Origin of the sequence: Paenibacillus sp. JJ-100 (assembly GCF_948329825.1) — a bacterium.
Lineage (GTDB): Bacteria > Bacillota > Bacilli > Paenibacillales > Paenibacillaceae > Paenibacillus.
The window spans coordinates 1-115,343 of record NZ_CAOJCM010000003.1; the positions used below are offsets into that span (position 1 = coordinate 1).

Below are 115,343 nucleotides of genomic sequence, written 5' to 3' on the forward strand. Positions count from 1 at the left end.
AAAAGAGCGATTAGCTCATTTTGAATCTGACGAGATTAAAAATCTCATTGTTGATCTTGCAAGCAAGATCAGTACTCACTCGTTGTTCAGTTTTCAAAGATCAAACTTTTCGGTCACTGATAATCATTCATTCAGTAACTCTTATATCATATCACTTCCGAACCAACTTTGCAAGCTTTTTTTTCTAAGCTTCTTTCGAAGCCTTTACTCCTTTGCTTGCTAGCCACACGATGTAACTGTGTTTTCTTGTCCGGAATTAGAATATACCATGTATAAATTATAAATGCAAGCTTTTTGTTGAAATAGCAAATAATTTATTCTAAATCATTAAAACAATGATCCTATGCCCACACATCGATTCAATTTTGTTATATTTCCAACGAGTAAAGACCTCCTCTTTTATGAGAAGGTCCACACTAAAGTGTTACAGATTCTACTCTTAATATTAAGATAATATATCCTGAATGTATAACTGTGTTTGCTGCATCAAGTTGATAATAGATCCCTCTACGGACACCATTGGTCGTGTTGGATGGTCACGGTCAGAGAAAATGATTTCTCCTATCTGGTTATTACTCAGTCTTACTCGAAGCCCATTATGAATTCTAGTGGAACGCTGTATGAATACATTTACAATGGACGGGTCCAATTTACCAAAAGCCTCGCTTTGGATCTGCTCCAAAACCAGATATGGGGATTGGGCTTTTCGATATATCTTCTCCAGTGTCATTGCATGGAAAATATCAGCAATTGCTACGATCTTGGCATAGATATGAATCTGTGTGCCATTAAGTTGTAACGGGTAACCCGATCCATCCACCTTTTCGTGATGCTGTAATGCTGCAAGTCTAACTCCTTCATTGATGGCTTTAGCCTGTTTGAGGATCTGATATCCATACTTTGTATGTTGTCTGATCTCTTCTTGTTCATCCTTTGTTAGAGAAGAAGGTTTTTGTAGTATCTGTGGGTCAACTTTGTTATTACCGATATCATGAAACAATCCTGCAAAAGCCACTTGCATCCAGTCCTTCGCAGGAAGGTCAATCCACTGAGCTAATTGATATGAGGTAACAGCGCACAATACAGCATGATGATAAACATAATCATGTTCTTTCATATTACGTGGACTGAAGGTAAGAACATTATATTGATTGAGATGAACAAACAGTGCTTCCAGCTGAGTCCGCAGCTCATATACAGGCAATTCGGCAGCCAAGGAAGAGAGGAACGCATTTTTAGTTAATGTAACCATCTTCTCGTAATCTTCCATAAAAGCAGTAAAGGATGCCGAGGCAATCGTACTTGTATGATCCCCATTTTTGTCTATAACAGGTACCGATCCTGCTTCAGTCCCTCCAGATGCCCCTTTGGTATTCGTACTGCCTGTAGCAGTTCTCTCCTGTTCGACATCTATATGCCCAATCATAAATGCTTTGAGCACTTCTATATCTTTGGGTAGAATAATTTTTCCCTTTTGAAGCAGCACATTACCGCGCAAAGTCTCCACATTACTTCCCAATTTCAGTCCAGGTTTAACTTCTGAAAGGGTGACTAATGCCATTCTGATTCCCCTCGCTCATAAAATAATGACTATACATGACCTAATTCCTGATTTTCAACGTTATTCCCATTATATTACTCAGAATACAGGCTGTACATCCTAGATTTTAAAGCTTTCCATCCTAATCTTGTGTATATATCAAAAAGGCTCCCATAAGGGAGCCCTTTTATATCTGAATTTAAGTTATTCTTCTGAACTTGAATCCTCATCCTGAACAGTATCTTCAGTTCCAGAATTCATGCCTTCTTCCAGATCTGAATCTGATTGAAGAGAAGTTCCATCTTCTGTCTCTTCCATGTTCTCATCTGGTTCTTCTTCATTTTTATCAATTCGGCTAACCGTAGCTACAGCATCTTCGTCTCGAATATGAATCAGCTTCACACCTTGTGTGTAGCGACCCATGGTCGAGATCCCATCCATGCTCATTCGAATCAATGTACCGCTAGACGTGATAATCATGAGATCTTCTTCGTTTTTAACCATTTTGAGACTAACGACAGCACCGTTCTTCTCAGTAACGTTAATGGTCTTAATCCCTTTACCACCACGAGTCTGCATCCGGTAATCACTAACTGGTGTACGTTTACCGTAACCTTTGGCTGTAACAATCAGAACATCGAGATCAGTATCCACAACATCCATACTGATTACTTCATCCTGATCATCAAGTGTGATTCCTTTCACGCCGGTAGCACTACGTCCCATAGAACGCACGTTTTCTTCCGAGAAACGAATGGACATTCCATGAGCTGTACCCATGATAATCTCTTGCTCGCCATCCGTCAGCTTAACATCAATCAAGCTGTCATCTTCACGTAAAGAAATTCCGATGAGACCACCTTTGCGGATGTTCGTGTAATCTTCAAGCGGTGTCTTCTTCACTACACCCTGACGTGTCGCAAAGAACAGATACTTATCGCTCTCGAATTCCTGTACCGGAATCACCGCGTTAACGGACTCACCCTGCTCAATCTGAATCAGATTGATAATTGGTGTTCCGCGTGCTGTACGTCCGAGCTCCGGAATCTCGTAAGCTTTCAACCGATATACCTTACCTTTATCGGTGAAGAACATCAGGTAATTGTGAGAGTTCGTTACGAAAAGATGCTCAACAAAGTCGGTATCTTTCGTATCCATCCCTACAACACCACGTCCTCCACGCTTCTGGCTGCGATATGTCGATGCAGGCAGACGTTTCACATAGCCGGAGTGAGTAATCGTAATGATGACCTCTTCACGTGGAATTAGATCCTCATCTAGAATGCTCTCCTCTCCAACGGTGATCTCGGTACGACGATCGTCCCCAAAGCGCTCACGAATTTCTTGCAGCTCTGTACTGATAATTTCAAGCACAAGATGCTCGTTAGCCAAAATAGCACGATATTCGCCAATTTTGACCATTAATTCGTTGTATTCATTCTCGATTCGCTCGCGTTCCAAGCCGGTAAGACGCTGCAAACGCATATCCAGAATCGCCTGAGCTTGATCATGGCTGAGTTCGAAGCGCTCAATCAAACCTTCTCTAGCGGCATCTGTATTGCTGGATGAACGGATCAATGTGATGATCTCATCAATGTGATCCAGGGCAATACGCAAACCCTCCAGGATGTGCGCGCGTGCTTCTGCTTTCTTCAGCTCAAACTCTGTACGTCTGCGAATAACCTCGATCTGATGCTGCAAATAGTGATACAACACTTCACGCAGATTCAAAATTTTCGGTTCTTTATTCACAATCGCCAGCATGTTGATGCCGAATGTAGACTGCATCGATGTATGCTTGTACAAGTTATTCAGAACAACACCAGGATTTACATCACGTCGAAGTTCAATAACAATACGCATACCATTACGGTCAGATTCGTCACGTAGATCCGTGATACCATCAATCTTTTTGTCACGTACGAGTTCAGCAATTTTCTCAACAAGTCTTGCCTTGTTCACCTGATATGGAAGTTCTGTAACAACGATACGAGCTTTGTTGTTGTTCTCTTCGATATTGGTTTTGGCACGCATCGTTACCGATCCACGTCCAGTTTGATAAGCTTGGCGAATGCCTGAACGACCTAAAATGTAACCGGCTGTAGGGAAGTCTGGTCCCTGGATATAATCCATCAGTTCCATCGATGTGATATCCGGATTCTTGATCATTGCTTGTACACCATCAATAACTTCTCTCAGATTGTGAGGAGGTATATTGGTAGCCATACCTACGGCAATCCCGCCGACACCATTAACAAGCAAGTTAGGAAAACGAGCAGGAAGAACAACAGGCTCACTTTCTTCACCGTCATAGTTTGGCTGGAAATCAATCGTATCCTTGTTGATATCTCTGAGCATTTCCATCGCAATTTTGGATAAACGTGCCTCGGTGTAACGCATTGCTGCCGCCATGTCGCCATCGACTGAACCAAAGTTACCGTGTCCATCCACATGCATATAACGCAGGGAGAAGTCCTGTGCCATCCGTACCATCGTCTCGTATACGGCAGAGTCACCGTGAGGGTGATACTTACCAATAACTTCGCCGACGATTCTGGCTGATTTTTTATGTGGTTTATCTGGTGTCATACCAAGTTCCGACATTGCATATAGAATACGCCGGTGAACCGGCTTCAATCCGTCACGCACATCAGGCAAGGCACGACTCACAATGATGCTCATCGCGTAATCCATAAACGATTCACGCATCTCGACGCCAATATCCCGATCTTTAATCTGCGAGTTCATTTCTTCCGCCATGCTGGACCTCCTTCTTGTCCTTCAACAAACGTTACAAATCAATCATTACAAAAAAGATAATATATGTGAAAAGCCTAACAAGGCTAGGACCGCGCAAGAACGCTACTTTTTATTATATTACTTTCACAAAAGTTACACAATTAAACGTCCGCTAGGCAATAGCCTTTCTTCCGGGAACTTGAGGTTGTCTGGGGATTCGCCCTGCCTTCCTCTCCAGTACCACATACAATGCTAGAAAAGCGGCATATGTACTGTCCAATTAAGGCTGGAGCCGTTCCCAACTGGCAATCAAACCACAATTTTATAGCTGACAGCACAAATCGCCATATTCCTCTATTATACCACTGAAATCGTCTCTTGTCCTTTGATTTTCTGTGTGCAGCCCCTTAGACCAACCGATCAAAACAAGAAAGGACTGATGCATATTGAGTATCCAGCGCGTCTCCAGTAAATGGGCTAAAACAACCGTTTTGCAACACAGTCTCCAAGTCAGTGAATATATACCAGTAACTCGAAAATATAGCCGGCAAACGCTGGAACGAATGATCGAGTTATTTCCAGCGAATTATATCAAACCGGACCGGGGAACTTATGGCAACGGGGTGATGCGAGTGAAGACCACTCGTACCAAGCTCAGCATCCCTTCCTCTGAGAAGAGTTCATCTGGTGATGAAAATTCATCCGAGTCCAACGAATCAGAATCAACTCATCCAGCTCCAGTTGAAATTACGACCTATCATCTCCAACATGGGACAGAGGAACAGGTTTTCCATTCCCTTGATGAACTTGAACATGCACTAGACCAACGTATTCAGAAGCGCAGCTACATCATCCAACAAGGAATTCCACTCATGAGACATAAAGGATTACCTTTTGACTTGCGTGTGTTAACCCAAAAAAATCTACAGCACAAATGGGAAACCACGGGAATCCTTGGACGGGTTGCTGCACCTGGGAAAATCATCACTAACATCCACGGTGGCGGCCGATTGGCTACGTTCGAAGAGTTGGTGCTTCCTCATCTCAAGAAGGAAAGGTACAAAAAGCTCGAACAGGAATTGTACAGTCTTGGTATTCATACCGCAGTTCAATTGCAACGTACATTTCCACGACTCAAGGAGATCGGCCTTGATATCGCGCTCGATGAAGATGGACGTCCTTGGATATTGGAAGTGAATACCTTGCCAGGCATCTATGCCTTTGGCCACTTGGATAAAAAGGGGTATCGAAAGATCAAACGTTATGCTATTGCCTACGGACGTTTACCTTCCCCGAAAACTCAAAAAAGTAAAATAAAAAAGACAGCTTCCAAAGTGCAAGCTACTGCAACTAAACGTCGGACTGCCAAACCAATAAACAAATAAATAAGTAATCAGAATAATACACACCTGTCTCCAGCATTTCTGATTCTCTTCATAGACCGGTGGTCTTGATTCAAGCTCTTAATGCACCTATTCAAGTTACAATGCCTGTAATATAAAAAGGCGCCCTCACAGGCGCCTCTTCGCAACTCAATTAAATATCGAGGTTTTTCACATATTTTGCATTTTCCTGGATGAAATCACGACGAGGTTCGACGTTATCTCCCATAAGCGTGTCAAACATGGCATCAGCAAGCATCGCATCGCTGATAGATACTTGCAGCATGGTACGGCTCTCCGGATCCATCGTCGTTTCCCAAAGCTGTCCAGCATTCATCTCGCCAAGACCTTTATAACGCTGGATATTGAATTTAGCATTCTCACCCAGAGATGCAATAATCTCATCACGCTCTTTCTCAGAGCCTGCATAACGAATCACTTTGTTGCGCTCAATTTTGAAGAGTGGTGGCTGTGCAATATATACATAACCAGCTTCAATGATTTTGCGCATGTAACGATATAGGAATGTCAGCAACAGTGTCCGGATGTGAGCTCCATCGACATCGGCATCCGTCATCAGAATAATTTTGTGATAACGTGCTTTAGTAATATCGAAATCATCACCGATCCCTGTTCCCATCGCTGTAATAATTGCACGAATCTCGGCATTACCGAGAATGCGATCCAGACGTGCCTTTTCCACGTTCAGAATCTTACCGCGCAGCGGCAAAATAGCTTGGAAGTGACGGTCGCGGCCTTGTTTGGCCGAACCACCGGCAGAGTCCCCTTCGACGATGTACAATTCACTGATGGATGCATCCTTGGAAGAACAGTCCGCCAGTTTACCTGGCAGAGAGCTGACTTCAAGCGCGCCTTTACGGCGTGTCAATTCACGAGCTTTACGCGCCGCTTCACGGGCACGTGCTGCCTGCAAACCTTTTTCCAAAATGCGACGGGATACGGAAGGATTCTCTTCAAGAAACTCCTGCAGCTTCTCCGCAAATAAAGATTCAACAATACCACGCACTTCACTGTTTCCGAGCTTTGTTTTGGTCTGTCCTTCGAATTGTGGTTCAGGAATTTTGACCGAAATAATGGCCGTCAATCCTTCACGCACATCGTCACCAGACAGATTGCCGGTACTATCCTTGATTACACCTGCTTTACGAGCATAATCATTAATAATCCGAGTGAGTGCACTCTTGAAGCCGGACTCGTGTGTTCCACCTTCGTGGGTATTGATATTGTTAGCAAAAGAATAGATATTCTCGGTATAGTTGTCATTGTATTGCAGCGCAACCTCTACCTGAATGTTATCCCGTGAACCTTCAACGTAGATTGGAGTCTCATGCAATACTTCTCGCTTCTGATTCAGGTAAGATACATACTCAATGATCCCACCTTCGTACATGAAGGAATTGGTTGCACCTGTACGTTCATCCGTCAAAGTCAGTCCAATGCCTTTGTTCAGGAAGGCCAGCTCACGGACACGTGTCAGCAGTGTCTCATAATCAAACTCGGTTGTTTCTGTGAAGATTTCCCGATCGGGATGGAACCTAACCGTAGTTCCCGTTTCTTCTGTTGTACCGATTATTTTGAGGTCATATTGCGGAACGCCACGACGGTATTCCTGCTGATGAATATGACCATCCCGTTTAACCGTGACAACTACCATCTCGGATAGGGCGTTAACAACAGATACACCTACACCGTGCAAACCACCGGATACCTTGTACCCACCACCGCCAAATTTACCCCCTGCATGGAGAACAGTCATAACGACTTCCAGAGCTGGACGTTTCATTTTGGCATGTTCGCCAACCGGGATACCCCGTCCATTATCGACAACAGTTACACTATTATCTTCATGGATGGTGATCTCGATATGATCACAGTAACCCGCCAGCGCTTCGTCAATACTGTTGTCCACTACTTCCCAGACGAGATGATGCAGACCTCTGGCACTGGTGGAACCGATGTACATTCCCGGACGTTTACGTACGGCTTCCAGTCCTTCAAGGACTTGAATTTCATTCGCATCATATGACGGTTGATTCATAGACATGCCTTTCACCTACTTCTATAGATTCAATATCTTGAATATGCGTTAACTTATAAATAATAGCAAACACACACGTTCTCTCTTCCATATCCGCTAGAGATCAGGAAAGTGATGAGCACGTTTTTTGAGCGTAGCGGATGAAATCGGTGAGTAGTACACAATGTTTTTTGTCACTACGATGGACTTTGCTTCCTCTTCGCCAATATGCTCAACCGCCTTCTCCTGTTCTGCATGTGAAACGTACTGTTTGGATATCTTGGAAGATTTTTCAATCGATATATCAAAAATAGCTACCAACTCGGAAGAACGGATGATTTTTTCACCGCCCAGATGAATGTACATAGGCCCTCACTCCTTAGCGTTCCACCTGTCCGGCATGAACGTGATAGATACTGGCGTCTTTGAGCTTGTCAACGTTCAGGCTCTCAATTCCCGTAGCGGTAATAAAGGTTTGCACCTTGCTTTGGAATGTTTCGATCAGTTGGGTCTGACGAAAAGGGTCAAGTTCGGATAATACGTCATCCAGCAAAAGCACTGGATATTCTCCGATCTCTTCATGAATCAGTTCGATCTCCGCAAGCTTAAGAGACAACGCCGTTGTGCGTTGCTGCCCCTGAGAGCCATACGTCTGTACTTCCCGTTCGTTAATGAAAAAGGACAGGTCATCCCGATGCGGCCCACTAAGAGTTGTGCCTCGGCGAATCTCCTGCTCTTTCATTTGTGATAATTTTATCATAAATTGCTCCATTAAGACAGCTTCATCTTCCTCAGCGGCTTCGCTGAAGGAGGGAAGGTAGGCCAGGCGCAGGACTTCTCCCCCTCCAGTGATACCTTGATGAATCGTTTCTGCCCACTTTTGCAGTTTCTTTATGAATTGTTTCCTTTTTTTGACGATTTTAACACCATGCTCTGCCAGCTGCTCATTCCAGATCTCCAACATCGTCTGAGCCGATGCTCCTTGTCCCCACAACTGTTTAAGCAGGTTGTTCCGCTGTACCAGAACCTTTTGATACTGCTGCAGATGATAAAGATAGCCTGGGGCCACCTGTCCGATTTCCATGTCAAGGAACCGGCGGCGTACCCCCGGTGTACCTTTGACAATTTCCAGATCTTCCGGGGCAAACATCACTACATTGAGCGATCCGACAAAATCACTTAATTTACGCTGCTCCAGACCGTTAATTTTTGCCTTTTTTCCTTGCTGAGATAATGACAGCTCCAGCTTGACTGCTCCGTATTTTTTATCAACTTCAGCTGTAAGACGTGACCGATCCTCACCAAATCGAATTAATTCCTTATCCCGGGAGGTGCGGTGGCTCTTGGTGAGTGCAAGCACAAAAATAGCCTCCGCCAGATTCGTCTTGCCTTGGGCATTTTGTCCAATCAAAAGATTGACGGGACCAAATGAATCCAGCTTCAGTTGTTCATAATTGCGGAATTGCTGCAACTCTATGCTGTTTACAAACACGCGGTAACCTCCCTTTTATCCCGTCCGTCAGGAGGCAGCAGGAATGCACCTTGGTCTCCTACTCTGCAACCACTTCAAACGTGCCTTCTCCGTCCACCTCAACAATATCCCCAGGGTATAACTTCCGTCCACGGCGTTCCTCAGACTCTTTATTCACACGTACAAGTCCCTCTTGAAGGATCGCCTTGGCCATACCTCCAGTAGGGATGCAATCTGCTAGTTTCAAAAATTGGTCAAGCTTAATATATTCCGTACGAATCGATACTTGCTTCATCGTGATCTTCCTTTCGTTAGTTGGTCGTCCGGTAAGGCAGGATGACATATAGGCTGTGACTATCGTCCAGCGGTTTAAGGATGATCGGACTCATGACGCCAGTAAAGGCAATCATTAGCTGTTCACTTTCCACAACTTTCAGAACGTCCAGCATGTATTTGGAGTTAAACGAGATTTTGAGCGGTTCACCCGTGAATTCAGCGGGTTCAATCTCTTCCCGTACTTTACCTAGCTCAGAGGAGCTGGAGGATATTTCAATCGTGCCAGAGTCCATCGTTTGCATGCGCACAATATTTGTTTTTTCCTCACGCGACAGCAAATACGCCCGGTCAATGGATTCACTTAATTTTTTTGTATCCAAAACAAGTTCTGTTTTGTATGACGTTGGAATAATTCTAGAAGTATCCGGATAAGTTCCATCCAAAATACGAGAGTAGAACAATACACGGTCAATTTTGAACAAAACCTGATTATCAGCAACGACGATATCCACAAGCGTGTTCTGATCTGGGACAATTTTGCTCAGTTCGTTCAGCGTTTTACCAGAAATAACGACGTTGTTGAAACGGATACCCTCTGCATTATCCAGCATTGCCGAGCGTGTAGCAAGACGATGACGGTCCGTTGCCACAAATTTCAACTCGTTATCAGCCAAACTCCACAATACACCTGTTAGGATCGGTGTCGTTTCATGTGTGGAAATGGAAAATACAGTCTGTTTGATCATATTTTTCAGCAAATCTCCTGGAATGGAGACGGTTTGATTCTCTTCAATGTTTGGAAGAACCGGGAACTCTTCCGGGTCAAGACCAACAAGTTGGATCTCAGTAGCACCTGCGGAGATAAAGGTATTGAAGTTATCTTTAACCTCCATGTGTACTTCTTGCGAAGGCAACTTCTTGATGATCTCTACGAAAAATTTGGCTGGGAGAACAACGCTACCTGGCTGCTCTACTTGCACAACACTTTTGTCTCCCTCCTCAAGCGGGATAAAGGATTGGATGGAGATATCCGTGTCGCTTGCTGTCAATGTCACACCTTGGTGATTCACGTCGAATTTAATACCGCTCAAAATAGGAATCGTCGTACGACTGGAGATCGCTTTAGATACTTGTTGAATGGATTCGTTTAGATAACTTTTCATTATGCTGATTTTCATAATTTCACTCCTAGTAGAATTTTTGTTCAAGGGCTGAGATTTTGGCTTTGAAAAAGGTGTTTATTGAAAGGCCGAAGGCCGAGCTTTGCAACGGCTTTTTGGAGAAGATATCTTTAGATCTTTATAGTAATAATAGTAATAGGGGCACTGAATATGTGGATAAGTAGGGTTAAACCCATAAAATTAAGCCTATCCACATGTGTACACGTTGTGCATAGGCTTGGGACTTGTTCAGGTTGGATTCTTAATTTTTTCGGTTAAGTTGTTGATAACTTTATAGAGATCCTGATCGTTTTTGATCGCTTGAGAGATTTTTTCATGGGCATGAATGACGGTGGTGTGATCTCGTCCTCCAAAAGCCTCTCCAATTTTGGGTAGAGAAAAATCGGTCAGCTCACGAGAGAGATACATCGCAATTTGTCTGGGAAAAGCAACAGCTTTTGTCCGTTTCCGTGCTTTGAAGTCTTCAAGCTTAAGGCTGTAGTACTCGCCGACCTTTTGTTGGATATCTTGAATCGTGATCATTTTTGGACGGCTAGAAGGAATGATGTCCTTCAGCGCTTCAGCGGCCAGATGAGAACTTACGTCTTGATTGGTCAAAGAAGAATAAGCAACGACACGAATCAGAGCACCTTCAAGCTCACGAATGTTCGTATCGATCTGGTTCGCAATATACATCATCGCTTCGTTTGGAATATCCAAGTTCTCCGCACGCGCCTTCTTACGCAAGATAGCAATCCGCGTCTCCAGATCAGGAGGCTGAATGTCCGTAATTAATCCCCATTCAAACCGGGAGCGAAGTCGTTCCTCCAGAGTTGGAATTTCCTTCGGTGGTCTATCGCTGGAGATAATGATCTGCTTCCGTTCTTCATGCAGCGCATTAAACGTATGGAAAAATTCCTCTTGTGTTGATTCTTTTCCGGCCAGGAACTGAATATCATCTATAAGCAAAATGTCTACACTACGGTACTTGTTGCGAAAGCTTTCTCCGCGGTTATCACGAATCGAGTTAATGAATTCGTTCGTGAATTTTTCAGATGACAAATAAACAACCTTGCTGCTCGGGTCGTGCTCCAAAATGTAATGTCCGATGGCATGCATCAAGTGGGTTTTGCCTAGTCCTACGCCTCCATATAGAAAGAGAGGATTGTAGGCTTTGGCGGGCGCTTCAGCGACTGCCAGGGATGCAGCATGGGCAAAACGATTGCCGGGTCCAATGACAAAAGTATCGAACGTATATTTGGGATTCAGCATGCTTAATACTGCTTCCTCTTGAACGACCGTTGGTGTCGGTGCAGGCAACTGCGGGTCCGGCTCAACAGGCTTGTTATCCTCAATGACAAATTTCACATCGACCTGCTTGCCGAGAAGCTCATAGACTGTCGAACCAACCAGTTTGGTGTAACGGCTCTCCAGCCATTCAACAGCAAACGTCGTTGGGGCAGAGATCACGATCGTTTGATCGTTAAGCTTGGTTGCTTTCGTTGCTTTGAACCAGGTGTCGAAGCTGGGTTTGCTGAGTTTGTTTTGTATAATTGATAAAATTTGCTGCCATAAATCAGAAGTATGGCTGTCCACAGACTGTCACTCCTTTTACATGTTCCAAGTGTGGCTTAAGCCATGATGCAGTGTCGAAATACGAGATATATTGCATTAATTTATCCCCAAACCCCCGCAGGTCAAAAACAAAAAAAGAATGAACAACGGAAAATTGTTCACAACTTTATCCACAGGCTGTTGATAATATTATGAGTCAGATCACATATTCACATCCAAAAGTAATACAATCATAGCAAAAGAAGCCCTGCATTTCAACGTATCGCGAGATTTTATCCACAAATTCAATAACTTGTGTATAATTTTTAACCACAACACAATATATTGTTTATAAATTGTTTAATTTTCGACAGTGCGACCGAAATGGACAAAATAATTTATACACAGGATATCCGTCAAAAGATGCTATATTGTGTGCAAAAATGATTTTAAAATGTGAATAACTTTGTTGTGGATAATGTATAAGTGAATTGAAGGAAAAGGTGTAGGAAAGAGGAGATAAGTAGGACTAGCTCTTCATCTCCATGGAGTAGGATCGAGTGCAAGTGGGCATTGTATTGTTGAGTGGAGAATGAAGTGACGTTGGTCTAATTAAAGAGGAATGCCCCGCAGCCGATCTTTGGCTGCGGGGCATTCCTCTACTTATATATGAAGCATAGACATTTTGCGCTGGAATTCCGCAATGTCTGCATATTCTTCTTCCAGCTTGCGCGAAATACGAATGTAGATCGGTAACAGCTCCTGATAGATGGAGGCATGTTGTTTGGCAGGCGTATGCCGATGAGTTGTACCCACCATGGAGGACACAGCATGAAGTGACTTAATTCTTCCTGTCGCGTATAGGCCAAGAACAACGGCGCCGAGACATGAGCTTTCAAAGCTCTCAGGTACAACGACTTCCTGATTAAAAATATCGGACATCATCTGCCTCCATAGTGGGGAGCGTGCAAACCCACCCGTAGCCTGAATGGAGGTGGGGTGTCCAATCTGTTCTTCCATTGCGAGAAGGACGGTGTACAGATTGAAAATAACCCCTTCAAGTACTGCTCTAATCATATGCTCTTTCTTATGGTGAAGAGTCAGGCCAAAAAAGGAGCCCCGAGCGTCCGGATTCCAGAGTGGAGCACGTTCGCCTGAAAGATACGGATGAAATAGAAGCCCTTCAGAACCAGCAGGGACACGCTCGGCAATTTTGGTCAATACATCATAGGAATTGATGCCAAGACGTTTGGCAGTTTCCACTTCAGATGCAGCAAACTCATCCCGTACCCAGCGGAACAACATCCCCCCATTATTGACTGGCCCGCCAATAACCCACAAATTTTCGGTTAAGGCATAACAGAAAGTACGGCCTTTCGGGTCTGTCATCGGACGATCCACAACGGTACGTATGGCTCCGCTTGTGCCGATAGTTGCAGCAACAACACCTGGCTTAATAGCATTAACACCAAGGTTAGATAATACCCCGTCACTTGCGCCGATTACAAAAGGCGTAGAGGGGGAGAGAGCCATTTTTTCAGCCCAATCCGGATGCATTCCCTCTATTGTATATGTGGTAGGTACAAGCCTCGACAGATGTCTGGGGGTAATGCCAGCGATGTCTAGTGCTTCTTGGTCCCAGTCCAGCTGTTCGAGATTGAAGAGACCCGTGCAGGAGGCGATGGAATAATCAATGATATATTGTCCAAATAGACGGAAGAACAAATATTCTTTAATGGAAATAAACTTTGCCGTACGTTGAAACAGTTCTGGCTCATCATGGCGCAGCCACATCAGTTTAGTCAGGGGAGACATGGGATGAATGGGGGTTCCTGTGCGCCGATATATTTGATGCCCCACTCCGTTCTCCTCTAGCTGGGCAGACCAAGCAGCGCTTCGATTATCTGCCCAAGTGATACAACGTGTTAGTGGATGATTATGTTGATCCATGGCAATGACGCTGTGCATAGCCGAGCTGCAAGATACGAAAAGGATCTGATTAGGTAAAACCCCGCTCTGATTCATTACATTGCGTATGGAGAAAACAGCGGCTTGTACAATCTCCTCCGGGTCTTGCTCTGCAACATTTGGCGCAGGTGTGTAGAGCAGATATTCCTGAGTAGAGGTCGTAACCACCTCACCTTGTTCTGTGAATAGAACCGATTTTGTACTGGTTGTGCCGATATCAATTCCAATCATATAGTTGGTCATTTCGCGCACCTTCTTTCTTCAATGAGCTGTGTAAGTAGAAATAATGGTTTAAGTAGTTTTTTTATGATGAAAAAAAATAGGTCAGCTTGCACTCACATCACGGTACTTAGCAGCAAAATGAAGATCAAACCGACCACAGACAGTAGTGTTTCCATAACGGTCCACGTTTTGAGTGTCTGCGCTACACTCATGTTAAAAAACTCTTTGATCATCCAGAAGCCTGCGTCATTGACATGGGATAGGATCAGAGAACCTGCACCGGTGGCAAGGACAACCAGCTCAATGTTCACTCCAGGCGTTAGGGCGAGAACTGGGGATACAATTCCAGCGGCTGTGGTCATGGCAACGGTAGCTGAACCGGTAGCGATACGTATTAAGGCAGCGACAAGCCAGGCAAATAGAATGACATTGATGTTCGCGTGGGTAGCAAACTCTGCGATAGCATCCCCAACACCACTGTTAATCAGTACTTGTTTGAATGCACCCCCACCACCGATGATGAGAATAATAGATGCCGTAGGCGCAAGACATTCATTGGTGAAGCGGGAGATATCATGTTTGCTGAATCCACGCGTAAAACCGAGTGAAAAGAGGGCAAAGACGACAGAAATCAATAGAGCAACAATCTCATTTCCAATAAACTCACTAAAGACGGTAAACCCACTCGTTGCAGCCGGATCCACAATATTCGCGATCGAGCCGATCAGCATTAGAAAGACAGGCAATAAAATGGTAAACAGTGTAATGCCGAATCCAGGCAAAGTACGGTTTTCCTTGGCCGAGAACTGTTCCTCAAGTTCAGCTGGTGGTTCAGGTTGAATTCTTTTGCCAATAAACTGACCAAATATAGGTCCGGCAATGATGGCAGTCGGGATGCCGACAAGCAAAGAGTAAAGGATGGTTTTCCCTAGATCTGCATTGAAGGCTTCAATGGCTATCATAGGTGCCGGATGTGGCGGGACAAATCCATGGACAGTCGATAGACCTGCTAAAATTGGTATTCCGATCTGAAGAAGGGACATCTTGGTTTTGCGGGCCACAGTAAAGATGATTGGGATCATGAGAATGACGCCTACTTCAAAGAAAACAGGAATACCTACAATGAAGCCGACAATCATCATGGCCCAGTGCACACGTTTTACACCGAAACGATGAATGAGGGTGTTTGCAATCTGCTCGGCTCCACCTGATTCAGCCATCATTTTACCGAGCATCGTGCCAAGTCCGATAACGATGGCAATTGTGCCTAATGTGCTACCAAGACCGCTGGTAATGGATGAAATAACGTCAGCTGGTTCCATACCTGCAAGCAACCCAAGCATTAATGCAGATAATAAAAGGGTGATGAATGGGTTCCATTTATACTTAGAGATGAGCAGAATCAGGAAGATGATAGCGATCAATGTCCAGATCAGTAATGTAGCATGATGAGAAAATCCGAAAATAGTACTCATGATGTTATTACTCCTTAAGTTTAGTTATAAATGCTTACAGAAGTCTGAAGGTAAGAACCAATAAATTTGGTGATAATTTTGTTATGAGTTTGTATGAGAATAATAAAGAAACCAGTGTTTGGTTGCCCAAAAAACTAACATAATCGCATTTTGTATACTTGTCGACAAGTTAACCTGCAATTCATTCAATTTGACTGAATTGCGACCTTCTCGTCAGGAAAGCATACTGGGCAGAAACTCTACTTTTACTTATAAAAAGCCAGTCCTGCCTTAGTATTTTGCCAAAGTTCAGAACTCAAAGCTTTCATGTAACGTCCGATCCGAGTCCTTGAAATAGGTGCGAACCCCGCTTAGGATTAAAGCCTTGTCGCCTGATTCCAGAGCTTTTGCCAGTGACTGATGTTTTTCAATTACAGCGCTTACTTTGGATTCGCCTTGAGCAAACACGTTGCGTGTGGTAAGCAGCATAACTGTCATCACAACGTACCGAATACTTTTCCATAAATGTGAGATGCGGGAATGTCCAGCTGCCTCAATAATGGTCTCATGGAATGTCAGATCCTGATAGGCGAACTCAATGGCATCCTGATGTTTCCCTGCAAGCTGCATTTTATCGATGATATGGCGTAGCTGTTGGATCAGTACTGGAGGTACATCAGCAGCCAGCCTTTGCTGCACAAAACTTTCAATGAGAAAACGAACATCGTACAGCTCTTCAACATCCTTTATATTCAGGCCCAGAATGACAACGCCCATCCGTTCAAGCCGAATTAAGCCTTCATTTGATAACGTTCTCAATGCTTCGCGAACAGGCGAGCGGCTGCTGTCAAAATCAGCAGCAATGCGATTTTCCGATAAGATTTCACCAGGCCTGAGGGTTCCATTAATGATTCTCAGCCTTAATTCGCAAGCGATGGCTTCACCGCGGGATGCACCTTGAAGCCAGGAAGATGGAAACTGCATATGGCTAACGCTCCTAAGTAAAATAATCGTTACAGTACTGATCATAGCACAACGTTTTAGAGTTTAGCAGTATTCAGCCGGATGGTTATACGTCGTCAGGATCCGCACTAACACGACAAAGTGATGGGTAATGCAAGCTATAATTCTTCCCTAGTTCTTCCGTAGTTCAATAATTGCTAGCAAGAAAAGGCCATAATCAATCAATAAGTATACTTGTATACAAGTTGTGTTTTATCCTACACCTTTCTCAAAAACTTGTAAACCTTCACATTAAAGCGGATACAATTAGATTAAAATTCACCATTCTACCTCTCCATAATGTTTATCCACATGTGAATAACTTTAAACAAAAGTATGGATGCTTTCACGAGACGAAAATGGATGTGGATAACTAAAAATAAAGGGAGAGTAGGCATTTCCTTAGATTTGGGGATAACTTATTTGACAGATTGGGAGATCATCTGATGAAAGAAAAGACTAGACTGGGAGTGGCATGATTTCCAGAACACTGAAAAAGTGTATGAAAAAGAGGGAGGTTATCGATGTTTTCAGTTGACTTTTCCAATTGAACATGATTAAATGTATAAAGGTGTTTTTTGTTCAAGATGAAAATGATTCATCACATAAGTATTCCCTTGTAAGGAGGTGCAGTACATTGAGACCTACATTTAAACCGAACGTTAGCAAACGTAAAAAAGTTCATGGTTTCCGGAAAAGAATGAGCACAAGCAACGGACGTAAAATTTTGGCAGGACGTCGCCTGAAAGGCCGTAAGAAGCTGAGTGCTTAATGCATGTCAAGACCACTGAGGTGGTCTTTTTTTTCTTAAAAAATGGGATTATTCGGCAGCAAAGTCCATTTATCGCATGTCGAAATTGATATAGCTGACTGCCGTTCTTGCCGATCAATATGGTTGATTATGTTTTCTCGAATCGAAAACTTACCTTATATATCTTTGTCAACGGGCGGTTTATCGTCAATGAAGAAAGTCTATACTAAATCAGTAATGAGGCCTCCGTCAATAAATATGGCTGGGGGACAGCAAGGAGAAGCGCCGTGTATAAAAGATTACGTCTGCGCAACCGGGCGGATTTTAGCCGCGTATATCGGTATGGAAAATCGTTTGCCAATCATCAATTTGTAGTTTATGGCTGTCGCCGTAAAGACACCGAGCAGTTCCGAGTAGGTGTATCATGCAGCAAAAAAATTGGAAATGCTGTTGTGCGTAACCGTATGCGGCGCATGATTAAGGAAATTGTACGGCATCATGAGCAAGAGATTGTCACGCAGATGGACTTGATATTCATTGTCCGCAAAGGGGCATTGGACATGTCTTATAAAGAGATGGAGAAAAGTCTTCTGCATGTCATGCGTAAGGCCTCTCTCCTCAAGTCGTGCAAGCGGTAAGCTTCGGTTTATTTGTCCTCCTAATTATGGTATGATTTACGGTGGAATGGAATGGTTAAGAGAGGGGTTATGAAGTGTCGCGATTGAAGACATCTAAGGGGAAGTGGATTCTCCTCATTGCAGTCATTGCAATGGTCACTGTACTCGCCGGTTGTACTCCGCAGGGTGCAGGGGTTACAACAGAAGATTTGAAGAATAGTGATTCATTCTGGCAAGCCAATGTTGTGTACTGGTTCTCACTGGCGCTCGATACATTCGCCAACTGGTTTAATGGTGAATACGGACTGGCCGTCCTTGTGATGGTGTTAATTGTACGGACATTGATTTTACCATTAACGATGAAGCAAGTCCGTAGCTCCAAAGCGATGCAGGCTATTCAGCCGCAGCTGAAGGAGATTCAAGCGAAGTATAAAGATACACCTGAGAAAGTTCAGCAAGAAACGATGAAGTTGTTTCAGGAGAATAAAGTTAATCCGATGGCAGGTTGTTTGCCACTTCTGATTCAGATGCCAATTTACATCGCACTTTATAACTCCATCTACGGAAACTCCAGTCTGAGAACCCATGATTTCTTGTGGCTACAGCTTGGAGCGCCGGATCACCTGTTTATTTTGCCAGTGCTGGCTGCGATCACAACATTCATCCAAACATGGATGATGATGCGGATGAATCCTACACAACAGATCGGTCCAATGCAGTTCATGTTGTGGGTGTATCCGATTTTGATCTTTGTTATGTCTTATCAGTTCCCATCAGCGTTGCCGCTTTACTGGTTCTACAGTAATATCTACACGATCGTGCAAAACTATTTCCTTTACCGGAATAATGATAAAGTTGTGGCCGAGGTCAACGTGAAGCAGAGCAGCTCTTCCAAAAATGGGGCTAAGCGCAAAAACGGTGGCAAGGCTACTGTCTCTGGGAAAGGTTCGAAAGGGGCCAAAAAATCGAAATGACCAAAGTCATTACGTCAGGAAAAACCGTTGAAGATGCTGTAAACCAAGGATTGGCTGATCTTGGCGTGAGCCGGGACAAGGTCGAGATACAAGTTTTAGAGCAGCCCTCAAAAGGATTCCTGGGTTTGTTCGGGGTGAAGGCTGCCAAAGTGGAAGTGAAACTGCTGCCAGAACCTGAGGTTGAAATTCAGCCGATCAAATCAGCCACACCTGAACCTGAGAGTAATGGATTACTTGAGGGTGCAGCAGTCCAAAATCCCTATGAAGAAGCGGCTGCGTTCTTGAAAGAAGTTGCGGCAGGTATGGGTCTGGATGTACAAGTGGACATCAAAAAGCAGCGGGATGGTCATATCTTCAATATCTCCGGAGAAGACCTTGGGATGATTATTGGCAGACGTGGACAAACGCTGGATGCTCTCCAGTATCTGACGAATATTGTAGCCAACCGTTACTCGGAAAACTTCGTGCGAATCGTGCTCGATGCGGAAAACTTCCGGCAGCGCCGGCGGAAAACGCTTGAGGACCTGGCTGAGCGATTAGCTGGACAAGCCATCCGTACGGGTAAGGAAGTTGTACTTGAGCCGATGCCTCCGCTTGAACGTAAAGTGATTCATGCCAAACTGCAAAATCACTCGCAGGTTAAGACCTTAAGTAAGGGCGAGGAGCCCAATCGGCGTGTGGTTATTACGTTGAAATAACAAGCAATTAAAGACGCAATGGCTTCCTGCAGGGTGCAGAAGCCATTGCTTTTTTCGTACTAAAGCATGTATCTGATGGATATGTGTGTTGCATACTCACAGGAAATATATCGTAGACAAGTTCAGCTTGCTGCATTCAATAGAAGTTACAACAGGGATGAATAGAGTTGAATATGTGTTGGCATTCTTCTGGTTAAGCTGAATGGCAACTTTATTATAGAGAAGTAGGGAGAGATAAAGATGATTAGTGATACGATTACAGCCATATCTACAGCGGTCGGAGAAGCCGGGATTGCCGTTATTCGCGTCAGTGGCCCGGATGCCGTGACGGAGACGGAGAAGATTTTTCGGAGTAAAACACCTTTGACTCAGGCAGCATCTCATACAGTTCATTATGGCCATATTATAGATCCCACGACTGGGGATAATGTAGAAGAGGTACTGGTAACGGTAATGCGTGCACCTCGTTCATTCACCACAGAGGATGTAGTAGAAATTAGTGCACATGGTGGTGTGGTATCCGTTAAACGGGTGATGGACCTGTTGCTTCAGCTTAACATCCGTCTTGCAGAACCGGGTGAATTCACGAAACGAGCGTTTCTCAATGGGCGAATCGATCTGTCTCAGGCAGAAGGGGTGATGGATCTCATTCGTTCAAAATCCGATCGTGCCTTCTCCGTAGCCTTGAAACAAGTAGAAGGTAAATTATCTTCCAAGCTGCGTGATCTGAGACATACGCTAGTAGAAACTTTGGCTCATATTGAAGTAAACATTGATTATCCTGAACATGATGTGGAATCCTTAACATCTGAATTCATTAAAGAAAAGTCAATGCAAGTCATGACTGAAATCGATAAATTACTTGTCACAGCGGAGCAAGGTAAAATACTGCGCGAAGGGATTACAACGGCTATCGTTGGAAGGCCCAACGTTGGTAAATCCTCATTAATGAACACACTCACACAAGATAATCGGGCAATAGTTACCGACATTCCAGGAACGACCCGAGACGTCATTGAAGAGTTTATTACGATAAATAATATCCCTTTGAAGCTGCTTGATACAGCAGGGATTCGGGAAACGATGGACGTTGTCGAGAAAATCGGGGTAGAGCGTTCCCGCTCGGCTGTTAAAGACGCTGATTTAATTCTGATGGTTGTGAATGCAGCTGAACCACTTCATCAGGACGAGATTGAATTGTTGGAACAAATCCGCGGTAGACAATCAATTATCATTATGAATAAAATGGACTTAACCCCACAAATTGATCGCGATGTTCTGCTTCGTTATATTTCAGAAGAGCAACTTGTTCCGATGTCGGTGAAGGATGATCTAGGTGTTGATCGTTTGGAGGAAGCAATCTCCACACTGTTTTTCAGCGGAAAACTTGAATCTGCTGATCTGACCTATGTAAGCAATGTTCGACATATTGCTCTGTTGAAAAAAGCGAAGCAATCGCTGGTGGATGCTTATGAAGCTGCCGATCAATTTGTTCCAATTGACATGATTCAGATTGATGTTCGTTTGGCGTGGGAACAGCTTGGAGAGATCGTGGGCGATACGGCACATGATGCTTTAATTGATCAGATTTTCTCCCAGTTCTGTCTAGGAAAGTAAATCATTATACTGTACATTCTATAGGAATCATCGTGTATGATGGTAAGGTACAATTTCTGCCCGTTGTCAAAGGATGGAATGATGTTGTTGCCAGGAAGTATTGGTTTGATTATAGATATTAAAACGGAACAAGGAGGTAATTATACATGGCTTTTGATGGCGGCAGTTATGATATCATCGTCGTTGGAGCAGGACATGCCGGGGTAGAGTCGGCACTTGCAGCAGCCCGGATGGGCTCTAAAACGTTGATGATTACAATTAACCTTGATATGGTAGCTTTCATGCCCTGTAACCCATCCATTGGGGGACCAGCAAAAGGACACGTTGTACGGGAGATTGATGCACTAGGCGGAGAAATGGGACGGAATATTGATAAAACCTTTATTCAGATGCGGATGCTCAATACAGGTAAAGGGCCTGCGGTTCATGCCCTTCGTGCACAGGCTGATAAATTCTCTTACCAACATACGATGAAAGAAACGTTGGAGAAAGAACCTAATGTGACGATGCGTCAGGGTATGGTGGATCGTCTGCTTGTTGAAGATGGCCAGTGTGTTGGAGTCGTTACTCAAACAGGCGCAGAGTATCGCGCCAAAGCTGTGGTTCTGACTACAGGCACTTATCTTCGTGGTAAAGTAATTATGGGTGAGTTGATGTATGAGAGTGGACCAAACAATCAGCAACCGTCGGTAAAGTTATCTGAGCATTTGCGTGAGTTGGGATTCGAACTGGTACGTTTCAAAACAGGGACACCCCCGCGTGTGCATAAGGACACGATTGATTTTAGCAAAACAGAAATTCAGCCCGGAGATGATGACCCGAAGTTCTTCTCCTATGAAACAGCGTCTTCCACTAACGAGCAGCTGCCTTGCTGGCTGACATATACGTCTGTGGAAACACATCAAATTATTAACGATAATCTGCATCGTGCTCCGATGTTCTCTGGAGTGATCGAAGGAACAGGACCGCGTTACTGTCCATCCATTGAGGACAAAATTGTTCGTTTCAGTGATAAGCCGAAGCATCAGGTTTTCCTTGAACCGGAAGGTAAAAATACATCCGAGTATTATGTACAAGGATTGTCTACTAGTATGCCAGAAGAAGTACAACTTGCTATTGTACGTTCTGTCCCAGGTTTGGAAAAGGCCGAAATAATGCGTAATGGTTACGCAATTGAATATGATGCCATGGTTCCAACTCAATTGTGGCCATCTCTCGAAACAAAACGTCTGCCAGGACTATTCACGGCTGGTCAGATCAATGGCACATCCGGCTACGAAGAAGCAGCAGCGCAAGGGATCATGGCTGGCATCAACGCAGTACGTAAAGTTCAAGGCAAAGAGGCTATCGTACTTGATCGTTCCCAAGGTTATATTGGTGTATTGATTGACGATCTGGTTACGAAAGGTACGAGCGAGCCTTATCGATTGCTGACATCTCGTGCTGAATATCGTTTGTTGCTCCGTCATGACAATGCGGATATGCGTCTCACAGAGATTGGTCATGAAATCGGATTAATCAAAGAGGAACGTTATGCGGCTTTTCTCGATAAAAAAGCAAAAGTTGAGCAGGAGATCACACGTCTGAAAGAAGCAAAAGTACGCCCGGTTGAGGTCAATGCCAAACTTGAAGAAATTGGTTCAACACCGATCCAGGATGGCAGCACGTTACTCAATCTGATGCGTCGTCCAGAGATCGGCTATGACTGGATTGAACAAGTTTCTCCTTCCGAGGTAGAGTTGACCGCTGATATGAAGGAACAAGTTGAGATTCAGATCAAATACGCGGGTTATATTGAGAAACAGTTGGTTCACGTGGAACGTTTGCTGAAAATGGAGAAAAAGAAAATTCCAGATACAATTGTATATGATGAGATTCACGGTCTGGCTATGGAAGCTAAGCAGAAGCTCGCTAAAATCCGGCCGATATCGATTGGTCAAGCATCTCGTATCGCCGGAGTCACTCCCGCAGATATCTCCATCTTGCTTGTCTATCTGGAGCATTATAATCGCGTTACCGCAGCAAGGGGACAATAATGGACGATATTCAACAACAGCTGCAAAGGCGATTGAAAAAACACGGTATAGAGCTAGAAGAACGGCAACTGGAACAGTTCGAATTGTATTATAAAGAATTGGTATCCTGGAACGAAAAAATGAACCTGACTGGCATTACAGATCGTGAGCAGGTATATACGAAACATTTCTATGATTCAGTATCGCTGGCATTCTATACTGATATGTCTAAAGTCAATAAACTTGCGGATATTGGTTCAGGAGCAGGATTCCCGGGATTGCCTTTGAAAATCTGTTTTCCACATATCCAGCTTACAATTATTGATTCATTAAATAAAAGGATCGGCTTTTTGCAACATGTGGTTGATACCCTTGGTCTTGAACAGGTGGAATTAATCCATGGCCGTGCGGAAGAGTTGGGACGCAAAGAAGGATATCGGGATAGCTATGATCTCGTTACTGCACGTGCGGTAGCTAAACTAGCTGTGCTGAATGAGTTCTGTCTTCCTTTTGTACGTAAAAGTGGTATGTTCGCTGCCATGAAAGGTAGCGATCCAAGGGATGAAATGAAAGAAGCAGAGTTTAGTTTCAATCAGCTCAAAGGACGAGTAAAAGCCGTTCACCCATTCCAGCTACCGGTGGAAGAGTCGGAGCGTCATATCATACTCATTCAGAAGTTTGATAAGACGCCACATAAGTACCCTCGTAAACCGGGAACACCTCTTAAAACTCCACTTGTTTAGACTAGAGTAGCGAGTTGCTAGGGTAGATAAGAAAAGTATTAAAGTAATGTCTCAAATTAGTGTCTCAACATTAGAGGCGAGGAAGAGAGGATGTTTCACGTGAAACATCCTCTTTTTTGTGTCTATATGTTCTCTTCTTGTTCTCTTTATGTTCTTATGTTTATGTGGATCGCTTTAGGTATCGATTATTTGATTAATTTACATTAGATGATCGTTAAACATGGTAGATGCATAGTCAATTGACCCGATCTAGCACATATAACCTAATTACAGGACATAATTGAATTGGTATCTTGTAGAAATTAGAGAGAGATAGAGACTAGGAGAATGTCATATGTGATATATTTTTTCATTTTCTATGACAAACGCTAAAGAAAAGCAGGAAAATTTGCTCGATTTAAAGAATAGGTAAACATAGGATTATGGAGAAAAAGATGATAGAATAGAAGTATCAGACCTTGCGTAAACAGTGGTCAAGATTTACTGATATAAATAGATGGTCAAGCATTTGATGCTGCTTGGAGCAAGTCGTGCTACCAGCATAACTTAATTCAAGAACGATGAAGTATGGAGTCTCGCTTACGGAATAAGAAGCACCTGCTGATTACGCGGGAGCTATTACGAAATTAGGTGGTAATCTACGGAATGAAAGAACAATTTTCGAAGTTGTTTGGTTTGGCGGATCGCAATAACGGAGATGAGATCAAACAAGTCCCGGTTAATGAAATTGTGAGTAGTCCATATCAACCCCGTACTATTTTTGATGATGATAAGATTGATGAGTTACTGCAAACGATTAAAACACATGGCGTCATTCAACCGATTGTTGTTCGGGTTCGGAATGGATCATATGAGATTATTGCTGGGGAACGACGCTGGCGTGCAGTTCGCAAACTGGGCCTTGATCATATCCCGGCCATTGTGCGTGAATTCAATGATTCTCAAGCAGCATCCATTGCATTGATTGAGAACTTGCAACGTGAAGGATTAACTTCGATTGAGGAAGCGGTTGCTTACCAGAAGTTGATTGATCTGCATCAATTGACACAGGAAAGTCTTGCTCAGAGACTAGGCAAAAGCCAGTCCACCATTGCTAATAAAATTCGTTTGTTACAGCTTCCTGAAGGTGTAAAAACAGCCTTGATGGAACGGAAGATATCTGAACGCCATGCCAGAGCATTGTTATCCCTCGATACGGAAGAGTTGCAATTAAAATTGCTCGGCGAGATTATCGACAAAGAATTGAACGTGAAACAGACGGAGGCACGGGTTGCCTTTTATAAGGAAGCTTCCAAGATCAAAAAATCCAAACGTATATCCTTTACCAAAGATGTGAGGCTGGCGCTTAATACTATTCGTCAATCCATTGATATGGTAACAGGCTCAGGTATGGAAATTAAAACAAAAGAAGCTGATCATGAAGATCACTACGAGATCGTTATTCATATTCCAAAACGCAAATAGTTGAAGCTTAAGGCGGCAATGGGCCGCTTTTTCTATCTATACAGTCCGTTAGTTATAGAACGTGATGGGAACGAAACGTTTATTGCTAAGGAAACGGTAGTTGTTGTTCTTGTGGACGGTGGCCGCCTGCTTTTTAACTGTAAATCACAACCTACAAGAAAAGACTCCTATTTATTTGAGGTGAAGGTATTGTCTAAGATTATGGCCGTGGCAAATCAAAAGGGCGGTGTGGGGAAAACAACAACATCGGTTAATTTGGGTGCAGGACTTGCTTCACTCGGAAAGAGAGTACTGCTTGTCGATATTGACCCCCAGGGGAATACAACGAGTGGCGTCGGAATTAATAAAGCAGACGTGGCAAACTGTATATATGATGTCATTATTAATGATGTGCCTCCCCAGGAAGCGATCGTAGAGACTCAAATCGAGGGCCTTCATATCATACCTGCGACGATTCAACTTGCTGGAGCCGAGATTGAATTGGTATCCACCATATCGCGAGAAGTTCGTCTGAAAAAATCACTTGCCCTAGTTAAGAGCAATTATGATTATATTTTAATCGACTGCCCACCATCACTTGGTATGTTGACGATTAACTCGTTAACGGCATCGGATTCAGTGATCATTCCTATTCAGTGTGAATACTATGCCCTGGAAGGATTGAGTCAGCTTTTGAATACTGTTCGATTGGTTCAAAAACATCTGAATACTTCTCTTCAGATTGAAGGCGTATTACTTACAATGTTTGATGCTCGCACAAATCTCGGTATTCAGGTTATAGAAGAAGTGAAGAAGTATTTCCAGCAAAAAGTGTATCAAACGATTATTCCTCGTAATGTACGTCTTAGTGAAGCTCCTTCTCATGGACAATCTATTATTACGTATGATCCTCGTTCTAGAGGAGCGGAAGTGTATTTAGAGCTCGCAAAGGAAGTGATTTCTTATGAGTAAGCGGCTTGGAAAAGGACTGGATGCCCTCATTCCTTCGCTTTCAATTAATGACGACGATAAAGTCGTAGAAATCCCGATTAGCCAACTGCGGGCTAACCCTTATCAGCCGCGTAAAGCATTTGATGAGGAAGCCATACATGAACTGGCGGAGTCGATCCGACAACACGGTGTGATTCAACCGATTATCGTACGTCCTGTCCTGCGAGGATATGAGATTATTGCAGGCGAACGCAGATTCAGAGCATCACAATATTGTGGAAATGCTACCGTTCCAGCAGTCGTACGTCCATTCAACGATCAGCAAGTGATGGAAATTGCCCTGATTGAGAACCTGCAACGGGAAAATCTGAATGCTATGGAAGTGGCTGTAGCCTACCAAGGATTAATGGACCAGTTTTCTATGACTCAGGAAGAATTGTCGGTAAAGGTAGGTAAATCACGTTCACATATTGCTAACTTTCTACGTTTGCTTGCTTTGCCTGAAGAAGTGAAGGAACATGTTTCACGTGGAACATTATCCATGGGACATGCAAGAGCTATTGTAGGTGTGAAAGATGAGGAACTGGTGAAACAACTGGCTAAACAGTCAATTGATCAGCAATGGAGTGTGCGTGAGTTAGAAGAAGCAGTCCAACAACTGGATCGTTCCAAAACAGGTGAGACAAAAGCCAAAACCAAGCTGAAAAAGAAGGATCCATTTATTGATACTTTAGAAGAGTCACTTCGTGAACGGTTTAAAACGACAGTGAAAATTAAACATGGTCAAAAAGATAAAGGTAAGATAGAGCTCAACTACTACAGCAAGCAGGATCTCGAACGTTTATTGGAATTGTTGCAATAAGCACCCGTTCGATTACTAACAACATGCAGAGCCATTCATGTCATGACATATCGCCTCTGTGTTCCGGAGAATCGATATGTCCTTCTTTGTTTATGCATAATACTTAGGTGTTGAAAGCTTATGAGCAGAGGTGGTAGGAGGGTGGAGAAAATAATCTATCTTGATCATGCAGCTACATCTTGGCCCAAACCACCTTCTGTTGGTGAGGCGATGTTGAATGCACTCGAATTTGCTGGGGCTAACCCAGGTAGAGGAAGTCATCGTATGGCTGTGCAAGCTAGTAGGGTATTGTTTGAAACAAGAAAAGAACTCGCTACCTTGTTCGGTATTAAGAATCCTAACGATATAGTATTCGGATCGAATACAACAGAAGTTCTTAATCTTGCCATTCGAGGTACTCTTCAAGATGGTGATCATGTCATCGCTACGATGGCAGAGCATAATTCCGTTCGGCGGCCACTAGAGTTGCTTCGTAAACAAGGAATAATACAGGTTGATTACGTACCTGTAGATGGATCTGGTTCTATCGATTTGAAAAAGATGGAACATATGTTTCGAGAAAATACCCGTCTGGTTGTATGTACACATAGCTCAAACTTGCTAGGTAGCATCTTGCCCATTAGTGAAATCTCACAGCTATGCCGTAAACATCAGGCTCTGTTACTGGTAGATGCAGCTCAAAGTGCAGGGGTCATGCCCGTAGACGTGGGACAACTGGGCATTGATATGCTTGCTTTTCCTGGACATAAGGGTTTGCTCGGACCGCAAGGAACAGGTGGTTTATATATCGCGCCTGATATTGATGTACAACCTCTTATATATGGAGGAACTGGCAGTCAATCAGAAGCACTGGAACAACCTAAAGTACGTCCTGACCGATATGAGGCAGGCACACCTAATACGATAGGAATTGCAGGTTTAGGGGCCGGAGTGAAGCAGGTACTTACGATATCGCCCTCAGTAATTTACCAGCATGAATGGGAGCTGACACAGCATATAATGGAAGGTATCTCTTCTATTCAAGGTGTTCGTATATTGGGACCGGAAATGGGGCAACCGCGTACCGGTTTAGTATCCTTTATTGTTGAAGGATATGATGCTGCTCAATTGGCATTCCAATTGGATCGGAAATACAGTATTGCGGTGCGTTCGGGATTCCATTGTACGCCACTTGCACATGAGGCAGCTGGAACAACAGATACCGGAGCTGTTCGAGCAAGTGTAGGATATAGCACATCCAAAGATGAAGTGGATGAATTCATTCGGGCAGTAATAGAACTGACCTCTGATAAATAGTGAGATGCACTTTAATGTGCATTGAATTGGTAATATATGATTAATTTCTTGCTTAACAGGTTGATTTATAATAGATGATAAGAACTGCGGACAGACGTGAATCTGATCAATAATATAGAGGGGTAGTTGCACTTACATGACTGAATTAAATGAGCTGATTCTGGAACAGCTGTTGTGGATTATTGGCGGATTAACATTACTTACGGTGATTTTACTGATCGTAAGCATTGCTCAAGGGGCGAAGTTACGGAAATTTAAACGTAAATATGAAGCCATGATGGCTGGCAGTGGTGTGGAGGACCTGGAATCCTTGTTGGTTAATCTGAAAATTCAGATGGACAACATTGAGGATGAACACAAGTTGCAAACGAATCAGTTGCAAACAGCTCTACAGAAGCTGGCTCGGATTCAGGGCAAGGTTGGTGTGAAGAGGTACAATGCTTATGGGGAGCGCGGAACTGACCTAAGCTTCTCAATAGCCATGATTAATGAAAGTCAGGATGGCATGATTCTTACCGGATTATTCAATCGTGATGGATCATATGTATATGCGAAACCTCTAAAAGGGGGAGAGTCAACGTATACACTTTCCCCTGAGGAAAAGGAAGCTATTACTCTGGCACTGCAAGCAGAGTAGAACGGGTATGCCACTCTCGAATAGCCGAATATAGACTGCTTGCTATAATTTCAGACATACGCATTACAAGGCTGAGCCGTGTGTTCTGGAGCACAAAGTATTCCATAAAACCGCCGACGTTAACGATACCTGTCAGATGGATATCGCCGACCGGCGGTAATTCTTTATTCACCCCTGCACCAGGTTTGAGAGGACCGTTAACCACCTGAATGCTACCGACACTGGAGGATTGACCTAGACAGGCATCAATTCCAATCACGTATGGATTGTGATGAACACTGTAGATTTTGTTGAGAGTATCTTGGAGATTGACAGCATGAACAGGTTCATCCAGTGTACCGTATAGGTGAAATAAAGGGCTGTCCCATTTTGCAAGAGACGTACCTACAAGCGGACCGAGGCAGTCACCAGTAGATCGATCTGTACCGATGCAGACAATCACTACATTTTGTAACGAGTGGGCCTTGTAGAGATGGAACATTAAACGATGTACAATGGCCGAATGTACGCCTGGATCGGTATGAGCAACTTTCAAGCTGGTCATATCTTGTGACGAAAAGGAACGCGAAGTAGGATTCATAGGATCTATCCTTTCCCTTGGAATAGTAGTATCAGTATATGGAAAGATAGAGTGTTTTATACTTGACAAGTGTATGCTTTTTGGCTGACGTTCCATGAAGCGTGAAAGGAGCAGGAAATGGATGAATGGCTGGACAATTGGCTGTTGATTGCGTTTGACTCCACGCAGCAGGCACTGCGTGCAGAAATGTTGCTGGAATTTGCCGAGATTGAGATTGACCTGTTTCCGACACCTAAGGAGATTACGGCAGGTTGTGCTCTGTGTATTCAGTTTCCCAAAGAGGATCTGCTGCGAGTACAGAAAATCATTCGTGATGAATTTGTAGAGATTCGCGGCCTCTATTTTAAAACCGGAGACAGCTATGATAACATACCGATGTAGAGGAGGGATCGGGCATGACACGATTTGATTTTTTCACAAAGCTTAATGTAGATTCTGCTAATCAGGTCATGGACAATGCTCTTCACTGGAAAGACAAAGTATGGGCTAAAATTGCGGATACGGATATGTGGTTAAATATCATGTTCAGTTCGATTCGTATCCTCATTATTTTTATGATCACCCGAATTGTCATTAAAGTAGTGTCCCGCATTATTGATCGGTCGATGGCACGGAAGCAGGAAGGTAAAATTCGAGTTAATCCGCGGAGATTCGTAACCATTGGTGAGCTATTGAAAAATGCAACGTCGATAACATGTAATTTTATTATGATTTTGTTACTGTTATCCGAAATCAACGTTCAGGTCGGGCCGTTGCTTGCTAGTGCGGGGGTTCTTGGGCTTGCAATTGGTTTCGGCGCACAGGGGCTCGTCAAGGATGTCATTACTGGATTCTTTATTATTTTAGAGGATCAGTTCGCTGTTGGAGATGTAATTCAGACAGGTACGTATAAAGGAACGGTTGAGGTCATTGGCCTAAGGACGACGAAACTGGTAAGCTGGCAAGGGGAAGTACATATCATTCCCAACGGTACGATTGCGAGTGTGACCAACTATTCTATGTCTAATTCTTTGGCTGTAGTGGATATTCCGATGAAAGCTGATCTGACACTGGATGAGTCTGTACATTTGGTAAAACAATCGCTTGTTGGGATCGAGGAACGAGACCTGAATATCGTGAAGGTACCTGATGTGCTAGGTATACAGTCCATGTCGACTTCAGATTATGTTATACGTATTGTAGCTGAATGCATGCCGAACTCCAGAGCTTCGGTAGAACGTCAAATTCAGGGAGACGTAAAGAAAATTCTGGAGTATCATGAACGAAATCAGCAAGCTGCACTCGAACAGGCGGCTACACTGGATAATGATAAGGGAGATGGTGCGAGTGGAGCGTAAAATTTTTCAACTCGGGGATATTGTACAGATGAAAAAGCAACATCCCTGTGGCAGCAATGAGATGGAAATCATTCGCATGGGTATGGATATTCGGATCAAGTGTGTTGGTTGCAAACACAGTGTTTTGATCCCCAGAGCCAAGTTTGAAAAAAACTTGAAAAAAGTATTGCGTTCGGCTGAAGAGCCAGAATCGATCTAGAGCAAGAACTTAATGCGTCGTGGAATGTATCTGCTATGTTTCGAGGTTGAAGACGTCTGTCACACCACGAAAATAACGTTTACATACAGACGGCTACAGGTATTGCTTTCCTCATACAAGCATGCTATAATCAATTCTGCTGCGGAAAGGTACCCAAGAGGCCCAAGGGGGCTGACTCGAAATCAGCTAGGCGTGTCACAGCGTGCGTGGGTTCGAATCCCACCCTTTCCGCCACTTCAATCTTATGGTTGAGTGGTTAAAGTGTACGAGCGTATATGGATCCTTGTAACGGGATTATTCATAAATAATAAATGAAATGAAGGAGACTTTCCGTTGGAGAGTCTTTTTTTATATATTAAAATGTACATAAAAATAAAGAGCCCCGAAGGGCTCTCTATCCGGCAGCACATGTTTAGTTAGATCACAATCGGTCGTAACGACAGAAACGCTGGCTGTACTGCTTGCAGCAATACCTGTGTTTCAGACAATGGTCTTACACACCCACAAGCTTCTTATATTACGTGATGCATCTCCAACAGCGAAAAATCGGCTTCGTTGTCCAACGGAACCACACCTCTCTCGTGTACCGCCTGATTGTATTATGTGCAATCTGGGCCTTTATATACATGATGCTGAAAAAAATAAACTTAGTGGACGCGAGCTTTGGTTAGCTTTTTCCATTTCCGATTGTGATTACTCGTTTCGGGAAAGGCTTCACCTTTTTTCAAGGTTACTCGCTTCGGATCATTAATCTCCGTGTGAAAACTTCGCTCTCCAACTTCAGTATACTCTCCATCATTCGGAGCTTTGTCTCCTGGTTCGAACTCGGTTCTTTCACCCATAATCAGCAGCCTCCTCCACAGAATGAGATCATTGTTACTTCTATAGTGTGTTCCAGCAGAGGCAGGAACATGTCGGGGATTATGTACCAATATGTACAGGGAACGTTTGCTTGCATTTGGTCTGTGTATTTGTTATATTAATATAGTTCGAGTTTGTGCTCGTTCCTTGCTCTCAACCTGGATTGAGGGCCAGAGTCCATAAGGAGGTGAAAATTATGCGCAAATATGAATTGATGTACATTATTCGTCCAGACGTTGAGCAAGAAGTTGTTCAAGCTACAGTCGAAAAATTCCAAGGCATCATCTCCAACGGCGGTGGTGAGGTTACTGCTCACGACGTTATGGGTAAACGCCGTCTTGCGTATGAGATCGAAAAATTCCGTGATGGTGTTTATGTTCTGGTAAACTTCACTGCTGAACCAGCAGTAGTTACTGAGCTTGAGCGTCTCATGAAGATTTCTGACGAAGTAATTCGTTATCTCATTACCAACGACGTTAAGTCTGCCTAAGACGACAACTCGTGATTAACGCACCAATACGCTCAGAAGGAGGGGATTACATTGTTGAACCGTGTCATTCTGATCGGCCGGTTAACCCGGGATCCTGAATTGCGTTACACTCCAGCTGGAGTGGCCGTGACACAATTCACTTTGGCCGTAGACAGACCGTTTACAAGCCAAGGAGGAGAGCGGGAAGCAGATTTTATTCCGGTCGTAACCTGGAGACAGCTCGCTGAGACTTGTGCAAACTATTTGCGCAAAGGACGTCTCGCTGCAGTTGAAGGACGCATTCAAGTACGGAACTACGAGAATAACGAAGGAAAACGTGTATACGTGACCGAAGTCATTGCCGATAATGTCCGTTTCTTGGAGTCAGCTAACCGTGATGGCGGTGGCGGCGGGGGACAACCTATGCGTGAAGAGCCTTCGTATGGAGGCAGCGGACGTGCAAGCAATAACAATGCTTCGCGTAGCAACAATCAGGATCCTTTTTCCGATGACGGAAAACCGATTGATATTTCGGATGATGATTTGCCATTTTAACGTGAGCCGATACTCGCTACGAGATATGGGTTACATGATAGGAAAGGACTGAAAAGCATGGGCTTCAAGCAAAGAGAAGGCGGAGACGATAAAAGACCGGCACGTCGTGGTGGTCGTAACAAACGTCGTAAAGTGTGCTTCTTCACAGCGAACAAAATTACTCACATCGATTATAAAGATACGGACTTGCTTCGTAAATTTATCAGCGAACGTGGAAAAATTTTGCCACGCCGTGTAACAGGTACTAGCGCTAAATATCAACGCATGCTGACGATTGCAATCAAACGCTCCCGTCAAATCGCATTGCTGCCATACACAACTGAGTAGTATTACTCAGTTCTCATACAAAAGCAGTCGGCTTACAGCCGGCTGTTTTTTTGTGTTATCAGAGTTTATTCTGTTAGAGTAATTATGTTATGTGATTTTGAAAAGTGAGGAAAATGAAAACGTATAATCATGTAACTTTGCATTAAGAGCTTTTGGAGCTAAGATGAATTATAATAGAGTTTAGCTTATCGAATTGCATCAATTCATTTCATCAATTCAGTACCAATTCAGTACTAACCTATTAACAAGAATTTATCGATTAGATTTAAACTCGGGAGAATATATGAATTCATCACAACGTAAAGGAAAACAGCGAACAAAGAAAAGCTTAAGGAATTGGTTGCTCGCAACACTTATTTTGTCCATAGTGTACCTGTGGCTGCAACAGAAGGGAGATCTTGGGGAGAAATGGTTGGGTGAAACAATCCCAGATCCGTTGCCCATTACCGGATTACATCCAGTGGTTGCTGAAAATGAAGGAGTGCTCATCCGTATGGCTGCCAGACGTGGCATAGAAGTTGTGATTACACACGGATTCCGTAGTGTAGAAGAGCAAAATGCCCTTTTTGCTCAGGGACGATCTGCTTCAGGAAGTATTGTAACGAATGCAAGAGGAGGGGAATCCTATCATAACTATGGACTTGCCATTGATTTTGCCTTAAGAACCCCTGATGGAGATATTGTGTGGGATATGGAACGCGACGATAATGGTAACGGTAAAGCAGATTGGATGGAAGTTGTTGATTTGGCTAAAGAGATGGGGTTTACCTGGGGTGGAGACTGGACAGACTTTCCTGACTATCCTCACTTGCAGATGGATTTTGGTTTGAGTATTCGAGATTTAAAGGGTGGAAAGAGGCCCCCTTTAAGACCATAGATATAGTAATATATATTCATAAAACTGCATAATCACCAACAAAGTCCTGCAACAAGCAGGGCTTTTTTCTTTCTTTTGTAAAATAAATGTTCAAAATTGACAATTAACTCTTTACAGCATCAAATAAATAAAACTATACTAGAATAACTAGATTTTAACTCTGATCTTACAAAACTCGAATAAATGTATTCAAAAAACGATATACATCCATATATCAATAAATAGTGTTAAGCATAGGATTCTCTAAACATAACATGGAAATGATATATTACGGAACATTGAAGTGTTTTTAATTAGATTACACCACTTTTAATGTTACATACATGTCACGTATAGGCATTAAAAGGAAGATACTGCTGGTGTTCTTCTTACGTAAGTATGCGCTTTTAATTAAAGTGTTATAAAATAAACTACGCTTTAAATCCCTTTTTACTAAAACATTTACCCAAAAATGCCCCATAAGAAAACATTTATTCCAAAAAACCTCAAAAAATGATTGACGTCAACTAAAATTACACTTATGATTACAGTAATTATTTGTATAATAATTCCACTAGGAATTATCAACATTAATTGACCAATGGTCTAATTCGAAGTCTATAATCTGGTTCCTGTCAACGTTAAGGTATTTTGTATACACTTCTGTTCATTTTATGTAGAACATGGAAATATACAGTGGATGCATTCTTCTACTCACGAATACAGTCTGCGGAAATTACGGGGTTAGGGTGATTGATTTGAATAATGAGCTATTGGAAGTCAGAAATCTTACGACATCATTTAGAATTGAAGATGACTATTATGCAGCAGTTGATCACGTAAACCTTAAAGTCAAGAAAAATGAAGTGTTGGCAATTGTAGGTGAGTCAGGCTCGGGTAAAAGTGCGTTTGCATTTTCTCTTATGGGATTGCATAACAAAGCTAGAATCGAAGGCCAGATTCTGTACAAAGGAAAGGATATTGCCAACATTCCCCCAAATCAATTAAATAAACTTCGCGGTAAAGAAATGGCGATGATCTTTCAGGACCCTTTGTCCGCACTCAATCCCTTAATGATCATAGGTGAACAGATTGAAGAGATCCTTACGCTTCATCAACCCAAGCTGTCTTCCAAAGAGAAGCGGGAAAAGGTCATTCACTTATTGAATCAGGTGGGGATTCCACGTCCCGAACAAATATATAAGCAATATCCTCACGAACTATCTGGTGGCATGAGACAACGGATTGTTATAGCGATCGCAATTGCCAATAAACCAGAACTACTGATTGCCGACGAACCAACAACAGCACTTGACGTTACTATTCAGCTACAAATTCTCGAATTAATTCGAGAGTTAAAGAATGAGATTAATGCTGGGATTATTCTTATTACGCATGATCTTGGTGTAGTGGCTGAGATGGCCGATCGAGTAGCCGTCATGTATGCAGGCGAAATTGTTGAAATTGCGGATATCTTCACGTTAATGACCAATGCGAAACATCCGTATACTCGTTCGTTACTGAACTCTATTCCCACCATTACTGAAGAAAAATCAAAATTGCATGTCATACAAGGCATTGTGCCTTCTCTTAAAAATCTTCCAAGGCAGGGGTGCCGATTCAAGGCTCGTATTCCGTGGATCAGCGATTCAGCTCACGAAGAAAACCCGCAGATGCATGAAATTGCACCAGGACACTTTGTAAGGTGTACCTGTTATCAGCACTTTCATTTTCCTGATCAAGCGGAGGAGGAATAACCCAATGGCATTACTCGAAGTAGAAGGACTCAAAATACACTTCCCAATTCGCGGTGGATTGCTCAAACGGGAGATTGGTAATGTAAAAGCTGTTGATGATGTCAGTTTTTCTATTGAAGAAGGACAAACGTACGGTCTTGTAGGGGAGTCGGGTTCTGGGAAGACAACAACAGGTAGGGCAATCATTGGCCTGAATCATGTAACGGCTGGCAAAATTTTATTTAATGGCAAGGACTTGACGAAAGAACGACGCAAAGATCGTCAGCTCCAGCGAGATGTACAGATGATTTTCCAAGATCCGTACTCCTCTCTTAATCCTAAAAAGCGGGTTATGGATATTATTGCTGAACCACTTCGTAACTATGAGCGACTAACGGCAACAGAGGAAAAGAGGCAAGTCCGTAATTTGTTAGAGAAGGTAGGGCTTAGTCCTGAGTCTATCTATAAGTACCCTCACGAATTTTCAGGGGGACAGCGTCAACGGATCGGAATTGCGCGTGCGATTGCACTCAAGCCCAAGTTGATTATTGCTGATGAGCCTGTATCAGCGTTAGATGTATCCGTACAGGCCCAAGTGCTCAACTTCATGCAAGAGATTCAAAAGGAATTGAATCTGACGTATTTGTTTATTAGCCACGATCTGGGCATTATTCGCCATATGTGCGACCAGATTGGGATTATGTATAAAGGTCGATATGTAGAACAAGGGACGACGGATGATATTTTTGAGAATCCTCAGCATATATATACTAAACGTCTTATCGCTGCGATTCCGGATATGGACCCAACCAAACGTGAGGACATGATAGCTTTCCGACAGCAGATCAAATCCGAGTATGAGAACTCATACCGCAATTTCTTCGATGAGGAAGGGCTTGCTTATTCGCTCCAATCCATCTCCAATACTCACCGGGTAGCTTTACCTCAGAAAGGTTGAAGGCCATATGTGGAAAACTATTGTACGCCGAATATTCATCATGATACCTCAGATCATTTTGCTTAGCATACTGGTCTTTCTGATGGCTAAAGCCATGCCAGGAGACGCATTAACGGGACTGCTTGATCCGAGTGTCGACCCCAAGGCACTCGAGGAACAGCGTGAACGACTAGGGCTGAACAATCCATGGTATGTGCAGTATTGGGACTGGATCAGCCATGCTGCAGTAGGTGACTTTGGACAATCTTTCCGTTTCAAAATGCCTGTAACCGACCTCATTGGTCAGCGAATTGCGAATACGTTCTGGCTTGCACTTGCCACACTTGTTTTTACGTATCTCATTGCGATCCCTCTCGGCATTATCAGTGGTCGTTACAATGACACTTGGTCTGACCGTTTGATTACAGGATATACGTATCTAGGTTTTGCAGCACCACTGTTTATCTTTGCTCTAGTCATGGTCTGGATTTTCGGTTTCCATTTTGGCTGGTTCCCGACCGGAGGGAGTGTGGCACCGGGGCTTACCCCAGGGACATTTGAATATGTCATAAGTAAAATTCACCACTTGCTGCTGCCGGCACTATCGATGGCATTAATCTCTACCGTATCAACGGTTCAATATTTACGTAGTGAGATCATTGATATCAAGCATAAAGAATTTGTGCTTACAGCGAGAGCCAAGGGTGCTTCGGAATCCCGGATCTACAATAGACATATCTTGCGAAACTCTCTGTTGCCAATTGCTGCCTTTTTCGGTTATGAGATTACGGGGTTGATTGGCGGAACCATCTTTATTGAAAGTATATTCAGCTATCCAGGTATGGGACAGTTGTTCCTAAATTCCATCTCATTACGGGATTTCAGCGTAGTGACTGCATTGGTTTTACTATACGGCATTGCAACAATTGTGGGATCGTTGCTGTCTGATATTATTCTGGGATTGGTTGACCCACGCATTCGCATTAAGTAAGAACTTGAAGATTTCGGGGTGAAAACAGATGAGCAGTGCCAATGATGTTGTTGTGTCTTCACAAAAGATGGATAAGAGCCCCTCTAGCTTGAGAATATTGTGGCGTGAGCTTGTCAGGGATAAAGTAGCCCTCATCTCACTTATATTTTTGGGTCTAATTATTGTTCTTGTATACGGGGCTTCCATGATCATGGATCAGGACGAGATTGTTAAAGTGGATTTGTTTGCACTGTATGAGCCGCCCTCGGCACAATATTGGCTGGGAACAGATTACGGCGGTCGTGATGTGTTTGGGCAACTGGTTATAGGAACAAGAAACTCATTAACCATAGGTATTTTGGTTACGTTGATGACAGGATTCATTGGTATTCTCGTGGGTGTTCTCTCCGGATACTTCGGCGGGATGATTGATAACATGTTCATGCGTGTGGTGGACTTTTTTATGATCCTTCCATTTCTGATGTTGGTCATCGCATTTGTCACCGCAGTACCGAAATACAATATTGTTTCATTCTCACTAATAATGACGGCCTTCCTTTGGATGGGAATTGCGAGGCTCATTCGTTCCAAAGCCCTTCAGGAGGGTGAACTGGAGTATATTAAAGCGTCTAAAACACTCGGATCTTCTCACTTTAAAATTATTGTATCTCAGCTTCTTCCCAACCTGAGTTCAATCATCATCGTAACGATGACACTGAACTTGGCAGCAAATATTGGCCTTGAATCCGGGTTGTCTTTCTTGGGGTTTGGATTCCCAGAAAGTACACCTAGTCTTGGAACACTCGTAAGTTATGCACGTAATCCGCAGACCTTGGAATACAGATGGTGGATATGGCTACCTGCATCACTACTAATTCTAGTATTGATGTTGAGTATAAATAATGTCGGACAGGCCTTAAAGCGTGCGACGGATGCAAGACAAAGAAGAGGTTAAAAAAAGGGAGGAAAGGTTCATGAAAAAGGGATTATTTTCACGAGCACTATTTTTCACGATGATGCTGGTCTTTGTATTGGCGCTTGCGGCGTGCTCCGAAAAAGGGGCGGAAACTCCTGCACCTGGGGCAAAAACAGAAGAAGGAAAGACGGATGAAAAGCCTGCAAATGAAGAGGGCGTGTACTCCATTGAAGACTTCAACAATGTGAAAACGAATGAGGGTACTGCTATTGAAGGTGGATCCATTACATTCGGTCTCGTATCGGATACAGCTTTTGAAGGTACACTCAACTTCAACTTTTACTCCGGCGCTCCGGACGCTGCTGTTCTAAACTGGTTTGACGAAGGTTTGCTGACTTGGGACAAAAACTATGTTTACACCAATGACGGCGCAGCAACCTATGAAACTTCTGAAGATGGCAAGACGTTTACACTCACCATCCGTGACAATGTAAACTGGCATGACGGCAAGCCAGTAACTGCAGAAGACCTGCAGTTTGCCTATGAAGTGATCGGTAGCAAAGGGTATGATGGCCCTCGTTATGATGGTAACTTCACAAGTGTAGTAGGTATGGAAGAATTCCATGCCGGAAAAGCAAAAACCATCTCGGGTATTAAAGTGCTGAGCGATAAAAAAATCAGCATTACGTATAAAGAAGCGACTCCATCCCTTCTAACAGGTGGTGTATGGACATATCCACTTGCAAAACATATCTTTGGAGATATGGATGTAGCGAAAATGTCTTCTTCCAAAGAAGTGCGTGAAAAGCCTATCGGTTTTGGCCCATTCAAAGTTGAAACGATTACTCCTGGTGAGTCTGTAACTTATGTGAAAAACGAAGACTACTGGCGTGGGGCTCCAAAACTGGATAAAGTGACATTGAAAGTAATCAACCCAACAACGGTTGTTCAAGAACTGAAATCAGGTGGTGTGGATCTGGTAGATTCATTCCCGACAGAACAGTATAAAGATAATGCTAATTTGTCTAATGTTGAATTCCTGGGAGCGATTGATCGTGCATATACGTACATTGGCTTCAAGCTGGGATCATGGGACGCTGAGAATGGTAAAGTTAAAACCAATCCAGATGCTAAAATGGCAGATAAAAACCTGCGTAAAGCAATGTGGATGGCTGTAGACAATGATCAAGTAGGGAAACGATTCTACAATGGTCTTCGCTGGAATGCAACAACGTTGATTCCACCATCTCACCCTGAGTTCCATGATTCCAGCAACCCAGGTGTAAAATATGATCCGGAAGCAGCCAAGAAACTGCTGGATGAAGCTGGTTACAAAATGAATGGTGAATTCCGTACAAAACCGGATGGATCACCACTCGAAATCAACTTTGCATCGATGACAGGTAGTGATATTGCTGAACCGTTGGCACGTTACTATGTACAATCCTGGGCAGCCATCGGTCTGAAAGTAAACCTGGAAATGGTTGAGTTCAACAGCTTCTACGATCGTGTAGGTAATAACGGTAAAGATGATCCGAACCTTGATGTATATCAAGCTGCTTGGACAGTAGCCATCGATGTCGATCCAGCTGGGCTGTATGGTCGTGATGCGCTGTATAACTTCTCTCGTTTCTCTAGTGAAGAGAATGACAAGCTGCTTGCACGTGGTATCTCTGCAGAAGCGTTTGACGTAGAGAAACGTAAAGAGATCTACAATGAGTGGCAACAGTACATGGTGGAAGAGGTACCTGTCTTCCCGACATTGTACCGTGCAGAAATTGTACCTGTTAATAAACGTGTAATGAACTACGCGATTGGTGATGGAACAGGTATTTACCTGAATGAGCTGGCAGTCAATGCAGATAAACCAGCTGTTGCTCAGTAATGAATACCTGCTTCCAATGGATTCATCTCAAAGTTTTAAAGTGCCATTGACTCATAGAAAAGGTACTTTCAACTCATAATCAAAACATGGATTTCGACACTCTGGCATGGGGTGGAGGAATCCATGTTTTTTTTGTAAATAAAAAGTAAAAAAAATTTAACTCTTTTTCAAAAAAAGTGCATACCAAATACCTCTTCGCTTCGTCTATATAAGTAAGAGGTGATACATAGATGAAAATATGGTGGAAACGAGCAGGAATGTTATTCACTTTACTAATTATAATATATTTAGGGGTAAAGCCGGATCTGCTGGTAGGCAAACCGGGAATCAAAGCTGAATCCGCTATCCTGATGGATATGAATTCAGAACAGGTGCTAATGGATTATAACGCTTCCGAAGAGATCGCTCCTGCAGGCGTCAGCAAATTAATGACGGAGTTGCTTGTGATGGAGGCCGCAATGAAAGGGGACATCCGCTGGGATGACCCGGTTAATGTAAGCAAATATGCCAGTTCTGTTGGTGGGAATCAGGCTGCACTCAAACAGGGAGAACAATTCACGGTCCAGGAACTGTTCCAGGCTGTGGTGGTATACTCGGCGAATGATGCAGCAGTTGCATTAGCAGAACATATCAGCGGCTCAGAACTTCAGTTTGCCCAAAAGATGAATGAAAAAGCTGCTGAGATTGGCTTATCTGGGGAATCCCATTTTACTAACTCCACTGGTTTAAGTGAGGCTATGCTTGGTCCACACCGTCCGCAGGAGGTTCGGGGGCAGACCTTGATGACAGCAATGGATGCTTGCAAGCTTGCCGGTTATTTGCTTAATCATCATCCTGAGATTCTTAAAGTCTCCAGCCAAATGCAAGTGTCTATGCATCAAAAAGGCATCTATATGAGTAATACAAACTGGATGTTATCCTCCATTGGTGGCTCGTATGCATATAACGGAAACGATGGATTAAAGACCGGTTACGATGAAAATAGCGGGTATCATTTTGTGGCGACAGCTGAACGGGAGGGTAAGCGCCTGATTTCGGTCGTATTTGGGACAGATACGCGTGAAGCCCAATTCACAGAGACGCGCAAGCTGCTGAATTATGGTTTTTCGAGTGCGAAGATAAACTAAACTTTTTACGTTAAGATGGATGAAGTGATCGCTACCTTCTGGCTAATCATGGTAAAATGAATTATGGATCATTCCATGCAATTCTATATTTTACTTTTAAGGGGGAAAAAATTTGAACTCGATTAGCAAAAAAGTGTATGCACTTACGTTGTCTGTGGCGATGTCCATTGCCCTGATTCAACCGGCTGTTCAGGCAGCCGAAGCTGTCAAACCTACGGCAGCAGTCTCAGAGTCTATTGTTTCCAAGGCAACACAGACACTACAACAGTTGGGATACATAGATACGATTGATGGAGTAAAAGAAGCAGCAACTCCGATAACACGTGCAGAAGCAGCGGTCATCTTGCAACGTGTGCTTGATCTGGATAATCCGGCAACACTCACAGGTTTTGGTGATGTTCCATCGGATGATCCGGCTGCACCGGCCATTTATGCGTTGAAACAGGGCGGATTCATTCAAGGTAATGCAAAAGGCTACGCGCCAGACGCCCCCCTTACACGAGCTCAGATGGCCTCTTTATTTACTCGCGCGTTCGAGCTGAAGGATAATGGGATACAGGTGGTTTACAGTGATGCTGACCAGATTCCAGCCGTACATGCAGATGATGCTGTTCGAATGAAACAACATTTTATTATTGAAGGCAGCGCATTCAACGCTAAACAGGCAGTAACGCATGGTGAGTTCGCGAGTGCACTGTACCTTGCCCTGGGACTTGATGTGAAGAAAGAAGGTCTCACTTCTCTTGAAGACTTCTTCAAACAGCCTGCTCAAGCAGGGTTCCAGATGTCACCGGATGGTAAGCACCTTGCCTACTTGGAACCATGGAATAATCGTATGAACATCGTAGTGACAACGATTGGTGAAGATAAGCCAGTCCGTATTACAAGTGAAACCGATCGTGGTATTGCGGGGTTTACGTGGGCGTCCAATGACAAGCTTCTATATTTTAAGGATGCTGCTGGAGATGAGAACTATCATGTGTACATTACCGATATGGATGGCCAAAACAGCAAAGATCTGACGCCATACCCAAACACTAGGGCAATGGTTATTGATCCTTTGGAGAATATTCCCGATGAAATTATGGTAAGTATGAATAAACGTGATCCGAGGATTTTTGATGTATACCGTATTAACATTAAGACCGGAGAAGCTGTGCTTGCTGCCGAGAACCCTGGCAATATTACAGGTTGGTTAACAGACTATGATGGGAAAATTCGGGTAGCCATATCTACCGATGGTAATGTATCCTCCTTAATGTATCGTGATACCGAGGACCAACCGTTCCAGCCACTGCTTACAACAAAGCTGGGAGAGACATTTGTCCCAGTCATGTTTACAAGTGATAACAAAAACCTGTATGTCGTCTCCAATCTTGAACAAGACAAGATGGCCATTATCGAATACAACCCAGCTACGAAGAAGGTCGTCAAAACTCTTTTTGAAAACAAGGATGTCGATGTCGGCAACATTATTCCTTCCAAAGAAAAAGGAAAAATCCTTGCAGCTGTCTATGAGACAGATAAGGTTAACTATGCGTATTTTGACGATGAGTTCAAGTCATTAATGGACAATATCCAAGCCAAAGTTCCTGGCAAAGAAGTTAGCATTATAAGTACAAGTGATAACGGGCAAGTACTATTCTTATCCTACAGTGACAAATCGATGGGAACATATTATTTCTATGATGCCAAAACAGGCAAGGTGGATAAGCTGGCAGACACAGCTCCATGGATTGACGAGTCTAAAATGGCCGATATGAAACCTATTACGTTCAAATCTCGTGATGGACTGGACCTTCATGGTTATTTGACGCTGCCTAAGGACGCTAAGGCTACTGATCTTCCACTTGTTGTCGTTCCACATGGTGGACCTTGGGCGCGGGACTCATGGGGATATAGCCCGGAAGTTCAGTTCTTGGCTAGTCGCGGGTATGCTGTACTTCAAGTTAATTTCCGGGGATCTGCAGGCTTTGGCAAGGAATTCCTGGAGGCAGGCAATAAACAGTGGGGTAAAGCCATGCAGGATGATCTCACAGATGGTGTAAACTGGCTGGTGAAAGAAGGTACAGTTGATCCAAAACGAGTAGCGATCTTCGGTGGTTCATACGGAGGTTATGCTGCCTTGGCTGGACTTACCTTCACCCCTGACGTGTATGCTGCTGGAATCAGCTATGTTGGTCCATCGAACATCTTTACACTGCTTGACTCACTTCCACCTTACTGGGAATCAGAACGTAACTTGTTCCATGAGCGTGTGGGTGACCCAGTGAAGGATAAAGAGCTGCTTACTGCCATCTCACCTCTATTTCACGTAGATCAGATGAAGGCACCGTTATTTGTTGTTCAGGGTGCCAATGATCCGCGAGTGAAACAGGCAGAGTCTGATCAGATCGTTGAAGCATTGCGCAAACGTGGGGTAGATGTGCCTTATATGCTAAAAATGGATGAGGGCCATGGCTTCGCTAACTTTGAGAATCAACTTGATCTCTACCGTGCCGTTGAGAAATTTTTGAACCGTCATCTGATGCAATAGACACAAGCTGAAGTTGTTCTCTGATTCCCGTGGGGGATTGGAGAACAGCTTTTTTGATGGGAACAACAGACATGATAACTCCAAACAGATTCAAATTTCTCCCTGTCATTACCAGCTCAGGACATATTCATCAATTGACATATAGATACCATTTATTTTAAAATGACCAGTGAGTCAGTACAATTCATTTCGGTTTCTGTACACAATACGATGACGTTCGGTACAAGGGTGAAATGAAGATCAGATTAAGGAGGTAGCTGGGATGCAAAAAGAAATGAAATGGCCTTTAATTCTCTTTGCTGTAGGTGTATTTATGGCCGCACTGGATAACGGTATTATTACATCCTCGCTGACGACGTTAAATGCTTCATTTGGTGTATCACCAACATGGGGAGCATGGACCATCACCCTGTATACGCTTGGGCTTGCCATTAGTGTACCAATCGCAGGCAAGTTATCAGATCGGTATGGCCGCAAAAAATTATTTCTAATTGAAGTTGCCTTATTCGGGATTGGTTCGCTTCTTGTGGCTTTAAGTACCTCGTTTACATTCTTCCTCATCGCCCGGGTCATTCAGGCACTCGGTGGCGGCGGGATATTTATCATTGCTAGCTCATATGTACTTAGTAAATTCCCTGTACAGCGGCAGGGTACAGCTCTTGGTCTTCTGGGGGGCATGAATGGTATTGCTGCGATTCTTGGACCTAACGTCGGTGCATTCATCCTTGATGTTACCGGGAATTGGCACTGGTTATTTCTCATCAATGTACCGATCGCAATTTTGCTGTTTATAGCCGGAATGAAGTTCATCCAAGAAGAACAGGAATTGAATCGTGCGGCTGTTGATTGGAGCGGTATCGCCGTTCTGACACTAGGCGTGCTGGGTCTCATGTACAGCTTCAGTAATCTGGATGGCGTGAATCTAGTTCAGAGTCTGGGTTCACCCATGTTCTACGGATTCTTTTTGGCTGGTGTAACCCTGTTAGTAGTGTTTTATTTCATGGAAAAAAGGTTGGAGGGGTCAGACCGTGAACCGGTCGTTTCCACACAACTGCTCGGCATTGCATCCTTCCGCTGGACACTGCTTATTGCCTTTTTCTCGGGAGCCATTCTGGCCTCTGTCATTTTCATTCCAGGCTTTGTGGAGCAATATCTAGGAGTATCCAGCAGTGCCTCGGGATACTGGTTCACGCCACTTGCTCTGGCTTCAGGCATTGGAGCAGGAGGAGGAGGTTACCTAGTTGACCGCAAAGGTCCGATCTGGACGTTATCTGTGGCTGGTTTGGTCTCTGCAGTGGGCTTCCTGCTGTTCCCACTGTGGGTCGAGCAGATCTGGCAGTTTGTCATTGCGAGTATCCTGGTCGGAGTTGGTTTCGGTATGATGCTGGGTGCGCCGGTTAATGTGCTGGTAACTGAACAGGCGGGAGAGAACAATAAAGGTATTGCGGTAGCGACGAGTTCCCTGTTTCGTCAGATGGCGATGGCCATTGCACCTACAATCTTTGCTGGGTTTTTGGCGCGTTCGTTCTCTAACCTCGGTGTGAACATCCAATCCGGTTTGGCAGAGCGAGGGATCGAGGTGTCGCCTGCCATGCTGGAACAATATGCTTCTGAAGGTGCAGCGGGAGGCGACATTTCCAGTATGATGGCTGGAATATCACGCATTCCAGATGTCAATATACGGGAGGCGTTGCTTCAAGCTGTACATCAAACGACAAATCAAGGTTACAGCGGGCTATTCTGGTCAGCCGTTATATTTAGTGTACTTACGTTGGTCGTGGCTCTTGTTACAGGTCGCCTTCGTCAAAAAGAGAAACAGAATCAGATTCAGGATGGATCTGTGGGTTCAATATAAATCAATAGAATTGAAAGAACAGTGAACCTTTTGTAACCCAGAATGGTGTCGCTGTTCTTTTTTATTTAACCCGATTGTAACTTTTCATAATGGAGGAATGATTACAATAGAACGAGCATAAGGGGCACTTTGTTTTAAATATAGAAAAGTTTGGAGAACTGCGTGTCAGCAGACGTTATCAACGTTTAATGGGTAGTGAAGGATTTCAATTTTGATAGTGAAGAAGGAATCGATGGATGAAAAGCAGAACTAAAGAGAAGAAGAAGAAAAGTCGTAAAGGCCTATATATAACACTTGTATCACTGGTCATATTGATCATCGGCGGTTATATTTTTCGCCAGCAGTTAGCTGTGGCAGCATTTGATTTGTTTCTGGCTGATACGGTTGAAGCACAACTTACGCAATCTTACGTTCCGCAGGAAGGGAATAATACGCCTGATCCGACGGTCTATCGCAAAGAACCATTCTCTGTGCTGCTCCTGGGCTCAGATAAACGTGACTATGAGAATTCCCGCGGACGTTCCGATGCAGTTATCTACGCTGTTGTTCGTCCGAAAGAGTCTCGAGTGCTGCTCGTATCCATCCCGCGTGACACGTATGTGCAGATTGTAGGAAGGGACACAGACAAGGACGGGACAGATGATTATGACAAAGTTGCGCATGCTTATGCCTTTGGCGGGGAGAATATGTCGATCCGTACCGTGGAAAAGTTTCTTGATGCCGACATAGGTTATTACGCAACGATTAATTTTCAGGGGATTAAACAGGTAGTTGATGCCCTCGGGGGGATATCACTACCTATTGATAAGGATATCGTGAACAAAGATCCGAATCATGAGAAGTTCACGATTAAGGGCGGTAAGCCGATCTATGATGGCCAGGAAGCACTTTACTATGTGAGATATCGGGAAGATAGTGACTTTAACCGTACGAATCGACAGCAAATTTTCCTTAATGCTTTTGCAAACAAGATGTTGAATCTGAATCAGATCGCAAAGATACCTGAACTGTTTCAGATCATGGGGGATAATTTTCAAACGGATATGCAACCTACCTTTATTATTGATCTGGCCAAACAGGTGCTGACACAGGAAAAACCGCAGGTTTCAAGCTTCACCATTTTGAGCGAAGGCATGCGCAAAGATGGGGTTTATTATGGTCAAGCTGACAAAGATGATGTTCAATATGCCAAAGAGCTGATTAAGAACTGGATGGATCAATCAACCCCAGCCGGTGAAGTCATGATTCCTGACCGGCAGAAGATGGAATAGTTAACTCCATACAGATGGGTGTCCTACACAACAATCAGCAGTACGACAATGAGCGGCTGCTGTTTTTTTCTTTGTACGAGACTTTTTTGCGTGTAAGGCGCTTATCCTTTTTTGGAACATCCGCTCTTCTATAACGTATAATATAAGTTGAGCGAATCCATTGAAGTAGTAATACACAAGGAGGATATACGAGGGTATGAACATCGCATTTTTTTTGCTGCCCAAACAAGAGGTTACATGTGTGACGTCGGACTCTACGCTAAGGCAAACGCTGGAACGGATGGAATACCACCGGTTTACAGCTGTACCTATTTTGAATAAGGAAGGCAAGTACATTGGAACGGTTACAGAAGGCGATCTGTTATGGTATATGAAAAATTCGGAGGGAAAGATAACATTTGAAAACGCTTCAAAGTTTCTACTCAAAGATGTTCCGTTAAGGCTGGACATGAAGCCCGTATCCATTGATGCCAATATGGAAGACCTGATTAATCTCGCCAAAGTACAAAACTTTGTGCCTGTGGTGGATGATATGGAGCGTTTTATCGGAATTGTTAGACGTAGCCAGATCATCGAATATTGTGAAGGTATTGTTGCCAAGGAGTCTATGAAGGCCAGAAGTTAATTTCTTTTTAAAATGTTAAGTCATTAGGGATAATCACAGCGATTATTACGAATATATATGAAATAAGATGTATGGGGCTCGGATCGTATCTGACATGGAGTTTCAGATCAGTTCCCCGCTGTTTGGGGTAATTTTGTGAGCCCCCTTTTTATGCTATAATCGAGAATAAAGCTTTTTCGGGGGAGAGTGACTTTCGCCAGATGCCTAAAGAACTGGATGTAGCTAAGCGAGCTAAAGTGATTGAATGGCTGAAAACCGAAGTACTTGATCAGGTATCCCGATTATTTAAAGCACTGTGGGAAGGCAGCACGATTCGAATCGGAGATAGTCTTGCCAGTTTAATGATGAGCAGTTACATTTTGGGCCGGCGGCTCGGTATCCCTTTTAAAGATCTGGATGCGCTGCTTATTGAAAAGTTGAAAAAGCACAAACAGGAAGGTCATCAGCTTGAAGACTGGTATCAGGATATTTCCGCACTCGAAGATCATATGCGTAAGAGGTGAATTTGTTGAATTTTAGCTTTAAAACAGCTATATGGAGTGCAGTGTTTTTACTTTTGATACTTTCACTGCTCACTCCTTTATCGGTGCTCTCTATATTTTTTATGATGATTCCAGGAGTTATTTTGTATGCTTCACTACCTGTAACATCATTTGTGTTCCATCTTCTACCCGTTGCTATTATTTTGGTCGTGGTCAACCCGATCTTCTTGTTATTAATGTTGATCTTGATTTTACCAGCGATCGTTATCGGTAATGCGTATAAGAAACAAAAGTCGGCACTCTTTGCCATCATGACAGGTGCTGGGGCATTACTGGCAGAGTATTTGTTATTACTTTTGATCGGCAGTCTAATTTTTCAATTCGATCTGTCCACTTATATTAAAGATATGGTCGAGATCGCTACTGAACCGCTTATCAATTCATCGAGTCAGGTATTATATGATTTTGTGTGGACGCCTGAGATGACGGAAGATGTTGCTAGACAAACTCAGTTAATGATTCCATTTGCTTTGGTTGTGATGTCCATGGTTATGGCATTCATTACGCATGTTATTGCTCGTCCTATATTGAGCGTTATGGGCATCAATGTACCTAAGCTACCACCTGCAAGAGAATGGCAGATGCCTCGTTCATTAATCTGGTATTACTTCTTGGCGCTGATCATTGAAGTGGTCTCCAAACAGAGTGACGGATCATATTGGAAGATGATTGCGATGAACTTGTCACCATTAATTAATCTTGGTTTCATGATTCAAGCCATTGGTTTCTTTTTCTTCCTCTCACATCTGAAAAAGTGGAACCCAGTGCTTCCATTTTTTCTCGGAGCGTTAGTATTCTTTATTAGTCCACTTCGCATTGTCGGAATTATCGACTTGGCGTTCCCGCTCCGTGAGGCAATATCGAAATCAAAACGATAGGGTGATGAGTCATGCCTAAATTTCTAAAGAAACGCTGGCACGGCTATTATACCGTATGGGCGTTCATACTGCTGTTATTGCTCGTGATGTTCGTTACCATCTATAACTGGACGCTCGGTTTGATTAGTCTGATACTGGCTTCAGCGCTGGGAATCGTCATGATCAAGGCAGAGCTCGCATTCCGCCGAGAACTAAATGAATATATTAATGGTCTTACCATTCGTATCAAACGTATGGAAGGTGAGGCCGTTAGTATGCTTCCGTTCGGAATTGTACTTTACAGTGAGGACCGTACGGTAGAGTGGCACAACCGCTTCGTTGCGGAGATGTTTCATGAGAAGACATTAGTTGGCAGTTCACTGCCCAATCTATTTCCTAGTCTCCCTCAACCGAAGGAGAAGGAGAAGAAGGATAAGGATAAAGATAAGGAAGGTTCAAAAGAGCTTTCCCCCAAGGAATTCCATGATGAATTTCAGTTGGATGACCGATATTATGGCGTAATTCATAACCCGCAAGAGCGATATGTATATGTATACGAGATTACAGAACTCGCTGTTCTACGGGATAAATACGAAAATGAGCGTATTGCACTGGGTATTCTTGTGCTGGATAACCTGGACGAGGCTGCTCAAGGCATGGATGATCAGCAGCGCACAGCGTTGATTGCCCGAGTCACCAGTGAGATTACAGCATGGGCTAAGCGGTATGAAGTGTACTTGCGGCGTCTGTCATCCGATCGTTACTTAATGATGCTTAATCATAAGTCGCTGCAAGAATTAGAGCAGAGCCGATTTGTCATTCTGGACGAAGTGCGGGAGATGACGGCCGATTTGAAAGTGCCTATGACGCTGAGTATTGGACTTGCATTTGGATCAGACAGCATCAGTGAAATGGGAGAACTGGCACAATCCAGTCTCGACATGGCACTTGGACGTGGCGGGGATCAGGCGGCTGTAAAGTCCGGCCAACGCTTGTCTTTTTACGGTGGGAAATCCAATGCAGTGGAAAAGCGTACACGTGTCAGAGCGCGAGTAATTGCACATGCATTGCGTGACCTCATGCAGGAGAGTGACCGAGTGATTGTCATGGGGCATAAAATGCCGGATATGGACGCCATCGGTGCATCTATCGGCGTGTGGAAGGCTGCAAGTCTGTACAATGTTGAAGCGCGTATTGTGCTAGACGGGGTTAACCCGGCCATTGAACGGATGATGGATCAAGTGAACAAGGACGAGAAGTTGTCTAAGGCTTTTGTCTCACCAGATCAGGCTACACAGATGATGACAGAGCATACATTATTGGTTGTGGTGGATACACACAAGGCTTCAATGACGATGGAACCTAAGCTGGTCCAATCGGCAACCCGTGTGGTTGTGGTAGATCACCATCGCCGCGGTGAGGAATTTATTAACGATGCCGTACTGATCTATCTGGAGCCATACGCTTCTTCTGCGGCCGAGCTTGTAACCGAGCTTTTACAATATATTCATGAGAAGGTACAGTTTACGCCACTGGAAGCAACTGCACTTCTTGCCGGAATAACTTTGGATACGAAGCATTTTGCCCTGCATACGGGCTCCAGGACGTTTGAAGCAGCGGGCTTCCTTCGTCGCAGTGGTGCTGATACCATTATGGTCCAGAAGCTGATGAAAGAAGATCTGTCAGAATATATTGCTAAGGCAGAAATCATAAAGCATGCTAAAATGGTATATGGGAACATTGCGCTGGCGGTCACGGAACCTGGCAGCAAGATCTCACAGATGATGATCGCCCAGGTGGCGGACACATTGCTGAATATGACCGATGTGGTAGCCTCATTTGTCATTAGTGAGCGTCCGGATGGAGTGATTGGCATCAGTGCAAGATCACTTGGACGCATGAATGTTCAGGTCGTGATGGAACGACTTGGTGGCGGCGGCCATTTAACAAACGCAGCTGTGCAGCTTGAAGGAACGCTGCGAGAAGCGGAGAAACAGCTGATGAACGTACTGGCTGAAATCGAAAAGGAAGAGGGGTTATTCGAATGAAAGTCATTTTTATAAAAGATATGAAGGGTCAAGGTAAGAAAGGGCAAGTGAAGGAAGTATCTGAAGGGTATGCTCAAAACTTTCTTCTGCCACGAGGAATTGTACGTATAGCAACCGAGGGCAACATGAAGACACTGGATAACCAGAATGCTGCGGAAGAAAGACGTAAGCAGGAAGAGAAAGAAGAAGCAGAAGCTCTCGCGAAAAAACTTGAAGCGGAAGTGACAGAGCTTAAAGCAAAATCAGGAGAAGGCGGACGATTGTTCGGCGCAATTACAAGCAAACAAATTGCAGAAGCTTTGTCCAAAAAAGGTCTTAAAGTAGACAAGCGTAAAATCGAGCTTGAGGAGCCGATCCGTACGCTTGGTGTAACGCAAGTAACCGTCAAGGTGCATCCTGAAGTGAAGGCAACCTTGAAGGTACAGGTAACGGAGGAGTAAGATGGGCGGCGAAATGTTATTCGACCGGATTCCCCCACAGAACCTGGAAGCCGAACAGGCTGTGTTGGGTGCGATCCTGTTGCAGGGCGAAGCTCTGATTACAGCGATGGAACGGGTGCAAACCGAGGATTTCTACGATAAGCCCCATCAATTGATTTATGAAGCGATGATTCAGCTGGGTGAGGAAAATCAACCGATTGACCTTGTTACGTTGACTTCACGTCTAAAGGATAAAGGTGAGTTAGAAGACATCGGTGGTGTCAGCTACCTTGCCAAGCTTGCCCATGGTGTGCCTACAGCAGCTAACGTGGATTATTATGCACAGATTATCGAAGAGAAATCGATGCTTCGCCGTCTGATCCGCACAGCAACACAGATCGTAAGCGAAGGATATACGGGCGGAGAAGATGTAGCGGCTATGCTTGGCGAGGCCGAGCGCCGTATTTTGGAGATTTCTAATAGGCGGTCCAGCAGTGGTTTTATTGCCATTCAGGATGTACTCATGGAAGTATTCGATAAAGTCGAGACGCTGCATCAGAACCGTGGAACAACGACCGGAATACCTTCTGGCTTCATCGATCTGGACAAGATGACAGCTGGATTCCAGCGAAGTGACTTGATCATTGTAGCGGCACGTCCATCGGTAGGTAAAACTGCCTTTGCCTTGAATATCGCTCAGAATGTAGGTATTCGGGCACAAGAAACGGTAGCGATCTTCTCTCTGGAGATGTCCGCAGCACAGCTCGTACAACGGATGATCTGTGCGGAGGCCAATCTGGATGCGGGAGTTCTTCGTACAGGAGAATTCAGAGGCGATGAAGACTGGCAGAAGCTGACCATGGGTATCGCTGCTTTGAATGAAGCGAACATCTTCATTGATGATACGCCAGGCATCACGGTAGCTGATATTCGTGCGAAATGCCGTCGTCTCAAAAAGGAGAAAGGTCTGGGCATGATCCTGATTGACTACCTTCAGTTGATTAGTGGACGCGGGAAAGCCGGAGAGAACCGTCAACAAGAGGTATCCGAGATTTCACGTACACTGAAGCAGATTGGCCGGGAACTGGAAGTTCCGGTTATTGCCTTGTCTCAGCTTAGCCGGGGTGTAGAGCAGCGTCAGGACAAACGTCCGATGATGAGTGACTTGCGGGAATCGGGTTCGATTGAGCAAGATGCGGACATCGTAGCGTTTCTGTATCGGGATGATTACTATAACCAGGAAACCGAGAAGAAAAATATTATCGAGATCATCATTGCCAAGCAGCGTAATGGTCCGGTAGGAACGGTAGAGCTGGTCTTCCTGAAAAACTTTAACAAATTCGTCAATTACGAGAGGGCGCATAATGACGCCTTTGCGATGTAGAGGATAGACTGTGATTACTCTGAACAGAGATGCATAGGCTATCCGGTACAACCAGTAATAGGGTAAAGATGCGGTTCAATATCAGGATTCATACCATATATAGCGTGAATGAATAGCAGAAGTAAAAATGCCGGTGAACACAGTCAAGCGAAGAAGACTGAAATCACCGGTTTTTTACTGTGGAATACGGCTATAATTCCGAACATTAAACAAACGATATTTATAAACGTTCGCCATTTCATTTGACTTTAAAAAAAGGGACTGGTACACTAATACTGCTGCGTTAAAGCAGTATAAACCTTCCCTTGAATGTAACGGAAGGGAATCTTTACTGTCCGTTAGCACGCTTCTCAGTCGGTTTATTGCGTATCATGCCTACCGGGATAGAGGACGGACAGACCAATAAAAAGGTGCGCAAGGCACCCACGGAGGTATGTTAACTATGTCAACGGTAGTTGTAGTGGGAACGCAATGGGGAGACGAAGGAAAAGGTAAAATCACGGATTATTTGGCAGAGAGCGCCGACGTAGTGGCTCGTTATCAAGGTGGTAACAATGCGGGTCATACGATTCTGATTGATAACAAAAAATACAAACTAACGATGATTCCATCGGGTATCTTTTACACAGATAAAGCATGTGTGATTGGTAATGGTATGGTGATTAACCCGAAGGCACTTATAGAAGAAATTAATTATATTCATGATAACGGTTTTACAACGAAAAACTTGTCGATCAGTGAGCGCGCGCATATCATTTTACCGTATCACATGGTTCTGGATGCTTTGGAAGAAGAGAGCAAAGGCCCGAACAAAATTGGTACAACAGGCAAAGGGATCGGTCCATGTTACATGGACAAATCTGCTCGGATTGGTATCCGCATGGTGGATCTCATGGATGCAGAAGATTTCGAACTGAAGTTGCGCCACTTAGTCAAAGAAAAAAACCGTGTTATCGAGCAGGTGTATAACGGTACACCGGTTGACGTAGAAGAGATTCTGAAGGATTATCTTGGTTACGCAGAAATTCTTCGTCCTTACGTGAAAGATACTTCTGTTGTACTGAATGATTCCATCGATGATAACAAAAAAGTATTATTCGAAGGTGCACAAGGTGTAATGCTCGACCTTGACCAAGGTACGTATCCATATGTTACTTCATCCAACCCGTCAGCGGGCGGCGTATGTATTGGATCTGGTGTTGGTCCAGCACGCATTCAGCAGGTGATTGGGGTAGCCAAAGCGTATACAACCCGTGTAGGTGACGGTCCATTCCCAACAGAGTTGCATGATGCAGTTGGTGACCAGATTCGTGAGACAGGTCATGAATATGGAACGGTAACAGGACGTCCGCGTCGTGTAGGCTGGTTTGACAGCGTAGTTGTTCGTCATGCTCGTCGTGTAAGTGGGATTACAGGGCTGTCTCTCAACTCTTTGGACGTAATGACAGGTCTGGAAACCGTGAAAATCTGCACAGGTTACAAGTATCGTGGTGAAGTGATTACTCACTATCCTGCTAGCTTGAAGATGCTGGCTGAATGTGAAGCTGTATATGAAGAAATGCCAGGTTGGAGCGAGGACATCACAGGTGCGAAGAAGCTGGAAGATCTTCCAGTCAATACACAGAACTATGTGAAGCGTGTAAGCGAACTGACAGGCATCCCAATTGCAATCTTCTCTGTAGGCCGTAACCGTGAGCAGACGAATCAGGTTCTACCAATCTACGTATAAAATAGACACTGATCTAAAATATTTAAACCTCCAGTTGTTGCTACTGTAGCGCAGCTGGAGGTTTTTTTGTGTCTGGCTTGGATATAATCTCCAGATTTCCGTCAATACTGACTAACAGTATATAAGTTGAACTTTAAAATCTATTGAATTCAGTGAGTACTTAAACGAAAGGAGAGAAACAGGAATGAAGTTACTGGTGTGGTTTGTTAAAATTGTGCTTATCGTGTTGCTGGTCAGTTCACTGACGCTGCTTACGACAGGATTAATCGTACAATCGTATGCCAAGTCATTGCTTGCCAGTTTTAATATACAGTGGGAAGGTCAACCTACCGGCCTGCTGGGTATGTTTCAGGGAGCATTGGGCGGTAAACAGTCGAGTGAGGGAGAGAAGCCTGAGACACCATCTACCGATCAACCAACCGGAACGGAAGAAGAAAAAGCACCGGAGAATGCAATTTCGGTTATGGGCAATGATTCGAATAATGGAAACGCCGAAGCTGATACTGGTAAGGAGGATACACCAGAAGGTGCGGACTCCGGAACAGCCGGTGGTTCTGGTAATGGGACGGTGGATAGCAGTGGAACAGCTGCAGGAGCCGGTACAGCAAGCGGTCAGGGATCGAACAATGATAACACCGAAGCCAATGATGCTGTGATCGTTTCACCAGATGATATTACAGGTGCCAAAAACAAACTGCCCACGGAGGAAAAAGAACGAATCTTCACCCTGTTGATGAACAAGCTACCTCAGAAGGAAATGCAACAAATCTCGGGAGCAATGGAGGGCGGACTAACCGAGCAGGAACTGCGCGAGATTGAACAGGTCATCTCCAAATATCTTACGAACGAAGAATATGAGAATTTAATGGAAGTGTTGCAAGCCGAATAAAAGTCAACAGGCATAAGAACGTATCAGTCATATGATGGGTTTCACAGTTTCTAGAAAAGAGAATCTTAGGTCCTGATCATCGTTCTGATTGTTGGACTTGCCGTTATATTTCCATATCCATATAATTGTAATAAGCATAAGACGGATTAGAATTTATATGCATCCAAAAGACACAAATAGGTATAAGCTGCATTATGAATATATCCGTATGTCTAGGAGGAAAAACAATGAAGATGATCAGCAAAGAGCACGACATATAACAACCTTATAATGTTCTACCATGGTCTCCCCACCATCAGATTCGTGGTCCTCCATTCATGTCGAAATACTAAATCTATACCGAACGAGGGCATGAATACAGATTACGGGAGGTTCTATCTTATGAATAAGAATACATTTAATGCTACGAAACGAGAGTCAACTTTACACTCAAACCAGCTTAATGCTATTAGGGATCGATTTGAGCAAGGGTTGAAGGAAGTAGAGCTACCGTTCCAAGGTTGGGACTTTGGTTATATTACGGATAGTGGACGGGTACAGAGCGATATACTGCCTTGGTCTTACGGTACGATGGCGAAGAAATACATGCATGATGCGAAGCGAATGATGGACATGGGCACGGGAGGGGGAGAATTTCTATCAAGTCTGATTCCTCTTCCTGCATACACCTGTGCAACGGAAGCGTACCCTCCAAACATAGCGATTGCTGAAGATCGATTGCGACCTCTTGGTGTGAAGGTATATCCTATAACAGATGACTCGCAGCTTCCTTTTGCTAATGGGACATTTGATTTAGTTCTCAATCGACATGAGTCATATGATCCACAGGAAGTCAATCGTGTGCTCTCTGACGGAGGAATCTTCCTGACACAACAGGTAGGCTGGTCTGATTGCCGGGAGATTAACGAGCAGTTAGATATCCCTATGCCAACAGAGTATGCAGATTGGGAGCTTGATTTTGCTGTAAATCAACTGCTAGATAATGGGTTTCACATCAAGGAAAAGCATGAAGCTGCACCTGTGCAGCGCTTTTACGATATCGGGGCATTGGTTTATTATTTGAAAACCATTCCTTGGGAAGTGCCGAACTTTACAGTTGATCGTTATCGTGACTCTTTATGGAAGATTCATCTGGAGATCGAGCAGAATGGATTCTGGGAAGCGAAGCAGAAGCGGTTTATCATCATTGCCATGAAGCAATAAAATAGTACATGGAATAGCCGAAAGTAATCGGCGAAGCTAGAGTGTATAAACTTTAGTGCAAGAGTAAACGTTACATTAAAATCCTTCATCAGATTTGATCTGGTGGAGGATTTTTTTTGTATATATACGCAAAATAATTGCAGTTTAGTAGGTATTAGAACCTAGTCTTAAGTTGGCTTAAAATTTACATACTACATCAACAATTGAGGCATAATGGGTCATGGAACACTTGCTCTAAACGATGGATATTTCAGGAAAACCAGACGGGACGCGGCTTTGCGCTGTGACGATAAGAGTTGAAATGACTGTAAAACCTGTGTTAAAGTATACGGGTGCGATTAAAGGTTAAAATTTTGACATTTTTACAAGCATAGCTATAGTCCTGTTTTTACAAAATTTTATAATGATTAAACTAACACGTATAAGACTCACTCTCAGGTGATGTCGGTTAGAAAATGAAGATCAAGAAGTGCTGAAAAGGAGAGAATCATGAAAGGTTTCAGAGGCAAACGCCAACCGGATCAACACCGGGTACACGAACAATCCGGAAAACACCGGAAGGCCGAAGACAAAAACAGCATGAGCATGTCCAACTTCAGTTCAAATAAGAAAAGAATTCTGTCATCGCGTAAATGGATCATGACCACCACATGTGGCATTCTGATTGCCGTATCTATCGGATTCGCAGCTAAACAATATGTAGCCTCAAACACAGTTCCTTATTATAAGGTTATGGTTAAGGGCAATGAAATTGGCACAATTGCACACGAGGCCCAGCTTCAGGAGTTGTTCGCCAAAAAAACAGAAGAATATCAAAACAAATATCCGGATGCGGAGATGGTACTGAACACTGACGGTATCACAACGGAGACGGTAAAGGCATATAAACCAGAAGTGAACAGTGAGGAAACGTTAGACAAGCTAGGTAACATGTTAACCGCTTACGCTAAAGGCGTAGAACTTAAAGTAAACGGTGAAGTCATCGGCATTGTGAAGGATCAGCAAACAGCAGACGCGGTTCTTCAGCAAGTACGGAGCAAATACATACCGGCATCGGCTATGGGAAGCTCATTGAAGACGAAATCAGTATCGGCTAATTCCTCCAAAAAGGACAAAGGGTCAAGTTCAACGTTAAAATCCGTAGACATTAAGGAAGAAGTAACAACGGATACGGTGAAAGCTGATCCGAATAAAATATGGGAAGTGTCCGAGGCGGTTAAAGCTTTAACCGTCGGTAAAGACGCGCCTGTAACTTATGTAGTTCGTGAAGGAGATACGATCTCTTCCATTGCAGCTAAATATGATATTACACAACGTGAGATTCGCCAGAATAACCCAGGCATTAAGGAGACATCTCTTCAGATCGGAGAAGAGTTGACGCTGACGGTACCTAAGCCGGCGATTACGGTTAAATCAGTTGAGCAAGTGGTGGAGCAGATTGAAGTGAAACCTCAGGTCGAGGTGCGTAAAAGCGCTGAGCTGAAGGCTGGTACAACCAAAGTCGTTCGTCCAGGTCAAAGTGGTCTCAAAAACATGCAGTATCGTATCACCAAAGAAAATGGTGAAGTCGTTCGTGAAGAATGGCTGGGCCAGGAAGTCATCAAAACAGCTGTAACTGAAGTGGTACTCAAGGGAACCAAGGTGGTTGGTGAAGGCACAGGGCAATTTGCATGGCCTGTATCTAATGCTACCATGAGCAGCAGTTATGGTCAGCGTTGGGGACGTCAGCACAAAGGTATTGATCTGGTCGGCAACCGGGATGTTAAATCCGCAGACGAAGGTGTAGTTACTTTTGCCGGACAGAAGAGTGGTTATGGGAATGTGATCATTATTAACCATCGCAACGGCTATGAAACACTTTATGGTCACTTGAAAAGCATCAGTGTAGATGTTGGTCAAGTGGTTGAGAAGGGTGATAGCATTGGAGTGATGGGCAATACAGGACGTTCTACAGGAACGCATCTGCACTTTGAGATTTTGAAAAATGGTACAGCAGAAAATCCGATGACATATCTCAATTAATATATAAACACATGGCATCACATGATGATGTGGATATGATAACAAGGTTGGCTCTAGAGCTAGCCTTGTTTTTTGATGTGAAATATTTTAAGGAAACGGCTTCCAGGGGTTAGATCGGGATGTGACTGTGCCCCAGGTATGTTAAACTATAAGTATAGATTCGTTGACAATAGTCAACACACAACACGAAATGGAATATTGACCAATAGATAGATTTTATAGAGATAACGCCGTTGGCGGATTAAGCACGATATAGGGGTGAATTCAGCCGATGCAGGGTAAGATTTTGGTGGTGGATGACGAGCAGCCCATCGCAGACATATTGAAGTTTAATTTGGAAAAAGAGGGTTACGAAGTCATCTGCGCGTTTGATGGTATTCGTGCGGTAGAACTGGCGTTATCCGAAAAACCGGATCTGATGCTCCTGGATCTAATGCTTCCAGGCAAGGATGGAATGGATGTGTGCCGCGAGGTGCGTGCCCATCTGGAGATTCCGATCATAATGCTGACAGCTAAAGACGGGGAGATCGACAAAGTGCTCGGTTTAGAGCTGGGTGCGGATGACTACGTAACCAAACCGTTCAGTACACGAGAGTTGCTTGCACGAGTTAAGGCACAGATGCGTAGACAGCAGAAGCCTGCAACGATTGTAGAAGCACCGGAGGAAGAAGGGAAGCAGGTACTCCGTCTGTTGGATCTGGCTTTTGATATGGACATGTATACGGCATACAAAGGCGGGGAACCGCTTGATCTGACGCATCGGGAATATGAGCTTCTCTATTATATGGCCAAGCATTCAGGCAAAGTTATGACGCGAGAGCATCTGCTTCAGGCTGTATGGGGATACGAATATTTCGGAGATGTGCGTACGGTGGATGTGACGATCCGTAGGCTGCGGGAGAAAATTGAAGAAAATCCGAGTAAGCCAGAAACGATTCTGACTCGCCGGGGGCTTGGCTATCTCGTGCGCAGTGCTAAAAGCGTGGGGATATAATGGGCCGATTCTGGCAATTCTCTTTCTTTCGAACCATACAGGCGAAATTAATTATAATTTACGTACTGTTGATTCTGATTGCGATGCAATTGATCGGCGTTTATTTTGTAAGTGCGATGAAGAATTCACTGACGAGCAACTTTACGGAGGATCTGCAGGCACGGGCAGAGATGCTGTCCGTCCTGGTGGGTGAGACCATGACTGGCGGAGAGGCAGAAGCCGGTGAGGACAAAACAGAGAACCTTCGTGTGCTGGTCAACAATCTGTTCAATATCAACGGTGCCGAGATACAGGTGCTGGATGCCAGTGGCAAAGTGCTTACTACTTCCCTAAGTTCACATTCGGATTATGTCGGGCGTAAAAATACACAAACCGTAGTCAGCCGCGCACTGCAGGGCATTCGGGATAATGAGGAATATATTGTAGACGAGGATAATGTTCGCAAAAAAGTGGTGGCCAAGCCGGTATTGTCCGGCGGCAAAATTGTTGGTGCAGTGTACATCGCTGCTTCCATGAATGAGCTGTACGCCACAATGGAGGGCATTAACAAGATTTTTATCTCCGGTATTCTGATAGCCTTGGTGTTGACGGCTGTACTTGGTGTCATTTTGTCTCATACCATTACTCAGCCGATCAAGGAAGTGACAAGGCGGGCAACAGCTGTTGCAGAAGGAAACTTCGATCAGCAGACACCGGTATTTGGTACAGATGAGATCGGTCAGCTTAGCCGTGCTTTTAACTATATGACGAGCAGGCTACGAGATGCCCTCTCTCAGAATGAAGAAGAGAAAGAGAAGCTGACGTCCATTCTGACCAATATGAGTGATGGGGTGGTAGCCACCGACGAGTATGGCAAAGTCATTCTGGTTAACCGCCGTGCGAGCAGTATTCTTGGTATGCGTTCATCCGATATTGAAGGCAGGCATTTTGCTGCTCTGCTTGGCATTGATCCGGAAGATGCGGAAGCTCTGGCAAGTGGTTTCACTGGCTCAACGCTGCTTCAGATTGCTCCAGCAGGTCAGGAGGAACCGGTGGTCATTCGCATGACGTTCACTCCGGTACATCGGCGTGAATTGGGGATTACCGGTACGATTGCAGTGTTGCAGGATGTAACCGAGCAGGAGGAACTGGAGGCTTCCCGGCGTGAATTCGTAGCGAATGTATCCCATGAGCTGCGTACACCGCTGACAACGATTAAGAGCTATGCGGAAGCGCTGGATGACGGAGCACTGGAAGATCCACAGCTTGCGGGGCGATTCGTGGGTGTTATTCAGAATGAGACGGAGCGCATGATTCGCTTGGTTACCGATCTGTTGCATCTGTCTAGACTGGACTCCAAAGAAGCTCTGCTGCGCAAGCAGCCTATTGATATTACGGAGATGTTGGAAGAAGTGACGGATCGATTCTCCTTCCAGATGAACCAGAAGGATATTCAGTCCGTGCTCTCTGTAGAAAATGATATTCCACCCGTTCCACTGGACCGGGATCAGATTGATCAGGTGTTGGACAATGTAGTATCCAATGCGCTGAAGTATACGCTGGAGGGTGGTACCATTACGATTGCAGCCCGGCGTAGTAACGAGAATACAATAGCCATCTCTGTATCGGACACAGGAATGGGTATTCCACAGCGTGATCTGGATCGGATATTTGAACGTTTCTACCGCGTAGATAAGGCACGTTCCCGTAGCATGGGAGGTACAGGATTGGGCTTGTCCATTGCCCGGGAAATTGTAAAGGCTCATGATGGTAGCATCTCTCTGGAATCTGAGGTGGATGTGGGTACAACAGTTACATTCACCCTGCCAATGCGTGATAAAGGGGGTGAGCACCTTGAAGGAACGGATTAAATCTTTGGTGCTCGCTTCGCTGGTAGCAGCCAGTCTAATTCAAAGTTACTTCCTGATTTATCGTTTGCCAGGTGGTGGTGATTCTATCGTTACCTCGGAAACCAACTATGTGAAGACTGAGAATATGGGTCAGGAGCGTAATATTGAAGAACTAATTTTCCCGGAACAGATGATTATTCATCTGGGACAGGACAAACATACGGTGTTTTACCCTGGAAATACATTCTATGAATTGATCTATTCAAGGCTAAAAGGTCGGACGTTTGAAGATTTCCAGCGTCGTAATGTGCAATCGGTGAACTGGGATCAGATTCGTAAACAGAGCCCCGGCTTTGAGCTTTCTTTTAAGGAAGGCATGCCAGTGACTCTATTACAGCGTGTGATGCGTCTGGGAACAGATTCTCTTTTTCAAGGAGAAACGATCAATCGTATTGCGATATACACGGCCTCAGATGAGACAAAGGTCCATGCGCTGTTTTTCAGTGCCAAGGGCGACGTGGTCTATGAAGCTACTCAGGCAGACTTGACGGTGCAGGATGTGCAGCAGCATGTTGATTTTGGGACAAGCTGGACACCGTACACACTGATGGAAGGCGGATACTATATTCCGGCACAGGCACTGGATACGATTGAGGCGGATGTGCCGACAGGGCAGTTCACGGTGGAGCAGATGCAACGTAGTCTTTTCTTTGACCCGAGCATGACCCGGAATATTCGGGAAAAGGATGGGTCAGAGATCTATACAGACAGCAAACGCAGTCTGCAAGTGAAACAGGATCAGCGCTGGATCAGCTATACGGACCCTGCAGCACCACCTACAGGGCAGAGTGATGCCTCGAAAGATGCGCTGTCTGCGGTTGATTTTGTTAACCAGCATGGTGGCTGGAAAGGGCGCTCGCGCATGATGCTGAGATCGGCTGACAACAAAACACAGCTGCAATTCCAGCAGTATTATGGCAGTTTTCCAATCATGGATTCGATGCAGTTCCGTTTCGGCAGAATCAACGTGGGGATGCAGCAGGAGACGGTATCAAGTTATGAGCGATCCTTGCAATATCTGAATGAAGGTGCAGAGAGCAAGAGATCAATCAAGTTACCTGGCGGAGATCAGTTGAAAAATTTGATCCGAAAAGTAGCGGGTGAGAACCGTAAAGTCGTGGATGTATACCCGGCATATCGTCCATCAGCACTGGAGGATGGGCTTAGGTTGATCCCGGTCTGGGTGATCCGATTCGGCAATGGTGAAGAAACAACGGTGTCTTAGTTGAGTGGAGAAGGCCAAAAAGGTGAAATGCGAGGCTCTAGTATAAAACTGGATTATAAGATATAAACGCCTGGTCAAGCCAGACGAAGCACAGATCATCACACGGACGAGGAGGTGAACGTTCTGGATTGGGGACGGGCCAAAAATGTATTAATTTATGCTTTCCTGCTGCTTAATCTGGTGCTGGGTTATCAGATCTGGATGGATGTGCGGGAGACAGCCGGAGCCAATCTGGACTTCACCTCTCTTGCAGACAATACACAGCAGGCGATGGAAGAGAAGGGCATTCAGGTGCTGGCACCCATTCCGAATGAGACGCCGAAATTACCGAAGTTATCTTACGAGTTTATCGAAGAGAACAAGTCGGGGATTCAGGTGGAGCTGGAAGAGCCCGTAGACAGCAAGCTGATATTCTCACCAAGTGAGCTGGTGGACGCGCTGCAGGCGGAGATTCCGGAAATCGGCAAGTACCGGCTGGATCAGCTGATGGCAGAGGATGGGGCCTTTGTATTTCACCCGCTGGTGGATGGCAAATGGCCACTCTTTAACGTGAGTCTGGAGCTGTTCTACAGCGATCAGAAAATCACGGGTTATCATCAGACTCCTGTGCGGATTACAACCGCCGAGGAGAGTGATCAGCAGGTGCTTCCGGCGCCCAAAGCGCTGGGTACGCTGATCGAAAACTTTTTGCCGAACGATTCAATTGTGAAAGATATTCAGCTGGGCTACTACGGTCAGTTGTTCAATTCAGATATACAAGTAGCGATGCCGGCATGGCGATTCGTGCTGGAAAGTGGCGAAGTGTTGTACGTGCAGGGCATCAGCGGGGATGTATTCAGTCCCAAGTCAGACAAACCAGAGGAGTAATGCGTTATGGGGATATATTTTACGGTGTTATCCAGTGGTTCGACAGGTAATGCCACGGTCATTCAGCATGGGGCGACTTCACTCATGATTGATGCGGGTCTCAGCGCAAAACGGCTGGAGGCATTGTTTCTGGAACGTGAGATTTCGGGGACGGAACTGGACGGGATTTTGGTGACACATGAACATTCAGATCATATTAAAGGACTAGGCGCGATATCTCGGAAATATAATTTACCGATCTATGCAAATACAAATACATGGGCGGCATTAGAAAAATCGGTTGGAGCGATTCCGGAGGAGAACCGTCGGATCTTTGAAACGGGAGAAAAGCATGATTTTGGCTCGCTGCGCGTAGAGTCTTTCGGGATCTCACATGATGCGGCTGAACCGGTAGGTTACACGTTCGATGATGGAAGCGAGAAGCTGTCTGTGGCGACAGACCTCGGTTATATGAGTGACAAGGTTCGTGATGCCATCTCCGATTCAGATGTACTTGTGCTTGAGGCGAATCATGATGTCGAATTGCTGCGTATGGGGCGATATCCGTGGAACACCAAGCGCCGGATTTTGAGCGATATCGGGCATCTGTCGAACGAGGCAGCCGGTGCGGCGCTTAGTGAACTGATGAACGGACGTATCAAGCGTACGTATCTGGCACATCTCAGCCGAGATCATAATATGATGGATTTGGCTAAAATGTCGGTGCGAGATGCGATGGAAAGCCGGGGCTGTTTTTATCGAGATCATGAATTCAAGCTCTGCGATACGTACTACGATCGGCCTACACCATGGGATAGGGTGGGTGAGCCATAAAGCTGTCTAGCTCGGCAGCCTTACGCTCGACTTCCTCGCGTGTCAGGACACCTTTATCAATAAGCAATTCTATGATTGTGCTGAGAGCCAGTGTATTGCGGTAATGTTCTTCTTTGAGATCGGCCAGTTTGGCCGTCATATGCACTTCGTCCATAGCTGTGAGTGTTTTTGTGCGTTCCATTGTGAAATCCTCCTTCTTTCTATGAAGCTTTGAATTGGTCTTTTACTATTATTGTAGTCAGGCTGGCTGGAAAACATTCCTCTTTTTGCCGCTAACATTCTCTGGGCAGGATGTGTATGCTGAAACGGTGGCTGTTTTTTCAGATCATGGAATCAGAAAAGTTCTATGGAATTCAAAGAATAACGCTTAACACATCTCATTTTGTGGTGATAGAGAGTATGGGCTTATATATTTAGGTGCTCTATCATGAAAATTTACGTTTATTTACGTCATTATGCAACTTTTTAGGATCTAAAGTGTTTAGTATATAAGGAGCATTGTGATGTGGCTGTTTTGCGTATGAAATGGAATCTCGCAAAATGCGAGAGTATGATTGATAGAGCACACGGTAATGGAGTGCCATTCCGTTAATTATAACGTTTGATCCCGGCTTGGTTCCGGGAGGTAGCGATGTGCAGGACCATTTTGTGAAAATGCAAAAAAGCATGAGGATACAGGGGAGTTTACCGGGTGTCTTCCATGCAATAAATTGGGGCGGCAGTCAGGGTCTTGATGCGTGACAACGAAGGGGAGAGGATCACGATGGGATTGTTTGGAGACGATTTTTATTCAACCAAGGTATCAAGACGCGCCGAACCTGAACAGAAAGGCAAACTTCAGATTATCCGTCCGGGTGGAGGGAGACGCGCACGTGATCGCTGGAGCAATCCGCGCAGATCACGCTCGGAATTCAGTTCGACTGTGAAGGTAGCCGTCATTAGTTCGGTCATCAGCTCTATTGTGACGGTTACGCTGTTTAGCTTCATCAGTCAGCCTTCAACCCAATTGCCTCTGGCGAATGCTGCAGGTCAAGGCGGAGGCCCTACACAGACAGTTCAGGCGGCTGACCCATATGACCGTATCATTAAGGCAGCAGCAGAAGTACGTCCTTCTGTGGTCAGCATCGTGAATCATAAAACAGGCAGCAGCTTGTCAATGGAAGATTCCGCGCTGGGTTCCGGGGTTATTTTCAAGAAGGAAGATGGCAAAGCTTACATTATGACGAATCACCACGTCGTGGAAGGTGCCAGTGATCTGGAGATTGTGACGGTGGACGGGGAAACTCATAAAGCGAAGCTGGTGGGCAAGGATCGAGTGAGTGACATTGCGGTACTGTCCGCAGATGATAAAGGACTGGGTGCGGCAGCAGAGATTGGTGATTCGAGCAAGCTGCAACGTGGTCAGACGGTGCTGGCGATCGGTAATCCACTCGGTCTTGGCGGAACGCTGACATCGGGGATTGTAAGTTACACAGATCGGATCTTGCCTGTATCTATTAATCAGGATGGCGTGTATGACTGGGAGCAGAACGTCATTCAGACGGACGCCGCGATTAATGAAGGCAACAGCGGCGGAGCATTGGTTGATCTGGACGGGAAAGTGGTAGGCATCAATACGATGAAAATTTCAGATACCGGGGTTGAGGGCCTAGGCTTCGCGATTCCGGTGAACGAAGTGATGAAAACGGTGGACTCACTACTGCTTCACGGCAAAGTAACCCGTCCTTATCTTGGTGTATACACCGTTGACCTGAGCAATCCATATGCTCCGCTGGACGATGAGCAGCGTAAAGACCTCAAACTGCCTTCCCATGTGGACAGTGGTGTGGTCGTGCTGGAAGCTTCCGGTCCAGCATCCGAAGCAGGCCTTAAGCTGAATGATGTGATTACGGAATTTGATGGGCAACCTATTACGTCCACGCTGGATCTGCGGAGATTCCTGTATGATAAGAAAAAGATCGGCGATACATTGGAAGTTACATTCTACCGGGACGGGGAAGCGGAGAAAGTGTCTGTAAAGCTGTCCGATAAACCGGAGTAAGAATGGAACGTTCATGTCGAAGAAGAGTGATCAGAATTTCTGACCACTCTTTTTATGTTCATTTAGCTGGGATTGAATGGGGAGGGTGTGCGCTCTTTAAAATCCCATGGGAAAACTTGAAACCGAGGCACAGAACCATTTCGTTGTTTAATATGGTAAACTGATGACTGTATGTATACATAGGTCGTTGACGAAAATAACAGCCTGTATATCGTGGGATCAGGCTGTCTAATCTGAACATGGAGGGATTCTTGAGATGAATCTGTTGAAGAATAAGAAGAAGGTGCTGGGAGGAACAAGTCTGGTACTATCGTTGCTGATGTTATCTGCTTGTGGATCGGAGGGCACCCCAGCTTCATCTATAGATACAACTGCAATACAGGACAAGATTGCCAAGTTAGAGAAAAAGCTGACGGAACAGGGAATCAAAAATGATGAGCAGGCACAGAAAATTGCAGCGCTGGAGAAGAAGTTGAATGAACTGGGTACAGGCGGATTGGCTGGAGAAGATGCGAATGTTCAGACACCAGTCACCGCAGGAAACAATGGGTCTGCTGGCAAAGGGGACGGAGTTCTGATTACGTTCGCCCAGTATGAGAAGCTGGAGGTTGGCATGTCCGTAGAAGAGGTCATCGAGATCCTCGGCGGTGAAGGTGAGGCACTGAGTGAAGCAGAGAACATGGTCGTGTACAACTACAAAGGTGCAGCGGGTAACGGCGGCAATGCGGTAATTGCTTTTCAAGGTGGGAAACTGCTCACGAAGGCACAATCTGGATTGGAGTAAGTCGAGTACACGACACGAAGAGAAGGTACAGGCAAGATTTGAATGACAGGCACAAGCTAAGATATTCGTAAGGATAAAATACGAGCATAAGTAAAGATATAAGCACAGTAGTAAAAGTAAAGATGTGGGCGAAGGTATGAGTAAGGATATATATACAATGGTATAAGGCGAAGCAAAGAAAGCAAAGCAAAGGCATTCCTATTGAGATACCTAATGGGTATCTTTTAGAAGGATGCTTTTAATTTTTTTATTAGATGATAAGTGGCATGAGGAATGGAGATTCTAGGTGTGTTTATCAGGCAAGTGTGTGCACGTTGTGGGATAAGGTTGTATTTTTGGTATGCGTTCGGGTGTTTTTACACTGAACCGTGATCTAGGGGTTTCTTTTCCGGAGCAGGTGTGATAGAACTGAGAAGTGGCTATCCTATAGGATATGCGGCTCGTGAATCGGGAACATAGCTGGTGACAGAAAGGATGCTTGACGGATGTACGTTGTATGCAAAGATCACGTGGACATTGCCATCGACATGTTTGTGGATGAGTATGAGGACGCTCCAGATATTGTGGATCTGAAGGAGACGGAATTTGCCGACTGGGACCCGCCTGCGAAATGCGCTGAGTGCGATCAGCATGCGGAATTTCTTGTCGTTTAGCGTACTGTAGAGCAGGCCGCCGGGGAGCGCGACTCGATGCTGCTATGAGATGTTGTTGGCATGGCGTAGCAGTGGTAGTGACCGGGCTTCTGGCGTTAGACTTGGTTCGATCCGGTATGAACATCACAGCAAGAAGCAGAGAGAGCGTGTTGAGCGCTCTTTTTGCATTTGTAGGGAACGACGGAATGTGTAATGCATGTAATGGGTGCTACAAGGGATGTGAAGCAGAGGCTCCTCACGGCTTCTCACGAACCGTACATATCGAACGAAGGAATACAGAGCGTGCTGTGAAGATTTTGAATTGAATGTGGTGCGGATGAATGAAGTGATGCGATAAAAGCATCTGGATGATAGATAGGTTGTGTGCAAGGACGACGATGCAGGAGGAATGATCATATGTTGATTCAAATTATTGGCGTAGGCAAATTGAAGGAAAAATATTTAACGCTGGGCATTCAGGAATATGCCAAGCGGCTCGCCCCGTACATCAAGTTTCAGATGATCGAGGTCGCAGACGAGAAAGCGCCCGATACCCTGAGCGAAGCTGAGGTACGGGCGGTGAAGGAGCGCGAGGGTGAACGCATCCTCGCGCATGTGAAGAGCGAGGCGCACGTCGTCGCGCTCGCACTGGATGGCCAGCTCTGGAGTTCCGAGGAGCTGGCTATGGAGATCGACAAGCTCGGCACCTATGGGACGAGCCATGTCGTGTTTGTCATCGGAGGGAGCCATGGGCTCTCCGATGAGGTGCTGCGCCGCGCGAAGCAACGCTTGAGCTTCGGGCGCATGACCTTGCCGCATCAGCTTATGCGGCTGGTGTTGGTGGAGCAGATTTATCGCGCGGTGAAGATTAATCGGAATGAACCGTACCACAAGTAGGGCAAGTTTTTTAGGATTAAGTCACAGATAGCGACTGTAAAACGTGCTAGAGCTATTATTGCTGAAAACAAATAGCCCCTAGAGCGGTTTAACCGCGAAGGGGCTGATGAAGGTTCTTCCTGTAAGTTAAATAAAACCGTCATTGGTGCGAAGTGTTTACCCCGTGACCCACTGTGATTCTTCGCTTGCAAGAAAGAGGATGACAGCTGCAATGTCTTCGGTTTCCCCGAGACGGCCGAATGCTTTCATCTTGGCAAGCCCTCGTCAATAATGCAGGAATTGTCATTACCAAACCTATTGGCGATATTACGGAAGCGGATTCCTAGTCAAGGTTTCTTTGTAGATACAGTAAAATCGATATATCCTATCCTGAATTATTTAATTGAAATATAAACAATTTATGGATAAAATGTTAGAGTGGACTCTAACTACAGGAGGACTTGGATATGTCTACAATTAAAGAAGTTTCGGAGCAAACTGGTATTTCGGCCTATACGCTTCGGTATTACGAGCGGGAAGGTATATTACCGTACGTGAAGCGCGATCAAAGCGGAAATAGGTTGTATGACGAAGAAAGTCTAGAATGGTTGAGTTTTACTATGGCCCTGCGGGCAACGGGCATGCCGCTGGCCCAGATCAAGCGATATGTGGATTTGTACCAAGAAGGCGAGAACACGCTTAAGTTACGAAAACAAATGATGCTCAAGCATAAGGAAAAGGTGGAGAGGGATCTCTCGGAAACCTTTAAATGTTTGGAGCGAATCAATTACAAGTTGGCATTATACGATATGCAGGAAAAAAGATTGACTAAGATGCTGCCCTAGATCGGCCGTATGCAGCACTTCTCTCTAAGTGATGCGCGCCTCCGGATGGAGGGCGTATTTTTTTTATTTTCTCAGGCTTGACTTAGAGTTAACTTCACTTGATAACCTTGAATCAAGCCAACGATGACTGGCTAAAACCGGAGAAAGGGGAAATACACATGGATAAAGTAGCAATTATCACAGGCGCTAGTAGCGGAATGGGAGCGGCTACTGCCAGACTTCTCGCCCAACACGGTATTAAAATCATGCTCGCCGCTCGTCGGGAAAATCGTTTGCAGCAACTGCAGGAAGAAATTCGTGCTGCTGGAGGCGAAGCCAGCTATAAAGTGACTGATGTCACTTCTCGTGCCGACGTAGAAACATTGGCAGATGAAACCATTAAAACCTACGGAAAAATCGACATTATGATCAATAACGCGGGGATTATGCCGCTTTCATTCTTTAAGAATTTAAAGGTTGATGAATGGGATCGAATGATAGACGTAAACATTAAAGGCGTCCTCTATGGGATGGCAGCTGTCTACAAGCATATGGAAGAACGCAATGAGGGACACATTATTAATTTCTCGTCCATTGCGGGGCATATCATTTTCCCTTCAAGCTCCATTTATAGTGCAACCAAACATGCTGTACGGATTTTAACGGAAGGTATGCGAACCGAACTGGGAGCCAAGCAAAATATTCGGACAACTCTTATCTCCCCCGGTGCCGTGGAAACCGAGTTGTATGATACTATTACTGACAACTCGATTTACCCGGCATTGGAGAAATTGGGCAGCCAGGAATGGGACCAACTTGACCCTAACGACATTGCGAGAACCATACTGTTTGCAATTCAGCAGCCGGCTAACGTGACGATAAACGAACTTATTGTTCGTCCCACATCGCAAAGCTTGTAAGATCAGATCATTCAGTAGTTGGCGCAAAAAACCATGTCCCAAGGCGGGATTTTCCAATTCTTTTAGTATCGCCCAGATTCTCTTCTGGCTCGATGTATTGGTAAATTTTTAATTTTGGGACTGGGAATTCTCCGTCACGGGAAAAGTAAGGAATTAACTAACGGGAAACGATAGGTTTAACAAAGCAAAAGGGCCATCCTGGCAAAGGGTGGCCCTAAAAAACTTGCGCAAAGACATTCTAGTTATTGTAGGGATAGCATTCATGAACTTGTTACTTTTGTAATTAAAGGAATTGTTTATATGTGTTTGCGTTCTTCTGTCTGGCTTCCTTCCGAATGCCGGGTTAAAGATCATCAGGAGCATTGCCGCGATAAAGCTACTCACAACATAGTCTCCTCCTTACCAAGGAACGACTCCATTCCGGTCCATAAAAGTACCCGTAGGTCCATTGCAGTCAAGAGTCGCAAGCTTCACAATCACATCTGTACCCTCACTGACGGTTTGGTAGCCGCGATGCCCATTGAGGTCGGTTGCTGTCGGGCCGGGATCGGCGGCATTTATACGGAATTCAGGCAAGGCTTTGGCATATTGCACAGTCAGCATTGTTACTGCGGCTTTGGATGACGAGTAAATCAAATCGTTTATTTGCGATTCAATCTTTTCAGGATTTGTTACGCGGGTAAAGGAACCTAGCCCACTGCTGACATTGACGATAACAGGCGTTGCCGATTTGTGCAGAAGAGGAAGAAATGCTTGTGTCACACGAACAATACCGAAGACATTGGTGTCATAAACGGTGCGGAAGTCTTCTGCATCCACATCATTAGCACCCAGAAGACCGCTTGTTATTCCCGCATTATTGATAAGTACATCCAAATGCCCTTCATTTTGTTTAATTTCGGCAGCTGCTTCATGTATGGACGCAAGATCGGTCACATCAATCCGTACAAACTTTGCGCCAAGCTTATCAGCCGAGTCTTTTCCGCGTTCTACACTGCGAGCACCAATGTACACATTGTGACCCTGTTCGATCAATCGCCGTGCAGTTTCGAAGCCCAGCCCTTTGTTTCCACCTGTAATTAATGTAACTGTCAATTCAAACAGCTCCTCGCCATTAATGTGATATACCTATCACATAATAACATAGCTAATGTAAAATTTATCTAAGAATTTCAATAAAGTCCAGGAGCTGGATTATTTCGAATTCGACTCCACCGTGGTGCTTCTCACAGAGAATACGTTTACTCTTCGCGAGGATTTGATTCCGGGCATGAAGGTTCACTTGGCGAGTCGCTTGGCACGTTGCCTTCCAAATATCAAAAAAGGAAGAGAATGATGTGAACAAAGCCGAAAGGATGTTGGTCATCGTCATAGCGATCCTTAAATGCCCTGGCCTCTCATTAGGCAAGCAATATAATCTTAAAGATCCGCTCGTGCAGCGGTAGCTTTACTTCGCCGGCGCGTATGCTTCATCCAAGAAACCGCGGATGGCTTGAAAAGCCTGAAGTCTGTTTTTCTCCAGTAATACCATGTGCGTCCCTTCACCGATTTCCACCCAGCGGCGATAGGCGGCCCCTGTCAGCGAAGTGAAGAGATTCTGGGCCAATTCAAGAGGGACATCGATATCCCACTCCGCATGGACAAGAAGGACAGGAACCGTAATATCCTTAGGATCATAGAAAGCTTTGCCAGCCGTCCAGTATTCGCGGATATCCAGAATAGGGCCGTTGGTCGCCCGGATATGCTCAGGATGATCGGTTAAGCTCCCCGGATCCGAAGCAAGAGTGGCTTTGACCCATTGTTCAAACCAACCGTCCGGAATCAGATCATTGCGTTTATGTTCTGGCGCCGCGCTGAGCCAGCGTTCCTTCGTGCTGCCGACAGCAACAAGGCGATATGAACCGAGTGGGCCTCCGGTATCGATCGGAACCGGTTTGGAGCTCAGCCATTGCGGTGCAACAAGCGTAAGCTTGTTTACTTTCTCGTTGTTTTGGCTGGTATAAGCTCCCGCAACCGTTCCCCCCCAAGACATTCCCAGTATGTTGACCTTCTTTAAATTTCGGCGTTTCAGAACGTAGTCTACGGCTGTACCCAAATCCCGGACCCCTGTCTCCGTGCGGACAAGCGGCGGATTAAGGTCGGCAGGCTGCTCCATCTCAGGCGGTCTTGTCGAGCCGCCATAGCCGCGAACGTCCACGGCGTATACGTCATAGCCATGGCCGGCAAGGTAGTCCAGAAAAGAGAAGCCGTCCAGCTCCACATCGTACAGACTGCCAATTGAATAGGTAGCGCCATGAACCATCACGATTGTTTTTTCGTTTGAGAAGGTATTCATGGAAGCGGGACGTATATTTCGTACATAAAGCTCGATTCCGGGCGTATCGCTCAGGATACGCAGGTCTTCGGTCACGATATGGTTTTTTTTAAGAAAATCACGGGTTGTCATACGCTCAGCACCTTTCGTAATGGAGTTTGTTGTCAGGTTGTTTTAAATAAAGTTCCACTTATACTTGCCCTTGCTGCGAGTCACGTACCCCGCCGCGCTTCCGGGGAAATGCGTACTGAAATAAATGACTGGGCGATCCGCTATGAGCTCCAGCACCCTAAGCCGTGTAATACGCGCTTGATCGGTAAATTCGCAGTACATGGAATTCCATTCCGGGTTATAGACCTGAAACGGATGGTGCATCACATCAGCGCCGAATAAAGCTTCTTCCCCGCCAGATTTGAGACGGATGGACATTTGGCCGATGCTGTGGCCGGGTGTCGGAATGAATGTGAATATATCAAGAAATTCTCCGCCCTCATGGCCAATGGCCTGCGTTAAGCCGGCTTCAACAACAGGCAATACGCTTTCTTCGTAAACGTTAAAATTTGCTTCGTTTGCTTTGTTGTGACTGACTTCGCTGGAGTAATATTGCTGTTCTGCGAGGGGAAATACGTATTTGGCATTGGGGAAGGTCGGTACCCATTTTCCGTCCACAAGGTTTGTATTCCAGCCGACATGGTCCACATGCAGATGTGTCAGCAGAACGTAGTCCACTTCCTCCGGTGTAACCCCTGCCTCCTTCAGACGCTGAAGATAGGGGAGCTGGAGATTGGCGAGATCGGGATTTAAAGGCAGGTCTTTATCGTTTCCTGTAGCCGTATCAATAAGGATCGTATGCTTCGGAGTTTTCACCACCCACGTTCCAATACTGACGATAAGCTGAGAATTGCCATCGATCAGGCCGGCCGGAAGAGAGTTTCGATTCTCCTCCAGGAACAGGGGGTTCCACGATCCCGCAAAATATACTTCTGGTGAAATACCGTCCAGCATCATCTCCGTGACACGCGTCACGGTAACATCACCGACGCGATAGACTTTGGGAATTTTAGCAGTCATTCTTTTAACTCCTTCCGTCCTTCCAATATATTTTCTTTGATCCGGATAACAAGGAGGCCATTGAATCAATGTGATTCGTTCCTCATTATCCATGAGAATTTCGCTGCAAATGAAATAATTCTGTTGAAACGAACGATCGGCAAGAAAACCGGGTAAGATCACCAACCATGATTAAATGGTAGCCCAATAATGGCGCTATATCAACGTTTTTACACCGTAATTTCGCTCTAGTGAAAGGGCTTGATATTGCTCATGTTTTACACCTAATATACATATATAAATTTCGCCAATAGCGAAATTACATCGAAATTCAGGAGGTTTGCACATGAATTCAATCGGCGAAGCCATTCGAAGCACGCGAAAAAAACAGAAATTAACGCTCAAGAAGGTAGCTCAAGCAGCCTCTGTATCCTTATCTTTTCTCAGTGAAATTGAACGCGATAAGGCGAATCCGTCCATCAGTGTTCTGAAGCGTGTAGCTAATGCATTAAACGTGAATTTTACCGATTTATTCGGCGAGGAGAAACGAAGCATTGTCGTTAGAAAAAACGAACGCAAACCTTTGGTACATTCCGAAGGTTCACGCATTACCTGGTACGCGCTCAGTCAAGGAAGCAATAACCGAATGGGACCGATATGGGGAGTGTTGGAAGAAGGAGCGGCTTATGGCGACATCGGCGTCGGCCATAGCGATGGCGAGGAATTTCTATTTGTCCACTCCGGGCGTTTGGAGTTTATGCTGGGCAATGAACGTTACACGCTCGAAGAAGGGGACAGTATCTATTATGATGCCAGAATCCCCCATAGTTATAAGAATATCTGGGATGGCGAAACACTACTAATAGCGGTTGCTACCCCGCCTACTTTTTGACGGAACGGAATTGGAGGTACATCCATACGAACCGCTGTTGAGCATTTATGAAGAACAGTTGAAAGGAATTGATGATCATTCCGACAAGCAAGATCATTAGGGTTATCTAAAAAAGGATAAAAATGGTTGACCTTGAAGAACTACTCGTGTAATATTGTGAATGCACAACATACACAATTTGAAGAGGAGGCACGGCATGCTGGCATTGGACATTCGTAATTTAAATAAAAAGTACAACAACTTTCAGCTAAAAGACGTATCGTTTCAATTAGAAAAGGGTTATATTATGGGGTTTATCGGTGCCAATGGCGCAGGAAAAACAACTACGATCAAATCGATCATGAACATGATTCAGGTCGATAGCGGCGAGGTATGCATTTTCGGCAAGAACATCGCCGAACACGAGATCGAATTGAAGCAGGAAATCGGATGCGCATTCGGCGATATCGATTTCTATACACGAAGCAAGATCAAAACGCTGACCAATATCACAAGGAAGTTCTATAATAATTGGAATGACGAAACCTACTATAAATACCTAAAAGTATTCAAATTGGATGAACACAAAAGGATTGCTGAATTATCTACAGGAATGAAAGTAAAGTACAGCTTGGCGATTGCTTTATCCCATGGCGCGAAGCTTCTCGTCCTAGATGAACCGACAAGCGGACTCGACCCTGTATCAAGAGACGAATTGTTAGATATTTTTCAAGAGCTCATCGTTGACGGCGAGATCAGCATTCTTTTCTCTACGCACATTACATCCGACTTGGAGAAGTGTGCAGATTTTATAACCTTCATTGATCACGGGCAAATTATCGCCAGTTCCGAGAAACACGATTTTATGGAGTCCTATCGTTTAATCAGTGGTAGTGAGGGCCAATTGCGCGAGGTAAAGGAGCAGTTGATTTCCTACAAAATCAACTCTTTCGGCTTTACCGGATTGATTCATACCAAAGACTTGGATCCATTCTCCAACTTAAAGGCAACTACACCAAGTCTTGAGGAGATCATGATTTATTTTGCGAAAAAGGAGGGTGTGTATGTATAATTTAGTGATGAAAGATTTGAAATTAGGAGTAAATCCTTGGTTCTTCGTATTACCCTTATTTACGGGTGCATTAATGCTGATTCCCGGTTGGATATATTTTCTTGTCCCGCTATATTTTTGTTTGATCACGGTGCCGAACATATTTGGCGGATTTAAAAGTCAGAATGATTTGATGTTTAGTACAATGATGCCGGTGACCAAAAAAGACATCGTGAAGGCTAGGATAACTGTTATTATCATTCTGGAACTCCTACATCTTTCCGTTGCAATGATCTTTAGCATCTTTACGCTTCGTCTATACCCGGAATTGACTTACTATTTCTTCGAGCCACACCTGGGTTTTTGGGGATTGTGCTTTATGATGTTCGCGATCTTCAACATCGTACTTCTATCTATGTATTACAAGACGGCGTATAAGTATGGTGCGGCAACGACCGCATCGATTACAGTCGCTATACTTTTTGCAGGAGTTGCCCAATGGATCGGAATCCAAAGTCCGTGGGTGAACGACATTTTCTATGGCTCCGGGGCGGATAATACTCTGCGACAGCTATTTATTCTGATCCTAGGCATTGTGATTTTTATTGTATTTACGCTAATTACCTATCGGATTGCAGTGAGGCGATTCTTGAAAGTAGAGATGTTATGAACGTAACGATTTCGAATAAATCTGAGAAACCAATTTATGAACAGCTTTATGAACAAATAAGCGCCCAAATTCTGAATGGAGAGCTAGTAAGCGGCTATTGTCTGCCACCCATTCGACAAGCTGCCTTGGAACTTGGGGTTAGTGTTATCACCGTAAAGAAAGCTTGGGAAGGACTAGAACGAAGCGGACTGATTTATACAGTAACAGGGAAGGGGTGCTTTGTAACCGAATTTACATCAGATGAGATGCTACGAATACGCAATGAAACGATCCTGAAGCAACTGGAAAACGACACATTATACTACAAATCCTTCGGCGTCACTCTAGATGAAATTATAGAGCTGCTGAAGAGGGTTTATTAGCAGGCGCTGAAATGGGCGCCTGCTTTTTTTTCGTTCCACATATGTTACGGAGAACCGTACCACAAGTAATGGTAAAGCAGAGCTTTGAAATAATTCTAGATAGTTCAATGAGTATTAGTGCAGACCATGAGAATAATAAAATTAACCCACAAAAAAGGTTTAGTATTTCACTGGTTGTGCTAATTTAATTTCAACTATTATCGTTTTTTTTGTATCACGTACTGATGGTTCTAATATTATTGATGGTGCTTTAATCGGTGTAATATTATTTATTTGTGGTCTTATTCCAACAGTCTATATTTATAATCTAAGAACAAAACGGCAAGATGAAGATAACGAAGAATAAAGGACTAATTTTTTTACTAAAGGGTGCGCTTAATTGAACAAGAAGACCACCAAATGATGATGATGGTCTTTTCACATTATGACAACGTCGGAGTTTATCTAATTTTAGTAGTGGGAAAACGCAATAAAGATCCAATCACCTAAAGTGACTGGACCCTCAATAACAAGCTAAATCTCAATCTCAACACTACCATTTCCAGTTAATTCAAACGGACCAGGCGTGACATCTGCATCAGGTCTCTTTGTTCCGAAAAAGTCGGAGTCAAGATGATATGGAGTGCTGTCGGGTTCCTCATACTTCATATCGGCGTGATACGTCTTTCCAAGCAGATCTGTGGTGATCACCATGGCAGAGGTACCCCGAAGCAATTCGGGTTCATTAATCTGCACCAGCACCTTACCCAGCCTAGGATCAATCTCAACGTTTATGCCCTTATTCGTATAGATCTTTGCATCCGACTCATGACGACTTGGAACGGCATCGTTAAGATATACATTTCCACCCATAGCTACCGGAAGAACTGCGTTTCCTATAAAAAAATCCCTCACGGCATCGCCAAGCTCCATAAGCTCCTCTTTAGTGTATTCCCACCACTTCTTATCTTTGACATCCGGATGTTGATCGTAGCCGCCAAGTCCCACAGCATGAAGATAACAAATGGAATTGTCCGGTACACCATCCATGACCGTCTTCCCATCCTCTCCAACAACATCCCTTGGTTTAAGGGGAAGATGCTCAAAGAAGGTGATTGGAACAGGCTCCTTATTCGCGTCGTTATCACCCAGAAAGATATTGTTGTAATACCTGTCATCGCCTCCCGTGATATTGGAGTATCCAGCCATGGCCGTCTCGTGTGGGAAGTGATAAGGCGTAATTCGGGTAATTTCGGAACGAACGACAAATCGGCCTGCAAATAAATTATGAGCAAATGCCCCGCCCTGGGCCATATTTCTGAAATTCATGGGCGAGAGAAATAGATTATGATCGACCATATAGGGACCATGGCACACCTCAACGAAGAGGTCTTCTGAAATGTTATCAAAAAATACATTACGGCTGATGCGAGTGCCCTGTGCCTGCCAGTCAAGCCAAAGCGCACGGTAACAGCTATACATTATATTTTCGTTAATTTGAGTATCTAGTGCAGCATGCAGTTTAATTCCCGCCACTTCGGCACCGTGTCTGAGTCGTTTGTGGTGAATATTATAAATACGGTTCTTATAAATGTTGCTGAAGGCTGCTCCCATATGACCGACAATACCTGCCTGCTCACAATCATGAATTACATTACCTCGAATGATGTGACTGCCGACTCGATCCTTATGCCAGCCGGAGCGTAATGCGCGTAAAATAACCTCCTGCTCCCGCTGAGTCCCGCCTTTACTATGCTTCTCCAAGGACTTGCTGTGGCCTGTACCCATTTCGGTACCCAGGCTAATACCAACACATTTGGATTCACTGATTATATTGTTTTCAATAACCCAGCCTTTGCTCCAGTGAGGTCCGATTAAACCTTCCTGGTAGTCCGTAGGTGGCGCCCATTGAGGCGAAGCTTGACGAAGGGTGAAGCCACTTACGGTTATGTAGTTCAATCCTGGCTTCTCAGGCCAGAAGCAATAAGGGCGCACATTAATCTCTACATTTTCCTTACGAGGATCTTTTCCGCCAAAGTTAGCCCAGATTTTTGTTGTTGCAGAACCAACTTCAGCATACCATTTCAACAGTGAATCCTTGGGATACTTGGCTTCGGGCCAAACCTCCGGTTTGTGAACGCTTTCAACACTTTCGCATTCATACAAGGATTTGCCATCCAAATAGACATCACCGAGATGAACCGGGAAGGCCCCGTCAAATAACCAGTCTCCACTGAGTTCCACCTCAAAGGGATTACGAACCGAAAAGATGGAATTGAGCACTTCGGTGCTCCAAACATCGTCTCCTTCAGACTTCCAGTTGGTAATCCGTTCAGCTCCTGTAATCACGACTTCCCCGTCTCCTGCGGATCGATAGACGATTCGATGCTCGGCTGTTCCTCCATTAACCGGGTTAACCCATTCCCTGTATACTCCCGCATGAACAATAACGGTATCACCAGCCATGGCATGAGCCGCAGCGCGTGATATGGTACGGAGTGGTTGATCTGCTGTTCCTTTTCTTTGATCACTTCCATGTATGGATACATGATATTCCATAACAACTCTCCTTCTATTTTAAAATTATTGTTGGATGCCATTATTATACTAGAAAATAAATGTAATGGGAGAGATAGGAAGATGGGAGTTCTATGAACAAGCGCTCGGTGACGTTTATCTGATGGAGGTGACCCTGAAGAAATAAAAAAAGCCACTCCATTTTGTGGAGTAGCTTTGTACTCGGCTATCATACATTGCACGATGGTTATCTTCTACCTAGCGTCTCCCAAATTCCATGGAGCCAGGAGTCGAACTCAGCATCTTTGTCGCCCTCGTAAGTATCATAGAGATCCAGACGTGTCTTTTGCAGTTTTTCCTTAAATTCCTCAAATGTGTGACCTTCAGGCAGGCTTTTTTTGATCCGTAGCAAAATTTTGTTAGTACCTTTAAACAGCTCGCCTTTGTTTTTGGCAGGCATCTGTACATCTTCACCCAACTGTTTAAGCTTGAGATATGCGGCTTCGCGCACTTGAAACACTTGATCATTTTTCAAGACATTCTGCAGCAACTTAATGGTAGGTTCTGTATCCCAGTTCCCCAATTCGTTCACCGCATTCAGTCTGTCTCTCCAGCTTGATGTCCGATTAGCCGCCCGTTTGAGCTCTTCAAAGTTTTCCGGTAGTTCGTTAACTGCTCCAATATTATGGTTGTTCGTCAAAGTTCAATCTCCTTAATCATCGCCATCTCGGCAGAATGATGAATGTTAATCAGGTAAACACTATTATAACACGAACCTAGCTAAACTACTTCATTAAAGCCAATTGGTTAGCCTAAAATTACATTCACCAATTTATAAAGATGTACGAACCAATCTATTCTCCTTGCCAATCATTTCTTTCCTGAATAGAGTCCATGTATACCCAGCCAATGAGTCCACATAAGACAAGACCAAACGCATGCAGAGCTCCATAAACGGGAGTAAAATCGAGTATGGTTAAGGAGTACACAAGATGTTGTTTCGTTGGTCCAATGCGTGGTCGGACCTAGCTAAACTTTGGTTTGGGCCTAGATGTACAAATCAATTGTACTCACCCGCAATCAGTGTTACGCTGAGATTCGAAAACTCACATTTACGTTCTGCAACGCATCCAAACCCAAATAACCATTTCAGATACCAAGGAAGGTAACACCATGATCAAAGTTGAAAATCTATCTTTTTCTTTCCCGCAAAAAGAACTCTACAATAATATTTCATTTACGCTCGAAGAAGGCCAACACTGTGCCTTTATCGGCACAAGTGGTAGTGGTAAAAGTACGCTGATCGAGATCCTGATGGACCCGGAAAGACATTTGTTCGAGGGTAAGCTGGAGATCGATCCGGATTGCACAATCGGGTATATGAGTCAGTTCTCACAGCTAGACCCAACGACAGAAATGACGGTTTTTGAATATATCGGAGAAGAGTTTATCAAGCTTCAGGATGAGATCACAGCGATGTATGCGGAAATGGCCAACACATCGGATATAGATTTGCTGATGGAAAAAGTGCAATCGGCTTTGGACGCACTGGAGGCGATGGGCGGAGATGATTATGAAAATACGATTCATAAACAGTTGAATCTGGCCAACCTCATGAAGCTAAGGGATGCAAGCATATCCTCTTTAAGCGGTGGGGAATTCAAGCTTATTCAAGTGATGAAGGAAATGCTCCGTAGTCCGGATCTGATGATTATGGACGAACCGGATGTATTTTTAGACTTTGAAAATCTCAATGCGCTTAAAAAATTGATCAATTCCCACAAAGGAATGTTGCTAGTCGTCACGCATAATCGCTATCTGTTGAATCATTGTTTCAACAAAATTATCCACCTCGAAAACACGGAACTCCAGGAGTTCGACGGACAATATATTGAGTATAATTTCTCCTTGCTTCAGACGAAGATTGAGTTGCAAGAGATCGCGGTTGCTGAAGCGGAAGAGATCGAAAGATACGATGGTGTCATCGAAAATCTTAGAGCGATCGCAACGATTAATTCGGAAGCTTCCAGAGGAAGAGCATTAAAGGCGAGAGTGAAATTTCAAGAACGATTAGAAGCGAGAAGAATTAAAGCACCATTTGTTGATATTAAACAGCCCAATATTCGATTTGATCTCGATTATGAAGTCGAAGACAACATCGCAATCAAGGTCAATAACTATAGCATTTCCTTTGACGAGCTGCTGCTGGAAAACGTGAACTTCGAGATCAAATCCACGGATAAAGTTGCAATCATCGGTCCGAACGGTACGGGGAAAACGACTTTGCTGCGGGACATCTTTCGGAACAATCAGGAGTCGATCGAAGTCCATACGGATGCGAAAGTGGCTTACTTATCTCAGCTCCAAGGCGAAACGCTGCAAGATTCGAATACGATTCTACATGAATTCATCGATGCCGGATTCAAAACTTATGACGAGGTCAGAGCCTATCTCGTGAACTACGGCTTTGAAGGAGAGATTCTTGAGCAGAAGATCGAATCGTTGTCCGGTGGAGAAAAAAACATGTTGCAATTGGCTAAAGTTGCGGCCAGTCAAGCCAACCTGCTGCTGCTTGATGAACCGACGAGCCATTTGGACATCTATACACAGATCGCGCTGGAAAAAGCTATCATCGACTATAAAGGTGCGATCGTTATGGTTTCGCATGATTTCTATTCCGTCGTAAACGGGATGGATTATGTGCTGATCGTTGAAAATAAGACCATTCGAAAAATGAGTATGCGAAAATTCAGACAGATGGTCTACGCCAGCCATTTCGATAAAGACTATTTAGAAATGGAGCAAAAGAAAAAGTCGGTCGAAATGCAAATCGAATCAGCCTTGAAAGATACGGATTTTGAACTTGCCAAAGGGTTGGTTGACGAGCTGGAAGGGTGGATCAAGAAGCTGTCTGTGCTCTAGCATGCGCCACAGTTTGAACATCGCCTGCTCCGACCCAATTGCCCGAAGCAATTTCGTTGGAGAACTCCGATGAAAGTAAAGCAAATGATAGATCGTCGTTTTATGATTCATGAAATCTTTGATAAGCTGAGTTCTAGAAATTGGATAGCAACGCGCAGAAAAAAGTAGGATAGCCGCCTCACAAGAAGGAGGATTGTAAAATGCCGTTGGACAATAAAATGAAGGTGTTAGTTGAGCGAACAAACAGTATCCTTTATTATGCCGAAGCCAACCTAGCGAAAGATCAGGGAGCAGGCTGGATCGGTGGAAATGCACCCGGCTTTTTCGATGATCAAGATGACTTTATCCATGAAGGTACCCAGAGATATGTCTTTTACTTGACCGTCATCCATCCCTTTAAACCGGAGAGCATGATATCGATCTTCATCCCTGAGGATTATGAGGAGTACTTGAAAAATAATATATATCCTGATTGCTCGATCAAGGTAATTGAGCACCCGATTTCAACTGAAAGCACCAAACAGAAGTTTACTAACCCAGGTCTTATAAAACACATCATTTCAGATGGGGTACTCAGTGATGATGAGAAATCGATGGATCAGTCTTTTTTAATCAAAGTAGGTGGAAATCCGAGACTGATTCAAGATGAAGACTATTATTTTACGAAGCTGAGGGAGGAGTCATATTCCTTTTTATTGCAAGTAGATGAAGATGGTTACCCCGAAACGTTAATTAAACCCGATTACAATTATCTTTTTGGTTTTGGATCACTCTATATCTTCGCTATATTAGGTACAACCGAGATACAACGCCCCGTAGCAGGTTTTTGGCAATCTTCATGATTTCCCTCTATAGATATTACGATAAGCTATATCACAACTGATGCGGTTTTTTTGCTAAAAGGAGATAAAGAGTAGAAAAGAATGTGCTCAGTCGAGCAGATTCTGCCAATACGCGGGAAGATGGTCTTCATTACGTGTTCATGTCCCTCCTCGCTGAATAGCCAGAGACGCCGACTGATGTCCGTGTCTTTTTTTGTGTTCTAATCTTTAGCATTCTTATTAAGAAATACAGGCAAAACTCCGATAACTATTAAGCAGTTATATGCCCTCCAGGGCTGCTATCCTAATTAGCATTCTCGGAAGAGGAACTAGGAGAACTTATATAAAAACGTAGAAAGGGTGGAGCAATGGGTTCTAGTATCAGGATCTTTTTGTTAGTACTATCCAATCATTCAACTCATATTTCTATGTTAAGTTAGTTCTTTAGACCTAAATTTACAATTGGGAATTCAACTATAATAAAAGGATACTTACATAAATAAACATTGTTCAACATTATTCAACATTTTCTTAGAAAAGGTGATTCCATATATGTTTTCTCCGTTCCAAAAGAAGAAGAGTAGTAGGCTTGAGCAGCCGCAGTCGAAAGAGAACCCTGACGTAAGAAGAGACCTGGAAGAACCGCAGCAGGAACTGCTGACAACTTCAACGAATCTCGAAACGAATGAAGAGTCCTCTGGCTCTGTTTTAAACAATAAGGGCCATATGGATAAGAGTTCGCTTGATCTATTATTTGCCGTGGAGCAGATGATTAAGGACAAGCAGCATGTCGAAATAAGTAATAATGATTTGCAGGATCGCTTAAGTCATGCGAACGGACAAAATGACCGTTTGAACAAAGATCTAAAGAACTTGGGTAAAGTCATTGAAGAACGTGAGAAAAGTATTATGGAGCTGGAGCGAAAGCTGGTCGATAAGAACTTGAAGGTCGATCAAATGATGGAAGATTATCGTGAGCTTCATTCCAATCTATCCGGTCAGAACGAGGAGCTTAAGGGTGTAATTGAACTCGAACGTCAGAACTATGCTGGCTTGCTTCAGAAGCACAATGAGATGACATCCGATAAGAATAAGAAAATCAGCGATCTTGAGGAAAAGAATGTAAGGCTTGAAGCTGAACTCTCTCAAATGAAGCAGAAATTGGATGCTCTCCGCCAAGAGAAGACACATCTCCTTAATATCGTGAACGACTTTACGAACCGACTGACATCTCCGTTTGCATCGAACGTAGGAAAAAATGATGAATCTTCAGTCGATTAAAGTTATGTCTGATCGGAAGAGAGGACGAAGGTAGGATGGAACCGTATGTTACGCAGGTAATAGAGTTGTTGTCTCTTGGAAAGACCCCGGATGGTGTGAACCAGATTGAGGTCCTCGTCATCCAAGAGGATACTCAAAGCCTATACAAAGTGGATATCGATGAGTTTACGTATCATGGGTTTGAAGCATTGAAGCCGTTAGATGGAGAAAGAATCCGACTTTCTCTCTATTCCAAGTGGGATCCTTACCGAAAAAGTTATTATAGTTCTATAACTAGAACCACGGGTGTTTCTCGTGATGTGCATTATTTTCCATGTAGCGAAGCATATATAAATGAGTTAAATAGAATCAGGAATCTTCCTCCTGTTCCGGTGGAAGATCGAGGGCAGGAGGACGAAGTAGAGAAGCCTGCTCAGCAACAGAAACAATTCCTTAAGCAACTCTCTGCACACTTGCCTAAAATAGGTGTACTATTTCTGACAACAGTTAGTCTGCTGATAGTTATATCTATCACTTCGAAAGGTGAAAACGATTCCGTACATACTTTTGGAGAATCCATCGGGGTAGCATTAGCTGAAGAGAAAGCGGTTGATTTGAAAGAACAGAAGGTTCCTACATCACCAAGTGTATCCTACAAGAAGGGAATCTCTGATCCAGCTAGCAAAATAGAACAAGCGAACCTGCCTCTAATATCGAATCAGCCTAATCAGAATCAAACATACCATAAAATCATCGATATCGATGAAGAGAAGCCTCTTTATGGGTTGCCGGGGGGATATGTTGCTTTAACTTTTGATGATGGACCCTCTCCATTCACGAAGCAATTCGTGGATATTCTGACAGAAAAGAAGGTACCAGCGACCTTTTTGTTCGTTGGAAAGAAAGTGGAGAGCAATCCGGATGCCGTAATCTATGCGAGTGAAAATGGCATGACAATCGGGAATCACTCTTGGGATCATAGTGTCATTCCAAAATCTACTCCTGAGAATCAGCGTGAGAATTTGTTGAAGACAAATAATGTTCTGGAATCTCTGACGGACACTGCCGTTACTTTGTTTCGCCCACCCTACGGTGCGGTTAACAATGAACTTCTCTCCGAGGTACAGAAGTTGAATATGAATACTCTCCTGTGGAATCGAGATCCGGAGGACTGGCATGCGAAGAAACCAGAAGACATTATGCGATACTTTCATCAAGTTGAAGCTGCTGGAGGAGTATACGTTCTTCACGAGAACAAGAACACACTAGAGGCACTTCCAGATATCATAAACTACTTACAAGAAAAGAACTTAACATTCGTTACATTTCAATAACGTGTAAATTAGCTGAAACTTTTCAAATTCACCTAGAACCTTGTATGAGAATTGCTGAACTAACGGAATGATAAGAGGAGCTTGCCACGCGGCTAGCTCCTCTTTTGTATTACAGTAACTAACAGCTTCTCAAATGTAGTGTCAGACTTACATAAGTATTTCGTAGGAGAAATGAATGAAGGTTGCACGACCGTTTTTTTGTTATTTAGCGTCTTTTAGCTATTGTTAAAAGCTATGACCAGCCATGCCTTTTTCATATAACAAGCATATCTTTCAATCATGCTATACTCATTAGAACAAAGATTTAGAAGGAGATATGTAATATGATACCATTTCGAAATGATCATGTAGGTAGCTTTCTACGTCCTGAGAATCTAAGTCAGGCACGTGAACAATATAAAGCAGGCAACATTACATATGATGAATTAAAAGCTGTGGAAGATAAAGAGATTATTCGAATCATTGAAAAGCAGAAGGAGAATGGTGTACTCGCAGTAACTGATGGTGAATTCCGTAGAAGCTGGTGGCATTTTGATTTTCTGGGCGGCTTGGATGGCGTAGAGCTGTATGAGGAAATTGATGGACCTCAATTTCATAACATGAAGACTCGCAAGGGCGGGATTCGGGTTGTGGGTAAAGTAGATTTCTCTACACATCCCTTTGTTGAGCATTTTGAATTTTTGAAAAAGCATGCGGGGGACGTAGTGGCGAAACAGACTATTCCAAGTCCGAATATGCTTATTTATCGATTGGAGAACGGTGCCAATAGCTATACGGATCGGGAGCAATTCCTTCAGGATACGATTGCGGCGTATCAAAAAGCAATTCAAGCCTTCTATGATGCGGGATGTCGATACCTGCAATTAGATGATACTGCTTGGGCAGACCTATTCTCAGATGCAGGCCACGATAAGCTGCGTGCTAAAGGTCTGGAACCAGCGGAAGAACTGAAAACGATGCAGCGCATGATCAATGAAACTTTATCTCATAAACCAGCAGACTTAGTTGTGACGATGCATATTTGCCGTGGTAACTATAAATCGAACTATTTCTCAACGGGTGGTTATGATTATGCTTCTGAAGTGATCTTTGGAGGCTTGAACGTAGATGGATTATTTTTAGAGTTTGATGATGAGCGTTCAGGTAGTTTTGAGCCATTAAAATATGTAAATCGAAAAGATTTGAAAATCGTTCTTGGCTTAATCACATCGAAAACAGGTGAGTTAGAGGATAAAGAACAGATTAAAGCAAGGATTGCAGAAGCGGCAACCTATGTTCCCCTTGAGCAACTTTGCTTGAGCCCACAATGCGGCTTCTCTTCCACAGAAGAAGGCAATATTCTAACGGAAGAACAGCAATGGCGTAAACTTCGTTATGTTAAGGAAATTGCAGAAGAAGTTTGGAATTAATGAGTTTTCATAAGTTGAATTCATTTACACATTAACGGAGAGGACAGAAAAAACCTGAAAAAGCGGAGCGGTCGCCTTTATCCCCGGATTTTCCCTATGGAAAAGGGAATTCGAAAACAATCTGGGGATAACAGCGATTGGAAGGTTATTCTGTCATCGGAGTGGATTGTGTAAAATCTTTAGTTCAACTTATCTTGATAACGGAGGGGATGTAAAATGACAATTCAAGCAGATCGAGAAACCATTACAGTTGAAGCGCTCATTAATGGTCAACATGTAAAGTCCCTTTCGCAGTCAGCTAAAGAGAATCCGACCAATCCAACGGAGATCGTAGGCTATTTCCCTGTCACCACGAAAGAGCAAGCAGTCGAAGCAATTGAAGCGGCAGCAGGAGCTTTTAAGACATGGAAAAAGACCTCCATTGATGAACGCATTATTATGATGCGCAAGGCGATCGAGAAGATTAGAGCAGCTGAGAATGAAATTGTTCATTTACTGTCCAGAGAGCATGGCAAGCCCTTGTACGATGCACACGGTGAAATTTATGTTTCGTTAATGTGGATGGAGTTTGCTTGTAATGAGGCTAAATCGGCTCTACAGGAAGAGATCAAAGAGCATGAGAATGGTAAAACAATTCTTTCCTACGATCCAATTGGTGTGGTGGCAGCGATTAGTCCATGGAACTATCCCATTGCTTTATCCACGATTAAGATCGCCCCTGCCTTACTTGCGGGCAACACGATTGTGCTTAAACCAAGTCCGTTTGCACCGCTGGCGGCAGCAAAGGTAGCAGAGATTATTGCGAGTGAGTTCCCGGCTGGTGTAATCAATGTTGTTCATGGTGATACGGATGTGGGCGTCGAACTGACGAGTAATCCCCTTGTTACTAAAATCGCCTTCACAGGTGGCACCGCAACAGCGAAGCATATTATCAAAGCTGCTTCGGAAACGATTAAGGATATGACGCTGGAGCTTGGTGGTAATGATGCGGCTATCTTCCTGGATAGCTTTGATGTTCATGATGAGCGAGCAATGCGCCGGATTGTCATTTCTAATTTCTTGACAGCAGGCCAAATCTGTATGATTGCCAAACGTGTGTATGTACACCGTTCTATTTATGATGAGTTTGTGGAAAAATATATAGAGGCGGCTAATCGCTGGATTCGAATTGGTGATCCATTTGATTCCAATACGACGGTAGGTCCGGTTAATAACCTGAAGCAGAAAAATTACGTGCTTAGTCTGGTTGAAGATGCGCAAAAGCGTGGGGCTAAAATCATCCCTCTCGGCCAAATTCTTGATCAGAAGCTGTTTGACCAAGGTTACTACCTACAACCGACACTTGTTTTGGGTTGCGATTACCATGATCCAATAGTGGTAGAGGAACAGTTTGGTCCTACGGTTCCGATTCTGCCATTCGACGATGAAGAGCAGGTTATTCATCTACACAATGAAAGTATATATGGATTGACGAGTTCTGTATGGGGGAAAGAAGAGGATGCCATCTCTGTCGCACGTCAGCTCGAAGCTGGAACGACTATGATCAATACAGCTGCTGTGCAGGGCCTCGATGTACGGTTCCCTTTCGGTGGCTTCAAGCAATCTGGTATTGGCCGTGAATACGGCGTGGAAGGTATCCGCACTTATACAGAAAAGCATGTCATCAACGTTCCGAAGACACTGGATCTTCCTTATATACCCGAATAAATCTTATAGCACACTACTTCGACATCGTACAGTCCGTAATATGGGTAGTGGAACGATCTTTTTATCGAAAAAAGAGTTCGGCCTGTTGTCTTATATGGCACAACACGTGAATCGTGCTATGAAGCAGATCCAGTTGTATTAGTTGTTTATTGGGCCATCCGTTAACGGGTGGCCCTTTGACTTGCGTTCCGTATACAGTAGAAGGGCTAATTTTCCTGTTTCCTCGATGTATCCAGTGTTGCTATTTGAGAAAGTCGTGCTATTCTGATGTATCCAAGTTAAGTAAACGTTAGGCCAGATTGCCTTGAGCTTTGTTCGATACAGCCTCCCATGCCTCCCAAGTGGCTAATCGATCGGCATAGGCTCCACGGGCTAAAGGCAAGACCCCAGCGCCGACGGCAAACCGCAGAGGCGGGTCTTGGGCGTCTACAATTTGAAGAATGGCTTCGGCTGTTGCCTGCGGATCACCGCGGTGTTCAGTTGATAAGCGTCCGAACACCGTCTTTCGAAGCTCATCATAAACCTCCAATTGCTGAGATGCCTTCATGGACAAGGGACTTCCAAAATCAGTTGCAAAGGCGCCTGGCTCAAGCAACGTGACCTTAATGCCGAACTCATTAACCTCTTGCGCGAGGCTGTCATGCAGTGCTTCGACTGCCCATTTGGAAGCGCAATAGAAGCCGATGAGCGGTGCTGCAATAATCCCCATAGCGCTTGAGACTCCGAGAATATGCCCACTGCCCTGTTGTCGAAGTAGAGGCAGAGCAGCTTGGATGACCCGAAGAGTGCCAAAGTAATTGGCGTCAAATAGTTCACGAACGTCGGATTCGTTAGCCTCCTCCGTCGTTCCAACCAACGTATATCCGGCATTGTTTAAGATAACATCCAGCCTGCCGAAATGTTCATGTGCCTGCTGAACGGCATACTTAGCCTGACCGGCATCCGTCACATCGAGTGCAAGAGGAAGAACGGCGTCTCCAAAACGATCCTTAAACTCAGAGATATTTTCCAGTGTGCGGGCAGTCGCTGCAACCTTATCCCCACGAGAGAGAGCGGCCTCGGCCCAAATGCGCCCTAACCCGCGAGAGGCTCCTGTAATGAACCAGACTTTGTTTGTCATCGTATTTCCCTCCAATATATTTCTGTATGTTAGTTTTTTTGTCCTCTGTCTTTCTCGTCTTATGTTAAGGCTTAATAGCTTGATACGGAATTTCAAATAAATTAGCATGGTATTAACTATTGGTTTATACAAAAGGTGGAGGTTTCGGAATGAATGAGCAACTGAAGACGTTTGTTCAAGTGGCAAGGTCAGGAAGCTTCTCTAAGGCTGCCGAACAGCTATTTATTTCTCCCACCGCGGTGATGAAGCAGATGAATTTGTTGGAAAGGCAAACCGGAGCCCCTCTTTTTAACCGTACTAACCACGGTGTCATGCTCACGGAGGCAGGTGCAGCCTTTATCAAGGATGCAGAATTTATTCTGCAATATTATCAAGAAGCTGTAACCCGTATGCGTCAGGCATCTCAAGCAAATCGGCATATTGTTCGGATCGGGACTTCAATGCTTAACTCATGTAAGGTTTTAATTGATCTGTGGAATGAAATTAGTGACGTATCCCCGGAATTCGGCATAAGCATCGTTCATTTTGAAGATGACGCACATACACTCCCAACAACCTACCGTACGATCGGCCAATCGTTTGATATTATGGTAGGACCTTTTCTTGCGGACAGCTGGAAGGATTACTACCGTGTGCTTGAATTGGGGAGTTACCGTTTTTGCTTTGCCGTATCTCGTCATCATAGGCTGGCTTCGAATAAAACACTCTCTGTGACAGATTTATATGGGGAAAAACTGGCTATAGTGAACGGTGGGAACTGCTCCGTTATTCATGATATACGTGATTTTCTGATAAAGAATCATCCTCAAATTCGAATTAAAGACATTCCGCGGCTCTACGACCTGGATGGGTTCAATCGTTGCGAGGAAAGTAATATAGTTATGCTGACATTAGAGGCATGGTCAGATATTCATCCATCCTTGGTGACGATTCCGAGTGATTTGGATTATGTAGTTCCACATGGACTGCTATACTCATTACATCCATCGGAGGGAGTCAATCAATTCATCGAAATCATAAAAGAAATGAAATGAATAGTAGCAAATAGAGCAAAATCGAAGAAAAGGCCATCCGCAAAGGATGGCCTTAAAACTTGCCGTTACAGAAAGAGATATCAACTTTCTCATAAATGACGAAAGAATTTTTATGTAGAAGGTGATGAAAAATAGAAAAGCTAAGTCTTACATGATCTGACATGAAGAGAGGGCTGTGACAGGTGGGGAGCAAGTTGCCTGTCACAGCCTTTCTTAGGATTGAAGCGCAGCGCAAGCAAGAATGTCCTCGGTCGAGCGGATTCTACCAATCCGGGGGAAGATGAACTTAATAACATGTTCATGTTCCTCCTCGCTGAAGCCAGTCATGGCATCTGTCGCAAAAATGACTTGATACCCATGGGCGAAGGCTTCGCGCGCAGTCGTATCTACACCGATACCAGAAGCAATGCCGCAAAGTACAATCGTTGTGATGCCGCGCCGGCGCAACTGCAGATCCAGGTCCGTTCCGTGAAATGCTCCCCATTGGCGCTTGGTAATGACATGATCGTTGTCAGCTACTCCGATCTCGGGTACAATTTCATCCCATCCAGGCACCAGATTTAAGGTTGGAGGGTTCTGATCTAGCAACGGACGAGGCATATCTTTGAAGTCTTTCGTAGATACACGAACAAGTCCAACGAATGCGTCTGCCTCACGGAATGCTTGAACCATAGTGGTAGCTCGAGTGACCACTTGCTCTGCCGTGTGAGGGGCATACTGAGTTCCAAGCCAATTTTGCAAGTCGATTACGATTATTGCCGTCTTAGGAAATTGAAACAAAAGTTCGTCCAAGATCAATCACACTCCAACTAAGAAATCGAGTTTGCTCCCCTTCGTGACTTGGAGTTCTATATTTTGAAATGGGGGTCAATTGACTCTATGTTCAATATTTTGTACTCTAAGTTTAAAGTTGTCAAGTAGGAGGTGCCTAAGGATGAGTGTAACCAAACAGGATATTATTCGTTCGGCTTCGAAGATGTTTAAAGAAAAAGGGTTTCTGGCGACCTCCATTCAGGAGATTGCCCAGGACTGTTCTATTGCAAAGGGCTCCGTGTACAAACATTTTCCGTCCAAAGAGGACTTGTTGTGCGCGGTTTTTGACGAGTGCCAGACGGTTTATTTTGATCGGGCTGAACACCTGAAACAAACCGAAACGGGCACTCCTAAGGAGCAACTCGTCAATCAAATTATATTTCGCTTTCAGTATTTTATTGAATACAGACACATTATGGTTGACTTCGTAGATCTTCCTATTACACAGTACGCAACGTTCCGTTCACTAAGGAACCATGTTCGCGCCCGTATGATGGAGTGGCACAGATCTTGGCTACTTGAAGTTTATGGTGAGAGAATCGAGCCATTTCTCTGGGATTTAATTTTTATATATCGTGCGATACTGAAGGATTATCTGCAGCGCATCATCTTCGAGGTGAAGTTGCTGTCGATCGAGGATACAGCTTGGTTCATCATCGATAAAATAGATGCGTTAGTCGAACATATGTCCAGATCAGGTTCAAAGGGGCTACTTGGACCAAGCGCCTTCACAAAATTTATCTATTCGGATTCAAAGGACTGGAATAACGAAAAAGAAAGAATTGTTGAAGAATTGTTCGGCAGAGTGACTGCGCTAGTTGAGACTTGGTCCGGTGGGGTTGCTCAGCGGCGGGAGCTGCAAGAGATTGTTCAATTACTGGGGATGGAGATCTCTCAGATTCAGCCCAAGAGATCACTCATTCAGGCGCTCTGCGCCTACTTGGAACAAGAACAGGAGCTGAGAAGTCCGGTCATTCAATTGAAGCAAATTGTCCTGGAAGAGTGAGAAAGCCTTATATTTACGTCGAACCGCGAAACTCTTGAATATCCCGCATTGGTGGCTGACCGTACATACGTGCATATTCACGACTGAATTGGGATGGGCTTTCGTAGCCGACACGGAACGCCGCATCAGAGGCATGAAGTGATTCCATCAGCATTAACCGCCGAGCTTCTTGTAGACGTATCGTTTTCTGGTATTGCAAGGGACTCATCGCAGTGACGTGCTTGAAATGCTTATGAAACGCGGATTCGCTCATATTTACGGATTTTGCAAGATGACTGATCGGGAGCTGGCGCTCATAATGCTGGTTAATGAATCGGATGGCTTGAGCAATGTTATAGGCATGGCTACTGCTTGTCGCAAACTGAGAGAGGAGCGCACCTTGTTCACTCTGAAGCATTCGATATAGGACTTCCTGGATGACAAGCGGCGCAAGCACAGGAATATCCTTAGGTGCGTCTAACAGCTGCATTAGCCGGATGATGACTTCGAGTAAGGCAGGAGACGTCTGGTTCACCGTTATGCCTCGGCCGGTTTCTGATCCTTCGGAAGCTGGCCAATTCATTTTTTCCACAATATTCAGGATCGAGGCTGTGTCAAAGCTCAGTTTTAAACTTAAGTAGGGAATCTGAGCTGATGCCTCAACTATTCTGCCTATGATCGGCAATTCGACGGAAGTGACTAAGTATGTCGAAGAATCATAACGATAGGTTTCCCCAGCCAGCATCGCCGTCTTAGCGCCCTGTGCCACAACGCAAATGGAAGGTTGGTAGACGGATTCCAGTGGTTCTGACAATTGGATGGCATGCATCACAGATAAATTAGAAATTGCCGTCGGATAGGTTCCCGTATTAGGTGCATGGCGACGTATTAAAGTAGCCAATTGCTGCAGGGCATGTTCCATGCTAAGCATTTTGTCCATATTCTATGTAGACCTTCCTTTCTAGAAAGGTTAAATTTCACTTTTATTATAAGGAGACAGAAGATAATTAGGCAAGCATTGAACAGAAATGGTATAACGGCATACTAAGGATAAATACTATAATGATATTGCAATACTTTACAAATAGTGGGTCTGATTAGAAGTTGATAAAGGAGATGAATGGAATGAATTTGAATGGAAAAGTCGCGATTGTCACCGGAGCGTCCCGGGGCATCGGTCGCCAAGTAGCCATCCAATTAGCACAATCTGGGGCCAAAGTGGCAGTCAATTATTCCGCTAGTCGAGGCAAAGCAGACGAGGTTGTCCATCAGATTGAACAATTTGGTGGACATGCGTTGGCCATTCAAGCTGACGCGAGCAAGGTGAATGAAATAGAAATGTTGTTTTCGGAAACGCTAGAACGCTTCGGGCGTGTGGACATATTGGTCAATAATGCTGGCATTATGGAAAACCATGCGCTTGCGGACATGACGGAGGAGATTTTTGATCGGCATTTCGCTCTCAATGTGAAAGGCACTTATTTTGCTTGCCAACAAGCGATGAAGCATATGACGCAAGGCGGAACCATCATTAACTTTTCAACATCCGTCTCGGGTGCTATGCTCCCGACATATAGCGTATATGCTGCAACGAAAGGAGCGATCGAGCAGTTAACACGTCAATTGGCTAAGGAATTCGGTCCTAAGGACATTGTCATCAATTGCATCGCGCCCGGGCAAGTAGCGACCGACATGTTCCTGGAAGGGAAATCACCGGAGCTGGTCGATTCGTTCCGCCAGATGAACGCATTCGGACGGCTCGGCGAACCAGAGGATATTGCGAATGTTCTTGAGCTGCTTGTCAGCGACAAAGCCCGCTGGATCACAGGACAAACGATTCGCGTAAACGGCGGATTTAATTAAATAGCATATGATCTGAAAAGCTAAAGAAGGAGCGAGAGGAGATATGCGCTCCTTCTTTACAATTCATCGAATTCAGTTTAGTTTCGTGAGTTATTCTTTGTTTGTGGAGGTTTCCGTGCAGCAAGGATCAGCATTGGAATGGCAATCACAATGCCTAAGATCACCGTAACAATAGATCCCTCCAGGCCAAAGTCTCCACCCGTGAGCCATGCTGAGCCGTTTGCCTTTACAGTAAACAATCCGGCCGAAGGGAGCCCCGACACAGGAATGCCAAGCGCAGCTTCGAGTGCATTCCAAGCAAAATGCAGCCCCATGGCGAACCATAAATTACGCCGCCACAAGAATGCAGCTCCGAGTAGGACCCCTGCTTCTAGGGTAATAGCAAGTGCGCTCCATAGTGTGGCCCCTGGATTACCAAGATGGAATGCTCCGAACGTAAGCGAGGTTATCGCGAGTGCAATCCAGCGTCCTCCTAATGTCTGTATAGCTTGAAGCATCAATCCACGAAACAATAGTTCCTCGAAGATAGCTGCGATCAGCGCTGTTTCCATGGATCTCATGAGAATTAAACCTGGGTCTGCAGCAGCTGCCCATTGAAAAGAGTATCCACCGAGCAAAACAATAATAAGTGTGGACACCGCGATAAAAAATGCTCCCGTGATTACACCCCTGACAGCTTCAATCCATGCGTGCTGGCGAGATAACTCAGGAATGGGCTTTTGAGCCACATATTTCATAATAAGTTTATATACCAGGATGGCTGCTAAGCTGAACAGGATTGATAAGAATAGGGATAAGGCTCCTTCCACGCGCTCGGTCAGCACAAGCAATAACCCCTGTACTAGAGTAAGAACGATCCCGCCTATAAGCATCCAGGTTATTGGAAAACGAAGTAGCTTCTCTATGTTGTTGGACCTTGTCTTCTTCATGTCTTTCATCAGCTCCTATACCGTTTGGTAGTTATGAGTGTATGCTGAAAAAGTCATAAAGGCACAGTGCGCTTTGGTCATAACATGCTTACATAGTTAATTGTGATCCAATAGTCCAGAATCTCGAGCTATGCGGGCAGCTTCTCGCCTTCCCTTAACATGAAGCTTCGAATAGATCGTTGAGATATAATTTTTAACCGTCCCTTCACTAAGAAAAAGTGCTTCAGCAATATCTTGATTACGCAGGCCGGAAGCCAGCTTATGCAGCACTTCCAGCTCACGAGCACTTAGCCCGTATTCATTACTTTTTACCGTGGAGGTATGGTTCATGTTCATGCTTTTGATCATTTTGCCCGCCATCTCTTGTGTGATCAAGGTGCCTCCCGCATGAACTACGCGTATACCTGCAGCCAGGTCTTTGGGATGGATGGCCTTGAGCAGATAACCTTCTGCACCATGGCTTAACGCTGCAAGCACATACTCCACCTCCTTATAAGAGGTCAGCATAATAATCTTAGTGTCAGGTAATCGCTTCTTAATCAGGGCGGTTGCAGCCACACCATCCATGACAGGCATGTTGATATCCATCAGTACTATGTCGGGTTGAAACTCCTCGCAGCCATGGAGGGCCTCCTCCCCGTTTCTCGCCAACGTAACGACTTCGATATCTTCCTCCAGGGACAGCACGATATGTAAGCTCTCCAAGATTAACTCTTGGTCATCAGCAATTAGTACCTTAATGTTCGGCATGTAGCAGCACTCCTTTCAGCGGGATTTCACATCTGACTTCGGTCATTGCCTCAGCTTCCTCCTTAGAATCCACGGACAAGTTTCCTCCCAATCGCTCAATTCGATGTTTCATCGTGGTCAAGCCGAAGCCATAATCCATTCTTTGAATCGGTATGCCGTTATTTCGGACAATTAATTTCAGCGTGTTCACGGCAAACTCCAGCTCCAAGTACAATCGAGATGCTTTTCCATGCTTTAGCGCATTCGTAAAAGCTTCCTGAATGACACGGATGACCGCTTGTCGCACTTCAAAATGCACTCTAGGCTCTGTGCCCAGCAGATTGACAGTTAGTACAGTTCCCGTGTGCTCCTGGAAACGGAGAACAAGGTTCTCCACCTGCTGTGTAAGACTTGCTCCTTCTTCTTCTGACATCTCATGAACAATGTTTCGCATGTCATCCAAATTCTGTTCAGCAAGTGCCCTTATGCGGATTAAACGGTCTTTGACCTCTTCTGGCTTCCGGTCCAGAAGGGCAATTGAAGCATCAAGACTCATAATAAGTGCGATAAAAGAGTGCCCCAATGTATCATGAAGTTCCTTCGACATACGGTTACGCTCTTCTTGAAGCGTCATGGTTTCGATTTCTGCAGTGTAGAGGGTTAGTAGCTTATTTTGTCGCTCCACTTCTAGTGCTAGTGCAGTCTTCTCTTCATATGCTTTGGCTACGGAGCTCGCCCATATGCCGATGAAGCAGAACAGCAGATTGTCTGATGCGAAGATAAACGCCTGTTCCCAAGGCAAATGTAAGTAAGTCTGCGATAAAAAAGGAATGAACGCCACCACAGGAATAACCCAGATGGTCTTCCTCGTCATTAAGTATCCCATGATAAGACTGAGTAGCAGATAGTCCGCCCTTGAAGTGAGATCTGGGTGGATCGCAGAATTTACATAATAAGAACCGCCGAGGAGCAGCTCTAGTATGCAGAACCAAGTCTTGTTATTTCTACGCCCGGGGAACCAGAACAGCATGGGGACGACAGACGCCAGAATCAGCCAAATGATATTCACTACCGTTAGGATCGAAAATTCACTTTCTTCCACTAGACGGGACGCTAGCAAAATATAATGATAAAAACGAAGAGCAAGCAGGCCCCAATCCATGAAAGATAATATTCTTTTCATATCGTTTTCCCACTTTTCCTATAAAAATAATTCAGCACTAGCACACCAATGTATCAATTATAGAGGAAATATATGCTAATTGGCACTTTGTTTCCTGCTGATGAATGAGTAGTTGACCCTGGAGTTTACTCCAATGTTATGATTTATATAGGAAAGGGGGCAGACATGAGGATCAAGGATTTTGCGATCAAATATCAAATTCAACCGGATACTCTTCGTTATTATGAGAAAGAGGGATTGTTGAATCCAATTAGACGAGAAAATGGTTATCGGGATTTTGATGAGGAATGTGAAAAACAAATACAACTTATCACTGTATTAAAGCAATTAGGTTTTACAATAAAGGAAATCCAACAACTGTGTCTAATACGAGACAACCAAACGATCTCAACAGAATGCAAGGATACAACAGTTCTGTTATTGGATCAAAAAATCATGAAAATTGAAGAAAAAATTCAGTTTTATCAACGGGCATTGAAAGTCGTGCAGACCATTAAAGAACTTGCAAGCGAAGTGAAGTATATAGAGAATATAGACGATATTGAAAAACTAGTGCTTGGGTTATTTCAAAATGATGTATAAGGAGAGATATGATGACGAATAAACAAATCGTTCATGTTGAATATGCCTTTGCCTTTGCACTTTCCCTCTTTATTTACATGCAACTACACTTTCCCCTTTGGTTGTTTGCCGCTCTTTTATTCGTTCCTGATCTTACCATGCTCGGGTACACCATGAATAAAAAAATAGGTGCGATCATTTACAACTTGGGACACACGTTTATTTTCCCCTTACTGTTTTTGTTAGGCTATTTATATTTTTCAAACAATTATCTATTATTAGGATCGATCATCTGGATCGCTCATATCTGTATGGATAGAGCCATAGGTGCTGGGCTGAAATATCAAGACTCTTCATTTACGAATACACATATACAACGGCTTTAACTTTCAAATGAGATAGAAGGTTCGTTGAGCTGACCTTCTGCATAGTTTTCAAACGTAAACGACACTTTTACGCAGTATGTATAAAGGACGTCCAATGAGGACGTCCTTCGGTTCGTTCTATAGAGGTTACGGTGAACGGTGCCTTTCCTTGATCGAGTCCATCATGTACACCCAACCAATCAGTCCACATAAGACAAAGCCAAACGCATGCAGAGATCCGTAGATGGGAATGAAATCGAGTATGGTTAAGGAAAAAATATTTTTCAGTAATGGATAGAAGATGGAGAGGACGATAACCGTGTAAAAGGCTATACAAGAAAGGCCTAGGAAAAAGGTTGCCTTCTTCTGTAAAGAGTTTTTCCTCCTTAAGTAAGCAAAGAGATAGGTGGTATACACGAAAATATTACAGGCAAACAAAGTAACTCCTATGTACTCTACAGGCTTGGAGAAAATCATACCAAAAGCAATCAATATGGGCCCGATGATATCGATGGCAACGACCCAAGGATACCAGCTTTTTTTCGTCATGATCCGTCCTAGTGCACCAATAAAGATCGGAACGATCGCAGAGGAGAAATGAAAGTGGACCGAGCTTAATGCATGTGTTGCAGGATTAGCTTGGAACAGGTTCAGTTGATATTGATATAAGGTAAACCATATGCCCCCGATAAAAAAATAAATGAGCCCTGCGCCAATGGCCACTTCCGCTGCTTTCCCTTTAGAAATCACAATAATAGTTAAGCCATAGATACCAAGTAAAAGTGTAAACAATAGCCACCCAAGGGAAAGCCCCCCTGGTATCTCGGTGCTGCCGAATCCCCACATCGTACTACTCATTACGGAAGTTAAGGTAAGAAGCGCTGCGGGGAACTGAAGCCACTTCATTGCGGCATAAATTAATTGTTGATGTTTATTCTTGTCGTCATAGTTCAAAAGTAAGATTACAAGAGGAACAATGACGAAAGCGGCAAACAGTATAAATTTTTCAACAAGTTCGAATTGGAAGTAATCAAAATAAAAGATAAGAATAGTAATGATTCCACCGGGAATCGCTGGTGACTTCATCAGTTGCTTCAGAGAACTATTCATGGCGGTCCTTTCTAAGTATGTTTGGCGTATAACATGCCTACATCCGGTTGTGTAGTATACTTTAGTATAGCTAGGTAATTATCTTTTTAGTTTAACACATTTATTTGCCAATATATTGTCTAGGTGATTTATTCAGGTGGTACATTTGTATGTAATAGGACTTATAACGAAATTAAGTTATTGATATGGGAAGCTCTACAAAAAAATAAGGAAAGTATTCTGTCTAACACAGAGCACTTTCCTATACGAGATATTTGCATAATCAACCAAATGAAGTGTAGCATCTTCATACTCAATATTTATAAAGATAAAACAACATGTACGTAAACACACATTGTTTTACTTTACTCTTTATTAGCGAATTGTAAATAATGCTTTTGACCAAGGAATTACTTGATCTAACATTTGATTTACGGAATCCGCTTGAACAGCTGCTGGCTTAAAGACAGAACCGTTTTCAAAATCTGTGAACAATGATAATGCGGGGTGAACACGAACATCCGCAATTAACAATTCACCCATAATGCCACGTAGATGTTCTGCTGCACGAGCTCCGCCTACTGAACCGTAAGATACGATCCCAGCTGCTTTGTTGTTCCACTCTACACGTAGATAATCTAATGCGTTTTTCAATGCACCTGTAATAGAATGATTATATTCTTGAACGATGAATACAAATCCATCGCAGCTAGCAATTTTTTCTGACCATGCTGCTACATTTGATGTATCTCCGCCTGCTTCACCTAACATTGGTAGTTTGTAGTCTGCTATATCGATGATTTCGTATTCTGCATCACCACGCTTGTCTGCTAATTCTTTTACCCACGCCCCTACTTGTGGACTTACTCTTCCTTCACGTGTTGATCCTAAAATAATTCCAATTTTTAATTTCGCCATGGTTTGTTCCTCCTGTTTTTCTGTCCCAAATAATTTACTTAAAAAACCCATAATGTTATTTCACCTCTTTAAAAGTACTCCATTTCAAATTCAAGGCCTTGAAACTAAAGAAAAACTGTAATAAAAATTAAATGAACAAATGTTTTTAACTATATTTTTTATAGTTGAATTATATTATTAAGTGGAGTTGAAGTCAACCACCAGGATTTACCATGTAATAAGATCGAGCCTAATTATGATCCATCCCACTGCGAGTCGCTACTTCCGTTGGTTGGACGAAGAAGGTAAACCCAAAGAACAGATCATTCTCTTGTGAAGAGAGGGTCTGTTTTTTAATTTGCTTTTTTATTTGTTTTGCACATGTATTGCTATTTCATGTTTACTTGCATTAAAAAATGCCAGATCGCAAATAATGAAATGACCATCCCCACTTTTTGCAACGGATTGGCTGGCCTACATATTAAAGAAACATTGACCACCTCATCTCTCTCAACAAGAAATGAGTGATACAAAATAATAAAAAATAAATGGAGGTATCCCCATGGAAGCGACTTATAGAGGTACCAATAAGATGATTATTGGTATTGTATTCGGTGTAATTACGTTCTGGTTATTTGCTCAAGCCATTGTGAACGTTGTTCCAACGGTTCAGGCTGATTTAGGTGTATCGACTGGAACGTTAAACATTGCGATCAGTTTATCTGCTCTATTCTCTGGCATGTTCATTGTCGCAGCAGGCGGTTTAGCAGACAAAATTGGCCGCAAAAAGATCGCATTGATTGGTTTTCTATTAAGCATTATCGGTTCTCTTTGCTTAGTGTTTGCTCAAGGATCGGTTTTACTTATAGCCGGACGTATAATTCAAGGTTTATCTGCAGCGTTCATTATGCCTTCAACCATTGCATTAATGAAAGCTTATTTTGAAGGTGCAGAACGTCAACGTGCTCTAAGTTACTGGTCTATTGGGTCTTGGGGAGGATCAGGGGTAGCTTCCTTTGCAGGCGGGGCCATTGCCTCTTCATTAGGTTGGAGATGGATCTTTATCATATCCATTATTTTCGCAGTTGTTGGTATGTATTTACTCAAAGACACGCCGGAAAGCAAGCAGGAATCGACAGGTAAATTCACCTTTGACTATTTGGGTTTGGCTATTTTTGCAGTAACCATGGTTGCGTTAAACGTCGTCATTAACTTCGGATCTGATCTAGGCTGGACAAGCCCCATAATTTTGGGTCTGTCCGTATTGACGATTGTTGGGTTAATCGTATTTATCAAGGTGGAGAAGAGCAAAAAGGTCGTATTAATTGATTTTGCCGTATTCAAAAACAAACCTTATACAGGTGCCACCATCTCTAACTTCTTGCTAAATGCCATTGCAGGAACTTTAGTCGTTGCTAATACCTATGTTCAGGTAGGGCGCGGATTTACCTCACTCCAATCAGGAATGTTATCATTAGGTTATTTAGTTGCAGTACTTGCGATGATCCGTGTCGGGGAGAAGATTCTGCAACGAATTGGAGCGAAGAAACCTATGATATGGGGCGGTCTAATTACAACGATTGGCGTTGCGATTATGGGGCTAACATTCTTAGGGGATGTCGCTTATACCATCGTTGTATTCGTAGGATATGCGTTATTCGGTCTGGGGTTGGGAATTTATGCAACACCTTCAACGGATACATCTGTATCTAATGCCCCTGCTGATAAAGTAGGTGAAGCAGCAGGTGTATACAAAATGGCTTCTTCCTTAGGAAGTGCTTTTGGGGTCGCGATTTCAGCAACAGCATACGGTTCGGTAGCTGATAATGGAAACGTTGAGATGGCCGCAACGATTGGTATTATCGTGAATGTAATTTTTGGCGTATTATCCATATTGTCAGTAATGTACCTGGTGCCGAAAGATGCGGGAAAAACGTCAAAATAATGACTCTGCTTAAAGTGATAATAAGATCAAATATGGAGGACATTCAATATGAAGATGAAATTAATGCAAATGTTAGAAGGTCGCAAAGATGAGATCATTGCCATACGAAGACATTTACACGAGAACCCGGAAATATCATTCAAGGAAGAAAAAACAGCCCAGTACATTCTTGATTTTTATAAAGGCAAAGACGTTGAAGTCCAATCGAATGTAGGAAACGGCTACGGAATTGTTGTAACAATCCAAGGTGGACAACCGGGTAAGAAAATCGGTTTACGTGCCGACTTTGATGCGCTTCCTATTCGGGAAGAGGCAGACGTTCCTTTTAAATCGAAAAATGAAGGGGTGATGCATGCTTGTGGTCATGACGGTCATACAGCTTATTTGTTAGTATTGGCAGATTGTTTAATCCAGTTGAAGGATCAGATTCCAGGTACAATTAAAATTGTTCACCAACATGCAGAAGAAGTACCGCCAGGAGGAGCAAAAAGCATAGTCGAATCAGGAATTTTAGACGATCTAGACAATATGTTCGGTATTCATCTATTGCCTATGGGGCCAGCTGGATTGGTGGGGTATCATGCAGGGTATTCCTTTAACGGACGCGCGTATATGAAGTTGAAAATCCAAGGACGGGGTGGGCACGGCTCATCACCTCATTTAGCGAATGATGCCATTGTTGCAGGTGCGCATTTTGTAACGGGTGCCCAATCTATTATAAGTCGACGACTCAATCCATTTGATGTTGGAGTGATAACGATTGGCTCATTTGACGGGAAAGGTACGTTCAATGTAATTAAAGACAGTGTTGAACTTGAAGGTGACATCCGTTACATGACCAATGAGACTAAGGCGATCATTGAACGTGAGGTGCGTAACTTGTGCAGAGGGATCGAGGAGCAGTTCGGTGTAACCTGTGAATTGAACTATGAGAATGACTATCCGCCCGTGTATAACGATCCTGAATTGACAGCGCAAGTTGTGAATTTCTTAAAGGCTGCGGATGATAAGGATATTACAGAAGTGAAGGAATTTCCTGCGTTGCCACCATCTGAAGATTTTGCTTACTATGCAGAGAAGTTCCCATCATGTTTCTTCTATATCGCGTGCACGCCAAAAGGTGTAGACAAACCATTCTTCAATCATCACCCGAAATTTGATATCGATGAGGATGCACTGCTTGTAGCTGCCAAGGCCGTTGGACATGTCGTATGTGGTTATTATTCTCTGGACTGATAAGAAAGTCAAAAGAGCGTTACCGAATCCGGTAGCGCTCTTGTTTAATTGAGTTAAATGCTATTAAGTTGAAGGCTATAAAGGCTCACTTTGTCCGTTACTTTTACGTTTTTTAATTTCTCTGAACCACAAATTGAAACCCCCAGTCTCCGGTAGTAGTTCTCGCTGAACAGAGTCATTGGACAGGATTAACGGGTTAACGTTGATTTTCAACAGAAACGGGTGTCACTAATGTATTACCTTTGATGGGTTTGAAAATGGAAAGAACGAGAATAATCAAACCTGCTATACCTATACCTAATATCGTGTTAAATGAAGCGCCTGTATAGAAGCCGCTGCCGAAGTAGAAAATCTCACGTAAACCTTCTGAAGCGAACCGAATAGGTACCCAAGGGCGAATGAAGTTTACGAAGAAACTTGGGAGCATTTCTGGCGGCGTCATTAGAACACCCATACCAAGCAGCATCACAACCATGAATAAAGTAATAGCTGGTTTGCCTATCCATGCTGTAATGGCTGATACTAATAAGTAGAAGCAGAAAGCGGCAAAAGATACAAAGAAAGCAACTAGGAAATAACTTGGCATGTTAATGCCTGCAATCTGAGCGAGCGTTGCAACAGTGAAACCTGAAAAGAGAGCAATAATTATACCGAATACGAACTGGCTGCTAATGAGGGTGAATGTTTGTTTACGTGTTAACGTTGCTCTTTCGAATCGTTTTGAAGCTGCTAAAAATAAGATGAAACCACCAATTAATGCACCCACCCATGCAGATACTGCTAATAAGGTTGGAGCGCTCCCGTTTGCTGTAGAAGCTGTTATCGGATTGAATACTCTTTCTTCAGGGACAATAGGGTTCACAATAATTGAAGCTTGCTGAGCACTAATGTTCTCATGATCAAGTTGTGCTATAAGTGTCTCGGAGTATTCCTCATTTAAGCTAGATATAAAGCCGTTCAAGGCTGTTTTTGCAAAGTTCGAACCCGTTACATTTAATCCTTGATTAATATAAATTTGCAGTTTGGCGGGTTGATGGGTGGCTAATACATTTTGTAATGTAGCATTGTAATCTGCGGGAATGACAAGTGCTGCATAATATTCTTTGTCCGCAAATAGTGCCTCAATATTTTCTTCTTCCTCAGAGGTAAAAGCTAACATTGCTTCTGAACCTTGATCGCCTTTGCTCATTGCTTTAACTGCTTCAAGTACTCTGTCCACATGCTGTCCTTCATCGTTAACAATTAGTGCAATGGGAAGATTCTTGACTTGCGGATTTGCTTGCGCGAATAAGTTTACCGAAAATAGTGCAATAATTAATATAACAGCAATAGGAGCGGCCCATGCTAACTTCTCTTTAAATAATTTCATACAAATCTCATCCTCTCTCAAATTTCAACATGTTGTTCAATATTGCTTCTTTATTTTATAATCTAAGGACAAGTTGAAGCAATCAACAGAATAGACATATTGTTGAATTTTGAGAAGGGGGTGTTGTTTTGGGCGTATACACAGAAAAAAATAGAAAAACAAAAGAGTTAATTCAAGCATCATTTATGGAAATGTTGGAACAGAAGACCTTTGATTCTATTACGGTGGGGGATATTACGAAAACAGCCAAGATTAATCGGGGAACGTTTTATCTACACTTTGTAGACAAATTTGATTTGATAAATCAGATGGAGGGACAACTTTTTGAGCGTCTAGGCAGTCATATTGATGAATTGCAATCGAACTATTCGTCAGCACTTACATTTGAAAAAGGACAAGAGCAACTAGCCGCCACACTGTTCAGTTCGATTAAAAAGCATGTGCCAATTTTAAAAATCTTCTTAAGTGATCATGGCAGGGCAGGTTTTCACCTTCGATTTCGAGAAGCCTTCTCAGAGAAAGTGCGAGCGAACTTGGAGAAGCATGAAACCTTCAAAGCAAATTTAAATGTCTCAATGGAGTACTTCGTATCCTTTATCACATCTGCATTTTTAGGATTAATTGAACAATGGTTTCAAAATGATTTAGACAAAACACCTGAAGAAATGACCACATTATATATTGATATTATATCCTTTATTCGGAAGGGAAATCGTTAAACATCAGGATAAAAAATACAAGAGTCAGGCTGTGGCCGTTTCCCGGTATTGTACCGAGGAACGGTCGTTTTAGCTTTTTCTGCCTTTTTTTAATTATTTTGAGTCAACTGTCACAAAAAGAGCCTAAGCGGTGTAATACAGGCGGTGTAATACAGATAGAAACAAAAGTTGAATCGCTCTATATGATAGTCGTACGGGTCTTAGTAGATTAGAAACTCACGCAAACTCTCACTCACGATGTAAAGGGAACTATAGCTTGGTCGCCAGTTTATTTTTCGTGAATATAGGAATTTGGATATTTGTGTCGAATGATTGTTTTAGATTCAATTTAAAGTTCTTCAGTGAAGAGATTTAAAGGGTTTAAACATGATTTCATAGTCCGGAGAAAGCTGAGGAGGGTCATATGTATTTTGGGAAAAAGATAGGGATCATTGCTGTGGTGATATCCCTTATTACAGGAATGTTTTATTTTAAACCGATGGGAACGGCCTATGCTGCCGCTCCAACAGCTACGATTGTTGTAGCCGACACCTTGCTAGCGATTGGTGAGACGTCTGTGGTGACGTTTACGTTCTCGGAAGCCGTATCAGGTTTTAGCTTGGCAGATCTGACGTTGTCGAATGGTATACTTAGCAATCTAATGACCTCTGATAGTATAACGTATACAGCGACATTGACACCTGCTTCGGGTACGACTGCTGCATCGAACGTCATTACTCTGGATAACACAGGTGTGATAAGTATTGGAGGCGCTGCAGGCACAGGTACAACGACATCGAATAATTACGCAGTGGATACAGTCCGGCCCACGGCAACCATTGCAGTGTACGATACGGCACTTACTGCGGGGGAAACTTCACAAGTGACGGTTACATTCTCTGAAGCTGTGACAGGTCTTACCGTTGGAGACTTGACCGTTTCGAATGGTACACTGACAGGTCTCAGCTCATCCGACGGAGGTATTATGTGGACCGCAACATTCACGCCGACAGCGAATATTAGAGAAGCGAACAATATCATCACACTCAACAATACAGGCATCAGTGATATTTCAGGGAATGCAGGTATAGGTACGACGATCTCGAACAATTATGCGATAGATACTGTTCCATCAACGGTACCAACAGCTACGATTGTTGTAGCCGACACCTTGCTAGCGATTGGTGAGACGTCTGTGGTGACGTTTACGTTCTCGGAAGCCGTATCAGGTTTTAGCTTGGCAGATCTGACGTTGTCGAATGGTATACTTAGCAATCTAATGACCTCTGATAGTATAACGTATACAGCGACATTGACACCTGCTTCGGGTACGACTGCTGCATCGAACGTCATTACTCTGGATAACACAGGTGTGATAAGTATTGGAGGCGCTGCAGGCACAGGTACAACGACATCGAATAATTACACAGTGGATACAGTCCGGCCCACGGCAACCATTGCAGTGTACGATACGGCACTTACTGCGGGGGAAACTTCACAAGTGACGGTTACATTCTCTGAAGCTGTGACAGGTCTTACCGTTGGAGACTTGACCGTTTCGAATGGTACACTGACAGGTCTCAGCTCATCCGACGGAGGTATTATGTGGACCGCAACATTCACGCCGACAGCGAATATTAGAGAAGCGAACAATATCATCACACTCGACAATACAGGCATCAGTGATATTTCAGGGAATGCAGGTATAGGTACAACCGATTCCAATCCATATTCTGTGTTCACAGTACAATCAGTACCAGCAACCACTCCGTCAAGCAGTCCGCCATATGGACCAATGGTTCCTGTAGACAATACCGTTACTTCTACAACGGGTAAAATTACGGTTCCGACAGGCAAATCAGGAATGGTTAGCTTGGGCAGGGAGATTCAAATTTGGATTCCAGCTGGAGCATCATCACAAGAACTGACGTTATCCATTGATAAAGTATTGAACATCGAAACGCTACTAAAGAATAATGAGATTCTAGTCAGTCCGGTATTCGAGCTTCACAAAAACTTCCCCGAGAACTTTCTCAAGCCGATAAAAATAACATTTTATTTCCAGTCAGCAGGCCTTGAGAGTCATCATAAGGCAGCCATATCTTATTATGATGAAATCAACAAAACCTGGTTGAAAGTAGATGGGGGGCTTATTAACGGCGATCAAATTACAGTTGAGATTAATCACTTTACAAAATTTGCAGTTCTGGCAGTGGGTCAGACCAACGGTGAGTTCATTCGCAATAATCCTGTTGAACTGCCATCGGTACAGAGCTACAGTGACACAATTGGTCATTGGGCTGAGGAAGGAATCAAGCAAGCTTCAAGGGAAGGTATCATCACCGGGTATCCGGATGGAACATTTAGGCCTGGGAACAACGTGACACGTGCTGAATTCTCCGTCATGCTGATGAGTGCACTGAAATCAAAGGAAGTAGGAGCCGAACTGCTGTTTACTGATACAACAGAGATCGGAGCATGGGCTAAAAAGGCGACCTCACAAGCCGTACAATCTGGTATTATTAGTGGTTATCAGGACGGCACCTTCCGTCCGAATGCATATCTAACACGTGCGGAGATGGTTAAGATGGTTGCAAATGCGCTCTATGTATCTACAGAAACACATGATACAACACCTTTTGCAGATGCGAAGATCATTCCCGAATGGGCAAAAACTTCAGTGGCGCTCCTGAAAGAACGTGGTCTTGTAAAAGGCATGGGTGCAAATCAATTCAAACCGAATGCGCAGACAACCAGAGCAGAAGCAGTCTTTCTACTGGTCAATATGCTGGAGCAGAACAATCGGATCAATAACTAGCCGAGACGCATCATGATAGAGTTGGAACTTTTTAAGACGAAGGCACCCCAGGGGTGCCTTTGTTTAGTCTTACCCAGAATATAGGACTAGGTTATTACGTCTAATTATCTTTAGTATGAAGTATGTTAAGGCATACTGTCCTACCCCTCTATTATTCTCGCAAATTTTTACATCAATTTAATATAATCTTCCACTTTTGCGATTCGGGATATGGTAAAATATTTCAGGATCTGAAATAGGAGAGGGGTTTGTTCACGGATGACTTGGAAAAACGTTCTGGGGAAAAGTACCATTCGAGTAGCTGCAACTGCATTATTACTTACACAGCTGTTTGGGGCTGTGGGTTCGGTCTCAGCTGCAGGCAAGGATGTAGAAGTTCATTTGATTGGGATCAATGACTTTCACGGCCAGCTGGATACAACATCAATGGTTAGTGATAAAAAAGCAGGATCGGCTCCAATTCTCGCAACCTACCTGAAAGAAGCTCAAGCCAAATACGAGCATTCCCTGCTATTCCACAATGGGGACTCGGTTGGTGCATCTGCTCCAGTCTCATCCCTTGATCGCGATGAGCCTACGATGGAATGGATGAATATGATGGGCTTTGATGTGGGTTCTCTGGGGAACCATGAATTTGACCAAGGGATTGCGGCGTTAAAAGCACAAATATTCGGCGGTCTTGATCCAAAAGAGGGAAAAGTAACCCATGCTGGGGCTAAATTTGACTATGTGAATGCAAACGTCATTGATTCGTCTACTGGCAAACCCCTGATTAAACCGTATGTAATTAAAGAAGTAGGCGGCGTTAAAATCGGATTCATCGGATTAGTGACGAAAGCGACACCAAATAAAGTATCTCCAGCAGGTACGGCAGGTGTGCGTTTCTTGAGTGCTGAAGAAGAGGTTGAAGCCGTTAATAAATATGCAAAAGAATTGCAAGACCAAGGTGTAGAAACGATTATCGTGCTGGCGCATGATCCTGCATCCACCAAAGAAGGCGTAACGACTGGGGAAGCAGCTGATCTGGCCAAAGCTCTGCCGGCTGACTCTCCTGTTGATGTTATTGTTGCGGGGGATAACCATGCTCTGGCGAATGGTGAAGTGAATGGAAAACTAATCGTTCAAGCCTATTCTTATGGTACGGCATTTGAAGATATCAAGCTGATGATTGATCCTGCTACCGGGGATGTAACTGAAAAATCGGCTACGGTGACAACGACATTCCAAGAGGGTGTAAAAGAAGACCCGGAAACTCTTGCAATCATTAAAAAATCATTGGACAAGCACCCGGAATTGACCAAACCTGTAGGTACCACAGACGGTTCTATTTTACGTACAGATGCTTACAATAACGAAGCTCCTCTAGGCAACTTAATTGCAGATGCGATGCGTCAAGCGGACTTTGGAGATAAAGCTGGCAAAGCCGACTTTGCATTTATGAATCCAGGTGGTATCCGTGCAGACTTGCCAAAAGGAGATGTAACCTTCGCTGATCTTGCGAAAATTCAACCATTCGGCAATACGCTAGTGAAACTGGAGCTGACAGGTGAACAGGTGAAAACATTGTTGCAACAACAATGGGGAACGAATGCGGACGGTACACCTAATACGAAAACACTGCAAATCTCTGGTCTGAAGTATACCGCAGATTTCAATAAACCTGTTGCAGAGCGTGTTACAAGTCTGAGCCTGGAAGATGGCACACCGATTGATCCGCAGAAAACCTATACGGCTGTTGTGAACAACTTCATGGCTGCAGGTGGAGATAACTATAAAGTTCTGCTCGATGCAAAATCATCCTTGGCTGGCCCGATCGATCTGGATGTATTCTATCAGTACATCACAGATACAGCTAAAGGCGGTAGCATTGTTGCTAAAAATGAAGGTCGTATTACAAACGTAGCCGCAGCTACCGAAACACCAGAAGTACCAGAGGCACCTGTATCCAATGAATCGATTACTCGTGCTGAATTCGTAACTACGCTAGTAGATATGTTGAAGCTGAACGAAGTAACGACAGCTCCAAAGTTCAAAGATGTAGCAGCCGATGCAGCTTACGCTGATGCCATTGCTGAAGCCACACATGCTGGATTCATTCAAGGCTATGGTGGTAACTTCAATCCGGATCGTGATATCACCCGTGAAGAAGCGGCTACCATTCTTGCTAAGTTGTTGAAAGATCAAGTTACAGATAAAAATGCAGCTACAGTCATTGCAGGTTTTGAGGATGGTCAAACCGTATCCAAATATGCGATTGATTCTATGGCCAAACTGATTAACAAAGGTGTTCTGGGTACAGAAGATAGCAAGTTGCTGCAACCGAAGCAAGGACTTTCTACGAATGATGCAAAAGCTTTAATCGAAAAAGCAGTTGCAGCTAAAGCCTCATAATCGAGAACAGAATCATATCGTCGTGTAAAACAGGAGAATACATTTTTCTGTAGTGGATATAAGCACCCTTCTATATGTAAACCTCTCGTTAATTGTGTCATGAAAGGTTTATTTAGAAGAGTGCTTTTTCCTATATAAAATGTTTTTTTTATTTATTTTGATGCTGTTGTCACAAAATGATCTGCTCTGGTGTAGTAAGAGTGTAGGCAGGAGGAGGTAAGACTTTTGGATAAAGACTACGTAGCATCCAAATCAAACTCAGAAGAAATTGAAATGTTAGTTGAACGAACTAAACATGGGGATAAGGAAGCTTTTGCTTCAATTATAAAAACCTTTGAAAAACCAATGTATATCTATTGTTACCATATACTCAAAAACAAGGAAGAGGCCGAGGATGCAGCACAAGAGATATTTATTAGAGTGTATGAACAGATACATAGGTATCGGCCGAATATGTCATTTTCGGCATGGCTGTACAAAATTGCCTACAATTACAGTCTGAATCAAATTCGCAGCAAAAAAAGATGGTTCCAATTCATAGATCGTTATAAATATGACCAATCTGAGGCATCGACTGAAGAAGTAGAGAGCCAAACCACACTAAAGGAATTTCTAAATTTACTGACTACCGAAGAGAGAAATATATTGGTTCTGCGGGCCATTCAACATTATCACTTTAATGAGATCGGTGAAATCATGAATATGAAGCCGGCAACCGTTCGCAAAAAATATGAACGCCTTCGCAGAAAGCTACAATCAAAGGATGTTCTTGAAGGAGGAAAAGTGAATGCGTCAATTACCAGATCGATCTAAACGATTAAGTATTCACGAAGTGGAACAAATGATTCGGGATACAGAGACGCCTGAGCACAGCATGAGTGATCAGGTTGTAAGAAGGCTTAACTCCAAAAGTGTACGATCACAACGGCCATTCTTCACAAGAAGAGTGGGAGTCATCACAGCAGCATTGGTTGCTTTTTGTGTGTCGCTAACTCCTGTCGTGGCCCAAACTATAGAACGGCTATCCTTGCAAGGATATGTCAATCCATTTATCAAAGAAATGGAGGAAAATCCAAAAGAAAAGGCAGATACACTGTTTGCAACAAGTTTAAGTTTGGATGGGGATAAGATTAAGAATTTTCATTCGGGAATGATTAGCTTTGATGACATTAAGGATCAGGAGTTTAAGAGCCAGTTGCAAAGGGTTTGGGATGAGATTTTCCCTCAAGGAGGAAAAATTAATGATGTAGTTATGTATCAATATATGCCTGACCAATATAAGATCGAGGCGATGAACGAAAATAGATCTATCACATTCCTCCAGGGTAACTGGACGTATGCCTCACAACCTATTCGAGAGAACCAGGTTCCAGATGCCACAAAAGATGCTGCAGATCAAGTGTTCAATAAACTGGGTGATTTTAAACAGACTAAGCGGTCAGTGAGTCGAATGATCCTAAGACCCGATCAAAACCCGGTGTATAAGTTCGTGTATAAGACAAACAAGGGAACTGTCCTCGTTGATGTACAAAAAAATACGAACCAGATCACAAGACTAGTAGCCTTCCCGTTGTCGGATCAACTTGATAAATTGGATGATAAAAATAAATATAATGAATTAGTCGAGCAAACCAGATCAATTGAACTGGATAAAGTTCGTGAGGAAACTGTGAAACAAGCTAAAGCATGGATGAATTTGGACTTAGCTGATTATAGCGTATCCAAAAAAGAATACCGGTTTGATACATTAGAATTCACCAAATCGGGTTCTCCAGACGTGACTGCGGTGTACACCTCTAAAGGGAAGATCTACTATATTGAGATTGAGCTATAGGGGATTGCAGGAATTAGGCTGGATTAGATCATAAGCTGCGAGCTGAATTAAGCTGAATTGCCTGACAAACTGAACGGGGTACTGCTCGGTTTAAGGCGGAGAGAGGAGGTGACAAATTCTGTTTTTTGTAAGACTCAGTAAGATTCAGTAAGACTCACATCAACATGATGGAAACATTTTAATAAAAATGCGAGTAAGCAAAATAAAAAAACAAAACAAAGGAGTTTTATAACCATGAACAAAAAAATAATGATCCCCATCGTCGGAGCAGCCTTGCTATCAGGAAGTCTGCTTGGATATAATACAACGACTCAAGCAAATTCATCTAACAACGTTAATTCAAGTGTGGAACAAGGTGCCAAATCAGAGCAAACACTTATGCAAAAGGCTCAGGCTAAGGTTAAAGAATTAACAGGAAATACGTATACGTTAATTCAAGGAACGACTACGAAAGATTCGATCCATTTTAATAGAGAAAATTTCAATGATATCATTGCGTATAAAGCGAATGGAGAGCTCGAACATATCAGCATTAAGATCAATTATGAAGATCTAAAAGGTGGAAAATATCAAACCAAACTGAAGGAAACATGGGATGCTCTGTTTCCAGGGGAAGAGCCAAAGTTCGTGAATATTTCAGAGTCCGCCTTCTATACGGGAACATTCTCATCGAATGCAATGCAAAACAAGCAAATTTTCATGAAAGAGAATGTCCATGTTTATGGTGTAGATTATGCTCCTGACGATGCCCCGACAAGTGTGCAGAAAAAGGCTGACGAGGTATTCTCCAAGTTTACCGATGGAAAGGTCAAGCAGGGCGCCAAGTTGGATCGTGTGTATGTTAGCGAAGGCCAACCGAATGTGTATCAATATAAGTATAAATCCAAAGCAGTGGATGTAACCTTTGCTATTGAAGAACAAACAATGGAAGTGCTCCAAGCATACGTGCATCATTCTGACGGTACAAGTGTAAACAATTATGAGGAATTTCAGGCAAGAGAAAAAGAAAAAAGCGCGACAATTAAGAAGTTGACGTTGGACACATTGATGAAAAACGCAATGAGAGACGCCAAATATATGCTGAATCTGGATTTGAAAGGATATAAGGGAGAAAGAGGAACAAACCCATGGGATGAGGATTCTATGACGTTCACGAAAGAAGGTGCTCCTTCCGTCACTGCGAGCTTCAATAAAGATGGATCGTTTAGAAGCTTTGTCGTTGATAAGTATGGTCAGGATATGAATTTCTACGGCAATACCATCGTAGGTCCTGCCAATGAAGAACTCAAATTGTTAATTGATTAATAGGTATTCAAAAATAGCTTAGAGTTGAACTTATATTTAGAAAATCATAAGTATTGCAAAAGAAAGGAATCTATAACTATGAACAAGAAGAGAATTCTCCCTATTATCGGGGTAACTTTATTATCAGGAAGTTTGCTAGGATGCCAGACACCCGTTCAGGCAGATGCATCAAATCCGGTAAATATCAAAGCTTCACAGGATGTTAAGCCTGATCAGAAGCTTATGCAGCAGGCCCAGAATAAACTGAAAGAGCTGACGGGAAATACGTATACGTTAACTCAAGGGACAGGTATGAAAGGTTTTGTGAATTTTCAAAGAGAGGGCTTCAAGAAAGATAGTATTTCTTATAAAGAAGCGAATGGAAAGCTCGATTCTCTCAATATTAATATCAATTATGAAGATCTAAATGGTGGAAAATATCAAACCAAACTGAAGGAAACGTGGAAAGCGTTGTTCCCGGGGGAAGAACCAAAGCATGTGGATATATCAGAGTCTATTTACC

Annotated in this window: 103 protein-coding genes and 1 tRNA gene (1 of these 104 running past the window's edge); 75 read left to right on the top strand and 29 right to left on the bottom strand. The window is 43.9% G+C overall.

Going from position 1 to position 115,343, the window contains the following annotated elements; genetic code table 11:
* Positions 1 to 445 precede the first annotated feature (445 nt).
* Both PQG66_RS13100 and gyrA read right to left on the bottom strand, forming a co-directional pair.
* Entirely contained in the window at positions 446 to 1,561 is a 1,116-nt protein-coding gene (locus PQG66_RS13100) for an HD-GYP domain-containing protein (protein WP_272038168.1), read from the bottom strand.
* A gap of 183 nt (positions 1,562 to 1,744) precedes the next feature.
* A complete protein-coding gene (gyrA, locus tag PQG66_RS13105) occupies positions 1,745 to 4,300 on the bottom strand; it encodes a DNA gyrase subunit A (RefSeq protein WP_272038169.1) in 2,556 nt (851 codons plus the stop codon).
* A 425-nt stretch (positions 4,301 to 4,725) separates the two neighbouring features.
* On the opposite strand from gyrA, the gene PQG66_RS13110 reads away from it, so the two are divergent.
* On the top strand, positions 4,726 to 5,664 hold the full coding sequence (locus PQG66_RS13110; RefSeq protein ID WP_272038170.1) for a YheC/YheD family protein: 939 nt from the start codon (positions 4,726 to 4,728) through the stop codon (positions 5,662 to 5,664).
* A gap of 151 nt (positions 5,665 to 5,815) precedes the next feature.
* Here PQG66_RS13110 and gyrB read toward each other — a convergent pair whose 3' ends face one another.
* The 9 genes from gyrB to PQG66_RS13155 all read right to left on the bottom strand — a co-directional run bounded on the left by gyrB (position 5,816) and on the right by PQG66_RS13155 (position 16,788).
* A complete protein-coding gene (gene gyrB, locus PQG66_RS13115; RefSeq protein WP_272038171.1) occupies positions 5,816 to 7,726 on the bottom strand; it encodes a DNA topoisomerase (ATP-hydrolyzing) subunit B in 1,911 nt (636 codons plus the stop codon).
* A 90-nt stretch (positions 7,727 to 7,816) separates the two neighbouring features.
* Positions 7,817 to 8,065: an extracellular matrix regulator RemB gene (gene remB, locus PQG66_RS13120; RefSeq protein WP_272038172.1), complete on the bottom strand. Its 249-nt coding sequence runs from the start codon at positions 8,063 to 8,065 to the stop codon at positions 7,817 to 7,819.
* Between the two features lie 13 nt (positions 8,066 to 8,078).
* Positions 8,079 to 9,191 carry a DNA replication/repair protein RecF gene (gene recF / locus PQG66_RS13125; RefSeq protein WP_272038173.1) on the bottom strand — a complete coding sequence of 371 codons (1,113 nt, stop codon included), beginning with the start codon at positions 9,189 to 9,191 and terminating at the stop codon, positions 8,079 to 8,081.
* Between the two features lie 58 nt (positions 9,192 to 9,249).
* A complete protein-coding gene (gene yaaA / locus PQG66_RS13130; protein ID WP_272038174.1) occupies positions 9,250 to 9,465 on the bottom strand; it encodes a S4 domain-containing protein YaaA in 216 nt (71 codons plus the stop codon).
* A 16-nt stretch (positions 9,466 to 9,481) separates the two neighbouring features.
* Positions 9,482 to 10,624, bottom strand: a complete 1,143-nt coding sequence (gene dnaN, locus PQG66_RS13135; protein WP_272038175.1) for a DNA polymerase III subunit beta — start codon at positions 10,622 to 10,624, stop codon at positions 9,482 to 9,484.
* A gap of 231 nt (positions 10,625 to 10,855) precedes the next feature.
* Complete coding sequence (dnaA, locus tag PQG66_RS13140) at positions 10,856 to 12,202, bottom strand: chromosomal replication initiator protein DnaA (RefSeq protein ID WP_272038176.1); 1,347 nt, start codon at positions 12,200 to 12,202, stop codon at positions 10,856 to 10,858.
* Between the two features lie 621 nt (positions 12,203 to 12,823).
* Positions 12,824 to 14,371: a gluconokinase gene (gntK, locus tag PQG66_RS13145; RefSeq protein WP_272038177.1), complete on the bottom strand. Its 1,548-nt coding sequence runs from the start codon at positions 14,369 to 14,371 to the stop codon at positions 12,824 to 12,826.
* 92 nt (positions 14,372 to 14,463) lie between these two features.
* Complete coding sequence (locus PQG66_RS13150) at positions 14,464 to 15,825, bottom strand: GntP family permease (RefSeq protein WP_272038178.1); 1,362 nt, start codon at positions 15,823 to 15,825, stop codon at positions 14,464 to 14,466.
* Between the two features lie 288 nt (positions 15,826 to 16,113).
* Positions 16,114 to 16,788 carry a GntR family transcriptional regulator gene (locus PQG66_RS13155; RefSeq protein WP_272038179.1) on the bottom strand — a complete coding sequence of 225 codons (675 nt, stop codon included), beginning with the start codon at positions 16,786 to 16,788 and terminating at the stop codon, positions 16,114 to 16,116.
* Positions 16,789 to 17,443: 655 nt separating this feature from the next.
* Here PQG66_RS13155 and rpmH point away from each other — a divergent pair.
* From rpmH to PQG66_RS13215, 12 genes are all read left to right on the top strand, one after another.
* Positions 17,444 to 17,578 carry a 50S ribosomal protein L34 gene (gene rpmH / locus PQG66_RS13160; protein ID WP_272038180.1) on the top strand — a complete coding sequence of 45 codons (135 nt, stop codon included), beginning with the start codon at positions 17,444 to 17,446 and terminating at the stop codon, positions 17,576 to 17,578.
* A 266-nt stretch (positions 17,579 to 17,844) separates the two neighbouring features.
* Positions 17,845 to 18,195: a ribonuclease P protein component gene (gene rnpA, locus PQG66_RS13165; protein WP_123066992.1), complete on the top strand. Its 351-nt coding sequence runs from the start codon at positions 17,845 to 17,847 to the stop codon at positions 18,193 to 18,195.
* A gap of 74 nt (positions 18,196 to 18,269) precedes the next feature.
* Positions 18,270 to 19,148 carry a YidC/Oxa1 family membrane protein insertase gene (locus tag PQG66_RS13170; protein ID WP_272038181.1) on the top strand — a complete coding sequence of 293 codons (879 nt, stop codon included), beginning with the start codon at positions 18,270 to 18,272 and terminating at the stop codon, positions 19,146 to 19,148.
* Positions 19,145 to 19,846 carry an RNA-binding cell elongation regulator Jag/EloR gene (gene jag, locus PQG66_RS13175; RefSeq protein ID WP_272038182.1) on the top strand — a complete coding sequence of 234 codons (702 nt, stop codon included), beginning with the start codon at positions 19,145 to 19,147 and terminating at the stop codon, positions 19,844 to 19,846. Before PQG66_RS13170 ends, jag begins: the two co-directional genes overlap by 4 nt.
* 240 nt (positions 19,847 to 20,086) lie before the next feature.
* Positions 20,087 to 21,463, top strand: a complete 1,377-nt coding sequence (gene mnmE, locus PQG66_RS13180; protein WP_272038183.1) for a tRNA uridine-5-carboxymethylaminomethyl(34) synthesis GTPase MnmE — start codon at positions 20,087 to 20,089, stop codon at positions 21,461 to 21,463.
* A gap of 146 nt (positions 21,464 to 21,609) precedes the next feature.
* Complete coding sequence (gene mnmG, locus PQG66_RS13185; RefSeq protein ID WP_272038184.1) at positions 21,610 to 23,499, top strand: tRNA uridine-5-carboxymethylaminomethyl(34) synthesis enzyme MnmG; 1,890 nt, start codon at positions 21,610 to 21,612, stop codon at positions 23,497 to 23,499.
* Positions 23,499 to 24,221, top strand: a complete 723-nt coding sequence (gene rsmG / locus PQG66_RS13190; protein WP_272038185.1) for a 16S rRNA (guanine(527)-N(7))-methyltransferase RsmG — start codon at positions 23,499 to 23,501, stop codon at positions 24,219 to 24,221. Before mnmG ends, rsmG begins: the two co-directional genes overlap by 1 nt.
* Before the next feature lie 645 nt (positions 24,222 to 24,866).
* Positions 24,867 to 25,685, top strand: a complete 819-nt coding sequence (gene noc / locus PQG66_RS13195; RefSeq protein ID WP_272038186.1) for a nucleoid occlusion protein — start codon at positions 24,867 to 24,869, stop codon at positions 25,683 to 25,685.
* A 189-nt stretch (positions 25,686 to 25,874) separates the two neighbouring features.
* Positions 25,875 to 26,636 carry a ParA family protein gene (locus PQG66_RS13200; RefSeq protein WP_272038707.1) on the top strand — a complete coding sequence of 254 codons (762 nt, stop codon included), beginning with the start codon at positions 25,875 to 25,877 and terminating at the stop codon, positions 26,634 to 26,636.
* Positions 26,629 to 27,477, top strand: coding sequence for a ParB/RepB/Spo0J family partition protein (locus PQG66_RS13205; protein ID WP_272038187.1), 849 nt, complete (start codon positions 26,629 to 26,631; stop codon positions 27,475 to 27,477). The genes PQG66_RS13200 and PQG66_RS13205 overlap by 8 nt, the downstream gene beginning before the upstream one ends.
* Before the next feature lie 141 nt (positions 27,478 to 27,618).
* Positions 27,619 to 28,773, top strand: a complete 1,155-nt coding sequence (locus PQG66_RS13210) for an aminotransferase class V-fold PLP-dependent enzyme (RefSeq protein WP_272038188.1) — start codon at positions 27,619 to 27,621, stop codon at positions 28,771 to 28,773.
* A gap of 136 nt (positions 28,774 to 28,909) precedes the next feature.
* The gene (locus PQG66_RS13215; protein WP_272038189.1) at positions 28,910 to 29,410 is read left to right on the top strand and encodes a DUF4446 family protein; all 501 of its coding nucleotides are present in this window, start codon (positions 28,910 to 28,912) and stop codon (positions 29,408 to 29,410) included.
* Here PQG66_RS13215 and yyaC read toward each other — a convergent pair.
* Positions 29,385 to 29,990 (bottom strand): spore protease YyaC, encoded by a 606-nt coding sequence (gene yyaC / locus PQG66_RS13220; RefSeq protein ID WP_272038190.1) that lies wholly within the window; start codon positions 29,988 to 29,990, stop codon positions 29,385 to 29,387. The two genes, PQG66_RS13215 and yyaC, sit on opposite strands and share 26 nt — an antisense overlap.
* Before the next feature lie 117 nt (positions 29,991 to 30,107).
* Here yyaC and PQG66_RS13225 point away from each other — a divergent pair, with 117 nt between their 5' ends.
* The 4 genes from PQG66_RS13225 to PQG66_RS13240 all read left to right on the top strand — a co-directional run bounded on the left by PQG66_RS13225 (position 30,108) and on the right by PQG66_RS13240 (position 31,760).
* On the top strand, positions 30,108 to 30,371 hold the full coding sequence (locus PQG66_RS13225; protein ID WP_272038191.1) for a DUF3343 domain-containing protein: 264 nt from the start codon (positions 30,108 to 30,110) through the stop codon (positions 30,369 to 30,371).
* A 14-nt stretch (positions 30,372 to 30,385) separates the two neighbouring features.
* Entirely contained in the window at positions 30,386 to 31,327 is a 942-nt protein-coding gene (locus PQG66_RS13230; protein WP_272038193.1) for a mechanosensitive ion channel family protein, read from the top strand.
* The gene (locus tag PQG66_RS13235; RefSeq protein WP_272038194.1) at positions 31,317 to 31,526 is read left to right on the top strand and encodes a DUF951 domain-containing protein; all 210 of its coding nucleotides are present in this window, start codon (positions 31,317 to 31,319) and stop codon (positions 31,524 to 31,526) included. Before PQG66_RS13230 ends, PQG66_RS13235 begins: the two co-directional genes overlap by 11 nt.
* A gap of 143 nt (positions 31,527 to 31,669) precedes the next feature.
* A tRNA-Ser gene (locus PQG66_RS13240) sits at positions 31,670 to 31,760 on the top strand.
* A gap of 413 nt (positions 31,761 to 32,173) precedes the next feature.
* On the opposite strand, the gene PQG66_RS13245 is transcribed toward PQG66_RS13240, so the two are convergent.
* The gene (locus PQG66_RS13245) at positions 32,174 to 32,368 is read right to left on the bottom strand and encodes a YjzC family protein (RefSeq protein WP_272038195.1); all 195 of its coding nucleotides are present in this window, start codon (positions 32,366 to 32,368) and stop codon (positions 32,174 to 32,176) included.
* 215 nt (positions 32,369 to 32,583) lie between these two features.
* Between PQG66_RS13245 and rpsF the strand changes: the two genes are divergently transcribed.
* The 28 genes from rpsF (at position 32,584) to PQG66_RS13385 (ending at position 65,333) form a co-directional block, all read left to right on the top strand.
* Positions 32,584 to 32,877 (top strand): 30S ribosomal protein S6, encoded by a 294-nt coding sequence (rpsF, locus tag PQG66_RS13250; RefSeq protein ID WP_272038196.1) that lies wholly within the window; start codon positions 32,584 to 32,586, stop codon positions 32,875 to 32,877.
* A gap of 51 nt (positions 32,878 to 32,928) precedes the next feature.
* Entirely contained in the window at positions 32,929 to 33,411 is a 483-nt protein-coding gene (ssb, locus tag PQG66_RS13255; protein ID WP_272038197.1) for a single-stranded DNA-binding protein, read from the top strand.
* Between the two features lie 57 nt (positions 33,412 to 33,468).
* A complete protein-coding gene (rpsR, locus tag PQG66_RS13260; RefSeq protein ID WP_090923587.1) occupies positions 33,469 to 33,738 on the top strand; it encodes a 30S ribosomal protein S18 in 270 nt (89 codons plus the stop codon).
* A gap of 283 nt (positions 33,739 to 34,021) precedes the next feature.
* Positions 34,022 to 34,615, top strand: coding sequence for a M15 family metallopeptidase (locus tag PQG66_RS13265; RefSeq protein ID WP_272038198.1), 594 nt, complete (start codon positions 34,022 to 34,024; stop codon positions 34,613 to 34,615).
* A 737-nt stretch (positions 34,616 to 35,352) separates the two neighbouring features.
* The gene (locus tag PQG66_RS13270; RefSeq protein ID WP_272038199.1) at positions 35,353 to 36,351 is read left to right on the top strand and encodes an ABC transporter ATP-binding protein; all 999 of its coding nucleotides are present in this window, start codon (positions 35,353 to 35,355) and stop codon (positions 36,349 to 36,351) included.
* Positions 36,352 to 36,355: 4 nt separating this feature from the next.
* Positions 36,356 to 37,288, top strand: a complete 933-nt coding sequence (locus PQG66_RS13275) for an ABC transporter ATP-binding protein (protein WP_272038200.1) — start codon at positions 36,356 to 36,358, stop codon at positions 37,286 to 37,288.
* A 7-nt stretch (positions 37,289 to 37,295) separates the two neighbouring features.
* Positions 37,296 to 38,258: an oligopeptide ABC transporter permease gene (opp4B, locus tag PQG66_RS13280; protein ID WP_272038201.1), complete on the top strand. Its 963-nt coding sequence runs from the start codon at positions 37,296 to 37,298 to the stop codon at positions 38,256 to 38,258.
* A gap of 28 nt (positions 38,259 to 38,286) precedes the next feature.
* Positions 38,287 to 39,192 carry an ABC transporter permease gene (locus PQG66_RS13285; RefSeq protein ID WP_272038203.1) on the top strand — a complete coding sequence of 302 codons (906 nt, stop codon included), beginning with the start codon at positions 38,287 to 38,289 and terminating at the stop codon, positions 39,190 to 39,192.
* 19 nt (positions 39,193 to 39,211) lie between these two features.
* Positions 39,212 to 41,038, top strand: a complete 1,827-nt coding sequence (locus PQG66_RS13290; protein ID WP_272038204.1) for an oligopeptide ABC transporter substrate-binding protein — start codon at positions 39,212 to 39,214, stop codon at positions 41,036 to 41,038.
* Between the two features lie 230 nt (positions 41,039 to 41,268).
* Positions 41,269 to 42,165, top strand: a complete 897-nt coding sequence (locus PQG66_RS13295; RefSeq protein WP_272038205.1) for a D-alanyl-D-alanine carboxypeptidase family protein — start codon at positions 41,269 to 41,271, stop codon at positions 42,163 to 42,165.
* 112 nt (positions 42,166 to 42,277) lie between these two features.
* Positions 42,278 to 44,701: a S9 family peptidase gene (locus PQG66_RS13300; protein ID WP_272038206.1), complete on the top strand. Its 2,424-nt coding sequence runs from the start codon at positions 42,278 to 42,280 to the stop codon at positions 44,699 to 44,701.
* A gap of 262 nt (positions 44,702 to 44,963) precedes the next feature.
* Positions 44,964 to 46,556, top strand: coding sequence for an MFS transporter (locus PQG66_RS13305; RefSeq protein WP_272038207.1), 1,593 nt, complete (start codon positions 44,964 to 44,966; stop codon positions 46,554 to 46,556).
* Between the two features lie 236 nt (positions 46,557 to 46,792).
* Positions 46,793 to 47,827, top strand: a complete 1,035-nt coding sequence (locus PQG66_RS13310) for an LCP family protein (RefSeq protein WP_272038208.1) — start codon at positions 46,793 to 46,795, stop codon at positions 47,825 to 47,827.
* A gap of 196 nt (positions 47,828 to 48,023) precedes the next feature.
* Complete coding sequence (locus tag PQG66_RS13315) at positions 48,024 to 48,452, top strand: CBS domain-containing protein (protein WP_272038209.1); 429 nt, start codon at positions 48,024 to 48,026, stop codon at positions 48,450 to 48,452.
* A gap of 200 nt (positions 48,453 to 48,652) precedes the next feature.
* Positions 48,653 to 48,955, top strand: coding sequence for a MazG-like family protein (locus PQG66_RS13320; RefSeq protein WP_272038210.1), 303 nt, complete (start codon positions 48,653 to 48,655; stop codon positions 48,953 to 48,955).
* Positions 48,952 to 49,872: a DUF2232 domain-containing protein gene (locus PQG66_RS13325; RefSeq protein ID WP_272038211.1), complete on the top strand. Its 921-nt coding sequence runs from the start codon at positions 48,952 to 48,954 to the stop codon at positions 49,870 to 49,872. The genes PQG66_RS13320 and PQG66_RS13325 overlap by 4 nt, the downstream gene beginning before the upstream one ends.
* A gap of 11 nt (positions 49,873 to 49,883) precedes the next feature.
* Positions 49,884 to 51,899, top strand: a complete 2,016-nt coding sequence (locus PQG66_RS13330) for a DHH family phosphoesterase (RefSeq protein WP_272038212.1) — start codon at positions 49,884 to 49,886, stop codon at positions 51,897 to 51,899.
* Positions 51,896 to 52,339: a 50S ribosomal protein L9 gene (gene rplI / locus PQG66_RS13335; RefSeq protein WP_272038213.1), complete on the top strand. Its 444-nt coding sequence runs from the start codon at positions 51,896 to 51,898 to the stop codon at positions 52,337 to 52,339. The genes PQG66_RS13330 and rplI overlap by 4 nt, the downstream gene beginning before the upstream one ends.
* 1 nt (position 52,340) lies before the next feature.
* The gene (gene dnaB / locus PQG66_RS13340; protein WP_272038214.1) at positions 52,341 to 53,702 is read left to right on the top strand and encodes a replicative DNA helicase; all 1,362 of its coding nucleotides are present in this window, start codon (positions 52,341 to 52,343) and stop codon (positions 53,700 to 53,702) included.
* A 442-nt stretch (positions 53,703 to 54,144) separates the two neighbouring features.
* Positions 54,145 to 55,431 carry an adenylosuccinate synthase gene (locus tag PQG66_RS13345; protein WP_272038215.1) on the top strand — a complete coding sequence of 429 codons (1,287 nt, stop codon included), beginning with the start codon at positions 54,145 to 54,147 and terminating at the stop codon, positions 55,429 to 55,431.
* 184 nt (positions 55,432 to 55,615) lie between these two features.
* Positions 55,616 to 56,320 (top strand): hypothetical protein, encoded by a 705-nt coding sequence (locus tag PQG66_RS13350; RefSeq protein ID WP_272038216.1) that lies wholly within the window; start codon positions 55,616 to 55,618, stop codon positions 56,318 to 56,320.
* A gap of 447 nt (positions 56,321 to 56,767) precedes the next feature.
* Entirely contained in the window at positions 56,768 to 57,523 is a 756-nt protein-coding gene (locus PQG66_RS13355) for a class I SAM-dependent methyltransferase (RefSeq protein WP_442955105.1), read from the top strand.
* 489 nt (positions 57,524 to 58,012) lie between these two features.
* A complete protein-coding gene (locus PQG66_RS13360; RefSeq protein ID WP_272038218.1) occupies positions 58,013 to 59,545 on the top strand; it encodes a M23 family metallopeptidase in 1,533 nt (510 codons plus the stop codon).
* 271 nt (positions 59,546 to 59,816) lie between these two features.
* Positions 59,817 to 60,539 (top strand): response regulator YycF, encoded by a 723-nt coding sequence (gene yycF / locus PQG66_RS13365; protein WP_272038219.1) that lies wholly within the window; start codon positions 59,817 to 59,819, stop codon positions 60,537 to 60,539.
* Complete coding sequence (gene walK, locus PQG66_RS13370; protein WP_272038220.1) at positions 60,539 to 62,389, top strand: cell wall metabolism sensor histidine kinase WalK; 1,851 nt, start codon at positions 60,539 to 60,541, stop codon at positions 62,387 to 62,389. Before yycF ends, walK begins: the two co-directional genes overlap by 1 nt.
* The gene (locus tag PQG66_RS13375) at positions 62,364 to 63,653 is read left to right on the top strand and encodes a YycH family regulatory protein (protein ID WP_272038221.1); all 1,290 of its coding nucleotides are present in this window, start codon (positions 62,364 to 62,366) and stop codon (positions 63,651 to 63,653) included. The genes walK and PQG66_RS13375 overlap by 26 nt, the downstream gene beginning before the upstream one ends.
* Positions 63,654 to 63,776: 123 nt before the next feature.
* Positions 63,777 to 64,520, top strand: a complete 744-nt coding sequence (gene yycI / locus PQG66_RS13380) for a two-component system regulatory protein YycI (RefSeq protein WP_272038708.1) — start codon at positions 63,777 to 63,779, stop codon at positions 64,518 to 64,520.
* A 6-nt stretch (positions 64,521 to 64,526) separates the two neighbouring features.
* On the top strand, positions 64,527 to 65,333 hold the full coding sequence (locus tag PQG66_RS13385; RefSeq protein WP_272038222.1) for an MBL fold metallo-hydrolase: 807 nt from the start codon (positions 64,527 to 64,529) through the stop codon (positions 65,331 to 65,333).
* On the opposite strand, the gene PQG66_RS13390 is transcribed toward PQG66_RS13385, so the two are convergent.
* Positions 65,302 to 65,514, bottom strand: a complete 213-nt coding sequence (locus PQG66_RS13390; RefSeq protein WP_272038223.1) for a hypothetical protein — start codon at positions 65,512 to 65,514, stop codon at positions 65,302 to 65,304. The genes PQG66_RS13385 and PQG66_RS13390 overlap by 32 nt on opposite strands.
* Positions 65,515 to 66,096: 582 nt before the next feature.
* On the opposite strand from PQG66_RS13390, the gene PQG66_RS13395 reads away from it, so the two are divergent.
* The 4 genes from PQG66_RS13395 to rlmH all read left to right on the top strand — a co-directional run bounded on the left by PQG66_RS13395 (position 66,097) and on the right by rlmH (position 69,687).
* Entirely contained in the window at positions 66,097 to 67,374 is a 1,278-nt protein-coding gene (locus PQG66_RS13395) for a S1C family serine protease (RefSeq protein ID WP_272038709.1), read from the top strand.
* 256 nt (positions 67,375 to 67,630) lie between these two features.
* Positions 67,631 to 68,158: a hypothetical protein gene (locus tag PQG66_RS13400; RefSeq protein WP_272038224.1), complete on the top strand. Its 528-nt coding sequence runs from the start codon at positions 67,631 to 67,633 to the stop codon at positions 68,156 to 68,158.
* A 485-nt stretch (positions 68,159 to 68,643) separates the two neighbouring features.
* The gene (locus PQG66_RS13405) at positions 68,644 to 68,811 is read left to right on the top strand and encodes a CxxH/CxxC protein (protein WP_272038225.1); all 168 of its coding nucleotides are present in this window, start codon (positions 68,644 to 68,646) and stop codon (positions 68,809 to 68,811) included.
* Positions 68,812 to 69,207: 396 nt separating this feature from the next.
* Positions 69,208 to 69,687, top strand: coding sequence for a 23S rRNA (pseudouridine(1915)-N(3))-methyltransferase RlmH (gene rlmH, locus PQG66_RS13410; RefSeq protein WP_053781980.1), 480 nt, complete (start codon positions 69,208 to 69,210; stop codon positions 69,685 to 69,687).
* 156 nt (positions 69,688 to 69,843) lie between these two features.
* Here the strand turns inward: rlmH and PQG66_RS13415 are convergent, their stop codons facing one another.
* The gene (locus PQG66_RS13415) at positions 69,844 to 69,936 is read right to left on the bottom strand and encodes an SDR family oxidoreductase (protein ID WP_442955097.1); all 93 of its coding nucleotides are present in this window, start codon (positions 69,934 to 69,936) and stop codon (positions 69,844 to 69,846) included.
* A gap of 197 nt (positions 69,937 to 70,133) precedes the next feature.
* Here PQG66_RS13415 and PQG66_RS13420 point away from each other — a divergent pair, with 197 nt between their 5' ends.
* Both PQG66_RS13420 and PQG66_RS13425 read left to right on the top strand, forming a co-directional pair.
* On the top strand, positions 70,134 to 70,511 hold the full coding sequence (locus PQG66_RS13420; RefSeq protein ID WP_272038226.1) for a MerR family transcriptional regulator: 378 nt from the start codon (positions 70,134 to 70,136) through the stop codon (positions 70,509 to 70,511).
* A 158-nt stretch (positions 70,512 to 70,669) separates the two neighbouring features.
* The gene (locus tag PQG66_RS13425; RefSeq protein ID WP_272038227.1) at positions 70,670 to 71,410 is read left to right on the top strand and encodes an SDR family oxidoreductase; all 741 of its coding nucleotides are present in this window, start codon (positions 70,670 to 70,672) and stop codon (positions 71,408 to 71,410) included.
* 399 nt (positions 71,411 to 71,809) lie between these two features.
* On the opposite strand, the gene PQG66_RS13430 is transcribed toward PQG66_RS13425, so the two are convergent.
* The 3 genes from PQG66_RS13430 to PQG66_RS13445 form a co-directional block, all read right to left on the bottom strand.
* On the bottom strand, positions 71,810 to 72,505 hold the full coding sequence (locus PQG66_RS13430) for an SDR family oxidoreductase (protein ID WP_272038228.1): 696 nt from the start codon (positions 72,503 to 72,505) through the stop codon (positions 71,810 to 71,812).
* A gap of 352 nt (positions 72,506 to 72,857) precedes the next feature.
* A complete protein-coding gene (locus PQG66_RS13440; protein ID WP_272038229.1) occupies positions 72,858 to 73,856 on the bottom strand; it encodes an alpha/beta hydrolase in 999 nt (332 codons plus the stop codon).
* A 42-nt stretch (positions 73,857 to 73,898) separates the two neighbouring features.
* Positions 73,899 to 74,864 carry an MBL fold metallo-hydrolase gene (locus PQG66_RS13445; RefSeq protein ID WP_272038230.1) on the bottom strand — a complete coding sequence of 322 codons (966 nt, stop codon included), beginning with the start codon at positions 74,862 to 74,864 and terminating at the stop codon, positions 73,899 to 73,901.
* A 256-nt stretch (positions 74,865 to 75,120) separates the two neighbouring features.
* On the opposite strand from PQG66_RS13445, the gene PQG66_RS13450 reads away from it, so the two are divergent.
* The 4 genes from PQG66_RS13450 (at position 75,121) to PQG66_RS13465 (ending at position 77,728) form a co-directional block, all read left to right on the top strand.
* A complete protein-coding gene (locus PQG66_RS13450) occupies positions 75,121 to 75,666 on the top strand; it encodes a helix-turn-helix domain-containing protein (RefSeq protein ID WP_019639452.1) in 546 nt (181 codons plus the stop codon).
* Positions 75,667 to 75,862: 196 nt separating this feature from the next.
* The gene (locus tag PQG66_RS13455) at positions 75,863 to 76,717 is read left to right on the top strand and encodes an ABC transporter ATP-binding protein (RefSeq protein ID WP_272038231.1); all 855 of its coding nucleotides are present in this window, start codon (positions 75,863 to 75,865) and stop codon (positions 76,715 to 76,717) included.
* Positions 76,710 to 77,366, top strand: coding sequence for an ABC-2 transporter permease (locus tag PQG66_RS13460; RefSeq protein WP_272038232.1), 657 nt, complete (start codon positions 76,710 to 76,712; stop codon positions 77,364 to 77,366). Before PQG66_RS13455 ends, PQG66_RS13460 begins: the two co-directional genes overlap by 8 nt.
* Positions 77,363 to 77,728 (top strand): GntR family transcriptional regulator, encoded by a 366-nt coding sequence (locus tag PQG66_RS13465; RefSeq protein WP_272038233.1) that lies wholly within the window; start codon positions 77,363 to 77,365, stop codon positions 77,726 to 77,728. Before PQG66_RS13460 ends, PQG66_RS13465 begins: the two co-directional genes overlap by 4 nt.
* Positions 77,729 to 78,241: 513 nt before the next feature.
* Here PQG66_RS13465 and PQG66_RS13470 read toward each other — a convergent pair.
* Complete coding sequence (locus PQG66_RS13470) at positions 78,242 to 80,266, bottom strand: right-handed parallel beta-helix repeat-containing protein (protein WP_272038234.1); 2,025 nt, start codon at positions 80,264 to 80,266, stop codon at positions 78,242 to 78,244.
* 205 nt (positions 80,267 to 80,471) lie between these two features.
* Positions 80,472 to 80,924 carry a HEAT repeat domain-containing protein gene (locus PQG66_RS13475; RefSeq protein ID WP_272038235.1) on the bottom strand — a complete coding sequence of 151 codons (453 nt, stop codon included), beginning with the start codon at positions 80,922 to 80,924 and terminating at the stop codon, positions 80,472 to 80,474.
* A 473-nt stretch (positions 80,925 to 81,397) separates the two neighbouring features.
* On the opposite strand from PQG66_RS13475, the gene PQG66_RS13480 reads away from it, so the two are divergent.
* The 6 genes from PQG66_RS13480 to PQG66_RS13505 all read left to right on the top strand — a co-directional run bounded on the left by PQG66_RS13480 (position 81,398) and on the right by PQG66_RS13505 (position 89,677).
* Positions 81,398 to 83,146 (top strand): ABC-F family ATP-binding cassette domain-containing protein, encoded by a 1,749-nt coding sequence (locus tag PQG66_RS13480; RefSeq protein ID WP_272038236.1) that lies wholly within the window; start codon positions 81,398 to 81,400, stop codon positions 83,144 to 83,146.
* Positions 83,147 to 83,346: 200 nt separating this feature from the next.
* Entirely contained in the window at positions 83,347 to 83,988 is a 642-nt protein-coding gene (locus PQG66_RS13485; RefSeq protein ID WP_272038237.1) for a hypothetical protein, read from the top strand.
* Between the two features lie 531 nt (positions 83,989 to 84,519).
* Positions 84,520 to 85,248, top strand: coding sequence for a hypothetical protein (locus PQG66_RS13490; protein ID WP_272038238.1), 729 nt, complete (start codon positions 84,520 to 84,522; stop codon positions 85,246 to 85,248).
* Between the two features lie 35 nt (positions 85,249 to 85,283).
* On the top strand, positions 85,284 to 86,561 hold the full coding sequence (locus PQG66_RS13495; RefSeq protein WP_272038239.1) for a polysaccharide deacetylase family protein: 1,278 nt from the start codon (positions 85,284 to 85,286) through the stop codon (positions 86,559 to 86,561).
* Positions 86,562 to 86,884: 323 nt separating this feature from the next.
* Entirely contained in the window at positions 86,885 to 87,970 is a 1,086-nt protein-coding gene (locus PQG66_RS13500; protein WP_272038240.1) for a 5-methyltetrahydropteroyltriglutamate--homocysteine S-methyltransferase, read from the top strand.
* Positions 87,971 to 88,186: 216 nt separating this feature from the next.
* Entirely contained in the window at positions 88,187 to 89,677 is a 1,491-nt protein-coding gene (locus PQG66_RS13505) for an aldehyde dehydrogenase family protein (RefSeq protein WP_272038241.1), read from the top strand.
* Positions 89,678 to 89,966: 289 nt separating this feature from the next.
* Here PQG66_RS13505 and PQG66_RS13510 read toward each other — a convergent pair whose 3' ends face one another.
* Positions 89,967 to 90,797 carry an SDR family NAD(P)-dependent oxidoreductase gene (locus tag PQG66_RS13510; protein ID WP_272038242.1) on the bottom strand — a complete coding sequence of 277 codons (831 nt, stop codon included), beginning with the start codon at positions 90,795 to 90,797 and terminating at the stop codon, positions 89,967 to 89,969.
* A 149-nt stretch (positions 90,798 to 90,946) separates the two neighbouring features.
* On the opposite strand from PQG66_RS13510, the gene PQG66_RS13515 reads away from it, so the two are divergent.
* The gene (locus PQG66_RS13515; protein WP_272038243.1) at positions 90,947 to 91,831 is read left to right on the top strand and encodes a LysR family transcriptional regulator; all 885 of its coding nucleotides are present in this window, start codon (positions 90,947 to 90,949) and stop codon (positions 91,829 to 91,831) included.
* A 213-nt stretch (positions 91,832 to 92,044) separates the two neighbouring features.
* Here PQG66_RS13515 and PQG66_RS13520 read toward each other — a convergent pair whose 3' ends face one another.
* Complete coding sequence (locus PQG66_RS13520; protein ID WP_272038244.1) at positions 92,045 to 92,623, bottom strand: isochorismatase family protein; 579 nt, start codon at positions 92,621 to 92,623, stop codon at positions 92,045 to 92,047.
* A gap of 142 nt (positions 92,624 to 92,765) precedes the next feature.
* Here PQG66_RS13520 and PQG66_RS13525 point away from each other — a divergent pair, with 142 nt between their 5' ends.
* Positions 92,766 to 93,650, top strand: coding sequence for a TetR/AcrR family transcriptional regulator (locus PQG66_RS13525; protein ID WP_272038245.1), 885 nt, complete (start codon positions 92,766 to 92,768; stop codon positions 93,648 to 93,650).
* Between the two features lie 13 nt (positions 93,651 to 93,663).
* Here PQG66_RS13525 and PQG66_RS13530 read toward each other — a convergent pair whose 3' ends face one another.
* Positions 93,664 to 94,551, bottom strand: a complete 888-nt coding sequence (locus tag PQG66_RS13530) for an AraC family transcriptional regulator (RefSeq protein ID WP_334220778.1) — start codon at positions 94,549 to 94,551, stop codon at positions 93,664 to 93,666.
* A gap of 203 nt (positions 94,552 to 94,754) precedes the next feature.
* Between PQG66_RS13530 and PQG66_RS13535 the strand changes: the two genes are divergently transcribed.
* Positions 94,755 to 95,492: an SDR family oxidoreductase gene (locus tag PQG66_RS13535; RefSeq protein WP_272038247.1), complete on the top strand. Its 738-nt coding sequence runs from the start codon at positions 94,755 to 94,757 to the stop codon at positions 95,490 to 95,492.
* A 77-nt stretch (positions 95,493 to 95,569) separates the two neighbouring features.
* On the opposite strand, the gene PQG66_RS13540 is transcribed toward PQG66_RS13535, so the two are convergent.
* The 3 genes from PQG66_RS13540 to PQG66_RS13550 form a co-directional block, all read right to left on the bottom strand.
* Positions 95,570 to 96,421 (bottom strand): CPBP family intramembrane glutamic endopeptidase, encoded by an 852-nt coding sequence (locus PQG66_RS13540; protein WP_272038248.1) that lies wholly within the window; start codon positions 96,419 to 96,421, stop codon positions 95,570 to 95,572.
* Positions 96,422 to 96,517: 96 nt separating this feature from the next.
* Positions 96,518 to 97,171, bottom strand: a complete 654-nt coding sequence (locus PQG66_RS13545) for a response regulator transcription factor (RefSeq protein ID WP_272038249.1) — start codon at positions 97,169 to 97,171, stop codon at positions 96,518 to 96,520.
* The gene (locus PQG66_RS13550) at positions 97,158 to 98,333 is read right to left on the bottom strand and encodes a sensor histidine kinase (protein ID WP_272038250.1); all 1,176 of its coding nucleotides are present in this window, start codon (positions 98,331 to 98,333) and stop codon (positions 97,158 to 97,160) included. Before PQG66_RS13550 ends, PQG66_RS13545 begins: the two co-directional genes overlap by 14 nt.
* Positions 98,334 to 98,498: 165 nt before the next feature.
* On the opposite strand from PQG66_RS13550, the gene PQG66_RS13555 reads away from it, so the two are divergent.
* Together PQG66_RS13555 and PQG66_RS13560 are read left to right on the top strand one after the other, a co-directional pair.
* Positions 98,499 to 98,915, top strand: coding sequence for a MerR family transcriptional regulator (locus tag PQG66_RS13555; RefSeq protein WP_272038251.1), 417 nt, complete (start codon positions 98,499 to 98,501; stop codon positions 98,913 to 98,915).
* A gap of 8 nt (positions 98,916 to 98,923) precedes the next feature.
* Positions 98,924 to 99,280, top strand: a complete 357-nt coding sequence (locus PQG66_RS13560; protein WP_334220779.1) for a DUF4260 domain-containing protein — start codon at positions 98,924 to 98,926, stop codon at positions 99,278 to 99,280.
* Between the two features lie 126 nt (positions 99,281 to 99,406).
* On the opposite strand, the gene PQG66_RS13565 is transcribed toward PQG66_RS13560, so the two are convergent.
* Positions 99,407 to 100,369 (bottom strand): YndJ family transporter, encoded by a 963-nt coding sequence (locus tag PQG66_RS13565; protein ID WP_272038252.1) that lies wholly within the window; start codon positions 100,367 to 100,369, stop codon positions 99,407 to 99,409.
* A gap of 354 nt (positions 100,370 to 100,723) precedes the next feature.
* Entirely contained in the window at positions 100,724 to 101,317 is a 594-nt protein-coding gene (locus tag PQG66_RS13570) for an NADPH-dependent FMN reductase (RefSeq protein WP_272038253.1), read from the bottom strand.
* Between the two features lie 490 nt (positions 101,318 to 101,807).
* Between PQG66_RS13570 and PQG66_RS13575 the strand changes: the two genes are divergently transcribed.
* Positions 101,808 to 103,190, top strand: coding sequence for an MFS transporter (locus PQG66_RS13575; protein WP_272038254.1), 1,383 nt, complete (start codon positions 101,808 to 101,810; stop codon positions 103,188 to 103,190).
* A 48-nt stretch (positions 103,191 to 103,238) separates the two neighbouring features.
* The gene (locus tag PQG66_RS13580) at positions 103,239 to 104,426 is read left to right on the top strand and encodes an amidohydrolase (protein ID WP_272038255.1); all 1,188 of its coding nucleotides are present in this window, start codon (positions 103,239 to 103,241) and stop codon (positions 104,424 to 104,426) included.
* Between the two features lie 196 nt (positions 104,427 to 104,622).
* Here PQG66_RS13580 and PQG66_RS13585 read toward each other — a convergent pair whose 3' ends face one another.
* Positions 104,623 to 105,795: a YhgE/Pip domain-containing protein gene (locus tag PQG66_RS13585; RefSeq protein WP_272038256.1), complete on the bottom strand. Its 1,173-nt coding sequence runs from the start codon at positions 105,793 to 105,795 to the stop codon at positions 104,623 to 104,625.
* Between the two features lie 128 nt (positions 105,796 to 105,923).
* Between PQG66_RS13585 and PQG66_RS13590 the strand changes: the two genes are divergently transcribed.
* The 7 genes from PQG66_RS13590 to PQG66_RS13620 all read left to right on the top strand — a co-directional run.
* On the top strand, positions 105,924 to 106,514 hold the full coding sequence (locus PQG66_RS13590) for a TetR/AcrR family transcriptional regulator (RefSeq protein ID WP_272038257.1): 591 nt from the start codon (positions 105,924 to 105,926) through the stop codon (positions 106,512 to 106,514).
* A gap of 403 nt (positions 106,515 to 106,917) precedes the next feature.
* A complete protein-coding gene (locus PQG66_RS13595) occupies positions 106,918 to 109,311 on the top strand; it encodes an Ig-like domain-containing protein (RefSeq protein ID WP_272038258.1) in 2,394 nt (797 codons plus the stop codon).
* Positions 109,312 to 109,569: 258 nt separating this feature from the next.
* Positions 109,570 to 111,702 carry a bifunctional metallophosphatase/5'-nucleotidase gene (locus PQG66_RS13600; RefSeq protein WP_272038259.1) on the top strand — a complete coding sequence of 711 codons (2,133 nt, stop codon included), beginning with the start codon at positions 109,570 to 109,572 and terminating at the stop codon, positions 111,700 to 111,702.
* A gap of 225 nt (positions 111,703 to 111,927) precedes the next feature.
* On the top strand, positions 111,928 to 112,515 hold the full coding sequence (locus PQG66_RS13605; RefSeq protein ID WP_272038260.1) for an RNA polymerase sigma factor: 588 nt from the start codon (positions 111,928 to 111,930) through the stop codon (positions 112,513 to 112,515).
* Positions 112,490 to 113,536 (top strand): hypothetical protein, encoded by a 1,047-nt coding sequence (locus PQG66_RS13610; protein WP_272038261.1) that lies wholly within the window; start codon positions 112,490 to 112,492, stop codon positions 113,534 to 113,536. Before PQG66_RS13605 ends, PQG66_RS13610 begins: the two co-directional genes overlap by 26 nt.
* 234 nt (positions 113,537 to 113,770) lie before the next feature.
* Positions 113,771 to 114,841, top strand: coding sequence for a hypothetical protein (locus PQG66_RS13615; RefSeq protein ID WP_272038262.1), 1,071 nt, complete (start codon positions 113,771 to 113,773; stop codon positions 114,839 to 114,841).
* A gap of 78 nt (positions 114,842 to 114,919) precedes the next feature.
* Positions 114,920 to 115,343, top strand: partial view of a hypothetical protein gene (locus PQG66_RS13620; protein ID WP_272038263.1) — the 5' portion only. Its footprint extends 653 nt past the window's final position; the window shows 424 of its 1,077 coding nt (coding positions 1–424); its start codon is at positions 114,920 to 114,922; the stop codon falls past the right edge of the window.

Coding starts and splice junctions, on each gene's coding strand:
- PQG66_RS13100 (WP_272038168.1), bottom strand. CDS start 1,561: ATGGCATTAGTCACCCTTTCAGAAGTTAAACCTGGACTGAAATTGGGA.
- gyrA (WP_272038169.1), bottom strand. CDS start 4,300: ATGGCGGAAGAAATGAACTCGCAGATTAAAGATCGGGATATTGGCGTC.
- gyrB (WP_272038171.1), bottom strand. CDS start 7,726: ATGTCTATGAATCAACCGTCATATGATGCGAATGAAATTCAAGTCCTT.
- remB (WP_272038172.1), bottom strand. CDS start 8,065: ATGTACATTCATCTGGGCGGTGAAAAAATCATCCGTTCTTCCGAGTTG.
- yaaA (WP_272038174.1), bottom strand. CDS start 9,465: ATGAAGCAAGTATCGATTCGTACGGAATATATTAAGCTTGACCAATTT.
- dnaN (WP_272038175.1), bottom strand. CDS start 10,624: ATGAAAATCAGCATAATGAAAAGTTATCTAAACGAATCCATTCAACAA.
- gntK (WP_272038177.1), bottom strand. CDS start 14,371: ATGACCAACTATATGATTGGAATTGATATCGGCACAACCAGTACAAAA.
- PQG66_RS13150 (WP_272038178.1), bottom strand. CDS start 15,825: ATGAGTACTATTTTCGGATTTTCTCATCATGCTACATTACTGATCTGG.
- PQG66_RS13155 (WP_272038179.1), bottom strand. CDS start 16,788: ATGCAGTTTCCATCTTCCTGGCTTCAAGGTGCATCCCGCGGTGAAGCC.
- jag (WP_272038182.1), top strand. CDS start 19,145: ATGACCAAAGTCATTACGTCAGGAAAAACCGTTGAAGATGCTGTAAAC.
- mnmE (WP_272038183.1), top strand. CDS start 20,087: ATGATTAGTGATACGATTACAGCCATATCTACAGCGGTCGGAGAAGCC.
- mnmG (WP_272038184.1), top strand. CDS start 21,610: ATGGCTTTTGATGGCGGCAGTTATGATATCATCGTCGTTGGAGCAGGA.
- rsmG (WP_272038185.1), top strand. CDS start 23,499: ATGGACGATATTCAACAACAGCTGCAAAGGCGATTGAAAAAACACGGT.
- noc (WP_272038186.1), top strand. CDS start 24,867: ATGAAAGAACAATTTTCGAAGTTGTTTGGTTTGGCGGATCGCAATAAC.
- PQG66_RS13205 (WP_272038187.1), top strand. CDS start 26,629: ATGAGTAAGCGGCTTGGAAAAGGACTGGATGCCCTCATTCCTTCGCTT.
- PQG66_RS13215 (WP_272038189.1), top strand. CDS start 28,910: ATGACTGAATTAAATGAGCTGATTCTGGAACAGCTGTTGTGGATTATT.
- yyaC (WP_272038190.1), bottom strand. CDS start 29,990: ATGAATCCTACTTCGCGTTCCTTTTCGTCACAAGATATGACCAGCTTG.
- PQG66_RS13225 (WP_272038191.1), top strand. CDS start 30,108: ATGGATGAATGGCTGGACAATTGGCTGTTGATTGCGTTTGACTCCACG.
- PQG66_RS13230 (WP_272038193.1), top strand. CDS start 30,386: ATGACACGATTTGATTTTTTCACAAAGCTTAATGTAGATTCTGCTAAT.
- PQG66_RS13245 (WP_272038195.1), bottom strand. CDS start 32,368: ATGGGTGAAAGAACCGAGTTCGAACCAGGAGACAAAGCTCCGAATGAT.
- rpsF (WP_272038196.1), top strand. CDS start 32,584: ATGCGCAAATATGAATTGATGTACATTATTCGTCCAGACGTTGAGCAA.
- rpsR (WP_090923587.1), top strand. CDS start 33,469: ATGGGCTTCAAGCAAAGAGAAGGCGGAGACGATAAAAGACCGGCACGT.
- PQG66_RS13265 (WP_272038198.1), top strand. CDS start 34,022: ATGAATTCATCACAACGTAAAGGAAAACAGCGAACAAAGAAAAGCTTA.
- PQG66_RS13275 (WP_272038200.1), top strand. CDS start 36,356: ATGGCATTACTCGAAGTAGAAGGACTCAAAATACACTTCCCAATTCGC.
- opp4B (WP_272038201.1), top strand. CDS start 37,296: ATGTGGAAAACTATTGTACGCCGAATATTCATCATGATACCTCAGATC.
- PQG66_RS13285 (WP_272038203.1), top strand. CDS start 38,287: ATGAGCAGTGCCAATGATGTTGTTGTGTCTTCACAAAAGATGGATAAG.
- PQG66_RS13290 (WP_272038204.1), top strand. CDS start 39,212: ATGAAAAAGGGATTATTTTCACGAGCACTATTTTTCACGATGATGCTG.
- PQG66_RS13295 (WP_272038205.1), top strand. CDS start 41,269: ATGAAAATATGGTGGAAACGAGCAGGAATGTTATTCACTTTACTAATT.
- PQG66_RS13305 (WP_272038207.1), top strand. CDS start 44,964: ATGCAAAAAGAAATGAAATGGCCTTTAATTCTCTTTGCTGTAGGTGTA.
- PQG66_RS13310 (WP_272038208.1), top strand. CDS start 46,793: ATGAAAAGCAGAACTAAAGAGAAGAAGAAGAAAAGTCGTAAAGGCCTA.
- PQG66_RS13315 (WP_272038209.1), top strand. CDS start 48,024: ATGAACATCGCATTTTTTTTGCTGCCCAAACAAGAGGTTACATGTGTG.
- PQG66_RS13320 (WP_272038210.1), top strand. CDS start 48,653: ATGCCTAAAGAACTGGATGTAGCTAAGCGAGCTAAAGTGATTGAATGG.
- PQG66_RS13330 (WP_272038212.1), top strand. CDS start 49,884: ATGCCTAAATTTCTAAAGAAACGCTGGCACGGCTATTATACCGTATGG.
- rplI (WP_272038213.1), top strand. CDS start 51,896: ATGAAAGTCATTTTTATAAAAGATATGAAGGGTCAAGGTAAGAAAGGG.
- dnaB (WP_272038214.1), top strand. CDS start 52,341: ATGGGCGGCGAAATGTTATTCGACCGGATTCCCCCACAGAACCTGGAA.
- PQG66_RS13345 (WP_272038215.1), top strand. CDS start 54,145: ATGTCAACGGTAGTTGTAGTGGGAACGCAATGGGGAGACGAAGGAAAA.
- PQG66_RS13350 (WP_272038216.1), top strand. CDS start 55,616: ATGAAGTTACTGGTGTGGTTTGTTAAAATTGTGCTTATCGTGTTGCTG.
- PQG66_RS13360 (WP_272038218.1), top strand. CDS start 58,013: ATGAAAGGTTTCAGAGGCAAACGCCAACCGGATCAACACCGGGTACAC.
- yycF (WP_272038219.1), top strand. CDS start 59,817: ATGCAGGGTAAGATTTTGGTGGTGGATGACGAGCAGCCCATCGCAGAC.
- walK (WP_272038220.1), top strand. CDS start 60,539: ATGGGCCGATTCTGGCAATTCTCTTTCTTTCGAACCATACAGGCGAAA.
- PQG66_RS13385 (WP_272038222.1), top strand. CDS start 64,527: ATGGGGATATATTTTACGGTGTTATCCAGTGGTTCGACAGGTAATGCC.
- PQG66_RS13390 (WP_272038223.1), bottom strand. CDS start 65,514: ATGGAACGCACAAAAACACTCACAGCTATGGACGAAGTGCATATGACG.
- PQG66_RS13395 (WP_272038709.1), top strand. CDS start 66,097: ATGGGATTGTTTGGAGACGATTTTTATTCAACCAAGGTATCAAGACGC.
- PQG66_RS13400 (WP_272038224.1), top strand. CDS start 67,631: ATGAATCTGTTGAAGAATAAGAAGAAGGTGCTGGGAGGAACAAGTCTG.
- PQG66_RS13405 (WP_272038225.1), top strand. CDS start 68,644: ATGTACGTTGTATGCAAAGATCACGTGGACATTGCCATCGACATGTTT.
- rlmH (WP_053781980.1), top strand. CDS start 69,208: ATGTTGATTCAAATTATTGGCGTAGGCAAATTGAAGGAAAAATATTTA.
- PQG66_RS13415 (WP_442955097.1), bottom strand. CDS start 69,936: ATGAAAGCATTCGGCCGTCTCGGGGAAACCGAAGACATTGCAGCTGTC.
- PQG66_RS13420 (WP_272038226.1), top strand. CDS start 70,134: ATGTCTACAATTAAAGAAGTTTCGGAGCAAACTGGTATTTCGGCCTAT.
- PQG66_RS13425 (WP_272038227.1), top strand. CDS start 70,670: ATGGATAAAGTAGCAATTATCACAGGCGCTAGTAGCGGAATGGGAGCG.
- PQG66_RS13440 (WP_272038229.1), bottom strand. CDS start 73,856: ATGACAACCCGTGATTTTCTTAAAAAAAACCATATCGTGACCGAAGAC.
- PQG66_RS13450 (WP_019639452.1), top strand. CDS start 75,121: ATGAATTCAATCGGCGAAGCCATTCGAAGCACGCGAAAAAAACAGAAA.
- PQG66_RS13455 (WP_272038231.1), top strand. CDS start 75,863: ATGCTGGCATTGGACATTCGTAATTTAAATAAAAAGTACAACAACTTT.
- PQG66_RS13460 (WP_272038232.1), top strand. CDS start 76,710: ATGTATAATTTAGTGATGAAAGATTTGAAATTAGGAGTAAATCCTTGG.
- PQG66_RS13465 (WP_272038233.1), top strand. CDS start 77,363: ATGAACGTAACGATTTCGAATAAATCTGAGAAACCAATTTATGAACAG.
- PQG66_RS13470 (WP_272038234.1), bottom strand. CDS start 80,266: ATGGAATATCATGTATCCATACATGGAAGTGATCAAAGAAAAGGAACA.
- PQG66_RS13480 (WP_272038236.1), top strand. CDS start 81,398: ATGATCAAAGTTGAAAATCTATCTTTTTCTTTCCCGCAAAAAGAACTC.
- PQG66_RS13485 (WP_272038237.1), top strand. CDS start 83,347: ATGCCGTTGGACAATAAAATGAAGGTGTTAGTTGAGCGAACAAACAGT.
- PQG66_RS13490 (WP_272038238.1), top strand. CDS start 84,520: ATGTTTTCTCCGTTCCAAAAGAAGAAGAGTAGTAGGCTTGAGCAGCCG.
- PQG66_RS13495 (WP_272038239.1), top strand. CDS start 85,284: ATGGAACCGTATGTTACGCAGGTAATAGAGTTGTTGTCTCTTGGAAAG.
- PQG66_RS13500 (WP_272038240.1), top strand. CDS start 86,885: ATGATACCATTTCGAAATGATCATGTAGGTAGCTTTCTACGTCCTGAG.
- PQG66_RS13505 (WP_272038241.1), top strand. CDS start 88,187: ATGACAATTCAAGCAGATCGAGAAACCATTACAGTTGAAGCGCTCATT.
- PQG66_RS13510 (WP_272038242.1), bottom strand. CDS start 90,797: ATGACAAACAAAGTCTGGTTCATTACAGGAGCCTCTCGCGGGTTAGGG.
- PQG66_RS13515 (WP_272038243.1), top strand. CDS start 90,947: ATGAATGAGCAACTGAAGACGTTTGTTCAAGTGGCAAGGTCAGGAAGC.
- PQG66_RS13525 (WP_272038245.1), top strand. CDS start 92,766: ATGAGTGTAACCAAACAGGATATTATTCGTTCGGCTTCGAAGATGTTT.
- PQG66_RS13530 (WP_334220778.1), bottom strand. CDS start 94,551: ATGGAACATGCCCTGCAGCAATTGGCTACTTTAATACGTCGCCATGCA.
- PQG66_RS13535 (WP_272038247.1), top strand. CDS start 94,755: ATGAATTTGAATGGAAAAGTCGCGATTGTCACCGGAGCGTCCCGGGGC.
- PQG66_RS13540 (WP_272038248.1), bottom strand. CDS start 96,421: ATGAAGAAGACAAGGTCCAACAACATAGAGAAGCTACTTCGTTTTCCA.
- PQG66_RS13545 (WP_272038249.1), bottom strand. CDS start 97,171: ATGCCGAACATTAAGGTACTAATTGCTGATGACCAAGAGTTAATCTTG.
- PQG66_RS13550 (WP_272038250.1), bottom strand. CDS start 98,333: ATGAAAAGAATATTATCTTTCATGGATTGGGGCCTGCTTGCTCTTCGT.
- PQG66_RS13555 (WP_272038251.1), top strand. CDS start 98,499: ATGAGGATCAAGGATTTTGCGATCAAATATCAAATTCAACCGGATACT.
- PQG66_RS13560 (WP_334220779.1), top strand. CDS start 98,924: ATGATGACGAATAAACAAATCGTTCATGTTGAATATGCCTTTGCCTTT.
- PQG66_RS13565 (WP_272038252.1), bottom strand. CDS start 100,369: ATGAATAGTTCTCTGAAGCAACTGATGAAGTCACCAGCGATTCCCGGT.
- PQG66_RS13570 (WP_272038253.1), bottom strand. CDS start 101,317: ATGGGTTTTTTAAGTAAATTATTTGGGACAGAAAAACAGGAGGAACAA.
- PQG66_RS13575 (WP_272038254.1), top strand. CDS start 101,808: ATGGAAGCGACTTATAGAGGTACCAATAAGATGATTATTGGTATTGTA.
- PQG66_RS13580 (WP_272038255.1), top strand. CDS start 103,239: ATGAAGATGAAATTAATGCAAATGTTAGAAGGTCGCAAAGATGAGATC.
- PQG66_RS13585 (WP_272038256.1), bottom strand. CDS start 105,795: ATGAAATTATTTAAAGAGAAGTTAGCATGGGCCGCTCCTATTGCTGTT.
- PQG66_RS13595 (WP_272038258.1), top strand. CDS start 106,918: ATGTATTTTGGGAAAAAGATAGGGATCATTGCTGTGGTGATATCCCTT.
- PQG66_RS13600 (WP_272038259.1), top strand. CDS start 109,570: ATGACTTGGAAAAACGTTCTGGGGAAAAGTACCATTCGAGTAGCTGCA.
- PQG66_RS13610 (WP_272038261.1), top strand. CDS start 112,490: ATGCGTCAATTACCAGATCGATCTAAACGATTAAGTATTCACGAAGTG.
- PQG66_RS13615 (WP_272038262.1), top strand. CDS start 113,771: ATGAACAAAAAAATAATGATCCCCATCGTCGGAGCAGCCTTGCTATCA.